This is a genomic window from Mesorhizobium sp. BR115XR7A, assembly GCF_020165315.1.
Taxonomy (GTDB): Bacteria; Pseudomonadota; Alphaproteobacteria; order Rhizobiales; family Rhizobiaceae; genus Mesorhizobium; species Mesorhizobium australicum.
In genome coordinates, this window is record NZ_JAIUHW010000006.1 from 1 (window position 1) to 111,651 (window position 111,651).

General features: G+C 63.7%; 118 protein-coding genes and 1 tRNA gene (1 of these 119 only partly in view). 67 read left to right on the top strand and 52 right to left on the bottom strand.

Going from position 1 to position 111,651, the window contains the following annotated elements:
- Window positions 1-40: 40 nt before the first annotated feature.
- Genes LB557_RS14065 through LB557_RS14090 form a run of 6 tightly spaced genes read right to left on the bottom strand, consistent with a single transcriptional unit; the run spans window position 41 to window position 6,749 of the window.
- Complete coding sequence (locus tag LB557_RS14065) at window positions 41-823, bottom strand: carnitinyl-CoA dehydratase (RefSeq protein ID WP_224642935.1); 783 nt, start codon at window positions 821-823, stop codon at window positions 41-43.
- A complete protein-coding gene (locus tag LB557_RS14070; RefSeq protein WP_224642936.1) occupies window positions 816-2,894 on the bottom strand; it encodes an acetate--CoA ligase family protein in 2,079 nt (692 codons plus the stop codon). Before LB557_RS14070 ends, LB557_RS14065 begins: the two co-directional genes overlap by 8 nt.
- A 3-nt stretch (window positions 2,895-2,897) precedes the next feature.
- The gene (locus LB557_RS14075; RefSeq protein WP_023772121.1) at window positions 2,898-4,061 is read right to left on the bottom strand and encodes an acyl-CoA dehydrogenase family protein; all 1,164 of its coding nucleotides are present in this window, start codon (window positions 4,059-4,061) and stop codon (window positions 2,898-2,900) included.
- A gap of 4 nt (window positions 4,062-4,065) precedes the next feature.
- Window positions 4,066-5,160, bottom strand: a complete 1,095-nt coding sequence (locus LB557_RS14080; protein ID WP_224642937.1) for a carnitine 3-dehydrogenase — start codon at window positions 5,158-5,160, stop codon at window positions 4,066-4,068.
- Window positions 5,157-5,786 (bottom strand): HD domain-containing protein, encoded by a 630-nt coding sequence (locus LB557_RS14085; protein ID WP_015314603.1) that lies wholly within the window; start codon window positions 5,784-5,786, stop codon window positions 5,157-5,159. The genes LB557_RS14080 and LB557_RS14085 overlap by 4 nt, the downstream gene beginning before the upstream one ends.
- A 45-nt stretch (window positions 5,787-5,831) precedes the next feature.
- Window positions 5,832-6,749 (bottom strand): 3-keto-5-aminohexanoate cleavage protein, encoded by a 918-nt coding sequence (locus tag LB557_RS14090; protein ID WP_224642938.1) that lies wholly within the window; start codon window positions 6,747-6,749, stop codon window positions 5,832-5,834.
- 79 nt (window positions 6,750-6,828) lie between these two features.
- On the opposite strand from LB557_RS14090, the gene LB557_RS14095 reads away from it, so the two are divergent.
- Window positions 6,829-7,806 (top strand): GlxA family transcriptional regulator, encoded by a 978-nt coding sequence (locus LB557_RS14095; RefSeq protein WP_224642939.1) that lies wholly within the window; start codon window positions 6,829-6,831, stop codon window positions 7,804-7,806.
- An 11-nt stretch (window positions 7,807-7,817) separates the two neighbouring features.
- Here the strand turns inward: LB557_RS14095 and LB557_RS14100 are convergent, their stop codons facing one another.
- The gene (locus LB557_RS14100) at window positions 7,818-8,027 is read right to left on the bottom strand and encodes a hypothetical protein (RefSeq protein WP_015314600.1); all 210 of its coding nucleotides are present in this window, start codon (window positions 8,025-8,027) and stop codon (window positions 7,818-7,820) included.
- A gap of 208 nt (window positions 8,028-8,235) precedes the next feature.
- Window positions 8,236-9,561, bottom strand: coding sequence for a xylose isomerase (xylA, locus tag LB557_RS14105; RefSeq protein WP_015314599.1), 1,326 nt, complete (start codon window positions 9,559-9,561; stop codon window positions 8,236-8,238).
- A gap of 113 nt (window positions 9,562-9,674) precedes the next feature.
- Between xylA and LB557_RS14110 the strand changes: the two genes are divergently transcribed.
- Complete coding sequence (locus LB557_RS14110; RefSeq protein ID WP_224642940.1) at window positions 9,675-10,037, top strand: nuclear transport factor 2 family protein; 363 nt, start codon at window positions 9,675-9,677, stop codon at window positions 10,035-10,037.
- Window positions 10,038-10,234: 197 nt separating this feature from the next.
- Here LB557_RS14110 and xylB read toward each other — a convergent pair whose 3' ends face one another.
- Both xylB and LB557_RS14120 read right to left on the bottom strand, forming a co-directional pair.
- Window positions 10,235-11,689, bottom strand: a complete 1,455-nt coding sequence (xylB, locus tag LB557_RS14115; RefSeq protein ID WP_224642941.1) for a xylulokinase — start codon at window positions 11,687-11,689, stop codon at window positions 10,235-10,237.
- 80 nt (window positions 11,690-11,769) lie between these two features.
- Entirely contained in the window at window positions 11,770-13,095 is a 1,326-nt protein-coding gene (locus LB557_RS14120) for a tetratricopeptide repeat protein (RefSeq protein ID WP_224642942.1), read from the bottom strand.
- A gap of 226 nt (window positions 13,096-13,321) precedes the next feature.
- Here LB557_RS14120 and LB557_RS14125 point away from each other — a divergent pair, with 226 nt between their 5' ends.
- Window positions 13,322-16,108 carry an autotransporter outer membrane beta-barrel domain-containing protein gene (locus LB557_RS14125; protein ID WP_224713067.1) on the top strand — a complete coding sequence of 929 codons (2,787 nt, stop codon included), beginning with the start codon at window positions 13,322-13,324 and terminating at the stop codon, window positions 16,106-16,108.
- Between the two features lie 30 nt (window positions 16,109-16,138).
- Here LB557_RS14125 and LB557_RS14130 read toward each other — a convergent pair whose 3' ends face one another.
- Window positions 16,139-16,762: a LysE family translocator gene (locus LB557_RS14130; RefSeq protein WP_224642944.1), complete on the bottom strand. Its 624-nt coding sequence runs from the start codon at window positions 16,760-16,762 to the stop codon at window positions 16,139-16,141.
- On the opposite strand from LB557_RS14130, the gene LB557_RS14135 reads away from it, so the two are divergent.
- From LB557_RS14135 to LB557_RS14155, 5 genes are all read left to right on the top strand, one after another.
- Window positions 16,761-17,030: a hypothetical protein gene (locus tag LB557_RS14135; protein ID WP_224642945.1), complete on the top strand. Its 270-nt coding sequence runs from the start codon at window positions 16,761-16,763 to the stop codon at window positions 17,028-17,030. The two genes, LB557_RS14130 and LB557_RS14135, sit on opposite strands and share 2 nt — an antisense overlap.
- Window positions 17,031-17,094: 64 nt before the next feature.
- Entirely contained in the window at window positions 17,095-17,862 is a 768-nt protein-coding gene (locus tag LB557_RS14140) for a L,D-transpeptidase (RefSeq protein ID WP_140620583.1), read from the top strand.
- A gap of 153 nt (window positions 17,863-18,015) precedes the next feature.
- Window positions 18,016-19,182 (top strand): diphosphate--fructose-6-phosphate 1-phosphotransferase, encoded by a 1,167-nt coding sequence (locus tag LB557_RS14145; RefSeq protein ID WP_015314592.1) that lies wholly within the window; start codon window positions 18,016-18,018, stop codon window positions 19,180-19,182.
- A 70-nt stretch (window positions 19,183-19,252) separates the two neighbouring features.
- A complete protein-coding gene (locus LB557_RS14150) occupies window positions 19,253-19,972 on the top strand; it encodes an MBL fold metallo-hydrolase (RefSeq protein WP_140711860.1) in 720 nt (239 codons plus the stop codon).
- Window positions 19,973-20,158: 186 nt separating this feature from the next.
- Window positions 20,159-21,706, top strand: coding sequence for a DegQ family serine endoprotease (locus LB557_RS14155; protein ID WP_224642946.1), 1,548 nt, complete (start codon window positions 20,159-20,161; stop codon window positions 21,704-21,706).
- Window positions 21,707-21,762: 56 nt separating this feature from the next.
- Here LB557_RS14155 and coaA read toward each other — a convergent pair whose 3' ends face one another.
- Genes coaA through hisB form a run of 9 tightly spaced genes read right to left on the bottom strand, consistent with a single transcriptional unit; the run spans window position 21,763 to window position 27,531 of the window.
- The gene (gene coaA, locus LB557_RS14160; protein WP_140660227.1) at window positions 21,763-22,722 is read right to left on the bottom strand and encodes a type I pantothenate kinase; all 960 of its coding nucleotides are present in this window, start codon (window positions 22,720-22,722) and stop codon (window positions 21,763-21,765) included.
- A 24-nt stretch (window positions 22,723-22,746) separates the two neighbouring features.
- Window positions 22,747-23,070, bottom strand: a complete 324-nt coding sequence (locus LB557_RS14165; protein ID WP_015314588.1) for a phosphoribosyl-ATP diphosphatase — start codon at window positions 23,068-23,070, stop codon at window positions 22,747-22,749.
- A gap of 60 nt (window positions 23,071-23,130) precedes the next feature.
- On the bottom strand, window positions 23,131-23,925 hold the full coding sequence (gene hisF, locus LB557_RS14170) for an imidazole glycerol phosphate synthase subunit HisF (RefSeq protein ID WP_181171414.1): 795 nt from the start codon (window positions 23,923-23,925) through the stop codon (window positions 23,131-23,133).
- Window positions 23,922-24,758, bottom strand: coding sequence for an arginase family protein (locus tag LB557_RS14175; protein ID WP_224642947.1), 837 nt, complete (start codon window positions 24,756-24,758; stop codon window positions 23,922-23,924). Before LB557_RS14175 ends, hisF begins: the two co-directional genes overlap by 4 nt.
- Window positions 24,755-25,504, bottom strand: coding sequence for a 1-(5-phosphoribosyl)-5-[(5-phosphoribosylamino)methylideneamino]imidazole-4-carboxamide isomerase (hisA, locus tag LB557_RS14180; protein ID WP_224525025.1), 750 nt, complete (start codon window positions 25,502-25,504; stop codon window positions 24,755-24,757). The genes LB557_RS14175 and hisA overlap by 4 nt, the downstream gene beginning before the upstream one ends.
- Window positions 25,505-25,795: a DUF1330 domain-containing protein gene (locus LB557_RS14185; protein WP_015314584.1), complete on the bottom strand. Its 291-nt coding sequence runs from the start codon at window positions 25,793-25,795 to the stop codon at window positions 25,505-25,507. It lies immediately after the preceding gene.
- Window positions 25,796-25,798: 3 nt separating this feature from the next.
- On the bottom strand, window positions 25,799-26,449 hold the full coding sequence (hisH, locus tag LB557_RS14190; protein ID WP_015314583.1) for an imidazole glycerol phosphate synthase subunit HisH: 651 nt from the start codon (window positions 26,447-26,449) through the stop codon (window positions 25,799-25,801).
- Between the two features lies 1 nt (window position 26,450).
- Window positions 26,451-26,927 carry a DUF2628 domain-containing protein gene (locus tag LB557_RS14195; protein ID WP_224642948.1) on the bottom strand — a complete coding sequence of 159 codons (477 nt, stop codon included), beginning with the start codon at window positions 26,925-26,927 and terminating at the stop codon, window positions 26,451-26,453.
- Window positions 26,928-26,931: 4 nt separating this feature from the next.
- A complete protein-coding gene (gene hisB, locus LB557_RS14200; protein ID WP_140660220.1) occupies window positions 26,932-27,531 on the bottom strand; it encodes an imidazoleglycerol-phosphate dehydratase HisB in 600 nt (199 codons plus the stop codon).
- A 233-nt stretch (window positions 27,532-27,764) separates the two neighbouring features.
- Here hisB and hslV point away from each other — a divergent pair, with 233 nt between their 5' ends.
- The 5 genes from hslV to LB557_RS14225 all read left to right on the top strand — a co-directional run bounded on the left by hslV (window position 27,765) and on the right by LB557_RS14225 (window position 31,932).
- Entirely contained in the window at window positions 27,765-28,316 is a 552-nt protein-coding gene (hslV, locus tag LB557_RS14205) for an ATP-dependent protease subunit HslV (protein WP_015314580.1), read from the top strand.
- A 47-nt stretch (window positions 28,317-28,363) separates the two neighbouring features.
- Entirely contained in the window at window positions 28,364-28,879 is a 516-nt protein-coding gene (locus tag LB557_RS14210; protein ID WP_224642949.1) for a GNAT family N-acetyltransferase, read from the top strand.
- An 8-nt stretch (window positions 28,880-28,887) separates the two neighbouring features.
- Complete coding sequence (locus tag LB557_RS14215) at window positions 28,888-29,487, top strand: DUF2585 domain-containing protein (RefSeq protein WP_224642950.1); 600 nt, start codon at window positions 28,888-28,890, stop codon at window positions 29,485-29,487.
- A gap of 4 nt (window positions 29,488-29,491) precedes the next feature.
- Window positions 29,492-30,802 carry an ATP-dependent protease ATPase subunit HslU gene (gene hslU / locus LB557_RS14220; protein ID WP_015314577.1) on the top strand — a complete coding sequence of 437 codons (1,311 nt, stop codon included), beginning with the start codon at window positions 29,492-29,494 and terminating at the stop codon, window positions 30,800-30,802.
- A 170-nt stretch (window positions 30,803-30,972) separates the two neighbouring features.
- On the top strand, window positions 30,973-31,932 hold the full coding sequence (locus LB557_RS14225) for a DUF1402 family protein (protein ID WP_140660217.1): 960 nt from the start codon (window positions 30,973-30,975) through the stop codon (window positions 31,930-31,932).
- A 232-nt stretch (window positions 31,933-32,164) separates the two neighbouring features.
- On the opposite strand, the gene LB557_RS14230 is transcribed toward LB557_RS14225, so the two are convergent.
- From LB557_RS14230 to LB557_RS14240, 3 genes are read right to left on the bottom strand one after another with little or no spacing between them, the layout of a single operon-like run.
- Window positions 32,165-33,394 (bottom strand): NAD(P)/FAD-dependent oxidoreductase, encoded by a 1,230-nt coding sequence (locus LB557_RS14230; RefSeq protein ID WP_224642951.1) that lies wholly within the window; start codon window positions 33,392-33,394, stop codon window positions 32,165-32,167.
- Between the two features lie 5 nt (window positions 33,395-33,399).
- Window positions 33,400-33,714, bottom strand: a complete 315-nt coding sequence (locus LB557_RS14235; RefSeq protein WP_015314574.1) for a MocE family 2Fe-2S type ferredoxin — start codon at window positions 33,712-33,714, stop codon at window positions 33,400-33,402.
- Window positions 33,715-33,741: 27 nt separating this feature from the next.
- Window positions 33,742-34,833 (bottom strand): fatty acid desaturase family protein, encoded by a 1,092-nt coding sequence (locus LB557_RS14240; protein ID WP_224642952.1) that lies wholly within the window; start codon window positions 34,831-34,833, stop codon window positions 33,742-33,744.
- 135 nt (window positions 34,834-34,968) lie between these two features.
- Here LB557_RS14240 and LB557_RS14245 point away from each other — a divergent pair, with 135 nt between their 5' ends.
- From LB557_RS14245 to LB557_RS14275, 7 genes are all read left to right on the top strand, one after another.
- A complete protein-coding gene (locus tag LB557_RS14245; RefSeq protein ID WP_140711836.1) occupies window positions 34,969-36,000 on the top strand; it encodes a LacI family DNA-binding transcriptional regulator in 1,032 nt (343 codons plus the stop codon).
- Between the two features lie 191 nt (window positions 36,001-36,191).
- Window positions 36,192-36,869, top strand: a complete 678-nt coding sequence (locus LB557_RS14250) for a hypothetical protein (RefSeq protein ID WP_224622821.1) — start codon at window positions 36,192-36,194, stop codon at window positions 36,867-36,869.
- 334 nt (window positions 36,870-37,203) lie between these two features.
- Complete coding sequence (locus LB557_RS14255; protein WP_015314570.1) at window positions 37,204-38,145, top strand: sugar ABC transporter substrate-binding protein; 942 nt, start codon at window positions 37,204-37,206, stop codon at window positions 38,143-38,145.
- 108 nt (window positions 38,146-38,253) lie between these two features.
- A complete protein-coding gene (locus LB557_RS14260; protein ID WP_224642953.1) occupies window positions 38,254-39,330 on the top strand; it encodes an ABC transporter permease in 1,077 nt (358 codons plus the stop codon).
- Between the two features lie 2 nt (window positions 39,331-39,332).
- Entirely contained in the window at window positions 39,333-40,100 is a 768-nt protein-coding gene (locus LB557_RS14265; protein ID WP_023772158.1) for an ATP-binding cassette domain-containing protein, read from the top strand.
- A gap of 115 nt (window positions 40,101-40,215) precedes the next feature.
- Window positions 40,216-41,211, top strand: coding sequence for an inositol 2-dehydrogenase (gene iolG, locus LB557_RS14270; RefSeq protein ID WP_140791873.1), 996 nt, complete (start codon window positions 40,216-40,218; stop codon window positions 41,209-41,211).
- Between the two features lie 30 nt (window positions 41,212-41,241).
- Window positions 41,242-42,036 carry an SDR family oxidoreductase gene (locus LB557_RS14275; protein ID WP_224642954.1) on the top strand — a complete coding sequence of 265 codons (795 nt, stop codon included), beginning with the start codon at window positions 41,242-41,244 and terminating at the stop codon, window positions 42,034-42,036.
- A gap of 35 nt (window positions 42,037-42,071) precedes the next feature.
- Here LB557_RS14275 and LB557_RS14280 read toward each other — a convergent pair whose 3' ends face one another.
- Complete coding sequence (locus tag LB557_RS14280; RefSeq protein WP_224713068.1) at window positions 42,072-42,497, bottom strand: type II toxin-antitoxin system VapC family toxin; 426 nt, start codon at window positions 42,495-42,497, stop codon at window positions 42,072-42,074.
- Complete coding sequence (locus LB557_RS14285) at window positions 42,494-42,739, bottom strand: type II toxin-antitoxin system VapB family antitoxin (RefSeq protein WP_140615375.1); 246 nt, start codon at window positions 42,737-42,739, stop codon at window positions 42,494-42,496. The genes LB557_RS14280 and LB557_RS14285 overlap by 4 nt, the downstream gene beginning before the upstream one ends.
- Before the next feature lie 265 nt (window positions 42,740-43,004).
- On the opposite strand from LB557_RS14285, the gene LB557_RS14290 reads away from it, so the two are divergent.
- From LB557_RS14290 to LB557_RS14300, 3 genes are all read left to right on the top strand, one after another.
- Window positions 43,005-44,096, top strand: a complete 1,092-nt coding sequence (locus LB557_RS14290; RefSeq protein ID WP_140615373.1) for a 3-deoxy-7-phosphoheptulonate synthase — start codon at window positions 43,005-43,007, stop codon at window positions 44,094-44,096.
- A gap of 116 nt (window positions 44,097-44,212) precedes the next feature.
- Window positions 44,213-44,578, top strand: coding sequence for an ArsR/SmtB family transcription factor (locus LB557_RS14295; RefSeq protein ID WP_224642956.1), 366 nt, complete (start codon window positions 44,213-44,215; stop codon window positions 44,576-44,578).
- A complete protein-coding gene (locus tag LB557_RS14300; protein ID WP_015314561.1) occupies window positions 44,556-45,071 on the top strand; it encodes an SRPBCC family protein in 516 nt (171 codons plus the stop codon). Before LB557_RS14295 ends, LB557_RS14300 begins: the two co-directional genes overlap by 23 nt.
- A gap of 42 nt (window positions 45,072-45,113) precedes the next feature.
- Here LB557_RS14300 and LB557_RS14305 read toward each other — a convergent pair whose 3' ends face one another.
- Window positions 45,114-45,749, bottom strand: a complete 636-nt coding sequence (locus LB557_RS14305; protein ID WP_140615369.1) for a LysE family translocator — start codon at window positions 45,747-45,749, stop codon at window positions 45,114-45,116.
- A 129-nt stretch (window positions 45,750-45,878) separates the two neighbouring features.
- Here LB557_RS14305 and LB557_RS14310 point away from each other — a divergent pair, with 129 nt between their 5' ends.
- The gene (locus tag LB557_RS14310) at window positions 45,879-46,580 is read left to right on the top strand and encodes a helix-turn-helix transcriptional regulator (protein WP_224642957.1); all 702 of its coding nucleotides are present in this window, start codon (window positions 45,879-45,881) and stop codon (window positions 46,578-46,580) included.
- 145 nt (window positions 46,581-46,725) lie between these two features.
- On the opposite strand, the gene LB557_RS14315 is transcribed toward LB557_RS14310, so the two are convergent.
- Together LB557_RS14315 and LB557_RS14320 are read right to left on the bottom strand one after the other, a co-directional pair.
- Entirely contained in the window at window positions 46,726-48,195 is a 1,470-nt protein-coding gene (locus LB557_RS14315; protein ID WP_224642958.1) for a P-loop NTPase fold protein, read from the bottom strand.
- A 212-nt stretch (window positions 48,196-48,407) separates the two neighbouring features.
- Window positions 48,408-49,517 carry a Gfo/Idh/MocA family protein gene (locus LB557_RS14320; RefSeq protein WP_224642959.1) on the bottom strand — a complete coding sequence of 370 codons (1,110 nt, stop codon included), beginning with the start codon at window positions 49,515-49,517 and terminating at the stop codon, window positions 48,408-48,410.
- A 152-nt stretch (window positions 49,518-49,669) separates the two neighbouring features.
- On the opposite strand from LB557_RS14320, the gene LB557_RS14325 reads away from it, so the two are divergent.
- The 11 genes from LB557_RS14325 (at window position 49,670) to LB557_RS14375 (ending at window position 60,521) form a co-directional block, all read left to right on the top strand.
- Complete coding sequence (locus LB557_RS14325; RefSeq protein ID WP_015314557.1) at window positions 49,670-50,515, top strand: MurR/RpiR family transcriptional regulator; 846 nt, start codon at window positions 49,670-49,672, stop codon at window positions 50,513-50,515.
- A gap of 158 nt (window positions 50,516-50,673) precedes the next feature.
- Complete coding sequence (locus LB557_RS14330) at window positions 50,674-52,608, top strand: bifunctional 5-dehydro-2-deoxygluconokinase/5-dehydro-2-deoxyphosphogluconate aldolase (protein WP_224642960.1); 1,935 nt, start codon at window positions 50,674-50,676, stop codon at window positions 52,606-52,608.
- 38 nt (window positions 52,609-52,646) lie between these two features.
- On the top strand, window positions 52,647-54,497 hold the full coding sequence (iolD, locus tag LB557_RS14335) for a 3D-(3,5/4)-trihydroxycyclohexane-1,2-dione acylhydrolase (decyclizing) (RefSeq protein WP_224642961.1): 1,851 nt from the start codon (window positions 52,647-52,649) through the stop codon (window positions 54,495-54,497).
- Between the two features lie 105 nt (window positions 54,498-54,602).
- Window positions 54,603-55,520 (top strand): myo-inosose-2 dehydratase, encoded by a 918-nt coding sequence (gene iolE, locus LB557_RS14340; RefSeq protein ID WP_224642962.1) that lies wholly within the window; start codon window positions 54,603-54,605, stop codon window positions 55,518-55,520.
- 40 nt (window positions 55,521-55,560) lie between these two features.
- The gene (locus LB557_RS14345; protein WP_015314553.1) at window positions 55,561-55,773 is read left to right on the top strand and encodes a DUF3329 domain-containing protein; all 213 of its coding nucleotides are present in this window, start codon (window positions 55,561-55,563) and stop codon (window positions 55,771-55,773) included.
- Window positions 55,774-55,946: 173 nt separating this feature from the next.
- On the top strand, window positions 55,947-56,759 hold the full coding sequence (gene iolB / locus LB557_RS14350) for a 5-deoxy-glucuronate isomerase (RefSeq protein ID WP_140711811.1): 813 nt from the start codon (window positions 55,947-55,949) through the stop codon (window positions 56,757-56,759).
- Between the two features lie 152 nt (window positions 56,760-56,911).
- Complete coding sequence (locus tag LB557_RS14355; RefSeq protein WP_015314551.1) at window positions 56,912-57,619, top strand: DUF1045 domain-containing protein; 708 nt, start codon at window positions 56,912-56,914, stop codon at window positions 57,617-57,619.
- A 36-nt stretch (window positions 57,620-57,655) separates the two neighbouring features.
- The gene (locus LB557_RS14360; RefSeq protein WP_140615353.1) at window positions 57,656-58,795 is read left to right on the top strand and encodes an alpha-D-ribose 1-methylphosphonate 5-triphosphate diphosphatase; all 1,140 of its coding nucleotides are present in this window, start codon (window positions 57,656-57,658) and stop codon (window positions 58,793-58,795) included.
- The gene (phnN, locus tag LB557_RS14365) at window positions 58,792-59,421 is read left to right on the top strand and encodes a phosphonate metabolism protein/1,5-bisphosphokinase (PRPP-forming) PhnN (protein WP_224643484.1); all 630 of its coding nucleotides are present in this window, start codon (window positions 58,792-58,794) and stop codon (window positions 59,419-59,421) included. Before LB557_RS14360 ends, phnN begins: the two co-directional genes overlap by 4 nt.
- Window positions 59,422-59,553: 132 nt before the next feature.
- Window positions 59,554-60,309 carry a COG4280 domain-containing protein gene (locus LB557_RS14370; RefSeq protein WP_224643483.1) on the top strand — a complete coding sequence of 252 codons (756 nt, stop codon included), beginning with the start codon at window positions 59,554-59,556 and terminating at the stop codon, window positions 60,307-60,309.
- The gene (locus LB557_RS14375) at window positions 60,306-60,521 is read left to right on the top strand and encodes a hypothetical protein (RefSeq protein WP_140824239.1); all 216 of its coding nucleotides are present in this window, start codon (window positions 60,306-60,308) and stop codon (window positions 60,519-60,521) included. Before LB557_RS14370 ends, LB557_RS14375 begins: the two co-directional genes overlap by 4 nt.
- Before the next feature lie 100 nt (window positions 60,522-60,621).
- Here the strand turns inward: LB557_RS14375 and LB557_RS14380 are convergent, their stop codons facing one another.
- From LB557_RS14380 to LB557_RS14390, 3 genes are all read right to left on the bottom strand, one after another.
- Window positions 60,622-61,617: an ABC transporter permease gene (locus tag LB557_RS14380; protein ID WP_015314546.1), complete on the bottom strand. Its 996-nt coding sequence runs from the start codon at window positions 61,615-61,617 to the stop codon at window positions 60,622-60,624.
- 12 nt (window positions 61,618-61,629) lie between these two features.
- Complete coding sequence (locus tag LB557_RS14385; protein ID WP_015314545.1) at window positions 61,630-63,174, bottom strand: sugar ABC transporter ATP-binding protein; 1,545 nt, start codon at window positions 63,172-63,174, stop codon at window positions 61,630-61,632.
- A gap of 120 nt (window positions 63,175-63,294) precedes the next feature.
- Entirely contained in the window at window positions 63,295-64,257 is a 963-nt protein-coding gene (locus LB557_RS14390; protein WP_015314544.1) for a sugar-binding protein, read from the bottom strand.
- A gap of 615 nt (window positions 64,258-64,872) precedes the next feature.
- On the opposite strand from LB557_RS14390, the gene LB557_RS14395 reads away from it, so the two are divergent.
- Both LB557_RS14395 and LB557_RS14400 read left to right on the top strand, forming a co-directional pair.
- On the top strand, window positions 64,873-65,997 hold the full coding sequence (locus LB557_RS14395) for a LacI family DNA-binding transcriptional regulator (protein WP_015314543.1): 1,125 nt from the start codon (window positions 64,873-64,875) through the stop codon (window positions 65,995-65,997).
- A gap of 109 nt (window positions 65,998-66,106) precedes the next feature.
- Window positions 66,107-66,907 carry a class I SAM-dependent methyltransferase gene (locus tag LB557_RS14400; RefSeq protein WP_140615347.1) on the top strand — a complete coding sequence of 267 codons (801 nt, stop codon included), beginning with the start codon at window positions 66,107-66,109 and terminating at the stop codon, window positions 66,905-66,907.
- Window positions 66,908-66,940: 33 nt separating this feature from the next.
- Here the strand turns inward: LB557_RS14400 and LB557_RS14405 are convergent, their stop codons facing one another.
- From LB557_RS14405 to LB557_RS14430, 6 genes are all read right to left on the bottom strand, one after another.
- On the bottom strand, window positions 66,941-67,426 hold the full coding sequence (locus LB557_RS14405; RefSeq protein ID WP_015314541.1) for an SRPBCC family protein: 486 nt from the start codon (window positions 67,424-67,426) through the stop codon (window positions 66,941-66,943).
- A 2-nt stretch (window positions 67,427-67,428) separates the two neighbouring features.
- On the bottom strand, window positions 67,429-67,740 hold the full coding sequence (locus LB557_RS14410) for an ArsR/SmtB family transcription factor (protein ID WP_015314540.1): 312 nt from the start codon (window positions 67,738-67,740) through the stop codon (window positions 67,429-67,431).
- A gap of 160 nt (window positions 67,741-67,900) precedes the next feature.
- On the bottom strand, window positions 67,901-68,659 hold the full coding sequence (locus tag LB557_RS14415) for an SDR family oxidoreductase (protein WP_224643482.1): 759 nt from the start codon (window positions 68,657-68,659) through the stop codon (window positions 67,901-67,903).
- Between the two features lie 91 nt (window positions 68,660-68,750).
- Window positions 68,751-68,827, bottom strand: a tRNA-Arg gene (locus tag LB557_RS14420).
- Between the two features lie 228 nt (window positions 68,828-69,055).
- On the bottom strand, window positions 69,056-69,979 hold the full coding sequence (locus LB557_RS14425) for a DUF1003 domain-containing protein (RefSeq protein WP_224643481.1): 924 nt from the start codon (window positions 69,977-69,979) through the stop codon (window positions 69,056-69,058).
- Between the two features lie 253 nt (window positions 69,980-70,232).
- Window positions 70,233-71,126 carry a D-alanyl-D-alanine carboxypeptidase family protein gene (locus LB557_RS14430; protein ID WP_041163258.1) on the bottom strand — a complete coding sequence of 298 codons (894 nt, stop codon included), beginning with the start codon at window positions 71,124-71,126 and terminating at the stop codon, window positions 70,233-70,235.
- 260 nt (window positions 71,127-71,386) lie between these two features.
- On the opposite strand from LB557_RS14430, the gene LB557_RS14435 reads away from it, so the two are divergent.
- The 4 genes from LB557_RS14435 to LB557_RS14450 all read left to right on the top strand — a co-directional run bounded on the left by LB557_RS14435 (window position 71,387) and on the right by LB557_RS14450 (window position 75,609).
- Window positions 71,387-73,198 carry a methyl-accepting chemotaxis protein gene (locus LB557_RS14435; RefSeq protein ID WP_224643480.1) on the top strand — a complete coding sequence of 604 codons (1,812 nt, stop codon included), beginning with the start codon at window positions 71,387-71,389 and terminating at the stop codon, window positions 73,196-73,198.
- A 116-nt stretch (window positions 73,199-73,314) separates the two neighbouring features.
- Complete coding sequence (locus tag LB557_RS14440; RefSeq protein ID WP_224643479.1) at window positions 73,315-74,412, top strand: hypothetical protein; 1,098 nt, start codon at window positions 73,315-73,317, stop codon at window positions 74,410-74,412.
- Window positions 74,413-74,550: 138 nt separating this feature from the next.
- A complete protein-coding gene (locus LB557_RS14445) occupies window positions 74,551-75,171 on the top strand; it encodes a nucleoside triphosphate hydrolase (protein ID WP_140615341.1) in 621 nt (206 codons plus the stop codon).
- A gap of 84 nt (window positions 75,172-75,255) precedes the next feature.
- The gene (locus LB557_RS14450; RefSeq protein ID WP_015314515.1) at window positions 75,256-75,609 is read left to right on the top strand and encodes a hypothetical protein; all 354 of its coding nucleotides are present in this window, start codon (window positions 75,256-75,258) and stop codon (window positions 75,607-75,609) included.
- A 26-nt stretch (window positions 75,610-75,635) separates the two neighbouring features.
- Here LB557_RS14450 and LB557_RS14455 read toward each other — a convergent pair whose 3' ends face one another.
- The 3 genes from LB557_RS14455 to LB557_RS14465 form a co-directional block, all read right to left on the bottom strand.
- Entirely contained in the window at window positions 75,636-76,340 is a 705-nt protein-coding gene (locus LB557_RS14455) for a glutathione S-transferase family protein (protein WP_140615337.1), read from the bottom strand.
- A gap of 182 nt (window positions 76,341-76,522) precedes the next feature.
- Window positions 76,523-77,731, bottom strand: a complete 1,209-nt coding sequence (locus LB557_RS14460; RefSeq protein WP_015314513.1) for a beta-ketoacyl-[acyl-carrier-protein] synthase family protein — start codon at window positions 77,729-77,731, stop codon at window positions 76,523-76,525.
- A 4-nt stretch (window positions 77,732-77,735) separates the two neighbouring features.
- Complete coding sequence (locus LB557_RS14465; protein WP_015314512.1) at window positions 77,736-77,990, bottom strand: acyl carrier protein; 255 nt, start codon at window positions 77,988-77,990, stop codon at window positions 77,736-77,738.
- Window positions 77,991-78,192: 202 nt separating this feature from the next.
- Between LB557_RS14465 and LB557_RS14470 the strand changes: the two genes are divergently transcribed.
- From LB557_RS14470 to LB557_RS14490, 5 genes are read left to right on the top strand one after another with little or no spacing between them, the layout of a single operon-like run.
- A complete protein-coding gene (locus tag LB557_RS14470) occupies window positions 78,193-79,035 on the top strand; it encodes an urease accessory protein UreD (protein ID WP_224643478.1) in 843 nt (280 codons plus the stop codon).
- Window positions 79,036-79,063: 28 nt separating this feature from the next.
- Window positions 79,064-79,366 carry an urease subunit gamma gene (locus LB557_RS14475; RefSeq protein ID WP_015314510.1) on the top strand — a complete coding sequence of 101 codons (303 nt, stop codon included), beginning with the start codon at window positions 79,064-79,066 and terminating at the stop codon, window positions 79,364-79,366.
- Window positions 79,367-79,376: 10 nt separating this feature from the next.
- A complete protein-coding gene (locus LB557_RS14480) occupies window positions 79,377-79,631 on the top strand; it encodes a DUF1272 domain-containing protein (protein ID WP_140660197.1) in 255 nt (84 codons plus the stop codon).
- A gap of 25 nt (window positions 79,632-79,656) precedes the next feature.
- Window positions 79,657-80,244 carry a HupE/UreJ family protein gene (locus LB557_RS14485; RefSeq protein ID WP_224643477.1) on the top strand — a complete coding sequence of 196 codons (588 nt, stop codon included), beginning with the start codon at window positions 79,657-79,659 and terminating at the stop codon, window positions 80,242-80,244.
- A 6-nt stretch (window positions 80,245-80,250) separates the two neighbouring features.
- Window positions 80,251-80,556: an urease subunit beta gene (locus tag LB557_RS14490; RefSeq protein ID WP_015314507.1), complete on the top strand. Its 306-nt coding sequence runs from the start codon at window positions 80,251-80,253 to the stop codon at window positions 80,554-80,556.
- A 53-nt stretch (window positions 80,557-80,609) separates the two neighbouring features.
- Here LB557_RS14490 and LB557_RS14495 read toward each other — a convergent pair whose 3' ends face one another.
- Entirely contained in the window at window positions 80,610-81,116 is a 507-nt protein-coding gene (locus LB557_RS14495) for a hypothetical protein (protein WP_224643476.1), read from the bottom strand.
- Window positions 81,117-81,230: 114 nt separating this feature from the next.
- Entirely contained in the window at window positions 81,231-81,608 is a 378-nt protein-coding gene (locus LB557_RS14500) for a hypothetical protein (RefSeq protein ID WP_224584167.1), read from the bottom strand.
- 167 nt (window positions 81,609-81,775) lie between these two features.
- Between LB557_RS14500 and ureC the strand changes: the two genes are divergently transcribed.
- The 9 genes from ureC (at window position 81,776) to LB557_RS14545 (ending at window position 88,684) form a co-directional block, all read left to right on the top strand.
- Entirely contained in the window at window positions 81,776-83,488 is a 1,713-nt protein-coding gene (gene ureC, locus LB557_RS14505; protein WP_041163593.1) for an urease subunit alpha, read from the top strand.
- 159 nt (window positions 83,489-83,647) lie between these two features.
- Complete coding sequence (locus LB557_RS14510) at window positions 83,648-84,136, top strand: DUF29 domain-containing protein (RefSeq protein WP_224643475.1); 489 nt, start codon at window positions 83,648-83,650, stop codon at window positions 84,134-84,136.
- A 55-nt stretch (window positions 84,137-84,191) separates the two neighbouring features.
- Window positions 84,192-84,785 carry a hypothetical protein gene (locus LB557_RS14515; RefSeq protein WP_224643474.1) on the top strand — a complete coding sequence of 198 codons (594 nt, stop codon included), beginning with the start codon at window positions 84,192-84,194 and terminating at the stop codon, window positions 84,783-84,785.
- Between the two features lie 45 nt (window positions 84,786-84,830).
- Window positions 84,831-85,466: a glutathione S-transferase family protein gene (locus LB557_RS14520; protein WP_224643473.1), complete on the top strand. Its 636-nt coding sequence runs from the start codon at window positions 84,831-84,833 to the stop codon at window positions 85,464-85,466.
- Window positions 85,467-85,536: 70 nt separating this feature from the next.
- On the top strand, window positions 85,537-86,097 hold the full coding sequence (gene ureE / locus LB557_RS14525; RefSeq protein ID WP_140660191.1) for an urease accessory protein UreE: 561 nt from the start codon (window positions 85,537-85,539) through the stop codon (window positions 86,095-86,097).
- Window positions 86,048-86,761 carry an urease accessory protein UreF gene (locus LB557_RS14530; RefSeq protein WP_411970547.1) on the top strand — a complete coding sequence of 238 codons (714 nt, stop codon included), beginning with the start codon at window positions 86,048-86,050 and terminating at the stop codon, window positions 86,759-86,761. Before ureE ends, LB557_RS14530 begins: the two co-directional genes overlap by 50 nt.
- A complete protein-coding gene (locus LB557_RS14535) occupies window positions 86,758-87,198 on the top strand; it encodes a DUF3995 domain-containing protein (RefSeq protein ID WP_224643472.1) in 441 nt (146 codons plus the stop codon). The genes LB557_RS14530 and LB557_RS14535 overlap by 4 nt, the downstream gene beginning before the upstream one ends.
- A complete protein-coding gene (ureG, locus tag LB557_RS14540; protein ID WP_023772208.1) occupies window positions 87,195-87,836 on the top strand; it encodes an urease accessory protein UreG in 642 nt (213 codons plus the stop codon). Before LB557_RS14535 ends, ureG begins: the two co-directional genes overlap by 4 nt.
- Window positions 87,837-87,916: 80 nt before the next feature.
- Window positions 87,917-88,684, top strand: coding sequence for a class II aldolase and adducin N-terminal domain-containing protein (locus LB557_RS14545; RefSeq protein WP_015314496.1), 768 nt, complete (start codon window positions 87,917-87,919; stop codon window positions 88,682-88,684).
- 3 nt (window positions 88,685-88,687) lie between these two features.
- Here the strand turns inward: LB557_RS14545 and LB557_RS14550 are convergent, their stop codons facing one another.
- Window positions 88,688-89,320 carry an HAD family hydrolase gene (locus LB557_RS14550; protein ID WP_015314495.1) on the bottom strand — a complete coding sequence of 211 codons (633 nt, stop codon included), beginning with the start codon at window positions 89,318-89,320 and terminating at the stop codon, window positions 88,688-88,690.
- A 242-nt stretch (window positions 89,321-89,562) separates the two neighbouring features.
- Here LB557_RS14550 and LB557_RS14555 point away from each other — a divergent pair, with 242 nt between their 5' ends.
- The gene (locus tag LB557_RS14555) at window positions 89,563-90,522 is read left to right on the top strand and encodes a sugar-binding transcriptional regulator (protein ID WP_140615310.1); all 960 of its coding nucleotides are present in this window, start codon (window positions 89,563-89,565) and stop codon (window positions 90,520-90,522) included.
- A gap of 25 nt (window positions 90,523-90,547) precedes the next feature.
- Here LB557_RS14555 and LB557_RS14560 read toward each other — a convergent pair whose 3' ends face one another.
- A complete protein-coding gene (locus tag LB557_RS14560; RefSeq protein WP_015314493.1) occupies window positions 90,548-90,733 on the bottom strand; it encodes a hypothetical protein in 186 nt (61 codons plus the stop codon).
- 110 nt (window positions 90,734-90,843) lie between these two features.
- On the opposite strand from LB557_RS14560, the gene gcvA reads away from it, so the two are divergent.
- From gcvA to LB557_RS14605, 9 genes are all read left to right on the top strand, one after another.
- Window positions 90,844-91,749, top strand: a complete 906-nt coding sequence (gene gcvA, locus LB557_RS14565) for a transcriptional regulator GcvA (protein ID WP_224643471.1) — start codon at window positions 90,844-90,846, stop codon at window positions 91,747-91,749.
- Window positions 91,750-91,986: 237 nt separating this feature from the next.
- Window positions 91,987-93,297 carry an ABC transporter substrate-binding protein gene (locus LB557_RS14570; RefSeq protein WP_015314491.1) on the top strand — a complete coding sequence of 437 codons (1,311 nt, stop codon included), beginning with the start codon at window positions 91,987-91,989 and terminating at the stop codon, window positions 93,295-93,297.
- 124 nt (window positions 93,298-93,421) lie between these two features.
- Complete coding sequence (locus tag LB557_RS14575) at window positions 93,422-94,294, top strand: carbohydrate ABC transporter permease (protein WP_015314490.1); 873 nt, start codon at window positions 93,422-93,424, stop codon at window positions 94,292-94,294.
- A gap of 11 nt (window positions 94,295-94,305) precedes the next feature.
- Window positions 94,306-95,130 (top strand): carbohydrate ABC transporter permease, encoded by an 825-nt coding sequence (locus LB557_RS14580; protein WP_015314489.1) that lies wholly within the window; start codon window positions 94,306-94,308, stop codon window positions 95,128-95,130.
- Window positions 95,131-95,180: 50 nt separating this feature from the next.
- A complete protein-coding gene (locus LB557_RS14585) occupies window positions 95,181-96,185 on the top strand; it encodes an ABC transporter ATP-binding protein (protein WP_015314488.1) in 1,005 nt (334 codons plus the stop codon).
- A gap of 38 nt (window positions 96,186-96,223) precedes the next feature.
- A complete protein-coding gene (locus tag LB557_RS14590; RefSeq protein WP_140615306.1) occupies window positions 96,224-96,994 on the top strand; it encodes an L-iditol 2-dehydrogenase in 771 nt (256 codons plus the stop codon).
- 164 nt (window positions 96,995-97,158) lie between these two features.
- On the top strand, window positions 97,159-98,637 hold the full coding sequence (locus tag LB557_RS14595; protein WP_224641952.1) for a mannitol dehydrogenase family protein: 1,479 nt from the start codon (window positions 97,159-97,161) through the stop codon (window positions 98,635-98,637).
- A gap of 15 nt (window positions 98,638-98,652) precedes the next feature.
- On the top strand, window positions 98,653-99,336 hold the full coding sequence (locus tag LB557_RS14600; RefSeq protein ID WP_015314485.1) for an HAD family hydrolase: 684 nt from the start codon (window positions 98,653-98,655) through the stop codon (window positions 99,334-99,336).
- Complete coding sequence (locus LB557_RS14605) at window positions 99,333-100,919, top strand: FGGY-family carbohydrate kinase (protein ID WP_224641950.1); 1,587 nt, start codon at window positions 99,333-99,335, stop codon at window positions 100,917-100,919. The genes LB557_RS14600 and LB557_RS14605 overlap by 4 nt, the downstream gene beginning before the upstream one ends.
- A gap of 74 nt (window positions 100,920-100,993) precedes the next feature.
- Here LB557_RS14605 and LB557_RS14610 read toward each other — a convergent pair whose 3' ends face one another.
- The 8 genes from LB557_RS14610 to LB557_RS14645 all read right to left on the bottom strand — a co-directional run bounded on the left by LB557_RS14610 (window position 100,994) and on the right by LB557_RS14645 (window position 109,818).
- Window positions 100,994-102,532, bottom strand: coding sequence for a GNAT family N-acetyltransferase (locus LB557_RS14610; RefSeq protein ID WP_224641949.1), 1,539 nt, complete (start codon window positions 102,530-102,532; stop codon window positions 100,994-100,996).
- Window positions 102,507-103,289 carry a helix-turn-helix domain-containing protein gene (locus tag LB557_RS14615; RefSeq protein ID WP_224641947.1) on the bottom strand — a complete coding sequence of 261 codons (783 nt, stop codon included), beginning with the start codon at window positions 103,287-103,289 and terminating at the stop codon, window positions 102,507-102,509. Before LB557_RS14615 ends, LB557_RS14610 begins: the two co-directional genes overlap by 26 nt.
- A gap of 153 nt (window positions 103,290-103,442) precedes the next feature.
- Entirely contained in the window at window positions 103,443-104,528 is a 1,086-nt protein-coding gene (locus LB557_RS14620) for an ABC transporter ATP-binding protein (RefSeq protein WP_224641945.1), read from the bottom strand.
- Between the two features lie 2 nt (window positions 104,529-104,530).
- Complete coding sequence (locus LB557_RS14625; RefSeq protein ID WP_224641942.1) at window positions 104,531-105,577, bottom strand: NAD(P)-dependent alcohol dehydrogenase; 1,047 nt, start codon at window positions 105,575-105,577, stop codon at window positions 104,531-104,533.
- Window positions 105,578-105,592: 15 nt separating this feature from the next.
- Complete coding sequence (locus tag LB557_RS14630; RefSeq protein ID WP_224641940.1) at window positions 105,593-106,405, bottom strand: carbohydrate ABC transporter permease; 813 nt, start codon at window positions 106,403-106,405, stop codon at window positions 105,593-105,595.
- Complete coding sequence (locus LB557_RS14635) at window positions 106,402-107,268, bottom strand: carbohydrate ABC transporter permease (protein WP_141905991.1); 867 nt, start codon at window positions 107,266-107,268, stop codon at window positions 106,402-106,404. Before LB557_RS14635 ends, LB557_RS14630 begins: the two co-directional genes overlap by 4 nt.
- 118 nt (window positions 107,269-107,386) lie before the next feature.
- Complete coding sequence (locus LB557_RS14640; RefSeq protein ID WP_140790002.1) at window positions 107,387-108,658, bottom strand: ABC transporter substrate-binding protein; 1,272 nt, start codon at window positions 108,656-108,658, stop codon at window positions 107,387-107,389.
- A gap of 242 nt (window positions 108,659-108,900) precedes the next feature.
- A complete protein-coding gene (locus LB557_RS14645) occupies window positions 108,901-109,818 on the bottom strand; it encodes an AraC family transcriptional regulator (RefSeq protein ID WP_224641939.1) in 918 nt (305 codons plus the stop codon).
- Between the two features lie 241 nt (window positions 109,819-110,059).
- Here LB557_RS14645 and LB557_RS14650 point away from each other — a divergent pair, with 241 nt between their 5' ends.
- Together LB557_RS14650 and LB557_RS14655 are read left to right on the top strand one after the other, a co-directional pair.
- Entirely contained in the window at window positions 110,060-111,463 is a 1,404-nt protein-coding gene (locus tag LB557_RS14650; RefSeq protein ID WP_224641938.1) for an MATE family efflux transporter, read from the top strand.
- Window positions 111,464-111,637: 174 nt separating this feature from the next.
- Window positions 111,638-111,651: the beginning of an NADP-dependent oxidoreductase gene (locus LB557_RS14655; protein WP_140711763.1), read on the top strand. The gene runs 904 nt beyond the window's last position; only the first 14 of its 918 coding nucleotides appear in the window; its start codon is at window positions 111,638-111,640; its stop codon lies beyond the right edge, outside the window.

Here is a 111,651-nt window from a genome sequence, read left to right on the forward strand (position 1 = left end):
AGGCCAGAGGGGGGTGTGACGGAACATCATCGTCGGCGAGCTATCTCCCCTTCCATACCGGTTCGCGCTTTTCGGCGAAGGCGCGGAAACCTTCCATGCCGTCCTCCGACCCATAGAGCGCATCGACCGTCGGCAGTTGCCGGCGCGTCACCTTGTTCATCGCCTCCTGGAAGGTCAGCGATTCCGCCACCCGCGCGGTCTCCTTGATCGCTGCGAACACCAGCGGCGGGCCGCTGGCGAGCAGCCGGGCGATCTCCCAGACGCGGTCCTCGAGCTTTTCCTTGGGCAGCACCTCGTTGACCAGGCCCCAGCGATGCGCCTCGGCGACATCCATCCAGCGGCCGGTGAGCAAAAGGTCCATGGCGACATGATAGGGGATGCGCTTCGGCAGCTTGATCGTCGCCGCGTCGGCCAGCGTGCCGGCGCGGATTTCGGGCAGCGCGAAGGAGGAATGATCGGAGGCGTAGATGAGATCGCAGGACAGCGCCAGCTCGAAGCCGCCGCCCACCGCCATGCCGTTGACGCAGGCGATGACCGGCTTGTTCAGGTCGCGCAGTTCCTGCAGACCGGCGAAACCGCCGACGCCATAGTCGCCGTCGACCGCGTCGCCGCTCGCGGCGGCCTTCAGGTCCCAGCCGGCGCTGAAGAACTTGTCGCCGGCGGTCTTGACGATGGCGACGCGCAGGTCGGGATCGTCGCGAAACGCCTTGAAGGTTTCACCCATCAGCCGCGAGGTTTTCAGGTCGATGGCATTGGCCTTGGGGCGGTCGAGCGTGACCTCGAGGATCAAGCCTTCGCGGCGGGTCGAAATGACGTCAGGCATTCTTGTTTTCTCCCAGCACCAGCAATGCATCGGCGATCCAGGCACCCTTGCCCTCGGAGCAGACGATCAGTGGATTGATGTCGAGTTCCTCGATCTCGCCGGCATTCTCCTGCACGAAGCCGGCAATGCCCGCGATGGCGTCGATGGCGGCCGCGAGATCGGCCTTCGGCCGACCGCGATAGCCTTCGAGCAGCGGGAACAGTTTCAGGCCGCGCAGTGCGGCCTCGATGTCGTCGCGCGTTGCCGGCAGCATCAGCGTGACGCTGTCGCGCAGCAATTCGACCAGCACGCCGCCGGTGCCCAGCGTCATCACGGCGCCGAACATCGGGTCGCGGGTGAAGCCGACGATCAGTTCGGCGACGCCGTCGCGCACCATGCGCTCGACATAGAGCCCGGTGCCGAGCGGCAACAGGTCATGCGCCGCGGTGCTGACCGATTCGGCGTCCTTGAGGTTCAGCCTGACGGCGCCGACCTCGGACTTGTGGGTGACGCCAAGCGCCTTCAGGGCGACGGGGAAGCCGAGCGCCATGGACGAGATCACCGCTTCGACCGCATTGCCGGCGCGTTCGCCTTTTGGCACTGGAAGCCCGGCCTTGATCAGCCGCGCCTTGGCTTGCGCCTCGTCGGGCGTAACATGATCGCCACCGGCCGCGCCCGACGCCGATGTATCCACCGGCTGCGCCTGCGGCTCGCGCCAGGCCCAGCCGATGAAGGCCGCCGCCTGGGCGGCGTCCATCGCTTCGGAAATGCCGAAAAGCGGCACCATGCCGCGCGCCATCAGCTCGGCGGTGTATTCCTCCGGCAGGTTCTCCGGCAGCGAGGAGACGATGGCGCCACGCGCCTTGTTGGTCTTCAGCGCCGATTCGAAAGCGCGCAGCGTCGCCCACCAGTCGGTCACCGAGCAGCGATCGGGACGCGGGAAGTCGAGCACCAGCATGTTGAGGTCGAAGCCGCCCGACACCATGGCGGTGAAGGTGGCGGTCATCGCCGGCTCGTTGTTCCAGATGAAGGTGTGATAGTCCAGGGGATTGGCCACCGCGACCAGCGGCCCTAGCGTCGATTTGACATGGGCGCGATGGGTGTCGTTCAGGACCGGGAAGTTGACCCATCGGCCTTCGGCGCTGTCGGCCATGACCGATGCCTCGCCGCCCGAACAGCTCATCGACGACAAGGTATAGCCAGGCAGCGGGCCGGTGATGTGCAGCAGCTTCAGCGCCTCGATGAAGGAGGGGATGGAATCGACGCGAGCGATGCCAAGCCGCTTCAGGAAGGCGCCGGAAGCAGCGTCCGAGCCGGCGAGTGACGCCGTGTGCGAGACGGTTGCCTGCCGCGCCTGTTCGGAGCGGCCGACCTTCATGGCGATGATCGGCTTCTTGAGCTCACGTGCCCTTGCCGCCAGGCGCTCGAAGCCGGCTACCGAATCGAACGCCTCGATGTGCAGGCCAAGCGCGGTGACGCGCTCGTCCTCGATCAGGCCGAGCGCCATTTCGGACAGGCCGGTCTGCGCCTGGTTGCCGGCGGTCATCAGGAAGGCGATCGGTAGGCCGCGCTTCTGCATCGTCATGTTGATGGCGATGTTGGACGACTGAGTGATGATGGCGACACCCTTGCCGCCGCCTTCCAGCCTGATGCCGCCATGCTGGTCTGGCCACAAAAGCGCGCCGTCCGCATAATTGATCAGGCCGTAGCAGTTCGGTCCGATGATCGGCATCTGGCCGGCGGCGGCCACCAGTTCGGCCTGCAGCCTTTCGCCGTCCTCGTCATAGGCCTCGGTCTCGAGGAAGCCGGCGGCAAAGCAGACGGCGCCGCCGGCGCCGCGTTCGGCCAGCGCCTTGACCACCTCGATGGTGAGGTGCCGGTTGACGCCGACAAAGGCGGCGTCCGGCGCGCCGGGCAAATCGGCGACGGATCGGTAGGCCTTGCGTCCGGCCACTTCGTCCTTGGTTGGGTGCACCGGCCAGATCTCGCCGGCAAAGCCCATCTTGATCGATTGCGCGACGACGGCGGCGGCCTGCACGCCGCCGAACACGGCGATCGATTTGGGGCGCAGGAGGCGTTCAAGTTTATGCATCGATCAAGCCCCGAACGGACGCAGCAGCGCCCGCGAAATAATATGTCGCTGAATCTCCGACGTGCCTTCCCAGATGCGCTCGACGCGGGCGTCGCGCCAGATGCGCTCCAGCGGCAGGTCATCCATCAGCCCCATGCCGCCATGGATCTGGATGGCCTCGTCGGCAACGAAGGCGAGCATTTCGGTGGCCTTCAGCTTGGCCATGGCCATGTCCTGGTCGGTGACGGTGCCCTGATCGTACTTCCAGCCGGCTTCGAACACCATCAGGTCGGCGGCCTTGAGTTCCGTCGCCATGTCGGCGAGCTTGAACGACACGCCCTGGAACTTGCCGATCTGCTGGCCGAACTGCTGCCGCTGCGCGGCATATTCGACCGCATGGCCGAGCGCTCGCTCGGCACGGCCGAGGCAGGTGGCGCCGACCTGCAGCCGCGTGGCGCCGAGCCAGGAATTGGCGACGTCGAAGCCCTTGTGCACCTCGCCCAGAACCTGGGATGCCGGCAGCCGGCAGTCGTCGAATTCGAGAATGGCGTTGGTGTAGCCGCGATGCGAGACGTTGCGATAGCCGTCGCGCACCGTGAATCCCTTGGTGCCCTTGTCGACGAAGAAGGCGGTGATCTTCTTGCGCTTTCCGCGCGGTGAATCCTCTTCGCCCGAGGCCATGAAGACGATGGCGAAGTCGGCGAGATCGGCGTGGGAGATAAAATGCTTGGTGCCGTTCAGCACCCAGTCGTCGCCATCCTGCACGGCGGTCGCCTTCATGCCGCGCAGGTCGGAGCCGGCGCCCGGCTCGGTCATCGCCAGGCAGTCCCATTTCTCGCCGCGGATGCAGGGGAAAAGATACTTTTCGCGCTGCTCCGGCGTGCCGGCGAGCAGGATGTTGGAAGGGCGCGCCACGCAGGTCCAGTGCAGCGCGTAATTGGCGCGGCCGAGTTCCTTCTCGTAGAGCAGCCAGGTCACCGTATCGAGCCCCGCGCCGCCGACATCGGCAGGCATGTTGGCGGCATAGAGGCCCGCCTCGATCGCCTTCGCCTTGATCTCCTCGATCAGCTCGCGGCGCAGCACGCCAGTGCGCTCGACCTCGCGCTCGTGCGGATAAAGCTCGTTCTCGACGAAGGCGCGCGTCGTCTCGACAATGAGTTTCTGCTCTTCCGAAAGACCGAAATCCATGGTCTCAGCCCTTCTTCTTTTTCTTCGGCTTTTCGGCTTTCTTCACCGGCTTGGCGGCCCTGGCCCTTTCCGCTGCCTTTGAGGCCACGGGCTTCTTCGCCGCCAGCTTGGCGAGTTGCTTGGTATAGTCCTTGTGCAGCGCGCCGGCGCCCCAGCCCTTGCCCTTGTTCTGCTTCGACAGCGCATCCATGATCGCGACCAGATTGTCGTCGCGGATCTTTTCCAGTTCGCGGATCGACAGGCCGTGCGCCTGGTCGTCAGACTGGGTGGCGATCAGGTCGACCAGCTCATCGTTGAACTCCGGCACGTCCATCAGCTTGGTCCACGGCCATTTCAGGCAGGGCCCGAACTGCGCCATGAAGTGGCGCATGCCGGCCTCGCCGCCGGCGACACGATAGACCTGGAACATGCCCATCTGCGCCCAGCGCAGGCCGAAGCCGTAGCGCATGATGTCGTCGAGTTCCTCGACCGTGCAGATGCCGTCCTTGATCAGCCACAGTGCCTCGCGCCAGGCGGCTTCGAGCAGACGGTCGCCGACGAAAGCCTCGATCTCCTTGCGGATGACGACCGGCTTCATGCCGATCGAGGCATAGATTTCCTTGGCGACTTCGATGGCTTCCGGGAAAGTCTGGTCGCCGCCGACGATCTCGACCAGCGGCAGCAGATAGACCGGATTGAACGGATGGCCGACGACCAGCCGTTCCGGGTGCTTCTTCATCGCCACCTGCATGTCGGTCGGCTTGATGCCCGAGGTCGACGAACCGACGATGGCGTTGGCCGGCGCGTGGGTGTCGATCTCGGCCAGCACCTTGTGCTTGAGGTCGAGCCGTTCCGGCACGCTTTCCTGGACGAAGTCGGCATCCGCGACCGCCTCCGCGATCGTCTTGGCGAAGGTCAGCTTGCCCTCCTTGGGCAGGCCGCCCGGCACCATCTGCCTATAGGCGCGGCGCGCGCCCTTCATCACTTCCGAGACCTTGCGCGAAGCTTCGGGATCGGGATCGAAGATCGACACGTCGATGCCGTTGAGCAGGAGCCGCGCCACCCAGCCGGCGCCGATGACCCCGCCGCCGATGGCGGCCGCCTTGTTGATGATGCTCATTGAGAGGCTCCGGTTCTTGTCCTGGCGGTTTCGGGATCGGTGAGAGGCACGCGCTCGCCGGCGCGGATGACAGATGGGTCGTAGGCTTTGCGGGCGAAGACTTCGAGCACGAACGGCCGGAAGAAGTCGATCGGGAGCGTCTCATAATCAGGGTCGAAGCTCGACTGGTCCCAGCGTTCGCAAAACTGGTCGCAATCGTCGAAATAGGCATGGCCGGCGAAGCGGTCGCGCGCATGGCGATTGCCGCCGAGATGGTGGGCGTAGTAGAGGCGCTGGAAGTCGCCATGCTTCTCCACCACCCAGGTGCATTGCTCGCGCACGAAAGGTTTCAGGATCGAAGCGGCGTATTCGTCGTGATTGTAGGGCGCGTAGATGTCGCCGATGTCGTGCAGCACGGCGCAGGCGATCCAGTCGGTGTCGGCGCCGTCGCGCCAGGCGCGCGTCGCCGCCTGCAGCGAATGGCCGAGCCGGGTGATCTTGTAGCCGGACAGGCCTTCGTCGAGCTGCACCAGCGCGTCCAGCAGCCGCTCGCCGGTCCTGGCCGCGTAGTCGATCTCGTGGGCGGTCAGGAACTCGTAGTCTTGCCTGTCGCCATCCTTCATGGCGGTGAATTTTACAGTAGCCATATCGACCCTCCCTGCGAATAATTATCGACCCTCCCTGCGAATAATTTATGCCGCGATCGGCGCTCGCTTGGTCAGGTTGAGCTTCTTGCGCACTTCTTCCGGCCCCAGGATCCGGGCGCCGAGACTGGTGATGATCGAGGCGGCACGCTCGACCAATTGCGCATTGGTCGCCAGCACGCCCTTGTCGAGCCACAGATTGTCCTCGAGGCCGACGCGGACATTGCCGCCGGCGAGCACGGCGGCAGCGGCGTAGGCCATCTGGTTGCGGCCGATGGCGAAAGCCGACCAGTTCCATGTCGACGGCACGTTGTTGACCATCGCCATGAAGGTGTTGAGGTCGTCGGGCGCCCCCCACGGCACGCCCATGCAGAGCTGCACCAGCGCGTCCGAATCGAGCACCCTTTCCTCGACCAGTTGCTTGGCGAACCAGAGATGCCCGGTGTCGAAGGCCTCGATCTCGGGCTTGACGCCGAGCGCCGTCATCATGCCGCCCATGGCGCGCAGCATGCCGGGCGTGTTGGTCATGACATAGTCGGCCTCGGCGAAATTCATGGTGCCGCAGTCGAGCGTGCAGATTTCCGGCAGGCACTGGCGCACATGTTCCATGCGGTTGGTGGCGCCGCCCATGTCGGTGCCTTTTTCGTTGAGCGGCAGCGGCGCTTCGGGCGAGCCGAACACCATGTCTCCGCCCATGCCGGCGGTGAGGTTCAGGATGACGTCGACATCCGCCGCGCGGATGCGCTCGGTCACCTCGCGGTAGAGATGCACGTCGCGCCTGGGCTTGCCGGTTTCGGGGTCGCGCACATGGCAATGGACGATGGCAGCGCCGGCCTTGGCCGCGTCGATCGCCGAATCGGCGATCTGCTTGGGCGAGCGCGGTACGTGGGGTGAGCGATCCTGCGAGCCGCCGGACCCGGTCACGGCACAGGTAATGAAAACCTCACGGTTCATCGCGAGCGGCATCGAAACTCTCCTCCCATTCGAAACAGCCCCTACCATCGCTCGACTTGATCAAAGCTGCTTTGCGTTTTACGAAGGGGACATGATCAAAAGCGAAAAGTTCGTCTTTCGCGCCGAACGTGAGACCCTCAAGGTAACGTTCCTGGTGTTTTCCGGCTCCTCTATCATGTGCGTCGCCTCCGCCGTCGACCCGCTGCGCGCCGCCAATCGCATTTCCGGCGAAACCCTGTTCGATTTCAAACTGGTCTCGGTGACAGGCGAGGCGCCGGTTACCACCTGCGGCCTGCCTGTGGCGGTCAGCGGCCGTTTCGACGCCAAGGAGACAACCGACGTTCTCGTCGTCGTCGCCGGTTTCGGCACCCAGAACTACGCGACGTCGGCCCTGCTTTCAGGCTTGCGGAGGGCGGCGCGGGCGGCCCGCGCGTGCGGCGGCGTCGAGGCCGGCACCTGGCTGGTGGCGCGCGCCGGCCTGCTGGAGGGCCGCAGCGCCACCACCCATTGGGAAGACATGGAGGATTTTTCGTCGGCTTTTCCCGGCGTCGATGTCCGGCCGGACCGCTATGTCATCGACGGGCCGGTGTTCACCTCGGGCGGCGCCTCGCCGACCTTCGACCTGATGCTGCACTTGATTCGCACGCGGCTCGGCATGGCGGTGGCGCTCGATGTCGCCAGCGTCTTCATCTACGACCAGGCGCGTGCCGCGACTGATGCCCAGCCGCTGGTCTCGCTCGGCCGGCTCGACGGCTACGATCCGCGGCTGGCGCAAGCGATCCGCTTGATGGAAGCGCATGTCGACCAGCCGCTGACCATCGACGCGGTGGCCAAGCGCGCCGGGGTGACGGCGCGCACCCTGGAAAGCATCTTTCGCAAGTCGATCGGCGAGACGCCGGGCGCCTACTATCTCAGGCTGCGCCTGGGCGCCGCGCGCCGGCTCGTTGTCGACACGCGGATCGCCATGGCGGATATCGCCGGGCGGACGGGGTTCTCGTCTGCCGCGGCCTTTTCGAGAGCATTTTCAAGGGCTTTTGGCGAAGCCCCTGTCAGGCTTCGCCGAGGTTGAATCCAGGCGGCTCAGGCGGCGTTTTGCCGGTCGCTGCCGCCATCGATCTGCGAGCGCATCTGTCTGGCCAGATGGGTCTCGAAACGGCTGGCAACAGCACGATCCCATTCGTTGGACCGGCGCGCGCCATCCCTGGGATGCGGCATTGCCATCAGCCGGTCGATGATCGATCCGGCCTCGCCAGGTGAGAGCAGGGCGTCGATTTCACGTTCGTTCTGCATATCGGTTCGCCTCCTTCTTCCTCTCCCGCCACGAGCCATACCTATACGAGATTCGTGACGGCAGTTTGAAGGCAAGAGCGAGGTCATTGAGAGGCGGCAAGGGGCAAAACCTTGTCGTCGATTTCAGCATGGCGCGCAGAAAGTTTCCGCGCGCCAAGCTTTCGAATCGCATAGTGCGCCGGCTTGGATTGCCGACGGTCAGGCAGCGTCAGACGTAGCGGTTGACGATGTTTTCGAGCAGTTCCTGGCGGCCGGAGCGCGGTTGCGGCTCGATCTTCTTCTTCACCACGCGCTCGGCGATCTCTTCCAGCGTCCGCTTGCCCGACAGCATCGCCTTGGCCTCGGCGCTGTTCCAGCCGGCATAGCGCTCGGCGAGCGGACCCGACAGCGCCTTGTCCTCTACCATCTTCGCTGCCGCCTTGAGGCCGCGCGCGCAGGAATCCATGCCGCCGATATGGCCGATCAGCAGGTCCTGCGGGTCGAGCGACTGGCGGCGCAGCTTGGCGTCGAAATTGGTGCCGCCGGTCTTGAAACCGCCGGCCTGGAGCACCTGGTAATATGCCAGCGCCATTTCCGGCACGTTGTTGGGGAACTGGTCGGTGTCCCAGCCCGACTGGTAGTCGTTGCGGTTCATGTCGATCGAGCCGAAGACGCCGAGCGCATTGGCCAGCGCCAGTTCGTGCTCGAAGGAGTGGCCGGCCAGGATGGCGTGGCCCTGCTCGATGTTGAGCTTGACCTCCTTCTCCAGGCCGAAGCGCTTGAGGAAGCCGTAGACGGTCGCGACGTCGTAGTCATACTGGTGTTTTGTCGGCTCCTGCGGCTTCGGCTCGATCAGGATCGTGCCCTTGAAGCCGATCTTGTGCTTGTAGTCGACGACGAGGTTCAGGAAACGGCCGGCCTGTTCCTGCTCGCGGGCAAGATCGGTGTTGAGCAGCGTCTCATAACCCTCGCGCCCGCCCCACAGCACGTAGTTCTCGCCCTTCAGCCGCTTGGTGACGTCGATGCAGCTCTTCACCGTCGCGGCCGCGTAGGCGAACACATCCGGATCGGGATTGGTCGCCGCGCCCGACATGAAGCGGCGGTTGGAGAACAGGTTCGCCGTGCCCCACAAAAGCTTGACGCCGGTCTGCTTCATCTTGCCGGCGAAATAATCGGCGATCTCATCGAGGCGTGCCGCACTTTCGGAAAAATCCTTGCCCTCGGGCCGCACATCGGCGTCGTGGAAGCAGAAATAGGGAGCGCCGAGCAGCGAGAACATCTCGAAGGCGACATCGGCTTTGAGTTTCGCCAGTTCCATCGTGTCGATCCCGCCGGCCTTGGGGAACCAGGGACGGTCGAAGGTCTGGCCGCCGAACGGGTCGCCGCCCGGCCAGGCGAAGGAATGCCAGTAGGCGACGGCAAAGCGCAGATGGTCTTCCAGCCGCTTGCCGGCCACCACTTCGTCGGGATTGTAGAAACGGTAGGCCAGCGGATTGGTCGAATCCGGTCCTTCATATTTGATTGTCTGGATATCGCCGAAAAAGCCGCTGCTCATGGTTCTCTTCCTCTCCAAGATAGGTTTGCCCGATTACCTCAGGCGTAATTGGTTTCACGCCGAGGCTGGTCGAAAACGGTCCTGTCAAAACCGTCAAACGAAGGAGACAGACCATGACCGACCTCGACACGATCGCCGTGAACTACATCACCGCCTGGAACGAAAGCGATGCCGACCGCCGGGCGGCCTTGCTCAAGGCTGTCTTCACCGAGGACGTCAGCTATCGCGATCCGCTCATGCAGGGTGACGGCCATGAAGGCATCGCGGCGCTGATCGGCGGCGTCCAGCAGCGCTTTGCCGGCTTCCGCTTCTCGCTGAAGGGCACGCCGGACGGCTTTGCCGACAAGATCCGCTTCTCCTGGAATCTCGGGCCCGAGGGCACTGCTTCCGTCATCGAAGGCACCGACATCGGCATCATCGAGAACGGCCGCCTGAAGAGCGTCACCGGCTTCCTCGACAAGGTGCCGGCGCAGTGAGGCTGATTGGGTTGGGGAGGTGCGAGGCGCCCCCCTCTGGCCTGCCGGCCATCTCCCCCTCAGGGGGGGAGATTGGCTGATTTTTCCGCCTTCGCCATTCGCCTGCATTCCAGGGTTGGCATAGCCATCAACACTGTCGATCTCCCCCCCTGAGGGGGAGATGGCCGGCAGGCCAGAGGGGGGGGCCTGGCGCCAATTCATGCGGTTACGGCCTTGATCGCCGGATAGAGCGCGCGGTAGCGGTGATAGGCATCGGCGAAGGCGCCGCCAAGAGCTGCATCCGGCTCGATCGTCGCATCTGTCCTCGGCGCGGAGCACACCGCCAGCGGATCGGCGCCGGTCGCGGCGATCAGGCCAAGTCTGGCCGCTCCAAACGCAGCGCCGAAATCGCCATCAGCCGGAATATCCACCGGCAATTGCAGCGCGGTGGCGATCGCCTTCAGCCAGTAGCGCGAGCGCGAGCCGCCGCCGATCGCGGTCACGCGCGTCAAGGTCGTGCCGGCGGTTTTCAATGCCTCCAGGCTGTCGCGGAAGGCAAAGGCGACGCCTTCGAGCACGGCCTGTGTCAGCACTGCGCGGCCCGATTCATGCGCCAGGCCGGTGAACGAGCCGCGAATGGCGGAATCATTGTGTGGTGTCCGCTCGCCCGAGAGATAGGGCAGGAAGGATACGCCGGTCGGCGCCTTCAGCATCTCGCCAAGTTCCGATGTCAGTTCGCCCGCGCCCTTGCCCGTGATCTCCGACAGCCAGTTGAGCGAATCGGTTGCCGACAGGATGACGCCCATCTGGTGCCAGGTGTTGGGCAGCGCATGACAGAAGGTGTGCACCGCGCTGGCCGGGTTGGGCAGATAGGCGGCGTTGGCGGCAAACAGCACGCCCGATGTGCCGAGCGAGACAAAAGCGTGGCCGGCGCCGACCGTGCCCATGCCGCAGGCGGAAGCCGCATTGTCGCCGGCGCCGCCAGCCACCGGAGTGCCGGCCGCGATGCCCCACCGCGACGCGAGTCCGGCGCGCAGGGCGCCGGCTTTTTCCGTGCCCTCAACCAGCGACGGCATCTGCTTTTCCTCAAGCGAGGTCGCCGCAAGCAACTCGGAAGACCAGCGCCGCTTGCCGACATCGAGCCAGGACGTGCCTGCCGAATCCGACATTTCCGAAATATGCTCGCCGGTCAGCCAGAGCCGCAGGAAATCCTTGGGCAAAAGCACCTTTGCCACCTTGGCGAAGACAGCGGGTTCGTTGTTCTTCACCCAGGCGAGCTTGGGCGCGGTGAAGCCGGGAAAGACGATGTTGCCGGTGAGCGCGCGGAAGCGCGGATCGGCGTCCAGTGCCGCCGCCTCGACATGGCTGCGCGTATCGTTCCACAGGATGCAGGGCCGCAACACCTGATCGGCCGCATCGAGCAAGGTCGCGCCATGCATCTGGCCCGACAGGCCGATGCCCTTGATTGCGGCGAACTGCCCGGGATGTGCCGCCTTCAGTTCGGCGATCGCGTCTTCGCAGGCGCGTATCCAGTGCAGGGGATCCTGCTCGGACCAGCCCGGATGAGGGCGAGAAACATCAAGCGTGCCATGGCCGGAGCCGATGACGCCCTGTCCGGCATCGATCAGCAGCGCCTTGACGCCCGATGTGCCCAGGTCGAGGCCGAGATACATGGTTTCCTCCCACGTTCTTATTTTTTTCGGAACCCGAAAAATATGTTTGAGCCAGTTTTTAAGGCAAGATCCGCTCCGGGTCAATTCTCTGACAAATCGGCGGCACGTCTCGAAAACAGCGCCGACAGCGGACTGTCCGGGCGTACGGTCGAGCGCTCCGTCGTCAGCGCCCTGGCCAGTGCACCGTCGCCGGCACGCAAGGCGGCCTCTATCAGCGTCAGATCGATGACGTCGCGCTGCGCGTGGCTGCCGCCAAATCGATGGGCGATGGTCCGGATCGGCCGGATCAGTCGGATGGTTTCGGCGTAGTTGCCCTCTCCGAACGCCTTGATCGCAAGCGTCAGGGGATGGCCGACATCCCGCGTGAAAGCGGCATTGTCGTCACCGCCCCGCATCGCTTCGCGCTGTGCCCCGAGCAAGGTCCGGGCCGGAGCATCGAGCCCGGCGCCGACAAAGGCCATCATCGCGTGGGCGTCGTTGAAGGCATAGTTGGAGGCAGCGGCCTTGGGCACCCAATTGGCGGCTAGCGCCGTCCAGCGGTCGCCGACGTCGACGCCGCCGAGGTGAAGCCGCCACAGGATCGCCGATGCATCGACCATGTTGAGCGCCAGCGTCGATCTGCTGCCATAGATCGGCCCGTCATAGAGCGCCAGCACCTCGCCGGTCTCGCCGAGATCGTAGTGGAACAGCGCCAGGTGCCACCAATTGTGGACCTGAAGGAAGCTGTCCTTGGTCCAGGCTTCGGGATCGGCACGCATCCAGGCGATGCCGTCCCTTTGCCGGCTTTGCATCTCCATCACATGCGCGACCGCATGTTGCGCCCAGCCATCGCGCGGTTCGATCTCGACCGCCGTACGGCCGAGCCTTTCGGCCTGCGCATACTCAGCCATCTCTTCGAGTCCGAAGGCCTGCATGCCGAGAATGGCGTGATACCCCGGCATGTCCGCCTGCCATGACGGCAGGGCGCGGGCGATGCGGTCGCGCAGCATGCGGGCGTTGCCGGTGAAGAAATCGACCTGGTGTCCGACCTGGAGCGCCACGGCGTCGAGCGGAAAATCGATCGCTATGTCCTGCAGAATGCCGGAGGCCTGATGCCAGCGCCCGTTGGCGAGGTGGCCGAGGGCCGAGACATGCGCCCGCTCACGCGTTGTCGCGGCAAGCGGCAGCGCCGCCTCGTGGCAGGTCCTGGCCACGGCCGTCGCCTCCGGTTCGGTGGCAAGGCCGAAAAGGTAGCCCTTGAAGACATGCGCCATGACAAAACCGGGGTCCTGCGCGATGGCGCGATCGACGGATTTCACGGGATCGCCAATGAAACACTGCAATTCGCGCACGGCCTGGCCGTAGGGCGCGAATCCAGCTTCCGTCGCGCCCGAAAATGCCAGGCCAAATGCGTCCCTGATGGCCATGCGAGAGTCCCCGGTCGAGGCCCAATGGGCATGATGCCCACGGTCCAGCGTGATCTTAAAGCATAGGCCACGGCTACGCCATTTCACGAGTCGCGCCGCGGCATGTCAGACATTTTTGCAGTTCATCAACCATGGGAGACAGAATAGGCTTTGTAAAACTGGACGAATTGTGGCTTGATTGCGGCGCGGGTAAGGGGCTTGAAATCGCGATCTGAGAGGGGACGCGATGCGGCATTTTGAAATACAGGTTCCGAACAGCGGTTCGGAGCACATTGGCAGGGCTGTTTCTTTGCTGCAGCGAAAGCCCAGGCGGATCAATGCTGGGTTTATTAGGTTACTTGCAACTACGACCCTTATGTTGCTGCCGAACTCCGCGGCCCTGGCGGCATGCCTGCTGGTTCCGTCTCCGGGCAATGACGTCTTCACTTGCGATAGTGGCGATTCGGGCGGCAGCCTCAACGACACCATCGGCAACAACACGCTGAACTTTCCCGCCGGCGGCACCGGCCAGGTGAGCGGTAACGTCACCTTCGGCCCGGGCACGGACCGCATCAACATGCAGTCAGGCACCATCACCGGCACGGTCGATCAGGGCGACGGCACGGATTTCTTCGCCATCGGCGGCGGCACCGTCGCCGGCAATGTCCAGCAGGGCGCCGGCATCGACGACTTCAACATGAGCGGCGGCCAGGTCGGTTCGCTGAACCAGGGCGACGGGCTGGACACCTTCACCATGACCGGCGGGCGCATCGTCGATTTCTTCGACGACGGCGACCGTGCCGTGATCACCGACGGCCGCATCGGCCGCGTCAACATGAAGCTCGACAAGAACTATTTCAACATGTCGGGCGGCATCATCGACCGCAACCTGGTCACCGGCTTCGACCAGGACACCATCATTCTCTCCGGCGGCACGATCGGCGGCAACATCAGCGTCAGCGGCGGCAACGACAGCGTGACGATCACGGGCGGCACCGTCGGCGGCGATGTGCTGATGAGCTTCGGAGCCGACAATTTCGCCTGGAATGGTGGCGGCATCATTTACGGCGCCGTCGATCTCGGCGGCGACAACGATACGGCAAAGCTGAGCAACCTGACCAAAGCCAATCTGGGCGGCGCCGACGCGCTGAATGGCGGTCTCGGCACCGATACGCTGACCTTCGATAACGTCAAGCTCGACGGCATCAGCCGGATCCAGAACTGGGAGACCGTCGACGCCACCAACGACACCCAGCTCACGCTGGACGGCAATCTCGTGCTTGGAGACAGCGGCACCGGCACGGGATCGCTCAATGTCGATGCCGCGAGCACGCTCTATGGCGGCGGCTTCAACGCATCGATCCAGGCCTTTACGTCGGGCCAGCTTGCGGACGTCGTCAATGCAGGCCGCATCGACCTGACCAATGGCAGTACCGGCGCGACGGACCGGCTGATGATTTCGGGCAATTACACCGGGCTCGGCGGCCTGCTGCTCATCCAGACCGAGCTCGGCGATGATTCGTCGGCGTCGGACAGGCTGGTGCTTTCGGGCGGCACGGCTTCCGGCTCGACCGGCATCGCGGTGGTCAATGTCGGCGGCGCGGGGGCCGAAACGATGCAGGACGGCATCATGGTCGTCCAGGCGGTCAACGGCGCCACCTCCACCTCAAGCGCCTTCGCGCTCGACGTGCCGGTCGCGGCAGGCGCCTTCGAATATTATCTGTTCAAGGGTGGCGTCACCGCAGGCAGCGCGGAGAACTGGTATCTGCGCTCGTCGCTGATAACGCCGACATCGCCGGCCGCGGCGCCGCCGGCGGCAGAACCAACACCCGCGCCGGAACCGGTGCCGCCCGAGACCGAACCTCCGCCGCCGCCATCCGCGCTGCCGCCGGTGCCGGCGCCGACCGAGGGCGACATCAACACTCCGCCGGTCGATCCGACGCCGCCGGTGCAGGCTGGCGATCCGGTGCCCGTGCCGCCGCCGCCGCCGCCGCCGGCGCCGGCGGCTGATCCACCGCCACCGCCCCCGCCGGTCCCGACCGCCGTGCCCGATCTTCCGATGCCCGCGGCAGGGGAGGAAATCCTGCTCTATCGCGTCGAGGTGCCGGTCTATTCCGCGGTGCCGCCTGTGGCCGAGCATCTGGCGATGACGACACTTGGCACGTTCCATGAACGGCGTGGCGAACAGAGCCTGTTGTCGAACACCGAACTCTCTCCGGTCTGGGGCCGCATCTACGGCCAGGACGCCAAGGTGGGCTGGTCGGGAACGGTGTCGCCGTTCTTCGACGGCACCTTGTTCGGCCTGCAGGCGGGCTTCGACGTCTTCGGACGCGAAACCGCGTCGGGCGGGATCGATCGCGCCGGCCTGTTCGTCGCCTATGCCAGCATGAAGGGCGATGTGCGCGGCCAGGCGCTGGGGCGGAATGATCTGTCCGTCGGCGGCATCGATGTCAGCGGCACCAGCGTCGGCGGTTACTGGACCCGCATCGGCCAAGGCGGCTGGTATCTCGACGGCGTCCTCATGGCCACCTTCTTCGGCGGCGACGCGACGTCGTCGCGCGATGTCGGCATCGACATTGGCGGAACAGGTGTCACCGCCTCGCTGGAGGGCGGCTATCCCATTGCGCTGGCGCAGGGCTGGACGCTCGAACCGCAGGCGCAACTGATCTGGCAGCATCTGTCGCTCGACGATGCCAAGGATCGTTTCTCGTCGGTTTCCTTCGATAGCGAGGGCCGCGTCACCGGCCGGATCGGGGCTCGGCTGCAGGGCGAGTCCGTTGTCAATGGAATAGCGCTGCAGCCCTACCTCAAGGCCAATATCTGGCATGATTTTGGCGGCACCGATCGTGTCAGTTTCGACACCACCGACATCTCGACGGAGGGCAGGTCGACCTCGTTCGAGTTCGGCGGCGGTATCGTCGCCAAGGTGACCGACAAGGTCAGCATCTTCGCCACCGGCGACTACACCACCAATCTCGGCGGCGACAAACGCCGCATCCTCGAGGGCAATCTGGGCTTCAGCGTTAAATGGTGAGGCCCTCCGGGCCTCACCCGCGTCGGGACATCAATTGCCGGAACGCATCGCCACCGTGGCGATGCCGGCGCCGACCAGGAGCGTGCCGCCGGTACGGTTGAAGATGCGGATCGCCTTGGGATTGCGGACCACGTTGCGGGCGCGTGCCGCGATCAGCGCGTAACCGAAGGCGTTGGCGAAGGCGAGCGCCAGGAAGGTCGTCTCGAAGATCAGCATCTGCGTCCAGAAGTCGGCGTGCCGGTCGAGGAACTGCGGCAGGAAGGCGACGAAGAAGGTGATGCTTTTCGGGTTGAGCGCCGTGACCAGCCAGGCATGCGCCATCATCTTGGCCGACGACACCGCGTCGGTGCGGGGGTCGGCCTTCAGCGCGCCGCCGGCGCGGAACAGTTTCACCCCGAGATAAATCAGATAGCCGGCGCCGATCAGTTTCAGGATGGTGAAGACACCAGCCGAAGCGGCAAGCAGCGCGCCGATGCCCAGCATCGACAAGGTCATGGCGGTGAAGTCGCCGAGCGCCACGCCGACCGCCATCGGCAAAGCGGTGCGCCAGCCCTGGCCCAGCGCATAGGAGACGACCAGAAGGATTGTCGGGCCCGGGATGATGAGGAGGATGGTCGACGCGGCAGCGAAGGCGGCCCAGTTTTCGAAGGACATGCTCGTCTCCTTTGAGCTCAAGGAAGAGGATAAATCCTTGGCTCCCGAAGAATGTAAAGGGGCCGAATCCTTGTTTTTGCGTATTCCGGCCGGGCAACCGGCACGACTCTTACGGGACCGCGACGTCAATTGCGCCAGCCGCAAAAAGCTTGATGACGGTTTCAACGTCTTGCAGATGTTTAATGGCGACCGCGCGGGAGGGCGGAGCGGCGCCTCGGCAAGGCGCAAACGCAAGCAGCGCAAGGCATTCACGCTTTATCAACCATGAATGATGAAAATGCCCACTATCCGGCCGGACCGTGCTTCCCGCCGACAGCGTAGGGTTTGGGTATATGCGTGAGTTGCCGCAAGGTCCGACGCCGCCACGAAACGGCGACGCAGTCGAAACCGATCTTCTTCTTTCCCGCCGCGCCGTCCTGTCCGGGGCGGGCGCTTTGGCATTGCTCGGCGTCGCCGGCTGCTCGACCTCGGGTGGTGGCGATCTGCCGGCGCTGCAGCTCGACGATACGGTCACCGGTTCGGTGCCGATCCGGCCGTCGATCAGCGTCGACAAGAACATCACCAGCCCCGACGTCATGTATGCCTCCTTGACGGATAACGGCTTCAACGTGCCCGAGGTGCCCTATCTCAAGGTCAAGCCGGAGTTCCGTCGCCAGATCGTCGTCGATACGACCGGCGAGGCGCCCGGCACCATCGTCGTGCATCTCAAGGAACGCATGCTCTATCTCGTCCAGCCGGGTGGCGACGCCATCCGCTACGGCGTCGGTATCGGCAAGGACGGTTTCCGCTGGTCCGGCCGCGCCAACATCCAGTACGGCAGGGAGTGGCCGACCTGGACGCCGCCGCCCGAAATGATCCAGCGCAAGCCGGAACTGGTGAAGTGGCAGGGCGGCCAGCCCGGCGGCCTGACCAATCCGCTCGGGGCGCGTGCGCTCTACATCTACCAGGACGGCAAGGACACCGGCTACCGCATCCATGGCTCGCCGGAATGGTGGAGCATCGGCCAGGCGATGTCGTCGGGCTGCGTGCGCTTGATCAACCAGGACATCATCGACCTCTACAGCCGGGTTTCGAAGAAAAACCCCGTCGTCGTCATGTGATCGTCCAGCCCTCCGTTTCTCCCGTTGCGCGATGCGGCAAGACAGGCCAAGGTGACCTGAAAACCATCGCCTAGAGCCGGATGATTTCAGGTCCGTTCGACCTGAAATTCGAATCCGTCTCTTTCGGCGTCATGCTCCAGGGAGACATCAAGCATGGCCGGAACTTTCGTTATCGCGCAGGGCGGCGGCCCGACCGCCGTCATCAACCAGACGGTCGTGGGCGCCGCGCTGGAGATCCGCAGGCGCCATCCCGGTGCCAAGGTGCTGGGCTCCTTGCACGGTGTGCGTGGCATCCGTGACGGCAACTATGTCGACCTCTCCGCCATCCCCGAGGACCGGCTGCGGCTGATCGCCGGGACGCCGAGCGCTGCCCTCGGGTCGACGCGCGACAAGCCGGATGCCGCCTATTGCGAGGTCATCCTGAAAGGCCTGCAGAAGGCGGGCGCCGACGCCTTCATCTATATCGGCGGCAACGACACCTCGGGCACGCAGCAGATCCTGACCGATGCCGCCGGCGGCAAGATCGCTTTCGTCCATGCGCCGAAGACCATCGACAACGATCTCGAGGAAAACGACCATACGCCGGGCTTCATGTCCGCGGCCGAATTCGTCGCTGGCGCCTTCCTGTCCGTCGATCTCGATTTTCGCGCGCTTCCTGGCATCTATGTCGGCATCGTCATGGGCCGCCATGCCGGCTTCCTGACCGCGGCGTCGGCGGCCTGGCAGCTCGATTCCGACAGCGGCCCGCATCTGGTCTACGTCCCGGAGCGGCCGTTCTCCGCCGCCGGCTTCATCGACGACGTGCGCGCCACGCTCGACCGCCACAAGCGCTGCATCGTCGCCGTGTCGGAAGGCGTCAGCACCGCCGACGGCAAGGCGCTGGTCGAAAGCCTGGTGCCGGCGGACAAGCTCGAGCGCGACCAGCACGGCAACGTCAAACTCTCGGGCAGCGACCTGCCGGCGGCGCTCGAACGGGCATTGGCCGAGGGGCTGCCGGGCAAGCGTGCCCGCGTCGACGCACTCGGCTACATGCCGCGCGGCTATGTCGGCTCCATCAGCCCGGTCGATGCGCAGGAGGCCTTCGATGCCGGCGCTTTTGCCGTCGGCGTCGCCGAACAGGGCGGCGGCTCGGTGGCGCTGCAATATGATGGCAGCAAGATAGTGCTGAAGAAGGTGCCGCTGAAGAACGTCGCCGGCAAGACCCGCCACATGCCCGACGATTTCATGAAGCCCGACGCCAACCAGCTGTCCGAGGCCGGAATGGCCTATCTCAAGCGGCTGGTGCCGGAAAAATACAAGGTCGGAAAGCCGTTCGTCTGATGCCGGGTCCGCTTGATGCCCGGCTCACACCCGATGCCCGGCTCACACTTGATGCCCAGGCTCACACCTGATGAATAGCTGGTTCTCCAGGCGCATCGTCGACGGCAGGACGACGATGCTGACCGAGCCGTTCGTGCACGACTATGTGCGCGCCAATATCTGGCATTTCACCGGCCGCGACGCCGACCTTCTGGTCGACACCGGGATGGGCATCTGTCCGCTGGCGCCGGAGATAAGGACGCCCGAAGGCAAGCCGCTTCTGGTCGTCGCCACCCATATCCACCTCGACCATGTCGGCTCGCTGCACGAATTTCCGCTGCGGGCCGGGCCAAGGATGAGCGCAGCGCAATTCGAGAGCATGGATGAGGCCGCGACTTACGCCTACATGTTCCACGATCTCGAGGGCGCCGTTTCGAAATTGCCGGCGCCTGGCTGGAAGTCGGCCGACTATGCGATAGCGCCGGCACCGTTGACGCGTATGCTCGACGAAGGCGACGTGGTCGATCTAGGAGACCGCCGGTTTCGGGTGCTGCATCTCCCCGGACATTCGCCGGATTCGATCGCGCTTTTCGATGAGGCCGACGGCCTGTTTTTCAGCGGCGACGCCATCTATGACGACACGCTGATCGACGATTTGCCGGATTCCGACCGGGAGGCCTATCGCAACACGATGCGCCGGCTGCTCGACCTGCCGATCAGGATCGGCCATGGCGGCCACGGCCCGAGCTTCGACGGCGGGCGCATGCGCGAAATCGCGTCGGCCTATCTGCGATCCGTAAGCGCACTCTGAATTAAATCTTCGTAAGGTCGGGCTAAAACCCTAAATCGCGCAGATCGGCGCCCTAGATAGTTGTTGTCGATCCGGCCGGCTGCCATGCGTGGCGAGGCAGGCAACCCGGGCCGTCGGCACGCTGACGGGCACTTCTCCCAGGAAGACCCGCGGCGCGGATCAACCCCTCGCCCGGACAGAACGACCATGTCAAACCTGAGCATTCTTCGTAGGCATCGCATCGCCGCCCTGCTGGGCGCCGCGCTGCTGGTTTCTCCCTTTGTCGTCTCATTCGCCGACAGCGCGAACGGCGTCGGCACGGGCAACACGGTTGCAACGACGCAGACCCCCGTTGCCGGGACCACGGCCCCGAGCGGTTCGTTGGCGCCGATCGTGGCCACGACCAAGCCGGCCGTCGTGACCGTGACCACGGTCATGAAAGGACAGCCGGAAGCAATGAACGAAGCGTCGCCCTTCGATGGCGCCTCGCCCTTCGACGACTATTTCCGCCAGTTCTTCGGCGATCAGGGCATGCCCGCTCCCAAGACGCCTCCGCAACAGCGGTTGCCGCGGGCCGAAGCGCTCGGTTCGGGCTTCATCGTCGGTGCCGACGGCACCATCGTCACCAACAACCATGTCGTCGACGGCGCTTCCTCGATAAAGGTCACGCTCGACGACGGCACGGAGCTCCCGGCCAAGCTGGTCGGTCACGATGCCAAGAACGACCTCGCCGTGCTGAAGATCAACGCCGGCAAGTCGTTGCCAACCGTGAAATGGGGCGACTCCGACAAGCTCATGACAGGCGACCAGGTGCTGGCGATCGGCAATCCGTTCGGCATCGGCACCACGGTAACGGCCGGTATCGTCTCGGCGCGTGGCCGCGACCTGCATAGCGGGCCCTTCGACGATTTCATCCAGATCGACGCGCCGATCAATCACGGCAATTCCGGCGGCCCGCTGGTGGACGTCAACGGGAATGTCGTCGGCATCAACACGGCGATCTATTCGCCCAATGGCGGCAGCGTCGGTGTCGGTTTCGCCATTCCGTCGGACCAGGCCGAGAAGGTGGTCGCCAAGCTGATGAAGGGCGGCAACATCGAATACGGCTATCTCGGCGTCGAGATCCAGCCCGTCACCCCGGATGTGGCAAGCGCCATCGGGCTGGACCGTCCCAGCGGTGCCTTGGTCTCGCAGGTCAATGACGGCTCGCCCGCGGCCAAGGCCGGCGTCGAGACCGGTGACGTCATCACCGGCTTCGCCGGCCAGGACGTTAAGGATCCCAAGGACCTGTCACGAGCCGTCGCCGACGTCGCGCCGGGTGCCAAGGAGAGACTGGATGTCTGGCGCAAGGGCAAGGCCATGCAGATCTCGGTGGAGGTCGGGCGCAACAGCGACGATGTGAAAACGGCATCGACGGATGACTCCAGCGCGCCGGGCGCCGAACAGGGCTCCCGCGTGCCGGCCGTCGGCCTCGGCTTGATGGATATCACGCCGGACATCCGCCAGCAGATGAACCTCCCCGAGAACGAGCACGGCGCGGTGGTTGCGAGCGTCAATCCCGACAAGCCGGCAGCGACTGCCGGCATCCAGCCGGGCGATGTCATCGTCGCCGTCAACCAGGCTCCGGTGAAGAGCGCCAGGCAGGTGACCCAGGCGATTGCCCAAGCCGGCAAATCCGGACGCAAATCGGTGCTGCTTCTGGTCGAGCGTGGTGACACCCAGATCTATGTCGCCGTGCCGTTCGCCAATGGCTGACACATAAACAGCGGCGTGGCGGGCTTGTGGAGCGCCCGCTACGCCCAGTCTATCGGCTACAACTTGCGCAGCGCCACTTCCTCGATCAGGTGGTCGGCGCCCTTGCGCAGGATCAAGTCGGCGCGGGCACGCGTCGGCAGGATGTTTTCGCGCAGGTTCTTCAGGTTGATGTTGGTCCACAGGCCCTCGGCGATCGCCTTGGCCGCATCCTCCGACAGCTGCGAATAGCGGTGGAAGAAGGAGTCCGGATCGCGGAAGGCGGTTTCGCGCAGCCGCATGAAGCGGGAAATATACCAATTGTGGATCAGCTTCTCGTCGGCATCGATGTAGATGGCGAAGTCGAAGAAGTCCGACAGGAAGGGCACGATCTTGCCGTCCTGCGGCAGCTTGCCCGGCTGCAGCACGTTGATGCCTTCGAAGATCAGGATGTCGGGCCGGTCGATGGTGACGAACTCGCCGGGGATGACGTCATAGGTAAGGTGCGAATAGACCGGCGCGCGGACATCGGGCAACGCCGACTTGATACCCGAGAGGAAACGCAGCAGCGCGCCGACATCGTAGCTGTCGGGGAAACCCTTGCGCTCCATCAGGTTTTCGCGGCGCAGCACCTCGTTGGGCAGCAGGAAGCCGTCCGTGGTGATGAGGTCGACCTTGGGGCTCGACGGCCATCGCGCCAGCAATTCCTTCAGCACGCGCGCCGTGGTCGATTTGCCGACCGCGACAGAACCGGCAATGCCGATGATGAAAGGCGTTTTGGCCACGTCGGCGGCGTTGAAGAAAGCCTGGCGCTGCCGGAACAGAAGCTGGCTCGCCTCGACATGCGCCGACAAAAGCCGCGACAAGGACAGATAGATGCGCTTGACCTCTTCGAGGTCGACCGGGTCATTGAGCGAACGCAGGCGGCGGAACTCGTCCTCGCTCAGCGTCAGCGGCGTATCGGCGCGGAACCGCGACCATTGCTCGGCCGAGAAGAAGCGAAACGGAGAGTATTTCTCGGTTGGCGCGAGCTGATCCATCGAGATACCTGCCCTTCCTCCCGATCAGCCCTTGGGCCGCGACGCCTTCTCGGCGATGCCCGAACGCCCGGTACGGGCTTCGAGCTCCTTGAGCACGTCGTTCAACGGGACACCCGAGATGCCGAGAACGACAAGCCAATGATATATAAGATCGGCGCTTTCGGAAACGAGGCCCTGTTTGTCGCCCTTGACGGCGGCGATCACGGTCTCGACCGCCTCCTCGCCGAGTTTCTGCGCCGCCTTGTCGATGCCCCGGGCGTAAAGCTTGGCCGTCCACGAATCCGGATCGCCGGAATGGGCGCGGTCGCTGACGATTTTTTCCAGGTCGGAGAGCGAAAACTCGGCCATGTCGATCTATCTTCTTGTTTAAGCCGGGTTTTTCCCGAAAGCCGGCTTCGGGAGCATGCTCTAGGACCTGTTGCCCAGCGAGTCCAGCCGCATCGGCAGGCCGGCCTTGGCCATATGCGCCTTGGCTTCGGCGATGGTGTAGGTGCCGAAATGGAAAATGGACGCCGCCAGCACAGCACCCGCACGGCCGTCGCGAATGCCTTCGACCATGTGGTCGAGCGTGCCGACGCCACCCGAAGCGATGACCGGCGCGCGCACCGCGTCCGACACCGCGCGGGTCAGCGCGATGTCGTAGCCGGCCTTGGTGCCGTCGCGGTCCATCGAGGTCAACAGGATCTCGCCGGCGCCGCGATCGACCATTTTCCGCGCGAATTCCACGGCGTCGATGCCGGTCTTCTCGCGCCCGCCATGGGTGAAGATCTCCCAGCGGTCGGCCTCGCCGGGGCCGGAGACTTTCTTGGCGTCGATGGCGACGACGATGCATTGGTTGCCGAACTTGTCGGCCGCTTCGGCGACGAAATCCGGGTTCTTCACCGCCGCCGTGTTGATCGAGACCTTGTCGGCCCCGGCCAGCAGCAATTTTCGGATGTCGGCCACCTGGCGCACGCCGCCGCCGACGGTCAGCGGCATGAAGCATTGTTCCGCGGTGCGGGCGATGACGTCGAAGATGGTCTCGCGATTGTCCGACGAGGCGGTGATGTCGAGAAAGCAGAGTTCGTCGGCGCCGGCGGCATCATAGGCCTTGGCGGCCTCCACCGGATCGCCGGCGTCGATGAGGTCGACGAAATTGACGCCCTTGACGACACGGCCGTCCTTGACGTCGAGGCAAGGGATGACGCGGGCTTTCAGCATCAGCGGCCCTCTATCGTGGCAAGCAGATCGTTGAGCAGCTGACCGACCAACGGCGGCACATCGGCTTGGGCATCGAAGGCCGGATCGTAAGCGGAAACGGTGATGCCGACGACCGGTACCGCAAGCGCCATGGCGCAGGCCGCGTCGCGCAGCTGCTCCGGGTTCGGTCCGCCTGATGTGACGTAACGGTTGGCCTGCAGCGCCTTGGGATCGTGCACGTCGAGATCGAGATGCATGTGCACGCTGTTGGCGCCGGCGGCCTTCAGTTTTTCCGTCGCTTGCGCCACGCCTGGACATTCCGTCCGGATGACAGGCAATGTTTCGAGTAGTTCTTCCTCCGCCGGATCGAGATCGCGGGCGTTGACGAGCACGCAGCGCGCGGGATCGATCGGCCTGAAGCCGGGAATGGCGGCCGCCATCGGACGCCAGCACAGGCCGAGCACCGTCGACAGCGCCATGCCGTCGAGAAAGCCGTAGACGGACGTCTCCGGCGTGTTGAGGTCGCCGTGCTGGTCTGCCCAGATGATGGCGTCGGCGCCTTCGCCGGCGACCGCGCCGGCTGACGTCAGGCAGTTTCCGGCCAGCACAATGGGGAACCGCCCCCTGTCGCGGGCCATGCGGACCTCGCCCGAGACGGCGTTGCAGACGGCAAAACCCGTGGCGATCTCGCGCTCCTGGCCGTCGCCGACCCTGCCGATATCCTCGACCGTGACGTCGTGGCCGGCAAGGGTCAGGGCATCGACGAGCCCGCCCGATATCAGCGCGTCGGGCCCCTGGCCCATGCCGCCATGATAGTGGCCGCTGTCATAGGAGGCCAGGATGAGCGAAACTTTCACGACCGCGCCTCCATCGCCGGCCGGCCCCGCAGGATCGCCAGCGCCTCTGTGGGATCGATGCGGCCGTCATAGAGGGCACGGCCCGAGATCGCGCCTTCGAGTTTTTTCGCATCGGGCATGGTCATGCGCACGATGTCGGCGATCGAGGCCAGTCCGCCCGAGGCGATGACCGGGATCGACACCGCGTCGGCAAGGTCGATGGTGGCGTCCCAGTTGATGCCGGTCAGCACGCCGTCGCGGTCGATGTCGGTATAGATGATGGCGGCGACGCCCGCGCCTTCGAATTTCCTCGCCAGTTCGATGACGCCGAGGCTCGAGGCTTCCGCCCAGCCTTCGACCGCCACCTTGCCGCCCTTGGCGTCGATGCCGACGGCGACCTTGCCCGGAAATGCCTTGCAGGCCTGCCTTACCAGATCGGGATCGCGCACCGCCACCGTGCCGAGAATGACGCGGGCCAGCCCACGGTCGAGCCAATCCTCGATCTGCTCCAGCGTGCGAATGCCGCCGCCGAGCTGCACCGGGTTCCTGGTCGCCTTCAGGATGGCTCCGACCGCGGCGCTGTTTACGCTCTGGCCCTGGAAGGCGCCGTTCAAGTCGACGACATGCAGCCACTCGAAGCCCTGCTCTTCAAAGGCTTTTGCCTGCGCGGCGGGGTCATCATTGTAGATCGTCGCGGTCGCCATATCGCCGTGCTTCAGCCGCACGCATTGGCCGTCCTTGAGGTCGATGGCTGGAAACAGGATCACTCAGGCACCCTCGACGATCGCGAAATGTCCGGTCGAAGCCGCCAGCCTGTTCTGCAACGCTGTCTGGTAGGCTGGCGATCGATAGCAGCTGAGCGCGGTTTCATAAGAGTCGAACTCGACCACCACCTGCCTGTCAAATTCCGATCCTTCGGGATTGGTCACTTGTCCGCCGCGCACAAGATAGCGGCCTCCGAAAGACGAAACCGCGTCGCCGATGGCGTCGCGGTAACGCTGATACCCTTCCGGATCTGTCACCGTCAGCATTACCATCCAGTAGCCCTTCTTGCTCATGGTTCAGGGCCTCCAGCGCAGGAAATTGGTGATCAGCGCCAGGCCCAGCGCCTGGCTCTTCTCAGGATGGAACTGCGTGCCAGCGAGATTGTCACGGGCGACCGTGGCCGTCACCGGGCCCCCATAGTCGGCGACCGCGAGGATCTCGTCCGGTTTTTTTGCGTCGAGATGGTAGGAGTGGACGAAATAGGCATGCAGTCCCGCCGCGCCGGTCGGAATGCCGGAGAACAATGGGTGCTTATGCCTCAATTCGATCGTGTTCCAGCCGATCTGCGGGATCTTCAGCGCCGGATCGGAAGGCGTGATCTCCTTGACGTCGCCCGATATCCAGCCGAACCCGTTGGTGACGGTCTTTTCGAGGCCGCGCTCGGACATCAGCTGCATGCCGACGCAAATTCCCAGGAAAGGCCGGCCCTTGGCGATGGCGACGTCCTCGACCGCCTCCCACATGCCGTCCACGGCACGCAGGCCGGCCGCGCAATCGGCGTAAGCGCCGACGCCGGGCAGGACGATGCGGTCCGCGGTGCGCACCCGGTCGGCATCGGCCGTCAGGTCGATCTCGGCCGCGATGCCGGCCTCGCGCGCGGCGCGCTCGAAGGCCTTGGTGGCCGAGCGCAGATTGCCCGAACCGTAATCGATGATCGCAACCCGCATCTCAGCGCCGTCCCGGAATGTGGGTCAGCCCCAGCGCCATGCCTGGCTGTGCCGGGCGCGCCAAAGCGGCATCTGGGACGATGCGCGGCGCGGGTGCCGCTTCATCCGAAAGCCCTTCGACCTCAAGGGCATAGCGCATGTCGGCGTCGGCGAGCCAGCCGGCCTCGACGACGCCCCACTCATGCCAACCGCGGCGGCGCAGTGCCGCGATGCGCAAGCCCTGTCCTTCCAGTCCGACATAGAGCGAGACGAGCAGCGACAAAAGCGAGCCGGCCACACCGAGCCCAAGTCTCTCGCCAAGCATCGACAGCACGCCCATGACGACAAAGGCGAGCGCCGCTTCGACCCACAGCCGGTGCCAGGCAAGCCACAGCGGCGGCACAAGCAGGCCGAGCCAGGTGAAGCCGTCGCGGACTAAGGTCGTCGTGTCGACGTTCTCGCTGCGGCCAGGTGGCTCCATCACGACATAGGCGGTCATGAGGCTATCCCTTCAAAGAACCCTTGGTGGAGGGAACCGCGTCAGGCTGGCGCGGATCGCGCTCGAGCGCGGCGCGCAGCGCGCGCGCCACCGCCTTGAAGCAGGTCTCGGCGATATGATGGTTGTTGGCGCCATAATGGTTGGTGACATGCAGCGTGATGCCGGCGTTCTGCGCCAGCGCCTGGAAGAATTCGCGCACCAGTTCGGTGTCGAAGGTGCCGATCTTGGGCGACGAGAACGACACGTTCCAGACCAGGAAGGGGCGGCCCGACACGTCGATCGCCGCGCGCGTCAGCGTCTCGTCCATGGCAAGGTCGATCGAGGCGTAGCGCATGATGCCGCGCCGCTCGCCCAACGCCTTGGTCAAGGCCTGCCCGAGCGCGATGCCGGTGTCCTCGACCGTGTGGTGGTCGTCTATATGCAGGTCGCCCGTTGCTCTGACGGTCATGTCGATCAGGGAATGGCGGGAAAGCTGGTCCAGCATATGGTCGAAGAAGCCGACGCCGGTGGCGATGTCCGATTTGCCAAAGCCGTCGACATGGATCGACACCGAGATGTCGGTTTCCCCAGTCTTGCGGCTTGCATCGGCGGAACGAGGCGCCATCACTCTATCCTTGTGCCAGTGGTTCAGATCGTGACCGGTTCACGGGCCTCAAGCGCTCGCTGGCTTGAAAACGAGAGCCTTCTAGCAGCATGATCCGGCGATTGCCAGTTGCGATCCCGGCCGCTATCGAGCGGTTTGCAATCATTGGCCCCGTGCATACATATGGCCGATCAAAGTCACTCGTACCGCGCCAAATCGCCTTTTGAAGGGATGGTGCGAATCGGAGCCAAGAAATGTCCAATGAATTGACCATGCACGCCACGACCATCGTGACGGTGCGCAAGGGCAACAAGGTGGTGATCGCCGGCGACGGCCAGGTCAGCCTGGGCCAGACCATCATGAAGGGCAATGCCCGCAAGGTGCGCCGCATCGGCAAGGGCGGCAATGTGATTGCCGGTTTCGCGGGCGCCACCGCCGACGCCTTCACGCTGCTGGAACGCCTCGAAGCCAAGCTCGAACAATATCCCGACCAACTGACGCGCGCCTGCGTCGAGCTCGCCAAGGACTGGCGCACCGACCGCTATCTGCGCCGGCTGGAGGCGATGATGCTGGTCGCCGACAAGTCGGTCTCGCTGGCGCTGACCGGCAATGGCGATGTGCTGGAACCAGAACATGGCGTCATGGCCATCGGTTCGGGCGGCAATTATGCGCTGGCCGCGGCGCGCGCGCTGATGGATACGGACAAGGATGCCGAGGAGATCGCCCGCAGGGCGATGCAGATCGCGTCCGATATCTGCGTCTACACCAACAACAATTTCGTCGTCGAAACGCTCGATGCCGCCTGAACCAGACCATGACCCCGCAAGGTGGGAACCGGTTTTCGGAAAAGATCATGGTCAAACAAGAAAGTAGCTACGATTTTCGGCCGGTGACCAAAAAGGACCTGCCGATGATCGCCGGCTGGCTCGCCGAGCCGCATGTTGCAGAATGGTGGGATGATCCTGAGACGGAAATCGCGGAGATTGCCGATCACATAGACTCGATTTCCGTCGAGCCGCTGATCGTTGAGCTCGACGGAAAGCCGATCGCCTATCTGCAGAGCTATGACCCGCATATGGAAGACGGCCATCCCTATGCCGATCAGCCGTTCGGCACGCTGGGCATCGATGTCTCGATCGGCCGGCCGGAACTGATCAGCATCGGCCATGGCTCGGCCATCGTGCGTCAGTTCGTCGAAGACCTGTTCGAGGAAGGCGTGCCCCGTGTCATCATCGATCCCGACCCCGCCAATCTCAGGGCCATCCGCGCCTATGAAAAGGCGGGTTTCCGGGCCATTGATCGCAGGCAGTCGATCTATGGCGACGTCGTGCTGATGGCGATCGATGCCGAAGACGCGCAAGAGGGGTAATCCAGGGCATGGTCATATCCAGCGAGGACAAGGGCCTTTCGGCCTACGAGGACAGCTGGCGGATGGGGTTGCTGATCGTCGCCGGCCTGCTCGCCGCCCAGGCTCTCACGCTCTATCTGATGGGCCATCCGCCGATCTGCACCTGCGGCTATGTCAAGCTGTGGCATGGCGTGGTGAACAGTTCGGAGAATTCCCAGCACATTTCGGACTGGTACACCTTCTCGCACATCATCCACGGCTTCCTGTTCTATGCGCTGGCCCGGTTCCTGTTCCCGCGCTCGCCGATCGGCTTGCGGCTGGCATTCGCCGTCCTCGTCGAGGGCGGCTGGGAAATCCTCGAAAACAGCCCGTTCATCATCGAGCGCTACCGCGCCGGCACCATTTCGCTCGATTATTACGGCGACTCGATCATCAATTCGGTGTCCGACACACTGGCCATGGTGCTGGGATTTGTGATGGCGCGAAGGCTACCTATATGGGTGATCGTTAGCCTCGCCATCCTCTTCGAACTGGGTACCGGCTACCTTATCCGGGACAATCTTACACTCAACGTGATCATGCTGCTGCATCCGTTCGAGGCCATCAAGCAGTGGCAAAGTGGAATTTAGTGATATGAGCACATTTTCTCCCCGCGAAATCGTTTCGGAACTCGACCGCTTCATCATCGGCCAGAAGGACGCCAAGCGCGCCGTGGCCATTGCCTTGCGCAACCGCTGGCGCCGCCAGCAGCTCGAAGGCCAGATGCGCGAAGAGGTGATGCCGAAGAACATCCTGATGATCGGCCCGACCGGCGTCGGCAAGACCGAGATCTCGCGCCGCCTGGCCCGGCTGGCCGGCGCGCCGTTCGTCAAGGTCGAGGCGACCAAGTTCACCGAAGTCGGCTATGTCGGCCGCGACGTCGAGCAGATCATCCGTGACCTGGTCGAAATCGCCATCGGGCTGGTGCGCGAAAAGATGCGCGAGGACGTGAAGGCACGCGCCCATGTCAACGCCGAGGAACGGGTGCTGGAAGCGCTGGTCGGCAAGACGGCGAGCCCGGCGACGCGCGATAGTTTCCGCAAGAAGCTGCGCGACGGCGAACTCGACGACAAGGAAATCGAAATCGAGGTGGCCGACACCGGCAATGGCGGCATGCCCGGCTTCGAAATTCCCGGCATGCCGGGCGCCAATATCGGCGTGCTCAACATCAACGACATGCTGTCGAAGGCAATGGGCGGCAAGAAGACCAAGCTGCGCAAGACGACGGTGAAGGAATCCTACGACCTGCTGGTCAGCGACGAGTCCGACAAGTTGCTCGACCAGGACGAGGTGGTGCGCCGGGCTCTGGACGCAGCGGAAAATGACGGCATCGTCTTCCTCGACGAGATCGACAAGATTGCCGCCAGGTCGGACATTTCGGGCGGCCCGTCGCGCGAAGGCGTGCAGCGCGACCTGCTGCCGCTGGTCGAGGGCACCACGGTGGCGACCAAATACGGGCCGTTGAAGACGGACCATATCCTGTTCATCGCCTCGGGCGCGTTTCACGTCTCGAAGCCGTCGGACCTGTTGCCGGAATTGCAGGGCCGCCTGCCGATCCGCGTCGAACTGCGTGCACTGGAGAAGGACGATTTCGTCCGCATCCTGACCGAGACGGAGGCCAGCCTGATCAAGCAGTACATCGCGCTGATGAAAACCGAAGGCGTCGAGCTGACCTTCACCGACGACGCCATCGATTCGCTGGCCGGCGTCGCCGTCGACCTCAACGCCAGCATCGAGAATATCGGCGCGCGGCGGCTGCAGACGGTGATGGAGCGGGTGCTGGACGAGATCTCCTATGATGCGCCCGACCGCAACGGCACGGCCGTCACCATCGATGCTGCTTATGTGCAGAAGCATGTCGGAGACCTCTCCAGAAACACCGATCTGTCGCGGTTCATCCTCTGAACGAAGACGCCGGAGCGGTCCGGCGCGGCATCGAGTAAAAACTCCGGCAGGAGCCATGTGTGGCCAGATGGTACCATCTGGCCACCTTTCGTCTCGCCGGATGAAGAGGCGCTCTCGACTCGACCAGGTGCTTTACCTAGTTTGCGCGGCAATTCTCTAGGCGGCGGCGCATGAAAAAACTCATCCTGGTCATTCTCGGCTTGACGCTGGCGGCGACGCTGTTCGCCGCCGACGCGGCGACACTGGTGCCGCCGGGAAACCGCAATGCCGAGCAGCCCGACATTCCCGGCGCCTCCAGCCGCCGCACCCAGGCGACCAACACCAGCTTCCAGGCGAAGTATCGCAAAGTCTACGCGCTGTTGCAGAACGACCCCGACCTGCGCGGCAAGATCAAGAAGGCGGCAAGCGCCTATGGCATCGACCCGATGCACATCGTCGGCGCCATCGTCGGCGAGCACACCTACAATGTCGACGCCTATGACCGGCTGCAGACCTATTATGTCAAGGCGATCTCCTACCTCTCGAGCAAGCTCTCCTTCGCCTATGATGGCGAGGACATCACCGATTTCGTGCAGCGGCCGGAATTCAGGAAGTGCGCCGCGATTTCGGACAGCTACGATCTGTGGGAATGCCGTGAACAGGTTTGGAACCGCTCGTTTCGCGGCAAGACCGTCGGCGGCGAGGATTTCCCCGACAACCGGTTCGGCGCCACCTTCTTCCAGCCCTATTATGCCGGCCAGACCTTCGGCCTCGGCCAGCTCAACCCGCTGACCGCCCTGCAGATGAGCGATCTCGTGCACAAGGTGTCGGGCTTGCCGAAGCTCGACGTCTCCGATCCCAATTCGGTCTACAAGACCATCATGGATCCGGACCTGACGCTTCCTTACGTCGCCGCGACGATCAGGAAGTCGATCGACGCCTATAAGAGCATCGCCGGCTTCGACATTTCGGGCAATCCGGGCCTGACCGCCACGCTCTACAATGTCGGCAATCCGGAACAGCGCGCCTATGCGCTGAAGGCGGAAAACGAAAAACGCCGCGCCACCGGCGAGCCGGAGAAGCTGCCGGAAGAGAATTATTACGGCTGGCTGGTCAACGACAAATTGCCGGAGCTGAAGGCGCTGTTTTAGGGCGGACCCGGCGCGCTGACGTTGATTTGCCAAAGCCGCGCCGCCCCTCATTGTCCTGCCGGACATTTCTCCCCGTGTAGTGACGGGGAGAAAGACGCTGTCATCAATGATTTCGCCAATCGGTGCATGAATTGCGGCGAGGTTGCCATAGCCCCCTTCTCCCCGTTCTACGGGGAGAAGATGCCGGCAGGCAGATGAGGGGCGGCGCCGACATCCACAAGGTGCACGACCCCTATGCCGCCAGCAACGCCTTCAGCTTGACTTCAGGCGATCCCAGCGCGTCCGCCGACGGTTTTGCCCGCTTCGCGATCAGCATTTCGGCCAGCCTGATGTCGCGCGCCACCGCATTGCCCGGGCCGATGCCGCTGGCCGCCACCAGCCTGCCGTCCTCGGCGAGATGAAAGAGGATGAAGGCGCCGTCACCGAGATCGCGGCGCACGGTGCTACGGCCTTCGTCGGACAATCCCGCGATCTGCAGGGACAGGCCATACTGATCCGACCAGAACCACGGCACAGCGGCATGCGGCTCGCCGGCGCCCAGCATGTTCCTGGCCGCCAGTGCGCCCTGTTCCTGCGCGTTGCGCCAGGCTTCCAGCCGCACGCGACGGCCGCCATAGATGGCAAGCGGGAACGAGCAGCAGTCGCCGGCGGCGAAGATGTCGGGATCGCTGCTGCGCAGTTCTGCGTCGACCGCGATGCCGTTTTCGATGGCCAGGCCGGCCCCCGCCGCCAGTCCGGTCACCGGCACGGCGCCGATGCCGATCACGGCGAGGTCGGCAATGATCTCCCGGCCGCCGGCGAGCGTCACCCGCACCTCCTTGCCGTCGTCGGCGACGGCGGAGATGCCTTCCCCGCAGATCACGTCGACACCCTCGGCGACATGCGCGTCATGGGTGATTTCGGCGATCTCGGCCGGAACGCCGCGCATCAGGATGCGCGACTGCGCCTCGATGACGGTGACATCTGTGCCGAGCTTGCGCGCCGCCGCGGCAAGCTCGAGGCCGATGAAGCCGCCGCCGATGACGGCGATGCGATTGCCGGCGCTGAGATGAGCGCGGATGGCCAGCGCATCGGCGAAGGTCCTGAGATAGACGCAGCGCCCGCCAAGGCCAGGCATCGGCAGCTTGCGTGGGGTCGAGCCAGTGGCCAGCAGCAGCTTGTCGTAGGGCAGCACCGAGCCGTCGGACAGGCGCACCGTGTGCGCCGCGCGATCGATCGCGATCGCCTGAACGGAATGGATATGCCGGATCGCTTTTCCCGCCAGGATTTCGTCGCTGGCGATCGCCTTGATTGCAGGCGCGTCGCTGGCCATCGCCTCCTTGGACAGAGGTGGCCTCTCATAGGGCAGATGCGGCTCGTCGCCGACCAGCGTCACCGGCCCGTCATAGCCGAGATCGCGCAGCGTCAGTGCTGCCCGTCCGCCGCATTCGCCGGCCCCGATGATCACCATTCCCGGCGTCATGCCCTTTACCCGATCTGAACCAGCACTTTGCCGGCGTCGACCTTGACCGGATAGGTCCTTAGGTTGACGCAGACCGGCGCGCCCCTGGCCGCGCCCGTCTTGTAGTTGAAGCGGCCATTGTGCTTGGGGCATTCGATGATGTCGTCCATCACCAGCCCGTCGGCGAGATGCACCTTCTCATGCGTGCAAAGTCCGTCGGTGGCGAAATAATCGTCGTCAGGGCTGCGATAGATGGCGAAGGTACGCCCGCCATGATCGAAGCGCATCACATCTTCTTCGTCGATGTCACCGGCGGCACAGGCCTCGACCCAATCGCTCATTCAGTCCTCCCCTGGAGTTGTCGGATGTCATTCCGCCGCCGCGGCGACGATGTCGTTGTGGAATTCCTCGCGGTACGGCCTGGCGGTCGGCGGCAGCTCGCGCTTGAGGAAATAATCCTCGTTGCGCAGCTGGCGGCGGAAGGCCGGGATCATCTCGCGGTAACCGGCCAGGATCGAGGGCGTCGGCGCCGGCAAATCGTGCTTGATCAGCGCGTGCAGCCTGGGCAGCGCATGGTAGGGCACCATCGGGAACATGTGATGCTCGACATGGTAATTCATGTTCCAGTAGATGAAGCGGCTGATCGGGTTCATGTAGACGGTACGGCTGTTCAGCCGATGATCGGTGACGTTGTCGGCAAGGCCGCCATGCTGCAGCAGGCCGACCATCACATGATGCCAGGCGCCGTAGAGCCGGGGCAGGCCGACCAGCATCAAGGGCAGGAACGAGCCGGTATAGAGTGCCAGCGCGATAGTCGCTGCATAGATCGCCGTCCAGATGCGGGCAATATGGATCGCCTTGGGCTGCTCCTGTTCGGGAATGAAGGTTTTTTCCGCAGCGCTGATGTTGCCTGCGGCGTTGCGCAGCATGTCCGACATCGCGTGCCAGGCGTCGAGCACGCCGACAAAACCGAGGACGAGGCGCGCCAGGTCCGGCGGCCGCATCACCGAGATCTCGGGATCGCGGCCGACGATGATGGTGTCGGTGTGATGGCGCGTGTGGCTCCAGCGCCAGGTCACCGGGTTGCGCGTGATCATGAAACAGGCGATCTGATAGACCGCGTCATTCATCCACTGTGTGCGGAACGCGGTTCCGTGGCCGCATTCGTGCCAGCGTGAATCGGTCGACGAGCCGTAGAGCACGCCATAGACGAAGAAGAACGGCACGCACCACCAGCTGCCCCAGAACCAGGCACCGCCGGCGCCGCTGACGATGAGGGCGGTCAGCCAGATCGCGGTGTCGCGGATCGCCGGGCCATCGGAGCGCTGCATCAGTTCCTTCATCTGCTTGCGGGGAATGTCGGTGTGATACCACTCGGCGGCCGACAGGCCGTTCTCGACGGCAAGCCGGGCGTCGCGGCCGATCAGGCTGTAGTCACGCCGGGACGGCGCTGCGGTCATGATTGCCTCCCAAGGCAACGGGCTCGATACCCAGAAATAACGCCGCGCCATGATAGACTCAACATCACAAAGATAGTTTCTATCATTTCCTATCAAAGTAAGGTATCGATATCAGGCAATCGAGCGGGGACGATCATGGCGAAACGGCCGACCATCACTGATCTGGCGCGCGTCTCCGGCGTCAGTGTCGCCACGGTGGACCGCGTGCTCAACAATCGCTTGCCGGTGCGCGAGGAAACGGCGCGCCGCGTCTACGAGACCGCGACCGAGATCGGCTATCATGCCGCCGGCCTGATCAAGCAGAGGATGCGCCACGAGCTGCCGGAATACCGGCTGGGCTTCCTGCTTTTGAGAGGCAACGACGTCTTCTACACGGAGTTCGCGCGGCAGCTCGAACTCGCGCTGTCGCAATCGCAGCGCTTCCGCGGCGTCGCCATCATCGACTTCGCCAGTTCGCTGACGCCGGATGAAATCGTCGAGCGCACGCGCAAGCTGGCGGCTAAATGCAGGGCGGTCGCCCTGGTCGGGCCCGATCACCCGGCGCTGACGGTCACCGTCGAGGAGATGAAGGCCAAGGGATTGCCGGTCTTTTCCCTGCTGTCCGACTTCGCGGCCGGCATTCGCGAGGGCTATGTCGGCCTTGACAACCGCAAGGTCGGCCGCACCGCGGCCTGGATGATCTCCAAGGCGGCGAAGCGGCCGGGCAAGGTCGCGCTCTTCGTCGGCAGCCACCGCTTCCACGGCCATGAACTGCGCGAGATCGGCTTCCGCTCCTTCTTCCGCGAGCAGGCGCCGGACTTCACCTTGCTGGAAACGCTGGTCAATCTCGAGGCCAACCAAATCACGCAGGACACGCTGCTCGACCTGCTCGGCCGCCACCCGGACCTCGTCGGCTGCTACGTCGCGGGCGGCGGCATGGAAGGCGCGGTCGCGGCGCTGCGGCAGGCCAGGCCCGCCGAGATGCCGGCGGTCGTCTGCAACGAGATATCGGCGGTCTCGCGGTCCGCCCTGGCGGACGGGGTGCTGACCATGGTGATCTCCACGCCGCTGGCTGCTTTGTGCCGCGAACTGCTCGGCCTCATGGCGCATGCCATCGAGACGGGCGCGGCCAACGCACCCGGCCAGACCTTCCTGCCGTTCGACATCTACCTGCCCGAGAACATCTAGCGAGCTTTGGCCTAAAGCATAGCGCCCGACCTGCATCCAAATTGACGCATTACCGATCGCTAATATATACATACCCAATGGACGGGGATGGGTTTGGGTATATCGCTTTTGGGAGCGACGAGCTCTATGCGCGTGGCGCGCTCTTCAGCGCGCTTCGCTTGCTTCACTATTGCCCGGGTGCCAGGATCACGGTGCTGACCGACCGACCCTCCATTTTCGACGGCTATCCCATCGAAGCGATCGAGCTCACGGCCCAGAGACAGACCGAGATGTCCTTCGGCAATCGATACAGATTTGGCATCAAGGCCGCCGGCATCATCGATCTGCTTCAACGTTGCGAGCGCCTGTTCTTCATGGATGCGGACATGTATCCGACCGGCGACATATCGCGCTGTTTCAACCGAATTTCAGCCTTGTCCTCGATAATGTGGCGGTGCGAAGGGCGCCCAAAGGCTCCCTATCGCTCGCTCGAAGGCGAGGGGCTCTCCATTGGAGGCCGCATCCTGATCGGAGATGAAACGATGTGGGCGAGCGGCGTCCTTGGCGTTCATCATCACAACATTCCGGCGCTGGAGCGAGCATACGCGGCCAGCGAGAAAGTCAGTGAAATCGTGCATTTGCACACCCCGGAACAATTCTGTACCGGCGTCGCGCTATCCCAGGATGGGCGAACGATCAGCCGCCACTGGCTGCCGATCCGCAACTACAGTACCAGGGGAAAGAAGCTCCATGCCCGAAGGCGAATTGGAGCTTTCTTCGATCTCAACGGCAAGCTCAGTGTCGAACGGCAGGTGAAGCAGGCGGCGTCGTGCAGGGTCTGGAGAGCGCCGCTCGACCTCTTGTTGCAGAGAGACATCTGGCATTTCTGAACGCCATGCCATCGCCCGCCGACGGCATCCAAGGAATGGACCCGGCGCGCAGACGCCGTCGGCTCCGCACCGCATTCCCGTGTCCGCCAAAATCGCACATCCGGTTCTGGAATCTCCCTTGACGCCTCCCGAGCAAATGGAATAAATATTTCACCAGTCACGTATTTTGGTTCTTTCGTTCCGGAACATCTGTTTCATCAAGAGGCCTTGGCGTTCCAGCAAACGGCAGGCGCAACCCGGGGAGAGAGACGGTAATCGGGAGAGATTCCCCAGGCAGAACGGGGATTCCGGAGAGATCGGTGCAACCGGACACCAAAAGTGGAGGAGAAATACAATGAAGAAACTGCTTTTGGGCGTCGCCTTCGCGGCGCTGATGAGTTCATCGGCCATGGCCGCCAAGATCGGCGTGTCGATGGCCAAGTTCGACGACAATTTCCTCACCGTGCTGCGCAACGGCATGATCGAGCAGGCCAAGGGCATGAGCGGCGTCGAGTTGCAGGTCGAGGACGCGCAGAACGACGTCGCCAAGCAACTCGACCAGATCAAGAACTTCGCCGCTTCGGGCGTCGACGCCATCATCGTCAACCCGGTCGACACCTCGGCCACGCAGGCGATGTCGGATGCGGCGGCCGCGGCCAAGATCCCGCTGGTCTATGTCAACCGCCAGCCGGTCAATGTCGACACGCTGCCAGACAACCAGGCCTTCGTCGCCTCGAACGAGGCCGATTCCGGCACGCTCGAAACCAAGGAAGTCTGCCGCCTGTTCAAGGAAGCCGGCAAGAAGGAAGCCAATGTCTATGTGATCATGGGCGAGCTTTCCAACCAGGCCGCCGTGCAGCGCACCAAGGACATCGACGATGTCATCGCCACACCGGACTGCAGCTTCATCAAGATCATCGACAAGCAGACCTCGAACTGGGATCGCGACCAGGCGCAGAACCTGATGACCAACTGGCTGTCGACCGGCAAGAAGTTCGACGGCGTCATCGCCAACAATGACGAAAGCGCCATCGGCGCCATCCAGGCGATGAAGGCCGCCAACATCGACATGAAGTCGGTTGTCGTCGGCGGCGTCGACGCCACCCAGGACGCGCTTGCCGCCATGCAGGCGGGCGACCTTGATGCCACCGTCTTCCAGGACGCCGCCGGCCAGGGCGCGGGGGCGCTGGATGCCGCGCTGAAGCTCGCCAAGGGCGAGAAGGTCGAGCACAAGGTCTATGTCCCGTTTCAGCTGGTCACGCCGGCCAACATCGACAAGTTCCTGAAGAAGAACTGAGCCGCGGACATACGGAGCGGCGCTCTCGCGCAGCGACAGCGCCGCTCCGCTTCCCTCGGCGCCCGAAGGTGCTCGGGGAACGACCGCGGCTGACGGAGGATAGAAGAATTGGCACAGACATCTCACGGCGTCGGCGGGGTCAGCTATGACGCCAGGAAGCGCACATGGCCGGCCGAATTCAACGTCTTCCTGGCGCTCGTCATCCTCGTCGTCATCTTCGAACTGATCGGCCGGGTCTTTCTCGGCGACAGCTTCCTGTTCAACACCCGCAGCGACGTCTCCGGCCTCTTCAACGAGGCGCGCCTGCAGATCATCATTCTGCAGGTGTCGATCGTCGGCATCATCGCCATTGGCGTCACGCAGGTGATCATTACGGGTGGCATCGACCTGTCCTCCGGCTCGATCGTCGGCGCGACGGCCATGATCGCCATGAGCTTTGCCCAGGTCGCGACCGTCAACGGCAATCCCAACCCCAAGGCGATGTTTCTGGCCCAAGGCTGGACCGACCTGCCCGTGATCGTCCCGGTGCTGGTGGCGATCGGCTGCGGCCTGCTCGCCGGCCTCGTCAACGGCTCGCTGATCGCCTACACGCGCATCCCGCCCTTCATCGCCACGCTCGGCATGATGGTGACCGCGCGGGGCATCGCCAAATGGTGGTCCAAGGGCCAGCCGATCTCGTTCCCGACGGACAGTTTCGCTGGTATCGGCAAGGGCTTGATGCCCGTCATCATCTTCCTGTCGCTGGCCGTGCTGTTCCAGCTGATCATGACCTACACCAGATACGGCAAGCACTGCTACGCGATCGGCTCCAATGAGGACGCAGCGCGCATGTCTGGCATCAAGATCGCCAACCACAAGATCCTCGTCTATGTCATCGCCGGCATTCTTGCAGCACTCGCCGCCGTCGTGCTCTCCTCCAAGAACCTCACCGCCCAGGCCGGCATGGGCGTCATGTACGAACTCGATGCCATCGCCATGGCGGTCATCGGCGGGGTCTCGCTGTCGGGCGGCCGCGGCTCCATCATCGGCACGGTGATCGGCGCGCTGATCTTCGGCGTCATCATCTCCGGCTTCACCTTCCTGCGCCTCGACGCCTACTATCAGGAGATGGTGAAGGGCGTGATCATCGTCGGCGCGGTCGTTCTCGACCAGTGGCGTCAACGCATGCGGGCATTGAGGGCTTGATCGTGTCAGACATCGTCCTGAAGACCGAAAACCTGACCAAGCGCTATGGCGGCGTGCATGCGCTCGAAGGCGCCAATTTCGAGCTGCGCAAGGGCGAGCATGTCGCCATCATGGGTGACAACGGCGCCGGCAAGTCGACCTTCGTGCGCCAGATCACCGCCGTCGAGCAGCGGACCAGCGGCCAGGTCTGGTTCGATGGCAAGGAAGTGAATTTCGCCGGACCGATCGAGGCCCGCGAGGCAGGCATCGAGACGGTGTTCCAGAACCTGGCGCTGGCCGACGACCTCGACGTGCCGTCGAACCTGTTCCTCGGCCGCGAAAAAGTGTTGTTCAATCTCGGACCGTTCTCGATCCTCGACCGCAAATACATGCGCAAGGCAACCGAGGCGGCGCTGGTCCGCACCGCGGTCAAGATCCCCAATCTCTCCAACACCATCCGCCATATGTCGGGCGGCCAGCGGCAGTGCGTGGCGATCGCCAGGACGGCGACCTTTGCCTCCAAGCTGATCATCATGGACGAGCCCACGGCGGCCCTCGGCGTGCAGGAGACGGCGCAGGTCGAAAACATCATCCGCACGCTGAAGGACAATGGCGAGCCGCTGATCCTGATCAGCCACAACATGCGCCAGGTGTTCGACCTTTGCGACCGCATCGTGGTGTTCCGGCGCGGCCGCATCGTCGCCAATCTGCGCAAGGAAAATACCGACGGGCAGGACATCGTATCCTATATCACCGGCGCCAAGACCGGCGAGGCGGAACTCGCGGCCTAAGGGCCGGGCTCGGAGGCGATGGTCATCGCCTTCCCGTCGATTTGTCTTGACCGGAAAATCATTCAGCGCCCATGACCGGCGCCCCGCTTCGAACCATCCCCAGAGGAAAATACCCATGACTGTTCGCTTCGCCCTCCTTGGTGCCGGCCGCATCGGCAAGGTCCACGCCCGCGCCGTGGGTTCCAACCCCCAGGCAAAACTGGTCGCCGTGGCCGATGCCTTCGAGAAGGCGGCGAGCGAATTGGCTGTTGCCTATGGCGCCGAGGTGCGCAGCATCGACGAAATCGAGAAGTCCAAGGACATCGACGCGGTCGTCATCTGCACGCCGACCGACACCCATGCCGATCTGATCGAGCGCTTCGCCAAGGCCGGCAAGGCGATCTTCTGCGAGAAGCCGATCGACCTCGACGTCAAGCGGGTCGAGCAGTGCCTGGCCGTTGTCGACAAGGCCAAGGCGACCCTGATGGTCGGCTTCAACAGGCGTTTCGACCCGCATTTCGCCGCCGTGCGCAAGGCGATCGACGACGGAGCCATCGGCACCGTCGAGATGGTCACCATCACCTCGCGCGACCCCGGCGCTCCGCCGCTCGATTATATCAAGCGCTCGGGCGGCATTTTCCGCGACATGACCATCCATGATTTCGACATGGCGCGCTTCCTGCTCGGCGAGGAGCCTGTCGCGGTCAGCGCGCACGCCTCGGTGCTGGTCGACAAGAAAATCGGCGAAGCCGGCGATTTCGACTCGGTCAGCGTCATCCTCGAAACGGCTTCGGGCAAGCAGGCAGTCATCTCCAATTCGCGCCGCGCCACCTATGGCTACGACCAGCGCATCGAGGTGCACGGCTCGAAGGGCATGGTGGCGGCCGAGAACCAGCGGCCGGTGTCGATCGAGCTCGCCAACGAGAAGGGCTACACGCGCCCGCCGCTGCACGACTTCTTCATGACCCGCTACCTCGACGCCTATGCCCTCGAGATCGCCGCCTTCATCGCTGCGGCAACATCCGGCAAGAAGGCGGCGCCGAGCGGCGCTGATGGCCTCGTGGCGCTGAAGCTGGCCGATGCGGCGCTGAAGTCGGCGACCACGGGCAAGACCATTCGTCTCGACAAGTAAGAACCGGACCCAACGCACAGGAGCAGAGCGATGAGCGCATCCGCCGATCGCAATTCGAACACACGCGCCATCGTCACCGGCGGTGCGCAAGGCATAGGATTCGCGGTCGCCGAAGCGCTGGCCGACGAAGGCTGCCGGGCGCTGGCGCTCATCGGCCGCTCGCAGGAGAAGGGCGACAAGGCTGTCGCTCATTTCAGGAAATCAGGCGTCGACGCCATCTTCATCAGCGCCGATGTCTCCAAGGTTGCCGACTGCAAGCGCGCGGTCGCCACCGCGCTCTCGCATTTCGGTACGATCAACGCCCTGGTCAACGCCGCCGCCACCTCGGCGCGCGGCTCGCTGGTCGAGACCTCAGAAGAGCTGTTCGACCAGATCTTCGACACCAATGTGCGCGGCCCGTTTTTTCTGATGCAGGGCGTGGTGGCGCATCTCTTGGAGAAAAAGGCGCCCGGATCGATCGTCAACGTGCTGTCGATGTCGGCGCATACCGGGCAGTCTTTCCTGACGCCCTATTCGACCAGCAAGGGCGCGCTGATGACGCTGACCAAGAACGTCGCCAACGCTTATCGCTTCAACCGCATCCGCTGCAACGCCGTGCTGCCCGGCTGGATGGACACCGAGGGCGAGGACGTCGTGCAGAAGAAATGGCACGATGCGCCCGACGACTGGCTGGCGAAGGCCGAAGCCGCGCAGCCGATGGGCCAGTTGGTCAAGCCGGACCAGCTCGCGCGGCTGATCAGCTACATGGTCAGCCCGCAATCGGGCGTCATGACCGGATCGCTGGTCGACTACGACCAGAGCATCGCCGGGTCGTCGCCGGAGTAGGTTCATGCGAGCGATCTGCGTGGCGCACCTTGAACCTATCCTATGTCTGTCTTTGTGAAATCCTGACCGGTGTAGAGCAAAGCCAAATTATATGCCTTGCAACAGGCGTAGGAAAAGCAATCGCCCATATTGAGCTGCGCCGGCGAATCGACACCCTTGCCGTAACTGCGTGCGGCTTCGATGGCGAGCCGCCCGACTTCGGCTGAAATGAGGACCTCGCCGATTCCCAAATCCTGCACGAAACGGTCCACGGCCGCATTCGCCTTTGAGACTGCCGCCGGTTGGATGGGTGAAGGCAGGGGGGTCTTTGAACGCGCCAAGGCCATTGCGGTCTCGAAACGAACGATCGCCGAAATGAAGAAAGGCCCGCCATGGGCGTCCATCCGGGCGGCGAGTTCTCCTGCCGTGAGCTCCGGACGCAACAGAGCGACGACCGCCGAAGCGTCAATGAACAAGCTCATAGCCCCCCTGAAAGCTCGTCCGAATAGGCTCTCATATCGAAGTCAGGATTATCCGCTCCGATTTCGCCAGCCATTCTGACTGCCTCCGCCAAGCGTTCCGATACAGTTTGGACACTGCGGGCGCGCTCAATTTCATGCGTCAGGGCCCGGCGAACCGCCTCGGCTTTGCTCGGCGCCTTTGTGAGGCGCTGCACCTCAAGTACCAGCCGGTCGACTTCCCGGTCCTTCACATAAAGCGGCATTGGAGCATATCCTTATTGGAATATCCAACATATACCCTCTTACATATTCAAACAAGACCGCCATCAGGTGCGTGACATTCAATGCGAGTTCAGCTATAGCCCACGCATGATCAACCTGACCGCCACGTATTGGTACTTTAGGAGCTCGCTGGCGGCGGGAGGATTGCGCTCGATCTGAAGATTGCAGCAACAAGATCCGAACAGCCGCCAGACCTGGCGGCTTTTTTGTTTCAGCCGGCAGGTTCCCAAACAGGAGCAGAAAGCCGTGTTGACCACCACAGACGACCTCCGGGTCAAGGAACTGAGACTGCTGAGCACGCCGGACGAGGTGATGCGCGAGATACCGCGCTCACTCACGGCGACACGCACCGTTGCCGCCTCGCGCAACGCCATTCACTCCATCCTCACCGGGGCCGACGATCGGCTTGTTGTCATCGTGGGCCCTTGTTCCATCCACGATCCGGTCGCGGCCGTTGATTATGCCAGCCGTCTGGCGGCGCTGCGCGAGGCTCTGTCCGACCGGCTCGAGATCGTCATGCGCGTCTATTTCGAGAAGCCGCGCACCACGGTCGGCTGGAAAGGCCTGATCAACGATCCCGACCTCGACGGCAGCTTCAACATCGACAAGGGGTTGCGGATGGCACGCAACGTGCTTTCCGCCGTCAACAATCTCGGCCTGCCGGCGGCGACCGAATTCCTCGACATGACGACGCCGCAATACATCGCCGACCTCGTCGCCTGGGGCGCCATTGGCGCGCGCACGACCGAGAGCCAGATCCATCGCGAGCTGGCCTCGGGTCTCTCCTGCCCGGTCGGCTTCAAGAACGGCACCGACGGCAATCTCAGGATCGCCGGCGAGGCGGTGAAGTCGGCCGCCCAGCCGCATCATTTCATGGCGGTGACCAAGGGCGGACGCAGCGCCATCGCGGCGACCACCGGCAATGAGGATTGCCATGTCATCCTGCGTGGTGGCGTTCAGCCCAACTACGATGCGGCAAGCGTCGAAGCCGCATCGGTCGAACTCGTCCGCATCGGTATCGCCCCCCGTCTGATGATCGACGTCAGCCATGCCAACTCAGCCAAGAAGCCGGAGAACCAGCCCAAGGTCGCGGCCGATGTCGCGAGCCAAGTGGCGGCTGGCGACGAGCGCATCATCGGCGTCATGATCGAGAGCAATCTCGTCGCCGGCCGGCAGGATGTCGTGCCCGGCAAGCCACTGGTCTACGGCCAGAGCATCACCGATGGCTGCATCGACTGGGCGACCACGGAGACGGTGCTGCACGGTCTCGCGGGTGCTGTCGAATGGCGCCGCTCGGCGCGCCGCGCCATACTGGACAGCCGGCAGGGCGCCGCCTGATCTGGGGGAGCATAAGGGCGGCGCTTCCACTTTCAGTCCAGGGCCACGCCGCTCTTAGGCCCCGCAGCGCTCACCTCCTTGCATGTCACCGATCCGCGTGTTACATACTGAACCAAATGGTTCAGTATTCTCCTGCCCCCCTGGATGCCTCGTTCGCCGCGCTTTCGGACGCCACCCGACGCGGCGTTCTGGAGCAGCTCGGCCGTGCGGATGCCTCGATCACGGACTTGGCCCAGAAATTCCATATGACCCTCACGGGTATGAAGAAGCATGTCGGCGTTCTGGAGCAGGCAGGCCTCGTCACGACGCGGAAGGTCGGGCGCGTGCGGACCTGCAAGCTCGGCCTGCGCCGCCTGGAGGAGGAGACGGCATGGATCGAGAGATACCGCCAACTCTGGGCCGCACGCTTCGACGAGCTGGACAAGGTTGTCGAGGAAATGAAACGGAAGGAGGAAGCCGATGGACGAAACAAGAGCGAATGAGCCCACCCCCATGCAGAACCGCACGACGGTGGAACGGAAGTCCGACCGCGAGCTGGTCGTCACGCGAACCTTCGACGCGCCGGCCCGCATCGTGTTCGAGGCCTGGACAAAGCCCGAGCTGTTCAAGCAGTGGTGGACGCCGAAATCGATGGGCATGTTCCTGCGTTCCTGTGAGATGGATGTTCGTGTGGGAGGCGGGTACCGCTTGGTGTTCGGGCATGATGACTCGCACCCCGCCGAGTTCTTCGGCAGGTATCTCGAAGTGACACCGCCCTCGCGCCTCGTCTGGACCAATGACGAAGGTGGTGACGGTGGACCCGTGACCACAGTGACCTTCGAGGAAAAAGGCGGCAAGACGCTGCTGGTCATGCACGAGGTCTATCCCTCGAAGGAGGCCCTCGACGCCGCCGGTACCGGGGCGGCGGATGCGATGGCCGAGACGTTCGGGCAGTTGGACGAGCTTCTCGCCACGCTGCGGCACGGCGCCGCCTGATCCGGCAGGCGCCAGAAGGCGGCGGTTCGGTTCAGCCCGAGACTACGCCGCCCTCAGCCCTTCCCATGCGGTGAACACGGAGACCGCGAAGAGCAGCAGCCCGGCCGCCCGGCCGGCAAGGATGGTCACCCGTGGATTGGCGATCAGAAGCTTGCGGCTGCGGCCGGCCGATATTGCGAGCCCGCCATAGACCGCGGCCTGCGTCAGCACGGTCAGCAGGCCCATGATCGTCGCCTGCATCCAGATCGGGCCGTAGTCCGGTTTCAGGAACTGCGGATAGACGGCGAGTACGAAGAGGTAGGCCTTCGGGTTGATCAGGCAGGTCACCAAGCCCTGGCGAAACGCCTTCCATGCCGAGCGGCTGCCGGCGGGGCCCTCGTTGCCGACGGTGATGGAGCTGCGCATCAGCGTGATGCCGATGAAGGCCATGTAGGCGGCGCCCGCAAGCAGCAGCGGCTTGAACAGGATCGGCAAGAAATGCACCAGCAGGCCGACGCCGATGGCGCCGTTCAGCGTGTGCACCATGCCGCCGACCATGATGCCGCCGGTCGCGGCAAGACCCCTGTCGCGGCCGCCGGTCAACGCATTGGCAAGCACGAACAGCATGTCCATGCCTGGAACGGCGATGATGCCGAACAGGAGGATAAAGAACAGCCAGAGATTTTCAGCATAGCCCATGTCAGTTGCCTGTTGTCCCGCTCGGCCCAGCCTCGGCGGAACCTGTTGATTTTCAAAACGATAGGCAGTCCTATAGGCAGGCCCAACTGACGATGGTGTGTCAGTTGTGATCGGTACCAGGTCAGAAAAATGCGCAAGGCCTCGCGCCTGTTCGAGATCATCCAGATCCTGCGGCTGGCGCGGCAGCCGGTGACGGCGGCAATGATCGCCGGGCAACTGGAAGTGACGATCCGCTCGATCTATCGCGACATCGCGGCGCTGCAGGCGATGCGCGTGCCGATCGAGGGCGGGCGTGGCATCGGCTACATCCTGCGCCCCGGCTTCGACTTGCCGCCGCTGATGTTTTCGATCGAGGAAATGGAGGCGATCGTCCTGTCGCTGGCGCTGCTGGAGCGCACGGGCGACGACGAGCTCAAGCAGGCGGCCAAGCGCGTCGGCGCCAAGATCGCCGGCGCGGTGCCGCCGCCCTTGCGCCAGACGCTCGACGCCAATGCGTTGCACGCCTGGGGCTTCGCCGCGCCCTCCGCAGGCGCGATCGATCTGGCGCTGGTGCGCCGCGCCATACGCGACGAGGAGAAGCTAGAGCTCTCCTACCGCGACGAGCTCGGCCGCGCTTCCGAGCGCCTCATCCGCCCGATCGCTCTGATCTATTACGCCGAGACCGCCAACATCGTCGCCTGGTGCGAGCTGCGCCAGGCGATCCGCAATTTCCGCAGCGACCGCATCGAGAATTGCCGGCCGACCGGACTGCGCTTCAAGGGCGAAGGCGATCGTTTGCGGCAGATCTGGGTCAATAGATGGGACACGCCGGCCGCGATTACCCGCGCCTAAAGAAGCTCGCAAAAGTAACTGGCGCAGAAATTCTTATCACGAGCCGTGCTTGCAAGGGGGGATTGCACCCGTTCCGGATTGGCCGAAACGTCGATCCCGTCGCAGGGAGCGAAGCGGCGCAGATCACAGGATATATGCCGTCACGCTAAGTCCTCCCTCTAGTAATTCGACCGGCGTTCCTGATGAGCCCCTGAAGTTCCGCCTGCACGCTCGCTGGAGCTGACCCGCCGGCCTTGCTACGCCTCTTATATTCCTCTGCAAAAACTGAGTCGACATACGAATCTGCTGCAGATTGAGGCGTATCCAGTAGCGCTGTCCGAATATTTTGTGCCCGGCTCATAACGGTAAGGGCTATCTGTACCACGTTTATGGACTCCCTAGTTTGAGCCCATACCGCATCGGCATTCCACGACGCCATTGTGGTTACGAAGGCAGAGTAATCGAAATTCTGTTTTCGATGATAGCATGATGCCAGGATCAGCAGGGATGGAAGGTCTATTTTTTCCGGATACCTCCATGCGGCTGTGGTGGACCCCATTATATCCATAATCTGCTCAATTGCCCGAAGGGGGATTGGGTTTTGGGCTGCAAAGCCATTCGTGATAACATTTTTTAATATGTCTTTTGGCTCAAGAAGACCGCTTTGCGCTGGGCTGGAAAGTTTCGTAAGGTCGATTAGGTCTAGCTTGCTTGCGACAAACTCCCCCAGTCGCGGTTCGGCGAAGCTGTAGCGACGATCGAAGAACCGGCTTAAGTAGCCGCGCCCATCAAAATCACCGCCATAAGCGCCCCGGATTGCGTGCTGTAGCTGGCCTGTGTCAGTCGAGAAAACGAAGACGACCTCATTTGCTTCAAATAGATGCTTCACACGCTCGAGCATGGCGACAGCGTAAGATGGCCGACACCTATCTAACTCATCAATGATCACGAAAAGTGGACATCTTAGCCCAATCTCAGGTAGTTTTGAGGTTAGCTCGCCCATATTCGAGCGGAATGACTGAATCGATTGGCTAGCTTTTGCAAATTCGGCGATCAATGCGTCAGCGGTCTTGTCAGTAAGCGCTTCAATCTCCTTGCCGGCGGCAACTATTGCGTCATCAAGAACTCCAACGTCCGACTTCGAATTTTCGGCCGGTACCACATGGCCTGCATCCTCGCCGTGCAAAAGGTCATCAATCGTCGAATTTGTGTAGCGGCGGATTGCCGACTTACCCAAGGCGACCAACGTACGGCCAGCTATCTGTGCCCCATTTGATTTTACATCATTCCAGACCTTCTTAACGATGGCCTTCTTGGCCGTGTGCGGCTTCATGACCTTGTCGATCTCGGCCATGATGGCAACCAATGGATCTTCTGAATGGTCATCTCTCCAGGAGTTCACTTCAGCAACCAGATAGCCTTCTATCCGCAACTGACGAGCAAGTCTTGAAACGAAGAAACTCTTTCCGCTTCCCCATTCACTATCAATGTTCAAAACGTAAGAGGCGGTTTTGCCAAGCCTTTTTCGCAGACCGACACTCTGGACCAAAAAATCGATGATAAAGCGCGCGTCATTTTTTCTACCGATCTTGTCGTCTTTCCAGACCTCATCGGCTTCTTGCTTTACTGCGTTCATAAACTATTCCCCATGCCGACCCGGGAGCATAGGCTGAGTCAACAGCCTCGTCAGCCCCTCCTATGCAGGGAGCTTTGCATGACTGAAGGCATCGCCACCGCAAATGCCCGGAGTTGGCTAGGACGGGGAACGTATGTCCCACTCATTGGAATGGAACAGGGAAGGAATACGGTTTCCCTTGCTCGCGCTGCTCCTAACATGAGAAGCGATCGTTACCTCACATCCACCCAGCGCTTCTCCTCGAAGGAGCGCGCCATGGCGTGCACGGTGCGCTCGATCTCCAGTCCTTCGGCGAACTCGATGAGCCGGGCCGGCTTGCCGGCAAGCCGTGTCAGCAATTCATGGCATTCTATGATCTTGAGGTCGTTGAAGCCGAGGCTGTGGCCGGGCGCCGGCACGAAGAGGTCATAGGGCCTGTGCTGCGGCGCCACCAGAATGGTGCGGTAGCCCTGTTCGGTGGGTCGGTCGGACGTCAGGTAGAGCTGGAATTCGTTCATCCGTTCCTGGTCGAACAGGATCGATCCCTTGGACCCGAAGATCTGGATGGCGATGCGGCCCTTGCGGCCCCAGGCCGAGCGGTTGACCTGCAGCGTGCCGGCAATGCCGTTTTCCAGATGCATAAGCACGCTGGCGATGTCGTAGGTCTCCACCGCGCGCCGGCCGCCTGAAGCCAGCTTGCGGTCGGCATAGGGTTTGGCCATGTCGCAAATGACGCTGCCGACGCGGCCGAACAGCGCCGAGACCAGCGACAGCGGATGCACGGCGAAATCGTCGAGCGCGCCATAGCCGGAAGTCGCCTCGTGCTTCCAGAAGAACAGCGCCTCGGGATCGGCCATGAAATCCTCGTCCATTTCGATGCGCAGATGGTTGACCTCGCCGATGATCTTCTCGTCGAGCAGCGCGCCGATGTGGCGGATGGCCGGGCTCTGGATGTAGTTGTAGCCAAGCGCGGCGACCCTGCCTGATTTCTTCGCCGCGGCCGCCATCGCCTCGGCTTCGGCAAAGCTCGGTGCCATCGGTTTTTCGCACCACAGATGCTTGCCGGCTTCGAGGACAGCGATGGCCATTTCCGGATGGAACTGATTGGGGGTTGTCAGCGACACGATATCGACCTCCGGGTCGTCGACGACGGCGCGCCAGTCGCTGGTGGCCTTGGCGAAGCCGAACTCGCCTGCCTTGCGCCTGGCGAGCTCCTCATTGACCTCGCCGAGATGGACGAGCCGTGGCTTGGCCGCATCGGGGAAGACGGCCCCGACGGCGCTCCACGCGATGGCGTGGCATTTGCCCATGAAACCCGTGCCGATAAGACCGACGCCGACCATTTTTCGTTCCTCCGCTGCCATAGAAGCTGAGTGGATGAATTAGTCCATTTTTTTCAGGAATGGAATGTCTGCCTCATTTTTTATGGCGTTCTTGCGCAGGCTCGCTATGATGGGGCAGAGAGGGTGTCCAGACAGGCTTGGGCAGAGGGACGATGGACGAACAGGTACCTCGCGACTTCGAGACGCTGCGTGCCACGATTCTGGACCGGCGCGAGAGCCTGCCCAAGCGCATCGCCCAGATCGCCGCCTACGCGCTCGACAATCCCGACGACATCGCCTTTGGTACCGCCGCCAGCATCGCCGCTTCGGCCGGCGTGCAGCCCTCGACCCTGATCCGCTTTGCCCAGCAACTCGGCTTCGACGGTTTTACCAGCCTGCAGCAGGTGTTCCGGGAACGTCTGCGCGAGCGCAACTCTTCCTATGACGAGCGGCTGCAGGCGCTGCGCGCCAAGGCCGAGGGCGGTGCCGGCCACCGGGCGATCTTCGACGGCTTCATCGCCGCCGCCAGCACCTCGCTCAACGACATTTCCCGCACGCTGGACGATGCGCATCTGGAAGACGCGATTTCACTGCTGGCGAAGGCGCAGACCATCTATGTCTTGGCAAAGCGACGCTCCTATCCAGTGGCTTCCTACATCGCCTATGCGCTCGGCAAGCTGAAGATCCGCAACCAGTTGATCGAATCGGCCGCCGGCCTGAATGCCGAGATGGTCGGCTTCGCCACACCGGCGGACGCCGTCATCGCCATCAGCTTCTCGCCCTACGCGCCGGCCACGATCGAGGAGGCGCGCGCCATTTCCGAGCAGGGCGTGCCGATCGTCGCCATCACCGACAGCTCGTTCTCGCCGCTCGCCCAGTTCGCCAGGGTCTGGTTCGAGGTTGCCGAGGCGGATTTCGCCGGCTTCCGCTCGCTGTCGGCGACAATGGCGCTGGCCATGGCGCTGACCGTCGGCGTCGGCGAGAAGCGGCGCGACGCGAGCCGTAAGCGCAAGGCTTGATCAGGCGTCCCTTCCAGGCAATTTTAGCCTAGGGAATGCTCATTCCATATTGACTATGGATTGGAATTATTATTTCATATTGCCGGCGCCACGCAGCCGCTCGCGCGTGTTACCCAAAACAATGTTGTCCATGACGACAAGACCGACGGGAGGTTCCAATGAGCGAAGCCGTGGACGCAAGACAGGCGCCGCTCGATGTCATCACCATCGGCCGCGCGTCCGTCGACCTCTATGGCCAGCAGATCGGCTCGCGGCTGGAGGACATCACCTCCTTCGCCAAGTCGGTCGGCGGCTGCCCGGCCAATATTTCCGTCGGCACGGCGCGGCTCGGGCTGCGCTCGGCTCTGCTGACGCGCGTCGGCGACGAACAGATGGGCCGCTTCATCCGCGAGCAGCTGAAACGCGAAGGCGTCAACACCGACGGTCTGAAGACCGACAAGGAGCGGTTGACCGCGCTGGTTCTGCTTTCGGTCGAGAGCGAAGGCGTTTCGCCGATGATTTTCTACCGATCCGACTGTGCCGACATGGCGCTGGCCGAGGAGGATATCGACGAAGCGTTTATTGCCTCGGCCCGTTCGATCGTCGTCACCGGCACGCATTTTTCCCGCCCCAACAGCGATGCCGCCCAGCGCAAGGCGATCCGCATCATGAAGGCCAGGGGTGGCAAGGTCGTGTTCGATATCGACTATCGCCCGAATTTGTGGGGCCTTGCCGGCCACGCCGAAGGCTTTGAGCGCTATGTCAAATCCGACCGCGTCTCGGCCCAGTTGAAGACGGTGCTGCCCGATTGCGACCTCATCGTCGGCACCGAGGAAGAGATCATGATCGCGTCCGGCGCCGACGACTGCCTGAGCGCGCTGAAGACGATCCGCTCCCTGTCCTCGGCCACCATCGTCCTGAAGCGCGGCGCCATGGGCTGCATCGTCTATGACGGACCGATCAGCGACGATCTCGAGGACGGCGTCGTCGGCAAGGGTTTCCCGATCGAGATCTACAATGTGCTAGGCGCCGGTGACGCCTTCATGTCCGGTCTGCTGCGCGGCTGGCTCGGCGGTGAAAGCCTTGCCACGGCGGCGACCTGGGCCAATGCCTGCGGCGCCTTCGCCGTGTCGCGGCTGCTCTGCGCGCCGGAATACCCGACCTTCGAGGAGCTGCGGTTCTTCCTCGAGAATGGCAGCAAGCATCGCGCGCTGCGCAAGGACGAGGCGATCAACCACATCCATTGGGCAACCACACGCCGGCGCGACATCCCCTCGCTGATGGCGCTCGCCTGCGATCACCGTGTGCAGCTCGAGGATGTGGCGGCCAAGACCGGCGCCGATCCGGCGCGCATCCGCGATTTCAAGGTGCTGGCGGTCAAGGCCGCGGCCAAGGTCGCCGCCGGCCGCGACGGCTATGGCATGCTGATTGACGAGAAACATGGCCGCGAGGCGATGTTCGAATTCGCTCGCCACCCCTTCGCCTGGCTTGGACGCCCGGTGGAACTGCCGGGCTCGCGGCCGCTGCGCTTCGAATTCTCGCAGGACATCGGCTCGCAGCTTACCGAATGGCCCGTCGATCACTGCATCAAGTGCCTGTGCTTCTATCATCCCGACGATCCAGCGGAACTGAAGGAAGAACAGCAGCAGAAGCTGCGCGCGCTGTTCGAGGCCGCACGCAAAGTTGGCCGCGAACTTCTCATCGAGATCATCGCCGGCAAGCACGGCAAGCTCGACGACACGACGATCCCGCGCGCGCTGGAGGAACTCTATGCGCTCGGCATCAAGCCGGACTGGTGGAAGCTCGAACCGCAGGCGTCGAGCGGCGCGTGGGCCAGGATCGAGGCGGTGATCCTGAAGCACGATCCCTGGTGCCGGGGCATCGTGCTGCTTGGCCTGGAGGCGCCGCAGGACGAGTTGGAGGCCGCTTTTGCCGCCACGGCCAACGCGCCCATCGTCAAGGGCTTTGCCGTCGGGCGCACCATCTTCGTCCACGCAGCCGAACAATGGCTGGCCGGCAGGATGTCGGATGACGAGGCTGTCGCCGACATGGCGTCGCGCTTCGAACAGTTGACCGAAGCGTGGCTTGCCGCGCGCGGCCGCAAGGCGGCATAACAATACGCAACGGCGTAGGGACTGCGGAGGAAAACACCATGAGCCAGACAATCCGCCTGACGATGGCGCAGGCGCTGACCCGCTTCCTGTCCCGCCAGATGACCGAGATCGACGGGAAAAAAACGCCGATCTTCGGCGGCGTCTGGGCGATCTTCGGCCACGGCAATGTCGCCGGCATCGGCGAGGCGCTCTACCAGTTGCGCGACGAGTTGCCGACCTTCCGCGCCCACAATGAGCAGGCGATGGCGCATGCGGCGATCGCCTATGGCAAGGCCAATTTCCGCCGCCGCTTCATGGCCGCGACCTCTTCGATCGGCCCTGGCGCGCTGAACATGGTGACGGCGGCGGCCCTTGCCCACGTAAACAGGTTGCCCGTCCTGTTTTTGCCAGGCGACGTCTTTGCCAACCGCATTCCCGATCCCGTGCTGCAGCAGGCCGAGGATTTTTCCGACGGCACGGCGACGGTCAACGACTGCTTCCGCCCGGTGTCGCGCTATTTCGACCGCATCACCCGGCCGGAGCAGATCATCCCGGCGCTGAGCCGCGCCATGCAGGTGCTGACCGATCCGGCCGAATGCGGCCCGGTGACTTTGTCGCTTTGCCAGGACGTGCAGGCCGAGGCCTATGACTATCCCGAGAGTTTCTTTGCCGAGCGGATCTGGCGCCAGCGCCGGCCGCGTCCGGACCGTGACGAACTGGCGGCGGCCGTGGCGGCGCTCAAGGGAGCCAGGAAGCCGCTGATCATCGCCGGCGGCGGCGTGCTCTACTCCCAGGCTTCCGACGAACTGGCCAAGTTCGCCCAAGCCGCCGGCATTCCGGTCTGCGAAACGCAAGGCGGCAAGTCCTCGCTGCCGGACGATCACCAACTCAACATGGCAGCGGTCGGTGTTACCGGCACTTCGGCCGCCAACCGGCTGGCGGAAGAGGCCGACGTCGTGCTCGCCATCGGCACGCGGCTGCAGGATTTCACCACCGGCTCGTGGGCGCTGTTCAAGAATTCCGGCAAGACCATCATCGGGCTCAACGTGCAGCCCTTCGATGCCGGCAAGCACCGGGCGCTGCCGCTGGTCGCGGATGCCTGGGAAGGGCTGGCCGAGTTGGCAACGGCTCTGCAAGGCTGGAAGGCGCCCGCCGCCTGGACCGACAATGCGGCCGCCGGCAAGAAGGCCTGGCAGGCCGATGCGGCCAAGGTGACGGCCTCGACCAACGCTGCTTTCCCCTCGGATGCGCAGGTGATCGGCGCCGTGCAGCGCGCCATGGGCTCAGGCGTGACGCTGCTGCATGCGGCAGGCGGACTTCCCGGCGAACTGCACAAGCTCTGGCAGGCCGGTGCGCCGGGCTCCTACCACGCCGAATATGGCTTCTCGACCATGGGTTACGAGATCGCCGGCGGGCTCGGCACCAAGATGGCCAAGCCCGACGAGGAGGTCGTCGTCATGATCGGCGACGGCTCCTACTTGATGCTCAACTCCGAGATCGCCACCTCGGTGATGCTCGGCCTGAAGCTGACCGTGGTGCTGCTCGACAATAGGGGTTTTGGCTGCATCAACCGGCTGCAGATGGCGACCGGCGGCGCCAACTTCAACAATCTCTTGCAGGACTCGCGCTATGAAATCCTGCCTGACATCGACTTTGCCGCGCATGCGGCGAGCATGGGTGCGATATCAGAGAAAGTGCCGTCGGTTGCCGAGCTGGAAAACGCGCTGCAAAAAGCCAAGAAGAACGACCGCACCACCGTGCTGGTCATCGACACCGATCCGCTGGTTTCGACCGATGCCGGTGGCCATTGGTGGGACGTGGCGGTGCCCGAGGTTTCGGCGCGGCCTCAGGTGAACGCCGCGCGCAAGGCCTATGACGAGAAGCGGCGGATGCAGAGCGTCGGCGATTGACGCCAGCTCCCTTCTCCCCGTCACGATACGGGGAGAAGGTGCCGGCAGGCGGATGAGGGGCGGCGCTAGCGCCAAAAATTGAACTGTCTAATCCGGAGTGACGACTTGAAAGCCAAATTGGGCATGTCCCCCATCGCATGGTGGAACGACGATCTTGCCGAACTGAGCGATGACGTGTCGCTGGAGGAATGTCTGCGCCAGTCGCGCTCTGCCGGCTTCACCGGCATGGAGATGGGCCGGCGCTTTCCCAACGACCCCGCCATCATGCTGCCGATCCTGAAGGCCGCCGACGTGACGCTGTGCGGCGGCTGGTTCTCGGGCACGCTGGTCGATGAGGAGATGGCTGCCAACAAGGACCGCATCCAGCCGATGATCGACCTGTTCAAGGCAGTCGACGCGCCCTGCATCGTCTATGGCGAGGTCGGCCGCTCGATCCAGGGCGACCGTTCCAAGCCGCTCGCCACCAAGCCGAAGCTCACTGGCGACGAGATGAAGGCCTACGCGCGGCGCCTGACCGAATTCGGCGAATGGTGCGCCGAGCAAGGCATGCCGCTGTCCTATCACCATCACATGGCGGCCGTGGTCGAGACCGAGCCGGAGCTCGACGCCTTCATGCGCCATTCCGGCGAAGGCATCCCACTGCTGCTCGATGCCGGACACCTCGCCTTTGCCGGCGGCGACGTGCTGCGCGCCATCGACCATCACCACAAGCGCATCAGCCACGTCCATGTGAAGGACGTGCGCATGGGTGTGATCGAGAAGCTCGACCGTACGAAGCAGTCCTTCCTCGATGCCGTGGCGCGCGGCGCCTTCACCGTGCCGGGCGACGGTTCGCTCGATTTCGGCGCCATCGTGCAGCGGTTCGCCGACCACGGCTATGAAGGCTGGTTCGTGGTCGAAGCCGAGCAGGACCCGAAGAAGAACCCGCCGCTGAAGATGGCGCAGGTTGGCCACAAGGAGCTGATGCGGGTGATGACATCAGCCGGCTACACGGTGGAGACGCAAGGGTTTCCGAATGCCTGATCGGGTTCTCGCCAGGCCGGGCTTGCTGTAGGCTGGCCAGATGAAAGATTCCGAGCACCCCTTCTTCCGGCCATTGTGGCGGCGTGTCGCCGTCGTCGCGGTCTGCCTCATCTGGTCGGTCATCGAGTTCGCCACCGGCACGCCGTTCTGGGGCGTCATCGCGCTCGGCTTTGCCGGCTACGGCGCCTGGCAATTTTTTTATCTTTATAAGCCGGCCGACGAGACGAAGCCTCCGGCCGATCCGAAGGAATAAGCGGTCCATGGCGCGAGCAGTTTTGTGGATTGGATACTGCGAGCGTAACGGATCGCACACGTCGGCGATTGGCCGAAACGCCCCTCGCTTCGTCATCCTAGGGCGGAGCAGGAGCTTCGCTCCTGCTCCGCCCTAGGATGACGAAGTTGGAAGGCTAGGATAGGAGAGACAAAATGTCGAAACTGCTCGTCAAGGCCGACAAGGGCCATGGCCGCGTCGCCCATGTGACGCCGAAAAGCGCCGGCTGGACCTATGTCGGTTTCGACCTGCATCGGCTGAAGCCGGGCGAAAGCGCCTCGGGAAAGACGGACGACCGCGAAGTCTGCCTGGTGTTCGTGACCGGCAAGGGTACCGCGAAAGCCGGCGGCAAGGATCTCGGCCTGCTCGGCGAGCGCATGTCGCCCTTCGATGGCAAGCCGTGGTCGGTCTACGTGCCGCAGGGATCGGACTGGTCTGTAACGGCCGATACCGAGCTGGAACTTGGCGTCTGCTCGGCGCCTGGTCTTGGCGGTGGCCTGCCGGTCCGGGTGATCGGACCGGACGATCTCGGCCAGGAGGTGCGCGGCAAGGGCACCAATACGCGTTACGTCACCAACATCCTGCCGGAAGGCCAGCCGGCCGACTCGTTGCTGGTCGTCGAGGTCATCACGCCCGGCGGTCACACGTCGAGCTACCCGCCGCACAAGCACGACCAGGACAATCTGCCTGCCGAATCCTATCTCGAGGAAACCTACTACCATCGCCTCAACCCGCCGCAGGGCTTTGCCTTCCAGCGCGTCTACACCGATGCCGACAAAAGCGGACATCGCGCGCTGGACGAAGCCATGGCGATCGAGGACGGCGATGTGGTGCTGGTGCCCAAGGGCTATCACCCCTGTGCCGCCTGCCACGGCTATGACCTCTATTATCTCAATGTGATGGCCGGACCGAAGCGGACCTGGAAATTCCACAATGCGCCCGAGCACGAATGGTTGATGAAGGCCTGACCGTCTCGCGTTTCCGGCCGAACTTATTGGTCCAGCTGGGAAAAATCGTCGGCTAAGGACCCCAGGGGCCGATTTGCCTTCTAAAACCCGTCAAAGCTTCGTCAATCCGTCATGGAAATCACCTATGGCAACGGTTCTGACGAGGACTTCCCATGCGTTATGCGATTTATTTCACCCCCCGGCAGGACGAGCCGCTGGCGCGCATCGCCGCCGACTGGCTAGGCCGCGATCCCTTCGGTGCCGCGACCAGGCCGGTTGAGGCCGTTGCCGATCTGTCGGCAGCGGAAGTGGCCTTCCACACGGCCTCGGCACGCCGCTATGGCTTTCACGCGACGCTGAAGGCGCCCTTCCATCTGGCTGCCACGGAGACCGAGACCTCGCTGCGCGCGGCGCTGGATCATTTTGCCGAGGTTACGCCTGTCGTCACGATCCCGCGCCTTATCGTCAGCCAGATCGACAGCTTCTTCGCGCTGGTGCCGGAAGGGCCGCTGCCGCCGCTCAACCGCTTCGCCGACAATGTGGTACGCGATTTCGACCGGTTTCGCGCACCGCTGTCAGAGGCCGAGATCGAGCGGCGCAGCCCGGATTCGCTGAAGCCGGCCGAGTTTCGCAATCTCTGCCAATGGGGCTATCCCTATGTCTTCGAGACCTTCCGCTTCCACATGACCCTGTCCGGCCGGGCCGGCCCACAGGAAAGCCCTCGCCTGCGCGCCGCCATCGACAGCCTTTTCGCCGATGTGTTGCGCCAGCCCGTGCTGGTGGATGCGCTGACATTGTTCGTCGAACCCGAACCCGGCGCGCCATTCATGGTGCTTTCCCAGCACGCGCTCGGACGCCGCCCGGCCCGGAAAACCGCCTGAACGAAACCCGACTGCAAGAACCAAGGACTACCCGCAATGACCGCCGAAACTGTTCTTTCCAACGCCCGCATCGTTCTTGCCGACGAGATCGTCGAAGGGTCACTGGTGCTGCGCGATGGCTTGATCGCCGGCATCGATGGCGATGCTGCCCGAACCGGCGAGGACATGGGCGGCGACTTTATCATTCCAGGGCTGGTCGAACTCCACACCGACCATCTCGAGGGCCATTATGCGCCGCGGCCGAAAGTGCGCTGGAACCCGATCGCCGCGGTGCTCGCCCATGACGCGCAGGTGGCGACCGCCGGCATCACGACCGTGCTCGATGCCTTGCGCGTCGGCATGGACGAGGACGCCGACCTGACATTGGACGACATTCGCAAGCTGGCCGATGCGATCGAGGACAGCGTCGCGCGGGATCGTCTGCGGGCCGATCACTTCCTGCATCTTCGCTGCGAGGTTTCAGCACCGGATTGCCTCGACGCATTCGCCAATTTCGACGGTGACGAACGGGTCAAGCTGGCGTCGCTGATGGACCATGCGCCAGGCCAGCGCCAGTTCGTCAACCTTGAAACCTATGCCTACTACTACCAGCGCAAGCTGAAACTCTCGGATCGCGATTTCCAGAAATTCTGCGAGAAGCGGATGGCCGAATCGGCACGCAACTCTGGGCCGAACCGCGTCTTCATCGCCGCCGCCTGCCAGGAGCGCGGCATCGTGCTCGCGAGCCATGACGATGCGACGTCCGCTCATGTCGACGAGGCCATCGAGCAGGGCGTGCGGGTCGCCGAGTTCCCGACCACCGAGGAAGCGGCGCGGGCCTCGAAGGCCGCCGGGCTCGGCGTGCTTATGGGCGCGCCCAATGTCATGCGCGGCGCCTCGCATTCGGGCAATGTCTCGGCACGCACCTTGGCCAGCGACGGCCTGCTCGACATCCTTTCGTCCGACTACATTCCCTTCAGCCTGATCCAGTCGGCCTTCTTCCTCGGCGACATGGTCGAAGGCATTTCGCTGCCGCAGGCCGTCGCCATGGTTTCGAAGAACCCGGCGCAGGCCGTCGGCCTCGACGACCGCGGCGTCATCGAGCAGGGCCGTCGCGCCGATCTGGTGCGCGTGCGCGTCGACGATCATGTTCCGGTCGTGCGCACCGTCTGGCGGCAGGGACGCCGGGTGGCATGATGGTGTCGGCCTCGATCGAGCGCGAACTGTCCGCCGAAACCTTTCCGATCCGTCACGGCGTCTTTGTCGCTGTCGTGGGCCCCAGCGGTGCCGGCAAGGACACGGTGATCGGCTATGCCAAGGCGCTCTTTGCCGACGAGACGCAGCTGGAGTTCGTGCGCCGCGTCATCACCAGGCCGAGCGATGCGGCGAGCGAAGACCACGATACGCTGGCCGACGCCGCCTTCGCCGAGGCCGATGCCGACGGCGCTTTCGCCATCTCCTGGGAAGCGCATGGCCTGCGCTATGGCCTGCCTGCCGATGTCGACTGGTCTGTTTCCAATGGACATGTCGCCATCGCCAACGTGTCGCGCGCGATCATCCCCACCTTGCGCGAGCGCTATGCCAATCTGGCGATCGTCGAGATCACCGCTTCGCCCGAGGTGCTGGCCGAGCGGCTGGCGATGCGCGGCCGCGAGTCGCGCGGCGAGGTGCTGGCGCGGCTGGCGCGCAGCGCCAATATGAGCTTGTCCGGCCCTGGCGTCACATCGATCGACAACAGCGGTCCGCGCGAAGTGGCCGGCGAGCGTTTCGCCGAAGTGCTGCGCAAGGCCATGGCCTTTTCCGACATGTCGGGCCTGATCTGATCCGGGCTTGTTTCACCCGCCTGCTTGCGCTGCCGCTGGAAACGCCCCGGGCTGCTGGCCGCATGGGGTGATTCTGGATTACGCTCCGGGGATTCGCCCCAGGAATCAGGGTCGAGCCAGACAGGAAGCTTCATGCAGACACTGACACCCGTCCTCTCGACAATCGCGGCGGCATTTCTCGCCTCGCTGGTCGAGGTCGTCGAAGCTTTCACCATCGTGCTTGCGGTGGGGGTGACGCGCAGCTGGCGCCCGGCATTGACCGGCGCCGCGCTGGCGCTGGCGGTGCTGGCGGCCCTGGTGCTGGCCTTCGGCCCGCTGCTGGCGCTGGTCCCGATCACCACGCTGCAGTTCGTCGTCGGGGTGCTGCTCATCCTGTTTGGTATGCGCTGGCTTCGAAAAGCCATCCTGCGCAGCGTCGGCGTCATTGCCCTGCATGACGAGGAAGCGGCCTTCGCCAAGGAAACCGCGGCCCTCCACCGGCAGGCCGCCGACCGGCGCGCCGACTACCTCGCCGGGCTGGCCTCGTTCAAGGCGGTGCTGCTCGAGGGTGTCGAGGTGGTGTTCATCGTCATTGCCGTCGGCGCCGCGCATGGGCAGACATTTTACGCCAGCATGGGTGCGCTGGCGGCTTTCATCCTGGTGATGCTTGTCGGCCTGGCCGTCCACCGGCCGCTGGCGCGCGTGCCCGAGAATGCGCTCAAATTCGTGGTCGGGCTGATGCTGACCAGCTTTGGCATCTTCTGGACCGGCGAAGGCATCGGCGCCCATTGGCCGGGCGCCGATCTTGCCTTGCTCGCCATCTTCGCCATCGTCGCGCTGGCGTCCTTCGCCATGGTGCGCTGGCTGCGCGGCATCCTTCCAACGGCAGCCGGAGGGCTCGCCCGATGAACGTCCTTCGTCTCGTTGCCAGGGAAGTCTTCGGCATGTTCGTCGACGACGGCAATCTGGCGCTGCTGGCGCTGGTCCTGGTGGCCGCCGTCACCGCGGCGGTGAAGTTGCTCGCGCTGCCGCCGCTGCTTGGCGGCGGGCTGCTGCTGGTCGGCTGCCTTGCCATCCTGTTGCAAAGCGTTCGCCGCGCCGCGCGCCAGGGCGGCAGGTAATTTCAGTCAAGCCGCATGGCTGATAACCAGAGGGTGGCCGCGAAAGGCACGCCACCCCGTCAGCTCCCAGCACCGGTAAGCTATTTCTGCCGGGAGGAACCTATTCGGCGGCGGCGCCGACCGCGCCCTTGCGGGCGGCATCGACCATCCGCCGGCGCGCCCGGAACACACCCCATTGCTGGTCGACCAGCACGCCGATGAGGATGACGCCACCCATCACCGCGAAGTTGAGGGAGGAGGGAATGCCGAGCAGGTTGACGAGGTTCTGCAGTTCCTGCAGCAGCACCGTGCCGAGGATGACGCCGATCAGCGAGCCCTCGCCGCCGCGCAGAGAGAAGCCGCCGAGCACCGCGGCCGCAATGGCGTAGAGCTCGTAGAACTGGCCGTGGCTGGCCGGCGAGATCGAGCGCGTGTACATGGCGAAATAGATCGCCGACAGGGCGGTAAGCACGCCGCAGATGACGTAAGCCGCCATGACGACGCGGCCGGTGCGAATGCCGGAATATTTCGCCGCCTCCTCGTTCTTGCCGATGGCGTAGAGATAGCGGCCGAACACCGAGCGGTGCAGCACCACCCACATGACGATGGCGATGACGATCAGCGCGAAGAAGGAGTTCGGCACGCCCCAGGAGCGGCCGGCGGTCAGGAATTCGAGATCGGGAAAATTCTGCCCGAAGGCGAAACCGGCGGTGCCGTCAGCGGTGTAGAAGCGCGCGACGCCGCGATAGATCAAAAGCCCGCACAAGGTCACGACGAAGGGCTGCAGCTTGAGCCGCGTGATCAGCCAGCCATGCGCCAGGCCGATGATGGCGCCGAGCACCAGGATGAGCACGAAGGCAACAGGCCATCCCATGCCGCGCACGGCGATGAAGTCGATGAACAGCGTGCCCAGCAACGCGACAACGGAGCCGACGGACAGTTCGATGCCGCCGGTGATGATGACGAACGCCTGGCCGATGGAGAGGATGCCGAACAGGCCGATCAGGTTCGAGGTGTTGGCGAGGTTGATCGGCAAGAGGAAGCGCGGATTGATGATGGCGACGATCGCCCCGACCACCAGGATCAGGATCAGCAGGCCGAGATCTTTCTTTGTCATCGTCGTCTCCGCTTACGGCCTGTTCGCCGGTTTGCCCACCGCGAGCAAAAGCACGTTTTCCTGGCTGAACTGATCCTTGTCGAGAATGCCCGAGATCTGGCCCTCATGCATGACGGCGATGCGATCGGAGACGCCGATCACCTCTTCCATGTCGGAAGAGATCATCAGCACGGCGACGCCGGCGTCGGCCAATGCCCGCATCAGCCCGTAGATCTCGGCCTTGGCGCCGATATCGATGCCGCGCGTCGGCTCGTCGAGGATCATCACCTTCGGGTTCATGGCCAGCCATTTGCCGAGCACTACCTTCTGCTGGTTGCCGCCCGACAGCGTGCCGGTGCGCGTCTGCACGGAGGGCGCCTTGATGCCGAGGTTTTTCTTCTGCTTCTCGGCGGTGGCGGTCTCGGCGCTTGCGGAGACCAGCGAGCGCCTGGCATGCGCCGGCAGATTGGGGAGTGAAATATTCTGGGCGATCGACAGGTCGAGCAGGATGCCGGTCAGCTTGCGGTCTTCCGGCACAAGGAAGATGCCTTGCGCGACTGCGTCCGCCGCGCTGGCGAGCGTTAACGGCTTGCCGTTGAGCTCCAGCGTGCCGCCAAGGCTGGCTTCGATGCCGAAGAACACCCGCGCCAGTTCGGTTCGGCCGGAGCCGACAAGGCCGGCAAGGCCGAGGATTTCGCCGCGCCTGACGTCGAGATCGACCGGCCGGCTGGGGTAGGTGGGGGTGCGGACGGCCTTGGCCGCAAGCGCCACGGCGCCGGGCGCACGCGCCGCCTCGGAGGCCTTCTCGCGCTCCTTCAGCATGCGGCCGATCATCAGCTTGACCATCTGGTCGTGATTGATGTCGCGCTTGCCGAGCGTCCCGGCCAGCATGCCGTCGCGCAGCACCACGACGCGGTCGGCGACGCGCTCGATCTCGTGCAGGCGGTGCGAGATGAAGATGACGCTGATGCCGTCGGCCTTCAGTGCCTTGATGACGTCGAGCAGCTTGTCGGTCTCGGCCAGCGGCAAGCTCGATGTAGGCTCGTCGAGGATCACCAGCCTCGCCTTGATCGACAGCGCCTTGGCGATCTCGACCATCTGCTGCTGCGCCAGCGACAGATCCGCGACCTGCGTGTCGGCGGAGAAGTTGGCGCCGACGCGCTTCAGCAGCGGCGCCACCATGTCGCGCAGTTTCGCGCGGTCGACCAGTCTCAGCGGTCCGGCGCGCAGCGGCTCGCGGCCGAAGAAGATGTTGGCGGCGACGTCGAGGTTTTCGAAGAGGTTGAGTTCCTGGTGGACGAAGGCGATGCCCGAACCCAGACTCCCCTCCACGCTCAGGCCTTTGTGGGCGGCGCCGTCGACCGTGATGGCACCGCTATCGGGCGTGGTGACGCCGCCGAGGATCTTCATCAGCGTCGATTTGCCGGCGCCATTCTCGCCGACCAGGCCGATGACCTCGCCCGGCCTGACCTCCATGGAAAACCCGTCGAGCGCCACGACGCCCGGATAGGTCTTGCGCACGTTCTCGAGGCTGAGAAACGGGGTGGTCGCCGCGATGGATGTGTCGGAATAATTCATCATGCCTGACAGCAGCCGGTGGGCCGAAATGCCCATTCTGCAGACTGACGACCCCGGCAGGGTTCGTCAATGCGAACAGCCGGCTCAAGCGAAGTTGAGCCGGCTGAACTGCTTCTGGTCTTAGTTTCCAGCCATCGCCTTGAGATTGGCGGCGTAAGCGTCGACGTCATCCTTGCCGATGATCTTGGTCGGGATGATGATCAAATTGCCGGCCGGGATGCCCGACTTGTCACCCTTGAGATAGGCGGCCATCAGCTTCATGCCCTGATAGGCCCATTCGAAGGGCTGCTGCACGACGGTGGCGGCAATGGTGCCTTCCTTGACGCCGCCCAGCGTGATCGGATCGTCGTCGAAGCCGACGACGGTGATCGAGCCAAGCTTGCCGGCATCGCGCAGCGCTTCATAGATGCGTGGCGTGTTGTAGGAGTAGAAGCCGACCATGCAGGTGACGTCGGGGCTGGCGACCAGCGCGTCCTCGACATTCTTCTTGGCACGCGCCTGGTCAATGTCGTCGCCGCGTACGTCGACGAGTTCGATCTTGGTGCCGGCGAGGCCGTCCTTCATGCCCTGGATGCGCTCCTTGGCATTGTCGGCGCCGAGCAGGCCGACGAAGCCCAGGCACTTGCCGCCGTCCGGCATCGCCTTCTTGGCGATTTCGGCCGCCTGCTTGCCGGCGTCGACATTGGACGAGCCGATATAGGCGACACGCTTGGTCTGCGGGGCGTCGCTATCGGTGGTGAACAGCGCCGTTTGCGAAGCGATCTTGTTCAGGCCATCCGTCGAGGTCTTGGGATCGACGGCCGAGACCATGATGCCCTTGACGCCGGCGGTCACCAGGTCGTCCATCAGCCGCTGCTGGATGGCGACCGAGGATTGTTCGGGATATTTGAGTTCGAGCGTGTAGTCGGGCAGTTCGCCCTGCGCCTTCTTGACGCCGGCTTCGGCCGCTTTCCAGAAGTCGGAAGCGCCGTTGACGACGAAGGCCAGCGTCGGCTTGTCGTCGGCGCGCGCGATTGCCGTCGCCGTCAGGCCGACAGCCAGGGCCGCGGCGGCCACGGATGCATTGCGTATCAAGGATTTCATGTTCAACCTCCCGTTTTGGTCAGTCGTAGGGCTGACCGGACTTGCTCACTGGATTGTCTTGCACACTAAATTTGTCTTGCTCACCTGAATTGCCGTCTGCGGCGTGGACGCCCTCCTCCTCAAGGGGTTCCCGGCAGTGAAAGAATGGCGTCGTTACCAGCCACGGCCACGGACTTTAGAGACTCATTCCTCGTTCGTAAATAGTCCGATTTGTCTGACATATCACATATCTGAGACATGGTTTGCGGAAGTCATATCCGCTCCCCATCGGGCCATTCACAGACACTTCCATCGCAGCCGGACCAATGGGGGCCGGAGGCGATGGATTGACGGTATAGCGCATCCTTGTATTAGTAAACACTATTAGCAAACGACCGTTCCGGTGGCGCTCTGGTGTCACGGCCGAATCGGTTTGCCGACGCGGTGATGGCTGATCCCACGCAGCGGGGGCTTTGCGACCTCTGGTTTTGCGAGGGCTCGAGCCTGTATGGCGGGAGTGGGCCTAAGGATGGTAATAGTTATTAGTTCGGTCGATGCGCATGTGAATCGGAAGCGTCGCCTCATCTTGTCGGCCCGGCGGGCTACAGCTAGACAGGCTGGGAATTTGGGGGCGGCATGAGCGAGACGACGGACCAGGCCATCAGGAAGCGCCGCAAGGCGGCGGCAAAGCCCAAGGGCCGCGTCACCATGACCGACATCGCACGCGCCGCCGGCTGCTCGCAGGCGACGGTTTCCTTCGTGCTCAACAATTCACCTGGCATTCGCCTGTCCCGGCAGACTCGGGAGCGGGTGATCGAGGCGGCGCGCGCGCTTGGCTACAGCGCCCCCGCCTTCTCCGCGCTGAAGCCCGTTGCGGCTTTCGAGGGGGCTTTTGATGGCCCCGCCTTCGACGGACTCGACGGCGTGATCGGCTTCGCCGTCGACCAGCTCGCCACCAGCCCGGAAGCCGTGGTCGCCATCGAGGGCGCGCGCCAGGCCTCGTGGAATGCTGGCAACGTGCTTCTGGTGGCGCAGACCATGGGAGACGCCGTGATGGAGTCGCGCGCCATTTCGGCGCTGACCAGGCGCGGCATTTCGGCATTGATCTACATGACCATCTTCACCCGCGAAATCACGGCGCCCGACTTCCTCTACGGCCTCGACATTCCGGTCATTCTGCTCAACTGCTACACGGCGGACTATGCATTCCCCGCCGTGGTGCCCTCCGAAATCGCCGGCGGCCAGAGCTCGACGCGACACCTGATCAGCCACGGCCACCGCCGCATCGCCACCATCACGGGCGAACCCTGGATGCAGGCAGCACAGGACCGGCTGAAAGGCTACCGCCGCGCGCTCGCCACCGCCGACATCCCCTTCGACCCCGAACTGGTGGTCGAGGGCGACTGGTCGGCCAGCGCCGGCTACGCCGCGACAGTGAAGCTCTTGGCCCTGAAGGACCGCCCGACCGCCATCTTCTGCCAGAACGACCGCACCGCGATCGGCTGCTACGAAGCCCTGAAGGAAGCCGGCCTGCACATTCCCGCCGACATCTCGGTCGTTGGCTATGACGACGAGGAAATCGCCCGGCATTTGTTCCCGCCGCTGACGACGTCGATCCTTCCGCACATGGCCATGGGCCAATGGGCGATCGAGCAGCTGGAAGCGCCTGCGATAGTGGGGCGGGGGCGATATCCAATCACCAAGCTGGAATGCCCGCTGGTGGAGCGCGAGAGCGTGGCGGCATTCAAGGGTGTCGCATAAGAGCCGGACTTTTCCTCCCGCACTCGGAGGCAGGCGTCCGCCGTGCTCCCCTGCCTTGGCTTCATCCTGATAGAGGTCTAGCCTGCGCCCGCAGCCAAGGGAGGGGTATATGACATCGAGTTTCACCGTTCATGACGCGTCCGGCTATGAGCAACTGATGGGCCGCTGGAGCCGAAAGCTCGCGCCCAGCTTCATCGGCTTCGCCGGGCTCGCCCCCGGCGAAAAGATCCTCGACGTCGGCTGCGGCACCGGCAGCCTGACGTTCGAACTGGCGAAATCCGCCGAACTCGCGGCGATCGCGGCCATCGACTTTTCGCCTGTCTTCGTCGAGGCGGCAAAGCGGCGCAACACCGATCCGCGCATCGAAATCCAGCAGGCGGACGCTACCGCCTTGCCGTTCGCCGACAATGCGTTCGACCGCGCGCTGGCGCTGCTGGTGCTTCACTTCGTGCCGGAAGCCGGCAAGGCGGTTGCCGAAATGCGCCGGGTGACGCGACCGGGCGGCGTGGTCGCGGCTGTGGTGTGGGACCATCTCGGCGGCATGGCGGGCATGCGCATGATGATCGACACGGTGGCCGCGCTCAGCGAGAGCGGGCGCCAGCTGCGCGGCCGCTATTGCTTCCAGCCGATGATGCAGCCCGGCGAAATGAAGCGGACCTTCATCGAGCAGGGGCTGGCCGACGTGACCGAAACCGAGCTGATGATCCGCATGGATTACCAGGACTTCGCCGACTACTGGACGCCGATTTCTGCCGGCGAGGGCCCGCTCGGCAAATACATGACAACGCTGCAGGCAGCCGAGCGCGAGCGCACCGAGGCTGCCGTCCGCGATGCCTATCAGGCCGGGCGACCGGACGGCCCGAGGTCGTTCGCCAATGTCGCCTGGGCGTGCAGGGGCGTGGCGCCCTGACCGCCCAGGCGGCGAAGCGCCTTTGAACCGCGATCAGGCCTGCCGAGCAACCAGATCGGCATAGCGCTGCAGGTAAAGCGGCCAGCCCTGATCGCCGGCGACGCTGTCGCGCACACCTTCCCAGCCCTGGCCATGGCGCTCCAGGTTGCGGTGCTCGATCTCGACGCGGGTACGCCCAGCCGTTTCGGCGGTGAACCGCACTTCCCACTCGCTGGTCTTGGCCGGATCGGTCTCGATGCGCCATTGCGGGCTGATGTCCCAGCTCAGGAGCACGCGGTTGGGGGGCTCATAGGCCAGCACGCGCGCCCAGCGGCACTCGCTGCCGTCGACGCCGCGGTCATAGACGTGGCCGCCGACGCGAGGCTCGAACACCGTCTCGGCGATCTGGGCTGCAAGCAGGTTATGCTCGGGCGGTTTGAAACTGCCGAAATCCTCGGTGAAGACCTTGAAGGCGCGCTCGATCGGCGCCTCGACGACGACGGATTGTTTCACGGAGGCGATGGGGATCTGGGTGTTCATGGTCACTCCTCTGGTGGGGTTTCGACGGCCAGCTTGTAGGCCGCGAGCGTCTTGCTCCAGAACCGGTCGAGCCAGGCGCGCATCTGGCCCAGCCCGTGCGGATCGATGTGGTAGACGTTGCTGGCGCCCTTCGGCTCCGCGCGCACCAGCCGCGAGTCGCGAAGCACCTTGAGATGCTGCGACACCGCGGACTGCGACACGCTGACCTGCCGCGTGACCTCCGCCACCGAGCGCGGACGCTCCGCGATCAGCTCGAAAATCTGCCTTCGGGTCGGATCGCCCAGGGCGGCAAGCTGTGCGCTATCAACAGTCATGACTTATGATTAGTGCAGGCTGATGGTTGAGTCAAGTGACGGTGCCAGCGGCCAGGTGGCGGCGGGGAAATTTCCTAGGAGATAGAGGTTACACTTCATTACGGTGGAAGGAGTTGCGCCAAGGTGGAAATCCGCCAAGGCATGAGACTGGCCGCGCCGTCTATCCCTTGCGTTCTTCAAGGCTGTTGCCGCCATCGACGACCAGCAAGGCGCCGTTGATATAGCTGGCGCTCTCGGAAGCCAGGAACACGACCGCCGCCGCGACCTCGTCGGGCCGGCCGGCGCGGCCCGGCGGCGCATACAGGGCCGCCATCCGCTCCGCCTCGCTCGACGCGCCGGTTTCGATCCAGCCGGGCGCGACGGCATTGGCGGTGACCCCATGGCGCGCCGCTTCCAGCGCCAATGTCCGGGTCAGGCCGACCATGCCGGCCTTCGCCGCGGAATAGGCGGCGGTGCCCTGGTAGGATACCAGCGGCCCGGTCACCGACGCGACGTTGACGATGCGCCCATACCCCGTTTCGACCATCGCCGGCAGAAACGCCCTGGTGACGAGAAACGCGGTCTTCAGGCTGGTCTCGATGCCCCGGTCCCACTCGGCCTCGCTCATCGCCAGGAACGTCTTGTCCACGGACGGCGACGCCAGCGATCCCATGCCGGCATTGTTGACCAGGATATCGACAGCGCCGACCTCGGCCCGCAGCCGCTCCACCTCCGTCGCGATGGTAAGATCGGCGACCGCGGCCGTGGCATCGACGCCATCGCCGCGAAGCTCGCCAGCGCGCTCCAGCACCCGCGCGCTGGCGCCGGTCAGGAAAACCGCATGCCCGGCCCGGCCAAACTGCCGCGCAATGGCAAAGCCGATGCCGTCAGCCGCGCCGGCGCCGGTGATCAGGACACGTCTGGTGGTGGTTGTGGCCAAGTCTGGCTCCAAAACCCGTTCGGGTCAGAAGTGTTACCCATGTCTCCGGTATAAACCGTAACCTATGTGTCCGGAACGGACCTTGGAAGCATGGCGCACCCGACAGGATTCGAACCTGTGACCTCTGCCTTCGGAGGGCAGCGCTCTATCCAGCTGAGCTACGGGTGCTTTCAAGGCGAAGAGCCCGGAAAACGAACCAGCCGGCGAACCGGCAAGTCACGGCTTCTTAGCGGAAGCGGGCGCGGGCTTCAACGGGCAATTGGCGGCGTTGCGAATTGGCTTGATGCGTCTGGGCCTCGCATACGGCATCCTACCCTTCGCAGGCTCAGGGCGTTCGAAGCTCGAAAAGCCAAGCAGTTGGCTTTTCGTCCGCTACACGGACCACTCCTCACCCCCTCACTGCTCCGCCGGGCTCTTCACCGGCCGCCGCCCCCGCACCGCCCGCTTTGCCTTCTTGGCGCTCGCCAGCTCATGCATGGCATCGAGCTGCATCTGCTGCATCTCGGCCAGGCGCGTCCATTGGCGCGAGATGAGGTAGTCGAGCTTTTCGTGCAGATGGCGGACTTCCAACTCGGCCTTGAGGTTGACGCGGTAGTCGTTGAAGGAGCGCAGCCGGTCCTTGGCCTCCGTCCGTCTCTGGCTCATCATGATGATCGGCGCCTGGACGGCGGCGATGCAGGACAGCAGCAGGTTGAGCAGGATGAAGGGGTAGGGATCGAAGGCCCCCGCCATGCCCGCGATCAGGTTGATGCCGATCCACACCAGGAGCACACTGGCGAACGAGATCAGGAACCACCAGCTGCCGCCGAAGGCGGCCATGTTGTCGGAAACGCGGTCGGCGAAGGAGCGGTGCTCCTCGAATTCTTCTTCGCTGTTTTCCGAAATCGTGTCCTGCCGGGCGATTGATTCCACCACCTGGCGGTCGAGCTCGGAGAATTCGCCGTGCTCCTGCTGTAAGAGCTCCTCCATGTAGCGCATGCGGTAGCGGCCGAGCTCCTCGCGGCTGATGCGCGCGCCCTTGGGCAGGTCGGGGTGGTCCGAATGAATGCGGTCGGCGAGGCTCGGGCGCAGCGTGTCGATGCGCACAAGGTCGCGCTTGCGGAATTTGCGGCCCGAGATCGCCGACGGCTTTTTCTTGGGCTTCAGCCGCGATGCGCCGGGACCTGATGGCTCGGAGTCCGGCACTTCGGGCGTGTCGAAATGCTCGTCGGAAACCTCGTGCGAATCCTCTTGCGTGGTCGGCGCCTCGAAATACTCGCCGCCGCTGTCGTTCTCATTGTCGGCCGACTTCTGCTCGGATGCCTTGGGAACGGTGCTCATGATGGGCTCCTGCGCTGTAAGTTAGGATACGCTGAGGCGACGGCGCCTATCCACTGTCGGATTCGCAGCCTATGCCACGTCTTCCGCACGATTGCGTGACAGTCGCAAGACGATAGCCGGCTGCAAGGTTTTTACAGTGACCAAGGCACGACTTGGGTCGGCGTCCGCCCAAGGGCGGACCGTGTCTTCACCGTTCATCGTTCACAAAGCCAGGCAATTGGCTTTTTGTCCGCTGCGCGGATCACGCCTCACTTCACTGCTGTTCGGCGAACATCAGCCTGGTCTTGGTGTCGGCCATGGTGGGCGACAGGCTGCGCTGGATCAGCGCTTCGACATGGTCGTTGCGCTGGCGGGCACTGTCGGCGCCCATCACCACCACGATCAGCTGGCGGCCGTCGGCATCGTAGGAGGTGACGATGTTGAAGCCGGAAGCCCTGATATAGCCTGTCTTGATGCCGTTCACGCCGCGCACGCGGCCGAGCATGTCATTATGGCCGCGCACCAGCCGGCCGCGAAACATGAAGTCGCTTTCGGAGAAATAATGGAAGTGCTGCGGGAAGCGCCGCTGTAGCGACATGCCGAGCACCGCCATGTCGTGGGCGGTCGTCATCTGGCCGTCGTCGGGCAGGCCCGATGCGTTGCGGAAGGTGGTGCTGCTCATGCCGAGCTGGCGCGCCTTGGATGTCATCATGGCGGCGAACTGGTCTTCAGAGCCGCCGAGATATTCGCCCACCGCCACCGCCACGTCATTGGCCGATTTGACGACGATGGCGCGGATGGCGGAATCGACATCGATCGTCTCCCCGCGCCGGAAACGCATCTTGGTCGGCGGCTGCGAGGCGGCGTGGTCGGAAACCGGGATCTGCGTTTCCTTGGTGACGCGGCCGGTCTCCATCGCCTCGAACAGCAGATAGAGCGTCATCATCTTGGTCAGCGAGGCCGGATAACGCTGCGCCGTCGAATTGACCTCGAACAGCTGCTTGCCGCTCTTTCCGTCGACGACGATGGCCGCGTATTTCTGCGGCGGCGCCGGCACGGCCAGAACGCTGTCGGGCGGGGCCGTGGTCGAGCAGCCGGCCGTCAGGGCCGCCAGGGCCAGGACAGCCAGGATTTTCTGGAAGAGCGGAAAGAGACGCGGCAAGGACAAGGGCTGGACTGTTCTGGCGATGCTGTTGCTGAGATAAGGCGAAGCTAACGTAACGCGGCGGGTGCGTCCATTTGGTTAATGCCGGTTAGCCCCGGGAATGTCGAGTGCCGGCGCGACCTGTTTCCCCACCCGCCAGAGGCCAGGGAGAGGAACCAGGCTTTGCCACCGCCCCGAAATCGCCCGTTTCCTGTCTTTCCTTGCCAAAGCCGCGTTTCCCGTGGGAAGGAGCGTGGCATCCGGCGGCTAGGGGGGCTTGCAAAATGGCTGACATTGGGGCTGGCGCCGCGCCGTCATTGATCAGGGCGTCGCTCAGCCGCACCGGCAAATGGGCCGGCAGCATCGCCTTCATCGGCGGCGCCGTTTCCGACATCCTCAACCCGCTGGCGCCGTTCGCCGCCTATATCGCGCTGGCTGCCTCGATCGCGGCCGTCGTCATCGCCATTGCCATCGTGCTCAGGCTCGTGCTGGCGGCCAAGGCACTGCCGGCGCTGGTGTTCGCCACCAGTGCGGCGGCGGTTGCCGGCGGCGTCTACGCCGTGCAGAAGGAGACCAATTCGCAGAACGGCATCATCGCCAGCCTGGTGCCGGCGGTCGCGCAACTGCAGCAGTCGATGGGCATCGTCGCCGAAAAGGTGGCCAGGATCGAGCAGACGGTCACGCAAACCCAGAAGACCGTCGAAGAGGTCAAGAAATCGACCGACACGGTTGCCCAGAAAACCGATCAGATCGCCTCCGCCCAGCAGCAGCAAGCGGCCCAAGGCGCCGCGACGCAAAGGACCGTCGAAGCGGTCAAGCAAACCACCGAGACACTCGTGGGCGGCCAGCAGCAGCAAGTGGCCCAGGCCGAAAAGCTTCAGGCGACGACTGAGCAGATCGCCGCCTCGATCGACACGATAGCCAAGGGGTTTGCCACCTTGGCCGCGCAAGGCGGCGCCATCGCCGAGCCGAAGCGGCCGGACGAGTTCTACCACAATGCCCGCGTCTACGAGCTCTCGGGCGACATGCTCAACGCGCGGCGCTCCTACCTCGCCTTTGCCGGCTTCGATGTCGACGCCATCGACCCCTATACGCGCTTTGCCACACTTCTGCGGGTCCAGGATGGCAAGGCCGGCGCCCGCGAGGTGTTCGGCCAGCTCGCGGAGAAAGCCAAGGCGCCATCGATCAAGCTCGTCCACCTGCTGCAGTTCGACGATACCCAGCGGCTCGACAAGCTCAACGCCTTCATCGCGGCCAATCCGGACTATGCGCCGGCCTATTTCCTGTTGGCGCAGGAGTTCTCGGAGGATCGGCTCGGCAGCCAGACGCTGGCCGATAAGCGCAGCGAAGCCCAGGCGCTGACCAAGTTCGTCTCTTACGAGAAGGATGGCGGGCTGCTCGGATATTTCGTCGACCAGACCCAGCTTGCCGACTGGCTGGACCGCGGCCGCAGCCGGCTGGCGGCCCTTGGCGACGTGCTCGACCCCGCCCGCTTCGCGCCGTTGCTGACGCCGATGCGTTCCAACCAGGGCTGGTCGATGACCATTTCGCTGCCCGAGCCGGCGACCGCGATATCCTGGCGTCTAGGCGGCAGCGGTCCCTTCACCGACACCGGCCTGCTGGCGCTCAACGACCAGCGAACCGGCAAGCCGATGCCCAATCCGAGCTTCGAATTGCCCGACAGCACGGCGCAGACCACGATCGCGATCAAATATCTCGACATCAGGGGGCGCGAGACCGGCCCGTTCGACATAAGCTTCGACCCGGATGCCGCCCTGCAACAGGGCAACAAGCAGATCCTCGACCAGTTCTGGACCTCATGGATCGCCTTCGACGCCAGCGGCAATCATGGACTGGTCTATTTCACGCAGATGCTGTCATACCGCTGCGCCATCAAGGAAGTGCATTACAGCCTGAATGGTGCCGCGCTCGACAAGACCCTTCCCATGCCGCCCTGCAATGCCAGGGACCCCTACGCCATCCCCGATGATTTCCAGCCCTATTTCAAGGTCGTCGAAAGCGTGACTTCGATCTCGGTGCAGGTGACCTATACCGACGGGACGAAATCGCCAGTGCGGGACTACAAGCGGCAATAGAGCTCGCATTTCCGACGACGGCGAGCGCAAAACCGATGCAAAATACGCGCCCGCGCGCTTGCGCGGTGCGCCGAACGGGTTCTTCTTGGCATCCGTCGGATTCGGGTGAGAGATCCATGGATACAGTCACGATCAACGCCAAGGGCATTTCGGTTTCGCTCGACCTCACGGTTGGCCACATCGCCGACATGGTCATCGAGAGCGGCGCGCGCCGGTTGAAGCCGCTGCACCGTGCACCCTGGGTCGACGCGGGCGAGACGCTGCCTCCAGACCTGCCGCGAGGCACCGTCAGGCTCTCCGGCGACTTTCTGTGCGCGCCGTTTTCGCGCAGCGATGTCGAGGAGGCGCCGCTGCATGGCTGGCCGGCCAACAGCGCCTGGGATGTGGTCGACAGCGGCGCCACGGATGGTGGCTGGCGCGCGGTCTTCCGGCTGCGCCATAAGGTGATGGGCGCCAGCGTCGACAAGATTTTCACGCTGCGCGACGGCCATCCTTTCCTCTACCAGGAACATGTGTTTTCCGGCGGGTCCGGCGCGATCTCGGTCGCCCATCACCCGATGACGGCAATGAAAGGCGGCGGCAGGCTGGCTTTCTCGCCGAAGCGGTTTGCCGCCACGCCAGCCGACCCGCTGGAGCCGGACCCCGTGCGCGGCCGCTTCATGCTGGCCTACCCCGGTCGGTCGTCGGACCTCGGGCATTTCCCTGCTGCCGGCGGCGGCACGCTCGATCTGGCGGATTACCGCATGGATGCCCGGCGCGAGGATTTCCTCACCCTGGTCGAGGCCGACCATGGCGGGCCGGGCTGGACCGCGCTGGCGCGCCAGGCCGAGGACGATTTGGTGCTGGTGCTGAAGAACCCGGCCGAACTGCCTGTTACCATGCTTTGGTTCAGCAATGGCGGGCGCGACTACGCGCCGTGGAGCGGCCGCCATCTCGGCGTGCTCGGCATCGAGGATGGGCGCACCGCGGTCGGCCACGCCGCCTCGCTGGGCGACAACTGGCTGAAGCGCGAGGGCGTGGCGACCGCGTTCGCGCTCGGCCGGGATCGCGGCGTCTCGTTCCGCCATGTCATCGGTGCGTTGCCCCTGTCGGGTGGCGGGCCTCCGCGCGCGATCACCACGGCGGGTGGCCACCTGCGGTTGGCTGGCGCCGCGGCATCGGAGGTCCCGTTCGATAGCGAATTTCTGCGTATCGGCCAGCCAGCGGCGCGCTGAAGACAAAGCCGCAAGGGACTAATCGCAGTCGCCACTGCTGACTCCACAACCGGTCGCTCTAAATCGTGCAAATCGCGGTTTGAAATTTCAAGCGACCGCCGACAAGATGCGTCCAAAATCTGCGGAAGGAGCCGAAAAATGTCCGAAATCGCCCACCTCGCCGCCACCATCTTCAAGCGTGCCGGCAAGGCAAATCGCTTCATCGTCGCCATTGCCGGGCCGCCGGGCGCCGGCAAGTCGACGCTGTCGGCAAGCCTGCATGACCTTTTGCCGGAAGGCGCGGTGGAGGTCGTGCCCATGGACGGCTTCCACTATGACGACATCGTGCTCGAGCGGCGCGGTCTGCGGGCGCGAAAGGGCGCGCCCGACACGTTCGACTTTGGCGGCTTCGAGACGCTTTTGAAGCGCATCCGTGCCGGCGAGGCCGAGATTGCCATTCCGGTGTTCGACCGCGGCATGGAATTGTCGCGCGCCGCCGCGGCGATTGTCGGCGCCGAGACCAAGTTCATCCTGGTGGAAGGCAATTACCTGCTGCTCGACGAGGAGCCGTGGTCGCGCCTGGCGCCGCTGTTCGATTTCTCGATCTTCGTCGACGTGCCGCGCAACGAGCTCGAACGCCGCCTGATGGAACGCTGGCACGAGCATGGACGTTCCGAGGCGGATGCGCGCGCCTGGATCGCCTCCAACGACATGCCCAACATCGAACGCGTGCTTGCGCGGCGCCGGGCGGCCGACCTGGTCTTTGGTCAACCCGGTTAATTTTCAGTATTTTTCGGCCGGAACCTTAAGACTTACACGCGTTATCCCGATCAGGCAATCATGTCAGAAGAGGGATTCCGTCCGATGGCAACAAACGCAAAAAAGCCCGCCAGGGGCAAGTCGGCACAACCGAGGGCGCAGTCGACGGCCGGGGCTGGCCCGGCGATCGCCCAGCGCTCCAAGGATGCGAAGGCCTTCGGCAAGGCGGCGCCGAAAAAAGTCGTGCCAGGGTCGAAAGCGACCGTGCCGAAAGCGGCCGCCAAGCCCGCCCAGGCGAAGAAGCCGGCCGTGGCCGGCGGCTCGAAAGCAGGCGGCGGCTCGAAGGTTCGCACCGCGGCCAATGTCGCCGCCGGCGCGGTCGTGGCCACAGCGCGGGGCGTGGCATCCCTTGCCGCCTCCGTGGTCGGCAGGGGCGGACCCAAGGCGAAAGCAAAGTAGGCCGCTCTTCCCGTGGGCTGACGGGTTCAGCCTCGCGCCGGAATGGTCAGGCCTTTCTGCACCGCCGGCCGCGCCAGGCCTCGCTCCAGCCAGGCTGCCAGATTGGCGAAATCGTCGAAGCCGACCAGATCGCGGGCTTCGTAGAAGCCGATCAGGTTGCGCACCCAGCCGAGCAGCGAGATGTCGGCGATGGTGTAGTCATTGTCCATGATCCACTTGCGGCCCTTCAGCCTGACGTCGAGAACGCCGAGCAGGCGGCGCGATTCGTCGCGGTAGCGCTCCAGCGGCCGCTTGTCGGCGATCTCGCGGCCGGCGAATTTGTGGAAGAACCCGACCTGGCCGAACATCGGCCCAATCGCCGCCATCTGGAAGAAGACCCACTGGATCGTCTCGTAGCGCCGCGCCGCGTCGACAGGCATGAGCAGGCCGGTCTTTTCCGCCAGGTAGAGCAGGATCGCACCGGATTCGAACAGGCCGATCGGCGCACCGTCCGGTCCGTCGGGATCGATGATCGCCGGGATCTTGCCGTTGGGATTGAGCGACAGGAATTCCGGGGTCCAGCTCTCGTTCTTGCCGATGTTGATCAGGTGCGGCTCATAGGGCAGGCCGATTTCCTCCAGCGCGATCGAGATCTTCACGCCGTTCGGCGTCGTTGCCGAATAGAGCTGGATCTGGTCCGGATGCTTGGCCGGCCAGCGGCTTGCGATCGGAAAGGCGGACAGGTCGGCCATCGGGAACTCCTGATCGGGGGGATGCGCACCAAGCGGCGCGATATTGGCGGTCGGCCAAGAATTAGGGCTGCGGCGAGGCCGGATCAATATGGCGGCGACGCTTTCACCCCGCACGGGCAGTCACCCAACTCGCACCGCGCGAACGGTGGGGACCGGCCCGGGCAGGTGGCAAACGCCCGGGGTCAGATTGCCTTGAAGGCCAGCACCGCGTTGGTGCCGCCAAAGGCAAAGCCATTGCTGATGGCGGCGCGCACCTTGCGCTCGCGCGCGACATTCGGCGTGACGTCGAGATCGCAGTCGGGATCGGCCTCGCGGTAATTCGCCGTTGGCGGCACAACGCCTTCGCGGATCGCCATGACGCAGGCGATCATCTCCAGCCCGCCCGAGGCGCCGAGGCAATGCGCGTGCATCGACTTGGTCGAGGAGACGGATAGCGCGCGCGCATGGTCGCCGAAGACGCGCTTGATCGCGAGAGTTTCGATCTGGTCGTTGGCCTTGGTGCCGGTGCCGTGCGCGTTAAGGTAGTCGATGTCTTCGGGATTGAGCCCGGCATCCGCCAGGCAGAAGCGCATCGCCGCTTCCGGCCCCTCGACGGTCGGCGCGACGATATCGGAGGCATCGGCCGAAAGGCCGGCGCCGGCGATTTCAGCCAAAATGGTGGCGCCGCGCGCCATCGCATGGTCGTAGCTTTCCAGAACCGCCATGCCGGCGCCTTCGCCCAGCACCAGCCCTTGGCGGTCGGCCGAGAACGGCCTGCATGTGTCGGGCGAAAGCACACGCAGCGCCTCCCAGCCCTTCAGCACGCCCCACACCAGCGGCGCATCGGTGCCCCCGGCCACCATCACGTCGGCGCGCCCGAGCCTGATCTGGTCGACCGCCGATGCGATGGCATGATTGGCAGACGAACAGGCCGAAGTGACGCCGAACACCGGTCCGCGCAAACCCAGATGCATGCTGACCTGACCGGCGGCGGCGCCCGGCATCACTCTTGGAACGGTGAAGATACCGGCGCGATTCTTGCCCTCGAGCAGGATGGCGCGATAATTCTCCTCGACGGTCTCGAAGCCGCAGACGCCAACACCGACAATGGTTCCCATCCGATAGGTGTTGTCCGCATGCGGGACCAATCCGGACTGCCGCATGGCTTCTTTCGCCGCGAGCACCGCCAGCAGGCTGAAGCGATCCATCGACACCAGTTGCTTGCGCTCGATGCCGTGATCCGGCAGGGCTTTGATCTCGCAGCCGGTCTTGACCTTCAGGTCGTGCAGGAAGGGGTTGTCGATCGGGCCAATCGCCGACCGGCCGGCCCGCATCTCGGCCCAGATTGCCTGCGCATCGGTGCCCAATCCGCACAGTCCACCGATGCCGGTAATGACGACGCGCTTCAGCATTCGGTCAGGCTTTTTTCGCGATCAGCGCGCGAACGGCCTCGACCATGTCGCCGACGTTCTTCAGGTTGCTCCAGGCATCGACCGTGTTCATCTCGATCTCGATGCCATATTGCTCCTCGAGGTCGAAGATGATCTCGGTCAGCTCCAGCGAATGGATGCCGAGCGCCGTCAATTCGGTTGTGGTGGTGATTTCCTCGCCGCCCGGCTCGGCATGGGCCTTGATCTTCTCGATGATGTCCGCTGCCAGCTGGTCAGCCATTCGGTTTCTTCCCCACTGTGTCGTTTCCCGACGCCAACTGAACGGCGCCTTCTTGTCCTCGATATCAGGCCGCGATCTTCGCCTTATCCCTCCGCCAAGCGTCGCCTGACCGTACCAAGGTGGTTCCCTCTATAGAAACGGAAACGCCATCAAGCAACAAGCTATATGTCGACAAAAGCGCCACAGTGCTTAACCTGACGGCGTGGATACGATCGAAAATACCAAGTTTTCAGGTCAGCTGGCCCAGCGCGCGGCGGGCAAGGCGCGGCTAGGTTGCGCCCGCATTGACGGCCGCACGCGGCTGCGGCGCCTCTATCAGGACGGCTCCGCCAAGATAAGGCTGCCGTATGTTTCGGCCGGCCCGCTGGAGGCCGTCCTGATCAACACCGCCGGCGGGCTGACCGGCGGCGACCGCCTCGGCTGGGATGTCGATGTCGGCCCGCGTGCCAGCGCGGGGATAACGACCCAGGCCTGCGAAAAAGTCTATCGCGCCGCATCGGACCATGCCGAAGTCCGGGTCAGGCTGACCGTCGGAGAGAACGGCAGCATCGCCTGGCTGCCGCAGGAAACCATCGTCTTCGATCGCGCCGCGTTTGTCCGTACGTTGGACGTCGAGCTTGCCGCGGGGGCCGAGGCGCTGGTGCTGGAAGCGGCTGTCTTCGGCCGCCTGGCCATGGGCGAACGTGCCACACAGGGCACTTTTCGCGACCGCTGGCGTATCCGCAGGGAAGGAACCCTCATCCACGCCGAGGATTTCCGCATCGGACCTGATATCGCCGACATCATGGCCCGTCCGGCGATAGCAAATGGCGCGATCGCCGTGGCTACGCTGCTGCTGGTGTCGCCGCGCGCGGAAGCCCTGCTCGACCAGGCCAGGGAGATCATTGGCGACCGGGGTGGCGCCAGCGTCTGGACCGTGAAGACATCTGGCAAGCTTCTTGCGAGGCTTTACGCCGAGGACGGCTACCAGCTGCGCCAGCGGCTGGTCCCGCTCGTCGGATTGCTCAACGGAAAAGCGGGGCTGCCCAAATTATGGTCATTGTGACTGTGTCCGCATCACTTCAGGAAGACGCATGAACCTGACGCCAAGGGAAAAGGACAAGCTGCTGATCGCCATGGCGGCGATCGTGGCGCGCAAGCGGCTGGAGCGCGGCGTCAAGCTCAATCATCCAGAAGCGATCGCGCTGATCACCGATTTCGTCGTCGAGGGCGCCCGCGATGGCCGCCCGGTGGCCGAGCTGATGGAGGCCGGCGCCCATGTCGTCAGCCGCGCGCAGGTGATGGAAGGCATTGCCGAGATGATCCATGACGTACAGGTGGAAGCGACCTTTCCCGACGGCACCAAGCTGGTGACCGTGCACGAACCGATCCGGTGAGGAGAGAGACATGCTTGAACTGCGCCCGAACTGTGAATGCTGTGACAAGGACCTGCCGCCGGAAGCGACGGATGCGCGGATCTGCACCTTCGAGTGCACCTTTTGCGCCGGCTGCGTCGAAAGCGTGCTTGGCGGCGTCTGCCCGAACTGCGGCGGCAATTTTACGGCCCGGCCGATCCGCCCCGCCGCGATGCTGAAGAAACATCCGGCTTCGACCAAACGCGTGCTCAAGGCCGAGGGCTGCGGCCCCCGCAAGGCCGCCTGACACCGCAAAACGAAAGGCAAGTTAAATGATCCTTGTCAACCGTCTGTGCCTCTCGGCGATCCTGCTCGTGGCGGCGGCGATGCCTGCCTACGCCCATGTCGGCATCGGCACGACCTCCTCCGCCATGGCCGGCTTCACGCATCCGCTGTCGGGCCTCGACCATATGACGGTGATGCTCGCCGTCGGTCTGTGGGCGGCCCTCAAGGGCGGTAAGGCGATCTGGGTCTGGCCGGCGGCGTTCGTCGGCGTCATGCTGGGTGGCGCGGCCCTGGGCATGGCCCATGTGCCGCTGCCCTTCGTCGAGCCGGGTATACTGGCCTCCGTCGTGGCGCTCGGCCTGCTGGTGGCGCTGGCGGTCGATCTGCCTGTTTCGGCCGGTGTCTCCATCATCGGCCTGTTCGCGCTGTTGCACGGCCATGCCCATGGCACGGAAGTGCCGGAAAATGCCGGCGGCCTCGAATATATGGCCGGTTTTGCCGTCGCCACCGTGCTACTCCATGCCGTCGGCATCGCCGTCGGGCTTGGCCTCGGCATGAGGTCCCGCGGCGTGGCCCGCGTCATGGGCGCCGCCTGCGCGGCGATCGGCATCGGCCTCGCCTTCGGCGTCGTGTGAGGACCCATGATCCCAGGCGAAATCATCCCCGTTCAAGGCGACATCGAGCTCAACAAGGGTCTGCCGACCGTCATCCTGAAAGTGGCCAACAGTGGGGACCGACCGGTCCAGGTCGGCAGCCACTATCATTTCTACGAAACCAATGAGGCGCTGAAATTCGATCGTGAACGGGCGCGCGGCATGCGCCTCGACATCGCCGCCGGCACCGCAACGCGCTTCGAGCCGGGGCAGGAACGGGACGTCACGCTGGTGCCGCTTGGCGGCAAGCGTGAAATCCATGGCTTCCAGCAGAAGGTGATGGGCAAGCTGTGAGGGCTTCTTATGCATGGCCGGCAAGGCCAGCGCGCGCAAGCGCTGCGTGGGGCTCAGCCCGAGGGCTTGGCGGCCGCATAGATGACGATCTTTCCCGGATCGTCGAACTCCACGGCGAGAACGTCCTGTGCAAGGACGCGCCGCGAATCGAGGGCATTGAAAAGCAGGGCGTTGGCCTCGATCTCGTTGCGCAGCTCGGTGACATCGTCCTGATGCTGCCGAACCTTGTTCTCGATGGCTGGCGGCGGGCCGCCTTCGCTGCGCGCCGCGTCGGTGAGGAACACGATATCGACCTTGTCGAGCTTGGACGTCTTGCGCACCGTGCTGATGTTTTCGCGTGTGCGGTCGATCGCCGAACTGACTTTTCCGATTTCAGCGGTCGTCTTGGCTTCTTCCTGGTTGACTTGCGATCCGACGATGCGGTCGACGGTCTCGGGACTTTCCAGGCCCTGCGCGTTGAGCGCCGCCTGCGGGACACTCGCCGCCAGAAACGCAGCCGCGGCAATGACATGCGACCATTGCGCATGGCATCGGACATCGGGCAGGGTGGTGAGGGTCATCGTTCGCTTTCGCAGTTTGCTTCAAGGCCTTTGAAACGAAACGTCCCCAGCCCTGTCACGGTTCCCTCTCCGGTTCGGTGGGCGGACCGGATACCGGCCCGCCGCGCCGGTTCGTCAGCTGGCTTTCTTGGTGATCAGGGTCAGCGCGCCGTTCGGCTCCATGCTGGCCGCAACCACCTGGGCCGACGTCATGCCCTTGGCCTGGAGGGCGGATTTCACCTTGGGGGTGGCATCGATCGAACTGCGCAATTTCTGCAGGCCGGCATCGCCACGCTGGGCGATGACCTGGTTGACCTGCGTCTGGGTGTCCTTCGGCAACTCGCTAATGTCGATCACGTTGACGCTCTGGATCGCCGGCGCGGCCTGCTGACCGCCGGGCGCGGCTGGAACCGGCGTAGTCGGGGCGGGCTGTTGCGCGGGCTGCTGCTGGGCGCTGGCGGCACCCGCCAGCATCAGGCTGGCGGCGGCTGCAAGAATTGTCGTTTTGCGCATGGATTTTCCTTCCATCGATTTGGCAAACGGTCGTTTTGGGGTGACCCTTCAACCTCAACCGCCAAATGGGTCCGGAAGGTGTCGCCCAGCGGGTCATTGCGTGACCATTGGAGGGCGGCAATGTGCAGCCCGGCTTCACCAACACCGCATTTCGGGAGCAACCGCTGATGGCCAGACTAACGCGTGCCGCCTACGCCCAGATGTATGGCCCGACGGTCGGCGACAAGGTGCGGCTAGCCGACACCGAACTCTTCATCGAGGTCGAGAAGGATTTCACCATCCATGGCGAGGAGGTGAAATTCGGCGGCGGCAAGGTCATTCGCGACGGCATGGGTCAGAGCCAGGTTTCCCGTGCCCAAGGTGCGGTCGACACCGTCATCACCAATGCGCTGGTGATCGATGCCAGCGCCGGCATTTTCAAGGCCGATATAGGTTTAAGGGATGGCCGCATCGCGGCCATCGGCAAGGCCGGCAATCCGGACACGCAGGACGGCGTCACCATCATCATCGGCCCCGGCACGGAAATCATCGCCGGCGAGGGCAAGATCCTGACCCCGGGCGGCTTCGACGCGCATATCCACTTCATCTGCCCGCAGCAGATCGAGGAAGCGCTTATGTCGGGCATCACCACCATGCTCGGCGGCGGGACCGGTCCGGCGCATGGCACGCTGGCAACGACCTGCACACCGGGGCCGTGGCACATGGCACGCATGATCCAGTCCTTCGACGCCTTCCCGATGAATATCGGCCTGTCGGGCAAGGGCAATGCCTCGCTGCCGGCCGCGCTCGAGGAGATGGTGCTGGGCGGCGCCTGCTCGCTCAAGCTGCACGAGGACTGGGGCACGACGCCGGCGGCGATCGACTGCTGCCTGTCGGTGGCCGACGATTACGATGTCCAGGTGATGATCCACACCGACACGCTCAACGAGAGCGGCTTTGTCGAGAACACGGTGGCGGCGATCAAGGGCCGCACTATCCATGCCTTCCACACCGAGGGCGCCGGTGGCGGCCATGCGCCTGATATCATCAAGGTCTGCGGCCTGCCCAACGTCATCCCGTCCTCGACAAACCCGACGCGGCCCTACACAGTCAACACGCTCGCCGAGCATCTCGACATGCTGATGGTCTGCCACCACCTGTCGCCGTCGATCCCCGAGGACATCGCCTTTGCCGAAAGCCGCATCCGCAAGGAGACCATCGCGGCCGAGGACATCCTGCACGACATCGGCGCCTTCTCGATCATCTCGTCGGACAGCCAGGCCATGGGCCGGGTCGGCGAGGTGGCGATCCGCACCTGGCAGACGGCCGACAAGATGAAGCGTCAGCGCGGGTCATTGCCTCAGGAGACGGGCGACAACGACAATTTCCGCGTCCGCCGCTACATCGCCAAATACACCATCAATCCGGCCATCGCGCACGGCCTGTCGAAGGACATCGGCTCGATCGCGGTCGGCAAACGTGCCGATCTGGTGCTGTGGAACCCGGCCTTCTTCGGCGTCAAGCCGGACATGGTGCTGATCGGCGGCATGATCGCGGCCGCCCCGATGGGCGACCCCAACGCCTCGATCCCGACGCCGCAGCCGATGCACTACCGGCCGATGTTCGGCGCCTATGGCAAAGCCCGGACCAATTCGTCGGTGACCTTCGTTTCGAAGGCCGCGCTCGAGTCCGGTTTGCACGGCCGGCTCGGCGTCGACAAGCAGTTCGTCGCCGTCGAAAACACGCGCGGCGGCATCGGCAAGCACTCGATGGTGCTCAACGACGCCACGCCGCATATCGAGGTCGATCCGGAAACCTACGAAGTTCGCGCCGATGGCGAACTCTTGACCTGCGAGCCAGCGACCGTGCTGCCGATGGCGCAAAGGTACTTTCTGTTTTGAGACGTTCCGCTGAAATTCATGAATGGGCAATGAACTGCCATGAAAGCGCATGCGCTTCGTCAACTGCGGCAGCGGAATGTTGCGCCGAAGGGTTCGGATAAGGGTCTACCTTTTCCGTCTGGCTTGGAAATTACGTGCTTTGAGAGCAATATCACTTAAATGAACAAGATTTTTCGAAAACAGCAATTGACGCCCTATGAGGCCGATTATGCTCAGTGGTGCGCCGAGCAAGGCGCGCTGTTGCGCGAAGGTCGCCTCTCAGACCTCGATCGCGATAACCTGGCGGAGGAGATCGAGAGCTTGGGGCGGAGCGACAAAAGAGAAATTGCGAGTAGACTTGGCACCTTGCTCCTGCATTTGCTCAAATGGGAATTTCAGGCCGAAAGGCGCAAAACTGGATGGTTGCTGACCATCCGCGAGCAGCGATTTCAGATCGAAGATCTGCTCGATGAAAGCCCTAGCTTGAAAGCCTATCCGGGACGGCGGCTCGGACGAGAATTCAAAATAGCGAGATTGAAGGCTGCGGACGAGACCGGCCTGAGGGAGGGCAATTTCCCCGCGGACTGTCCGTATTCGATCAGGGAAATTCTCGACCATGACTATTTTCCCGGCACGCCGTGGTCATCGGATCAGCTTATTCGCGAATAGCACCACGTGGTCCGCTAGAGCTTTTTCATAGCATCGAGAGCATTATTAGCTACCTATGGACCAGCAAATAGCCTCCGCCCACGACATTTTCCCGCATATTCGCATCGTCATGGGCATGGTGATCGGGCTTGGCGTCGCGCGCCTGCTGTCGGGGGTGGCGCGCATTGTCCAGCATCCCGGCCAATACCGTCTCTACCCCGTGCATCTGGCCTGGGTGGCCTCGGTGCTGTTGATGCTGGTGCACTTCTGGTGGTGGGAGTTCGGCCTCTACACCATCGAAACCTGGACCTTCGGCAAGTACCTGTTCATCATCTTCTACGCGATCACCCTGTTCCTGCTCTGCGCGCTGCTGTTTCCGGATTCGATGCTCGACTACACCAGCTACGAGGATTTCTTCTATTCGCGCCGCGCCTGGTTCTTCGGCCTGCTGGCGGCGACTTACCTGCTCGACGTCATCGACACTTTGCTGAAGGGGCCTGAGCATTTCGCCCGCTTCGGCAGCGAGTATCTGTTCCGCACGCCGGTCTTCGTCGTGCTGTGCGTCGTCGCGATCCTGGTGCGCGACCGCCGGTTCCACATCGCCTTCGTCGCGGCAGCGCTGATCTACCAGATATCGTTCATCCTGCGGCTCTTCGACACGATCGTATGACGGCCGCGGATGCACTAGGCTGCTCGGGAAAGGCAGGGTTCAACGATGTACAAGGCCGTCGGATCGCGCGGATCCCGGGTCAGTCGCGTCCTCTGGATGCTGGAGGAACTCGGCCAGCCCTATGAGTTCGTCGAGGTCAAGCTGCGCTCGCCCGAAGCCTATGCGCTCAATCCGTCGGGCAAGGTGCCGATCCTCATAGACGGTGAATTGACGGTGACGGATTCGGCGGCGATCTGCGTCTATCTCGCCGACAAGCACGCCGATAAAGATATGGGCGCCAATCCCGGTCTCGCTGGCCGCGCCGAAATGGATTCCTGGATGCATTTTGCCCAGAGCGAGTTCGAGGCGCCGCTGTGGAACAAATTGCGCCACCGTTTCCTCCTGCCCAGGGAGGTGCGGGTCGATGTCGGTCCTGCCGCGGCCTTTGACTTCGCCACGGAGGTCAAGGCGCTGGAGCGCCGGCTCGGCGACAAGCCGTTCGCGCTCGGCGACCGGTTTTCCGCCGTCGACGTGCTGCTCGGCGACATGGGCGGCTGGGCGCGTGCCGGCCGTTTCCCGATCGACTCCGAGCGCGTCAATAGCTATTTCGATCGCCTTCTGGCGCGGCCGGCCCGGACCCGGGCGCAAGCCAATGCATCGGCCCGAAAATCGGAATCGATTTTCGGAAAGCACGATGCATAGGTTCAAACGTGTTAGAGCGTCCTTTGCACGTCTAAGGGGACGCGCGGCGCTCTGATGGAGGTTCCATGAAATGAAGCTCAACCTCAACACCGACTTCACCAAATTCCCGCGCGCCGTCTCCGTATTGCCCGCCGGCACGGCCGCAACCACCGCGCCGTCCGGCCGTGCCGTTCTCGCCCATGACGAGCGGCATCTGCGCCGCCGCGCCATCGAACTTGCCGACGGCAGCAAGGTGCTGGTCGACCTGCCCGAGCCTGTCGCTCTGAACGATGGCGACCGGCTGGTGCTGGAGGATGGCGGCCATATCGAGATCATCGCGGCGCCCGAAGAGGTCTATGACATCCGCGCCCGCGACGCCGTGCATCTCGCCGAACTCGCCTGGCATATCGGCAACCGCCATCTCGCCGCCGGCATCGAGGCGCACCGTATCCTCATCCTGCGCGACCACGTCATCAAGGCGATGCTGGAGGGGCTAGGCGCCACGGTGCGCGACGTCTCCCAGCCGTTCAAGCCGGTGCGCGGCGCCTATTCCGGCGGGCATGATCACGGCCATGCGCATGCGCACAGCCATAGCGAAGCGCATGCGCACAGCCACGCGCATTCGCACGATCACCACCATGATCATGACTGACCAGCCGTCCGGCATCGCCCTGCTACGGCTGATGGCGTGGCTGTCGCCGGCCTTTCCGGTCGGCGGCTTTGCCTACAGCCATGGCCTCGAGCGCGCGGTGCAAGATGGGCTGGTGACCAATGCCGCCGGCCTTGCCGGCTGGCTGGAGGCGCTGGTCGAGATGGGCTCGGGCTGGAACGATGCCGTGCTGTTCGCCGAAAGCTGGCGCCGCGCCCGTGAAGGTGGCGATCTGGCCGAGGTTGCCGCACTGGCAGAGGCACTGGCCGGCTCGCGCGAACGCCACGCCGAGACCATGCTGCAAGGCGCGGCCTTCCTCAAAGCAGCCGCCGCCTGGCCCACTGCCGTGCTGGAGCGCTTGCCGGCCGATTGCGCCTATTGCGTGGCCGTCGGAGCCGTGGCCGGCGGCAATGGCATCGCGCTTGAGGACGCGCTGTGCGCCTTCGCGCAAGCCTTCTTCTCCAACCTCGTCCAGGCCGCGATCCGGCTCGGCATGATCGGCCAGAACGAGGCGACGACGCTGCTCGCGGGTTTCGAGCCGCTGGCGCTCTCGACCGCTGCCCGCGCGTCCCGCTCGACATTGGACGACCTCGGCGGCTGCGCCTTCGTCTCCGACGTCATGGCGATGAAGCACGAAACCCAGTATTCGCGATTGTTCCGCTCATGATCCTCCTCGCCTTCGTCCTCTCCTTCGTCCTGCTGCTGATCACGGCACTGCATGTCTATTGGGGCATAGGCGGCGTCTGGCCGGGCAGGGACGCGGCGTCCTGCGCCCACGCTGTCGTCGGCTTTCGCGGCGTCAACGAAATGCCGACGCCGTTCGCCAGTTTCGCCGTTGCCGCCTGCCTCGGCCTGGCAACGCTGTGGCCGCTGGCGCTCATCGGTTTCTTTGCCTCGTCGTTTCCCAAGCAGGGCCTCGCGGCCACCGCGATGCTGATCGGACTGGTGTTCCTGGGGCGCGGCATTGCCGGTTTCACGCCCTGGTGGCGCCGGCTGGCGCCGCAACAGCCTTTCGCTCGGCTCGATTCCAGTTTCTATTCGCCGCTCTGCCTGTTGATCGGGCTCGGCTTCGCAGTCCTTGCCATCACGGAGTTTCCGACATGACACAACCCAACGGCCCCCTTCGTATCGGCATTGGCGGCCCCGTCGGTTCCGGCAAGACGACGCTCACCGAAAAACTCTGCAAGGCGCTGCGCGACGAGTTCTCCATCGCCGTCGTCACCAACGACATCTACACCAGGGAGGACGCCATGATGCTGGCCCGGCTGCAGGCGCTGCCGGAGGATCGCATCGTTGGCGTCGAGACCGGCGGCTGCCCGCACACCGCCATCCGCGAGGATGCCTCGATCAATCTGCAGGCGATCGCCGAGCTCAACCGCAAGTTTCCCGACCTCGACATCATCTTCATCGAATCCGGTGGCGACAACCTTGCCGCCACTTTCTCGCCGGACCTTGCGGATCTCACGCTCTACGTCATCTCGGTGTGCCAGGGCGAAGAAATCCCGCGCAAAGGCGGCCCGGCGATCACGCGGTCCGATTTCCTGGTCATCAACAAAAGCGATCTGGCGCCCTATGTGAACGTCAATCTCGATGTCATGGAGAGCGACGCCGGCCGCATGCGCGGCAAGCGACCGTTCGGCTTCACCGATCTTTCGCGCGGCAAGGGCCTGCGGGAAGTGATCGATTTCATCGTCGAGCACGGCGGACTGCGAACCGTTGGCGCCGCAAGCACGGCGGCATAACTGGCCTTCTGCACCAAGCGAAAGCGGTTGCGGGCACCAGCGGCGCGCGGCATTCTGGGCCAAACCGGAGGATCTTTTCGATGAGCATCGCCCGCCTGCAGAAGGAAACGCTCACCAACCTGCCCTTCTACGAAGAGCGCGTCGATCTCGCCTGCGCCTTCCGCTGGACGGCGCGGCTCAACATGCATGAGGCGGTGGCCAACCATTTCTCGCTGGCGGTCAATGACGACGGCACCAGGTTCCTGATGAACCCGAACCAGGTGCATTTCTCGCGCATCAAGGCGAGCGACCTGATCGAGATCGACGCCAACGACCCCGAGACGCTTTCCGGGCCGAATGCACCCGACCCCACGGCATGGGGCCTGCACGGCGCCGTCCATCGCAACGTGCCGCACGCGCGCTGCGTCATGCACGTCCATTCGATCCACGCCACCGTGCTGGCCTCGCTTGCCGACTCGACGCTGCCGCCGATCGACCAGAATTCGGCGATGTTCTTCAACCGTCACGTCGTCGACGCCCATTATGGCGGACTGGCCTTCGAGGAAGAGGGCGAGCGCTGCTCGCAGCTTCTCGCCGACCCCAAGGTCAAGGTGATGGTGATGGGCAACCATGGCGTGCTGGTCATCGGCGACACCGTCGCCGACGCCTTCAACCGCATGTTCTATTTCGAGCGTGCCGCCGAGACCTACATCAAGGCCCTGTGGACGGGCCGGCCGCTGCGCACCCTGTCCGACGCGATCGCCGAGAAGGCGGCGAGCGAGATGGACAACTATCCCGGCCAGGCCGAACGTCATCTCGCCGAGTTGAAGGCGATCCTCGACGAGCAGGAGCCGGTGTACCGGAACTGAACGCTACAGTCCGAGCTGAGCCCGCAATTCCCCGGCGCTGTTGATGACAATGGCGCCGGGCGGTCCTTCCATCGGCTTTTCAGGCCAGAAGATCGTCTTCATTCCCGCCGCCAAGCCCGCCATGGCGCCCGGCCAGCTGTCGTCGACCGCGACGGCGTGCGCAGGATCGACGTCTGCCAGATAGGCGGCGCGAAGGAAAGGCTCCGCGTGCGGCTTGCCTTCCCGCACATCGTTGCGGCTGATCGTCTTCATGCCGGGGTAGGTCAGCCCGACCATATGCAGATTGGCGTCGACGATCATCCGATCCGAGTTTGAGACCACCGCCTGCTGCACGCCGAGCGCGCGCAACTCCTTGAAGATCTCGATGGCGCCTGGGCGCGGCTTCAGCCCCTCGACCAGCGGCAGGTAATGCTCATATTTGTGAACGATCCATTCGTCGAAGGGCAGTTGCAGCCCGAACTCGTCGCGCATCATTTCGTAGACCGGCCAGGCGGCGACGCCGAGCACGCGTTCGTGCAGATCGGCCGGAGGCGTGAGGCCGGCATTGCGCATCGCTGCGATGAGGGCTGCCTCATGCAGCGGTTCGCTGTCGACCAGCGTCCCGTCCATGTCCCAGAAAACCGCCTTCGGTGTCATGCAGCGCTCCTTTTTTCGATCCCTTAAAGGGTTTGCGCCGCGAGATAAACCTTTGGCGGCCATTGAACATGCCTTCAGATGGGGAAACGGACCCGCGACGCTTTCTCCGATAGGATGTTTGCGGAGAAATCACCGCTGCTTCGGCGCAGGCATTTGCTCTTGCGATTGACAATTGCGCAGGCCGTCATTCCCTGCGAAACTGATACGACCGCCTGATGATCGGCGGTTTCGGGAGGCAGGACGTGAATACCCGGCAGGATGGCGGCAGCAACAGGCTGGACGACGCGGCGCGCGCCGGCTGGCTCTATTATGTTGCCGGCAACACACAGGACCAGATCGCCGCTACGCTCGGCATATCGAGGCAGACGGCGCAGCGTCTGGTGTCGCTGGCGGTGTCGGAAGGCCTGATCAAGGTCCGCGTCGATCATCCGATCGCCAACTGCCTTGATCTCGCGGCACGGCTGAAATCGCGCTTCGCGCTCGACCTGGTCGAGGTGGTGCCGAGCGACCCCAATTCATCCTCCACCACCATCGGCATCGCCGAAGCGGCGGCCGCCGAGATCGAGCGGCGGCTGCGGTCGCCGACGCCGATCGTCATGGGCATCGGCACCGGACGGACGCTGAAGGCGGCGATCGAACAATTACCACCGATGGAATGCCCGCAGCACAAGGTGGTGTCCTTGACCGGCAACATCTCGCCAGATGGCTCGGCCGCTTTCTACAACGTCATCTTCACCATGGCCGACAGGGTCAAGGCGCGGTCCTTCCCGATGCCGCTGCCGGTCATCGCCTCTTCGCCGCAGGAGCGCGAGATGCTGCTCAACCAGCCGATGATCCAGCCGACACTGGTGCTTGCGGCGGAGGCCGACGTCACCTTCATCGGTATCGGCGACCTCGGCCCGAAGGCGCCGCTCTACGAGGATGGCTTCATTTCCGAAAGCGAACTGAAAGCCTTGCAGAAGGCCGGCGGCGTCGCTGAAATCGTTGGCTGGGTGTTCGATCGCGAGGGCCGCATGATCGACGGCATCACCAATGACCGGGTGTCGTCGGCGGCGCTCCCGTCGCGCGAGAAGTCGCTGGTGATCGCGCTCGCCATGGGCGAGCGCAAGCTGCCCGGCATCCTGGCGGCGGTCAACCGACGGCTGGTCAACGGGCTCATCACCGACGAGCGGACGGCGGCCGCCCTGCTGGCCAGTATCTGACGGCTTCGCGATAAAGCCAGCAAGGCTATTGGTGCCGGCCGAAAGGGTCGTTGCCATCGAGGAAACCGAGGTCGCGCTGCAGATGCGGTGACAGGTCCCTGACGTCGAGATGCGCCCTTTTTCGGGTCGCGAACCAGCCGAATCCGTCCGCAAGCCACGAAATCCAGCGATGATCGGGGGCGGGAGTGCATTTTTGCTGCGCCATGGTCATGATCGTCAACCTTCGTTATCCTGAACCCGAATGACGGGTTGAGGATGAATGTCGGCCTTGCCGGCCGCTTTTGCCAATCGAACGTCGATAACGACCCATAAGGAGGCTTTATGCCTGACCTCAGCGCGCCACAGGTTTCGCAGCTGCCGCCGTTGCAGGCGATCCGGGTGTTCGAGGTGGTGGCGCGGCATCTTTCCTTCACCAAGGCCGCTGGCGAACTCGCCATGACGCAGGCGGCGGTCAGCTATCAAATCAAGGTGCTGGAGGAGCGCGTCGGCGCTCCGCTGTTCCTGCGCCGGCCGCGGCAGATCGAACTGACCGAAGCCGGCCAGCGCCTGGCGCCGGCGGTCAGCGAGGCCTTTGCCATTCTTAGCCAGGCCTATGCCGCCGCGCGCGGCGGGGCGGACGGGTTGTTGTGCGTCACCACGGTGCTGACTTTTGCCTCGAACTGGCTGGCGCACCATCTGGGCGCATTCCAGATCGCGCATCCCTCGCTTGCCGTGCGGCTCGACACGTCGAGCCGGCTGACGGATTTCGCCCGCGAGGATGTCGACCTCGCCATTCGTTCTGGCGGCGGCAAATGGCCGGGGCTGGAAGCCCACAAGCTGCTCGATGCCGATTTCACGCCCATGCTGAGCCCGAAGCTCGCTGCGAGCATCGGCGGCATCAACGAACCGGCCGACCTGCTCAAGCTGCCGATCCTCGATCCCAGCGATATCTGGTGGACGCAATGGTTCGAGGCCGCCGGCGTGCACAGCCACGACCTTGCCAGGCGGCCCGGCAGCAGCATGGGCGCGCAGGCCTATGAAGCCAACGCGGCCATATCGGGCCATGGCGTGGCGATCCTGACCCGGGCGCTGTTCAAGGCCGAACTCGCCGACGGCCGGCTGATCCAGCCATTCGACCTGGTCGGCGACGACGGGCACGCCTACTGGCTGGTCTACCCCGAGACGCGCCGCAACGTGCCCAAGATCCGCGCCTTCCGCGACTGGCTGCTGGCCGAGATCGCCTGCTGACCGGCACATAAGCTGACGTCGGACCGGGGCAACAAACGACATCCCGTTCGAGAGGGCTTTGGCCCCGCCGCCTGGACTCCAGACGGCGGCAATCCGAGCCCTGTCGCCGAACCTCCGCCCCATTTGCCGGCCGTGTGCTGCGCTGCAGCATCGAATCCGGCTTGACATAATTAAGACTAAGTGAGTAATTGCTCACAACCAAGGCAAATGCTCAACTTGGTTTATGGGAGGAATTTGATGAAACTTCGCACGCTCACCCTGGGCTTGTTGTCGGCCAGCACGCTTGCGTTCGCCGCACACGCCGAATCCATCACCATCGCCACCGTCAACAATGGCGATATGGTCCGCATGCAGAAGCTGACCGACGACTTCACCAAGGCTAACCCCGACATCCAGCTCAACTGGGTCACGCTCGAAGAGAACGTGCTGCGCGAGCGCGTCACCACCGACATCGCCACCAAGGGTGGCCAATATGACGTGATGACCATCGGCACCTACGAGGTTCCGATCTGGGCCAAGCAGAGCTGGCTCCTGCCGCTCGACAAGCTCGGCGACGACTATGACGCCAAGGACATCATCCCGGCCATCGCCGGCGGCCTTTCGGTCGATGGCAAGCTCTATGCCGCGCCCTTCTACGGCGAGAGCTCCTTCGTCATGTACCGCAAGGACCTGATGGAAAAGGCTGGGCTGAAAATGCCCGACGCCCCGACCTGGGATTTCATCAAGCAGGCGGCCGACAAGATGACCGACCGCGCCAATGGCGTGAACGGCGTCTGCCTGCGCGGCAAGGCCGGCTGGGGCGAGAACATGGCTTTCCTGACCGCCATGTCGAACTCCTTCGGTGCCCGCTGGTTCGACGAGAACTGGAAGCCGCAGTTCGACCAGCCGGAATGGAAGAAGACGCTGCAGTTCTATGTCGACCTGATGAAGGCCGACGGTCCCGAGGGCGCCTCGTCCAACGGCTTCAACGAGAACCTGGCGCTCTTCCAGCAGGGCAAGTGCGGCATGTGGATCGACGCCACTGTCGCCGCCTCCTTCGTCTCCGACCCGAAGAACTCCACCGTCGCCGACAAGGTCGGCTATGCCCTGGCGCCCGACAATGGCCTAGGCAAGCGCGGCAACTGGCTGTGGGCGTGGTCGCTGGCGATCCCGGCCGGCACGCAGAAGGCCGACGCCGCCGAGAAGTTCGTGTCCTGGGCGACCAGCAAGCACTATGCCGAGCTCGTCGCGTCGAAGGAAGGCTGGGCAAACGTGCCTCCGGGCACGCGTTCCTCGCTCTACGCCAATCCCGAGTACCAGAAGGCGGCTCCGTTCGCCAAGATGACGCTGGACTCCATCAATGCCGCCGACCCGACGCATCCGACCGTCAAGCCGGTGCCTTATGTCGGCGTGCAGTTTGTCGCCATCCCTGAATTCCAGGGCCTTGGCACCACCGTCGGCCAGCTCTTCTCGGCGGCTCTTGCCGGCCAGTCGAGCGTCGACGATGCGCTGAAGCAGGCCCAGGACGCCTCCACCGCGGCGATGACCGAGGGCGGCTACATCAAGTAAGGCTCCTCCCGGTGCCGAACGCCGGTCACCTCCTCGACCGGCACCGGCCGCCCGAAACCCAGTTCGGGCGGCCGCCTTTCCAGAGCCTGTGAAAATTCAGCCTGATCCTTGAAGGGTGACCGTCATGGCTACTCAGCAGACCCGTTCGCTTGCCCGATTCATGATGGCGCCTTCCGTGGTGCTGCTGTTCGTCTGGATGATCGTGCCGCTGGTCATCACGATCTGGTTCTCCTTCCAGCAGTATAATCCGCTCAATCCGATGCGCGACGGGTTCGTCGGCTTATCCAATTACGCGCTGTTCTATTCCAATCCGGCCTTCCTGCAGTCGATCCTCAACACGCTTGTCCTGGTGGTCAGTGTGCTGCTGATCACGGTGATCGGCGGCATCCTGCTGGCGCTGCTCATCGATCAGCCGATGTGGGGACAAGGGATCGTGCGCATCCTCGTCATCTCGCCGTTCTTCGTCATGCCGCCGGTGGCCGCATTGGTTTGGAAGAACATGATCATGCACCCGCAATATGGCGTTTTCGCCGACATAGCGCGCTTCTTCGGGGCACAGCCGATCGACTGGTTCGGCCAGCATCCAATGACGGCGATCATCATCATCGTCGCCTGGCAGTGGCTGCCTTTCGCGACATTGATCCTCTTGACCGCGCTGCAGTCGCTCGACGGCGAGCAAAAGGAAGCCGCCGAGATGGACGGGGCCGGCTTCATCAGCCGCTTCATCTATCTGACGCTGCCGCACATGTCGCGGGCGATTACCGTCGTCATCCTGATCCAGACGATCTTCCTGCTCTCGGTCTATGCCGAGATCCTGGTCACCACCAATGGCGGCCCTGGTTACGCCTCCACCAACCTGCCCTTCCTCGTCTACCAGAAGGCGTTGCTGGAATTCAAAATCGGCCAGGCATCCGCGGGCGGTGTGATCGCCGTCATTCTCGCCAACATCGTCGCCTTCTTCGCCATGCGCGCGGTCGGCAAGAACCTGGACAAGTAAGGGAGGATACGATGGCACGCTCAGTCACCACCCAGCACAAGACAATCGCGACAATTGCCGCCTGGACCGTCGCGCTGCTGATCTTCTTTCCGATCCTCTATACGATCATCACCTCGTTCAAGTCGGAACAGGAGGCAATCCAGGGCTTCAACCTGATCCCGTCCGGGACTTTCGAGAGCTATGCCGAGGTCCAGGCGCAGAGCGGTTACTTCAAGTTCTTCCTGAACTCGGTGCTGCTTTCTGTCGGCTCGACCATCCTGGCGCTGTTGGTCGCCATTCCGGCGGCATGGTCGATGGCGTTTTCGCCGACCAAGCGGACCAAGGACATATTGATGTGGATGCTGTCCACCAAGATGATGCCGGCGGTCGCCGTGCTGTTCCCGATCTACCTGATCTTCCGCAATCTCGGCCTGCTCGACTCGCGCATCGGCCTGATGATCATGCTGATGCTGATCAACCTGCCGATCGTGGTGTGGATGCTCTACACCTACTTCCGCGAAATCCCGGGCGAAATCCTGGAAGCCTCGCGTATGGACGGCGCATCCTTGTGGGGTGAAATCTGGTACGTGCTGACGCCGATGGCGGTGCCGGGCATCGCCTCGACCATGCTGCTCAACATCATCCTGGCCTGGAACGAGGCGTTCTGGACGATCCGGCTGACCACCACGGAAGCCGCACCGCTCACCGCCTTCATCAGCTCCTTCTCCAGCCCGCAAGGCCTGTTCTGGGCCAAGCTTTCGGCCGCCTCGACCCTGGCCATCGCGCCGATCCTGATCATGGGCTGGTTCAGCCAGAAGCAGCTGGTGCGCGGCCTGACATTTGGCGCGGTGAAGTGACGGAAATTGCCTGAAGCAATCGGCGAAAAACAGCCCTCGGGGAGGAAACCATGGGAAACATCACGCTCAAGAACGTCTCCAAGTCCTTTGGTTCGACGTCCATCATCCCCGGCCTCGACCTGGTGATCGAAAACGGCGAGTTCGTCGTCTTCGTCGGCCCGTCGGGTTGCGGCAAGTCCACGCTGCTCAGGCTGATCGCCGGTCTTGAGGACACCAGCGGCGGCACCATCAACATCGATGGCCGCGACGTCACCGGCGAGGCGCCGGCCAAGCGCAAGCTTGCCATGGTGTTCCAGTCCTATGCGCTCTACCCGCATATGACGGTGGCCAAGAACATCGCCTTCCCGCTGAAGATGGCGGGCGAGGACCAGGCGACCATCGACAGGAAGGTGAAGGACGCGGCGCGCGTGCTCAACCTCACCAATTACCTCGAACGCCGCCCCGGCCAGCTCTCCGGCGGCCAGCGCCAGCGCGTCGCCATCGGCCGCGCCATTGTGCGCCAGCCCTCGGCCTTCCTGTTCGACGAACCGCTGTCCAACCTCGACGCGGCACTGCGCGGCACCATGCGGCTGGAGATCAGCGAACTGCACCACCAGCTGAAAACCACGATGATCTACGTCACCCACGATCAGGTCGAGGCGATGACCATGGCTGACAAGATCGTCGTGCTCAACGCCGGCAATATCGAGCAGGTTGGCTCGCCGATGGAACTCTACAAGACGCCGAAGAACCTGTTCGTCGCCGGCTTCATTGGCTCGCCCAAGATGAACCTGATCGAAGGCGCGCCGGCTGGCAAATACACCGCCAAGACCATCGGCATCCGGCCCGAACATATGCAGATATCGACCACGGCGGGCGACTGGAAGGCGACGGTCGGCGTGGCCGAGCATCTGGGCTCCGACACGTTCCTGCACGTTCAAGCCGACGGCGTCGGGCCGCTGACGGTGCGCGCCGACGGCGAACTGGCGGTCCGCCATGGCGACACCATCTATCTCACCCCTGACAAAGCCAAGCTGCATCGCTTCGGCGCTGACGGCAAGGCGATGGCCCAGTGAGGGTGGGCCAGTGAGGATGGGCCGGTGAGGATGGGACAGTGAGGCTGCAAGGCAAATCGGCGCTGGTCACGGGATCGGCGCGAGGCATCGGCAGGGCTTTCGCCGAAGCCTATGTGCGCGAGGGCGCCACTGTCGCGATCGCCGATATCAACCTTGAAGCAGCGCAGAAGACGGCCGCCGCGATCGGCGACAACGCCTATGCCGTGAAACTCGACGTCACCGACCAGGCATCCATCGATGCGGCGGTGAAGGCGGTGGAGGACAAGGCGGGCGGTCTCGACATCCTGATCAACAACGCAGCTTTGTTCGACCTGGCCCCGATCGTGGAGATATCTCGGGCGAGCTATGAAAAGCTTTTCTCCGTCAATGTCGCGGGCACGCTGTTCATGCTGCAGGCAGCCGCCCGGTCGATGATCGCGCGGGGCAAGGGCGGCAGGATCATCAACATGGCAAGCCAGGCCGGGCGTCGCGGCGAGCCGCTGGTCGCGGTCTATTGCGCCACCAAGGCCGCGGTTATCTCGCTGACCCAGTCGGCCGGGCTCGATCTGATCAGGCACCGCATCAACGTCAACGGCATCGCGCCCGGCGTCGTCGACAGCGACATGTGGGACGAGGTCGATGCCCTGTTCGCCAAATACGAGAACCGGCCGAAGGGCGAAAAAAAGCGGCTGGTCGGCGAAGGCGTGCCTTACGGCCGCATGGGCAAGCCGGAAGACCTCGCCGGCATGGCCGTGTTCCTCGCCAGTGACGAGGCCGAATACATCGTCGCCCAGACCTACAATGTCGATGGCGGCCAATGGATGAGTTGAAAAGAACGATTTGAGGGGGACGGCGCCTCTTTCTTTCCTCCGGAGAAGGCGCCGCGGGGGCGGGTGAGGGGCCGCATGCTGGAACACCAGGTGCGGCCCCTCATCCTCGCCCTCCCGAAGGAGGCGAAACAGTCGGGCTGCAAATCGGCCAAAGGGTAAAGCAGATGACCGTGAAACTTTCTTCCTCGAGCCTCGTCAGGCTTCCGCCCAAGGTCGCAGGTCCGAACTATGACCGCTCGGCGCTGAAAGCCGGCATCGTGCATTTCGGTGTCGGCAATTTTCACCGCTCGCACCAGGCCGTCTATCTCGACGACCTGTTCGGTCAGGGCGTCGGTCATGATTGGGCGCTGGTCGGCGCCGGCGTGTTCGACGGCGAGAAGATCGGCCGCGGCAAGCTTGAAGAGCAGGATTGGCTGACCACAGTGGTCGAGCAGGACGAGGGCCATATGAGCGCCCGCGTCACCGGCGCGATGATCGATTTCCTGATGCCGGGAGATGCCGCCGCCATCATCGATCGGCTGGCCGATCCGGCGATCAGGATCGTTTCGCTGACCATCACCGAAGGCGGCTATTTCATCGACCCGGCCTCCGGCGTCTTCAACCCGACCCATCCCGACATCGTCGCCGACGCGCAGCCGGGCGCCACACCGAAAACCGTGTTCGGCATTATCCTGGCCGGGCTGGTGCGACGCCGCCAGGATGGTATCGTGCCGTTCACCGTGATGTCCTGCGACAACATTCCCCACAACGGCCATGTCACGTCGGATGGTGTTATCGGCCTTGCCCGCCTGATCGACGAGGATCTGGCGAGCTGGGTCAGCGAGACGGTCGCCTTCCCGAACGCCATGGTCGACCGCATCACGCCGGCCACCAGCGACCGCGAGCGCAAGATCCTCGCCGACGATTTTGGCATCGAGGACAACTGGCCGGTGTTCTGCGAGCCGTTCCGGCAATGGGTGCTGGAAGACCATTTCACCGATGGCCGCCCGCCGCTGGAAAAGGTCGGCGTGCAGTTCGTTAAGGACGTCGCCCCTTATGAGCTGATGAAGATCCGCATCCTCAATGGTGGCCATGCCACGATAGCCTATCCGGCTGGGCTGATGGACATCCACTTCGTCCATGAGGCGATGCAGGAGCCGCTGGTGCGCGGGTTCCTCGACAAGCTCGAGCACGACGAGATCATCCCGACGGTGCCGCCGGTGCCGGACACGGTGCTGGAAGACTATTACCAGCTCATCGAGAAGCGCTTCTCCAATCCCAAGATCGGCGACACGGTGCGCCGGCTCTGCCTCGACGGGTCCAATCGCCAGCCGAAATTCATCATCCCGACCATCGCCGACCGGCTGAAGGCCGGCAAAGGCGTTGCCGGACTGGCGCTGGAATCGGCCCTTTGGTGCCGCTACTGCTTCGGCACGACGGACAGCGGCGCCGTCATCGAGCCCAACGACCCGAGCTGGGCCCGGCTGAAGGCAACGGCAAAGGCGGCAAAGGACGCGCCCGCCGCGTGGCTTGCGATGGACGATATCTATGGCGACGTCGGCCGCGCCGCCGCCTTCGTCGAGGCCTTCGCCCACGCGCTCAACGTGCTCTGGGCCAATGGCACGCGCGCCACGCTGACGCGCTACCTCGCCGGCAAGCTCTGAGAGCCAGCCGGCATCATGACGCCTGAACTGGTCATCTTCGACTGCGACGGCGTGCTGGTCGATAGCGAGGCGCTCTCCGTCTCGGCGCTGCTCGGCATGATCGAACTCGCCGGCGGCAGTCTCGGCGAGGACGCTGCCTACGAGCATTTCCTCGGCAAGAGCATGAAAAGCGTGCGCGAGATCCTCAGCCGCGACTTCGGCCTGGAGATCACCGACCAGCATCTCACCGCCATGCGCGTCGACCTCATGCGAAAGTTTCGCGAGGAGCTGATGCCGATCCCCGGCGTCAAGGAGATGCTGCCGAAGCTCGGCCTGCCGTACTGCGTTGCCTCTTCCGGCACGCTGGAACGCATCCGGTACGCGCTCGACGTCACCGGTCTGCTGACGCTGATGGAGCCGCATCTGTTCAGCGCGGCCATGGTTGCCAAGGGAAAGCCGGCGCCCGACCTTTTCCTCCACGCCGCCGCCACCATGCGAGCCCATCCGCGCAGGTGTCTCGTCATCGAGGACAGCCCGGCCGGTGTCGCCGCCGCACGCGCGGCAGGCATGCGCGTCCTTGCCTTTACCGGTGGCGCGCACGCTGGCAATCCGGCATTGAAAGCGCGGCTTGCGTCGACCGAACCGGACTTTATATTCGCTGACATGCTGCAATTGCCCGATCTGATTGCAGGCCTGGGAGCGAGAGTTAGAGCATCTTGACGAAACAGTTTGTCTGCGCGGTAGATGTCGGCACCGGGAGCGCTCGCGCGGGCATTCTCGACGCCAGTGGCACCTTGCTCGGCCGTGCCGAGCGGCCGATCGCCATGAACCAGCCGAAGCCGGATCATGCCGAGCACGATTCGCGCGATATCTGGTCCGCCGTCTGCACCGCCGTGCGTGCCGCGCGGGAAAAGGCCGGCGTCGCCGCCGGGGATATCGCCGGCATCTCCTTCGATGCCACCTGTTCTCTGGTCGTGCGGGACAGGCAAGGCGGCCAGCTCAGTGTGTCGACCACCGGCGACAAGCGCTGGGACACCATTGTCTGGCTCGATCACCGCGCCATCGCCGAAGCCGACGAATGCACGGCGAGCGGCCACGAGGTGCTGAATTATATCGGCGGCGTCATGTCGCCCGAGATGGCGACGCCGAAGCTGATGTGGCTGAAGCGTAATCTACCGAAGACATGGAATGAAGCCGGCTACCTGTTCGACCTGGCCGATTTCCTGACCTGGCAGGCAACGGGCTCGCTGGCCCGCTCGCAATGCACGCTGACAGCGAAATGGACTTATCTGGCGCACCAGGACAGCGCATGGCAGCGCGATTTCTTCGAACTCGTCGGCCTCGACGATCTTTTTGACCATGGCAATCTGCCCGAAAAGGCAAGCCCGGTTGGCGCCGATATCGGTCCGTTGACGGCGCAGGCAGCGGCGGAACTAGGCTTGACCGAAAACTGCCGCGTCGGCGCAGGCGCCATCGATGCCTATGCCGGGGCGCTTGGCGTGCTCGGCGGTTTTGCCGGCGACGACCAGAATATCGGCCGCCATCTGGCGCTGATCGCCGGCACGTCCTCCTGCGTCATGGCGATGTCGCCCGACCCGCAGCCTTTCGCCGGCGTCTGGGGCCCTTACTACGGCGCCGCGCTGCCGAAGCTGTGGCTATCGGAAGGCGGCCAGTCGGCGACCGGGGCGCTGCTCGACCACATCATCCGCTGGCACGGCGCCGGCGGCGAGCCGAACGCGGCCATGCATGCCAGGATTGCCGGGCGCGTCGCCGAACTGCGCGCCGCCGAGGGCGAGAACCTTGCCGCGCGGCTGCATGTGCTGCCGGATTTCCACGGCAACCGCTCGCCGCTGGCCGACCCGCACGCCGTCGGCGTCGTCAGCGGTTTGACGCTGGATTCGTCGTTCGATAGCCTGTGCAAGCTCTACTGGCGCACCGCCGTCGGCATCGCGCTCGGCGTGCGCCATGTGCTGGAGGCGCTGAACGAGAATGGCTACCTGATCGACACGCTGCATGTCACCGGCGGCCACACCAAGAACCCGCTCTTGATGGAGCTCTATGCCGACGCCACCGGCTGTACGGTGGTCGAGCCGCTGGCCGACGAGGCGGTGCTGCTCGGCACCGGCATGGTGGCGGCGACCGCCGCCGGGCTGTTCCCCGACCTCAACGCCGCCTGCCTTGCCATGCAGCAGGGCGGCAAGACACGCGCCGCCAACCCGGCGGCTGGCGCCCGCTTCGATCGCGACTACCGCATTTTCCTGGAAATGCACCGGCAGCGGCAGGTGCTCGACGCGATTGGGTAAATCAGACAGCGTCCGGCTCTCACCAGTTCATTCCATTCGCGAAAAGAATGCACTGTTCTATCGCCGCCAACCTTCTACGTCTGAAAACCGAGATTCGCTCGGCTGAGCAACCGCTGCAGCAGATCGCTCGTCAGCGAATAGATCGATTGCTGCGGGTTCCGCTTAATCACCCCGATTGAGCGTAACTCGCGGACATTAATCGGCGGATCGATATACGCGACGAGCAGGTAATTGATCACCTTCACCGGGTTCTCTGGTGTTGCGTCCCAAGCGGCCAGTTCTTGTTCGCTGTAAACTGATCGACCGCCCGTTAGCTGCATCAGATCGCGTGTTGATTTAGCCGATTCTACGCTCTCCAGCACCCCGATGGCTGTCATGGCTTGGGATGGCGGATCCTTTGACGCACTCTTGTAGAAAAATAGCACCGACCCGGCCTCACCGAGATTTGAGGGGGCGCGGCACAGATAGACTTTTCGAATAGTATTTCCCGGCCTTGTTGGTCTCTCCGCGCGAGAAGCCCCCGAGAAGAGATCAGGTTGGCTGGGATTCCAAAGGTCTGGATATAGGATGTCGTGATAGTTTTCCTTGATAGGTATGCCGAACCCTTTGACTTGATCGGTAACGAGGAAGCGCGGATATGCCTTTCGGGAAACGTCAAAGACGGAAGCAGTGCCATCAGGAAGCAGCTTGGCTGACGAAAAGCCACGCTCGTAGATCAATTCCCCATTGCCTTTAGTGCCCGCGTTGCGAAAACCGTAAAACTCAAGCAAGCTTCTGAGTGCTGCCTGGTCGTCATAGGTTGTGAGATACGCAAGCTCATAGCTGTTGATCTGGGCGTGCCAGAGGACCTGCTTAAGCAGGAGTTCTCCGAGTTTCACACCTCGCTTTTCTGGCGACACCTTGAAGGTGCAGATCTTAAGAATTTTTCCGGCTTTGGTAACTGCGTCGGTATCTAGCCCGTCCTCGTCCTTGCGGACAATCAATCCGGCCAGTTCATCATCATCATAAACGACCCAGCAGCGGCGGCGCTGCCTGACACATTTATCCTGCCACCAATCATCAAACTCAAGATAACCATCACGGAGACTATCAAAGAACGTATCCGCGTGATCGATAGTATGAGCATCGACCTCTGCCACATGGCGAATTGGAACCTTCTTTGGCTCATAGGTCTGGGTCAGAAGGTCTGCGGCGTCTCCGACAAATAGAACTCGTCGCGCTAGATCAGGGGAATGTCTTTGTGCCCTCTCGTGCAGCCCCCTGTCCTGAGAGACGAGAAAATCGATGACCCCGACATACAACGCGTGCAGCAAGGTTGCATCGACAACGTCGTTTGGCTTTTTAAGCGGTCCAAACGCAGCTTCAAGTTCCGTCTCGGTAAGTCCGCGCCTTTTATCTAAAACCCGGTACTTGGCGATCTTGCTAAGCGAGATTCTGCGCCGGTTGGCGTCTTTGTCCCTTGCGATGTCATCGCGAGCCGCCTCGTGAACATAGACATCAACCTTGTGGGCAGCAGCAAGGCTGGAGAATTTGGCGTAGGCCGCTTCGACAGTGCGGTAGTCTTCAAGCCCTATCAGTATGTTCGTATCAATTAGATACGATTGCTGGCTCATCTTTTAGGGCCTTTCGCAAGTCGCGGCTTGCATACAAAAATGACTGCGGCGGCTCAAAGCCAAATCTCTGACGAAGTTCGGCCAAAGGTACGGGGCGCGAAAACGCGCGTATGTCGTCAAAAAGAAGGACGCAACCGAAGTCAAGGCCTTCAAAATATTTGCGGAACTCTTCACGTCCAATCGAAGCAGCCTCCTCAAAATCAGTCCAAATTTGATTGACGGGCAGTTTTAGAACACTCTTGATTTCAGTCATGCCAACCATGGCGCGTATGGGGGAAGTTGCATAGATATAAGCTATCGTGCCTCCCGGAGCAGATAGAGGGAAACGGCGACGCAATTCGACAGTTTTGCGGCCTTCTATTATTTTCTCTGAATACTGCGGTCTAATCGACAAAACAACATCGCGCTGCGGCCGAAACGGTTCATCATCAAGAAGTGGCAAAACTAATTGATCATCATGGCCGCATTCAGCGTCAAAAGCGTCCAGCAGGTGGAGTGCAACAGGCGTATCTGACGGAAAGACCGCATCTACACGGAGTGAAGCGCCTAGAGCCTCAACATACCGCTTAACTGTGGACAGATAGACCTCGCCGCCCTTTTCCATTTTCGAGACGGCGGCTTGTTGAACGTTCAGCCGGCCAGCCATCTCCTCCTGGGTTAGGCCGGAAAGGAGTCTAAGGCGGCGCAGATCGACGCTATCGCCGCGTGACTTGGCACCATCTGACGCCCTGATAACTCTTCCCGCCAGTTTGCCCATTTTGCTACCTGTGATTCGTGGTGAAATCCGCCCAGTATTCCATACAAGGAATACCTGAGATTGCTACCGTGATTCCTGGAACGTTTAGGTCTGCTGACAGAGGCGGCCGGTGAAATTTGGGCCAAAAACTTCCTCGGAAGCAGCGATAAGCCCCTATCGTTTCAGCAACGATTTGCCGGTCTCTGCGTCGAACAGGTGGATCGCTTCCTCCTCGAACGTATAGCGGACGGGCGCATGCAGCACCGGGCATTCGCGTGCCGGAACCAGTGCGCTGATCTCCTTGCCGCCGGAGCCGAAGGTCACCAGCGCGTCATTGCCATGGAATTCGATGAGATCGGCGGTGCCTTGCAATATGCCGGCGGCGCCGGCGCCGGCCGTCTTCAGGTCCGGCGGGCGGATGCCCAGCACGGCGCGATCGCCCGGCTGGACATGAAAACCCGCCCCGTCCATCGAAAGCACCGTTCCGGCGCCGGTCAGCGTCCAGCCGTTGCCGGCTCGGGCGACCGTCACATCGACAAAATTCATGTTCGGCGTGCCGATGAAGCCGGCCACGAAAATATTGCCCGGCCGCCGGTAGATTTCCGCCGGCGAGCCGATCTGCTCGATGACGCCGTCCTTGAGCAGCACGATTCGGTCGGCGAGCGTCATCGCCTCCAGCTGGTCATGGGTGACATAGACGGTGGTGGTCTTCAACGACTGGTGCAGCCGCGCGATCTCGACGCGCATATGGTTGCGCAATTTGGCGTCGAGATTGGACAACGGCTCGTCGAACAGGAACACCTTGGGCGTCTTGATCATGGCCCGGGCGATCGCCACGCGCTGCTGCTGGCCGCCGGAAAGTTCGGCCGGTTTGCGGCCGAGATAGGGGTCGAGCCCCAGCGTCCCCGACACCGCTTCGACCCGCTTGCGGATCTCGGCCGCCGGCACCTTCTGGCGCCGCAGCCCGAAGGCGATGTTGTCGAAGATCGTCATGTGCGGATAGAGCGCGTAGTTCTGGAACACCATGGCGATGCCGCGATCCCCCGGATCGAGGTCGTTGACCACCTTGCCGCCGATCGAGACCTCGCCGCCGCTGATGTCCTCCAGACCCGCCAGCATCCTGAGCAAGGTCGACTTGCCGCAGCCGGACGGGCCTAGGAACACGACGAATTCGTGCTCTTCGACGCTGAGGTTGAGATCGCGGATGACCGTGGTGGCGCCATAGGCCTTGTCGACATGGGAGCAAACGATCGCGGACATGGTCAGCCCTTTTCGCCTGTAAGCAGGATCTGCAGCTTCACGTCCTGCGGGTTGCCTTCGGCGGCCCGTTCGAACGCCTTGATGCTGTCGGCGAAATCATAGGTGCCGGTGATCAGCGGCTTGAGGTCGACCTTGCCGGAGGCGATGAGCTGCAGGGCGCGGTCGAAAATGTTGGCATAGCGGAACACCGTCTCGATGCGCACTTCCTTCGAGATCGCCGCCGGTACGTTGAGGGCCACCGGCTCCACCGGCAGCCCGACCAGCACCACCGCGCCACCTGGCCGCACGACATCGAACAGGTCGGCGAAGGCCTTGGGGCTCCCGCTCGCCTCGAAGACGATGTCGGCGCCCCAATTGTCGGTCGCGGCCGCGACGGCGTCGACCAGCGACTGTTCGCCGATATTGACCGGCACGATGCCGGCATATTGCGCTGCGATCTTCAGCTTGGGCGCGGAAAAGTCGGAAATCAGCACTTTCGAACAGCCGCCGGCAAGGGCGGCAAGCGCGATCATGATGCCGATGGGGCCGCAGCCGACGACGACGGCGACATCGCCTGGAACGATGCGGGCACGGCTCGCCGCCTGCATGCCGATGGCGAAGGGCTCGACCATGGCGCCCTCGGCGAAGGAGACATTGTCGGGCAGCCTGTAGGTGAAAGCCGCCGGGTGCACGGCATAGGGAGCAAGGATGCCATGCACCGGCGGGGTCGCCCAGAAAGTGACGTCCGGGTCGACATTGTAGATGCCGAGTTTTGTCGCGCGCGACAACAGGTTCGGCACGCCGGGCTCCATGCAGACGCGGTCGCCGACTTTCAAACTCCTGACATTAGCGCCGACCTCGACGATTGTGCCGGCGGCCTCGTGGCCGAGCACCATCGGCGCCCGCACGACATAGCTGCCGATGGCGCCATGGGTGTAATAGTGCACGTCGCTGCCGCAGACGCCGACCGTGTGGATGGCGATCCTGACGTCGTCGGGTCCGACATCGAGCGGCAACGCGATCTCGCGCAGCGACAGTTCGCCTTTTTTTTCAAGTACCAAAGCCCGCATCGGGTCGTCCTCACTTCAAGTCTTTTTTTGCCGGAAAACGGAATTCAGGAAACCGCTGAGCACGCCGAGGAAAAGCAGCGGCGGCAGCGACAGGAGCACGACCGAGGCGTTCAAAATCCCCCACGGCACATTCATGCCTTGCTGGGAGAGTTCGGAGGCGACGATCGGCAAGGTCTTGGCATTGGAACTCGACAGCATCAGCGCGATCAGGAACTCGTTCCAGACCAGCACGAAGCTGAAGGCAATCGCGCCGATCAGCGAACGGGCAGCCACGGGCAGCGCGATCCGCCAGAACACCGCGTAAGCGCCGTACCCGTCAACAAAGGCGGCTTCCTCGACTTCCTTCGGCACGGCCTGGAAGGCTGGAATGGCCAGCCACATGATCACAGAGATGGTCAGCAGGGAGTAGGTGACGATCAAAGCCGGCAAGGTGTCGTAGAGGCCGAGCTGCAGCCAGATCACCATCAGCGGGATCGCCACCGCCACCGGCGGCAGGAAGCGCAGCGACAGCACGAAGAACTGGATGTCGCCGGCCCAGCGGTTGGGATAGCGCGCCACCGCGTAGGCCGCGGGCAGGCCAAGCACGATGCCGATCAGCACGGCCGAGCCGCAGGCGATGACCGAATTGTAGAGGCCGGTGATGACGCTGTCGCGGCCAAGGATGTAGCTGATGTTGGCAAGCGTCGGCGTGAACACGAGGCGCGGAACGCGGGTGATGATGTCGACGCTGTTCTTCAGCGAATTGAGCGCCGTCCACAGCAGCGGGAACACGGCCAGAAATCCGGCGAAGGCCAGGACGGCCTTGGCGATGATGCGGCCGGGCCTCATGCCTGCACCCGCTTCCACAGCATGGTGAAGGTGATGACGGTGGCGATCATCATCAGCACGGCCATCGCCGAGGCGTAGGAGACCTTGCCGGACTCGATGAAGCCTTGCGAGAAGGCGTACATGTCGAGCGTTTCGGTTGCCACGCCGGGGCCGCCGCGGGTCATCACATAGATCAGGTCGAAGGAGCGCAGCGACTCGATCATCTTGACGAACATCAGGCTGATCAGCGGCGCCTTCAGCATCGGCAAGGTGACGTAGGCGTGGATCTGCCAGCGCCGGGCGTGGTCGAGTCGGGCCGCCTCGATCGGCTGCGGCGGCAACGTCTCCAGCAGCTTGAGCACGATGACGGCGAAGAACAGGCCCCACTGCCAGACATCGACCGAGGCGACGGCGAACAGCGCCGTCGAAGGCTTGGACAGCGGATCAAAGATCAGCCCGCCGGTGAGCAGCCGGTAGGGGTAGGTGGCGATGCCGTAGAGTGGATGATAGGCGAACTTCCAGACGAAGGCCGCCGAGACGCGCGGCAGCAGCACCGGGATGATGAACAGCAGGCAGTAGAGATTGCGCAGGCGCGGCGAGGCGGCCTCGAACATCAGCACGCCGAGCCCGATCGCCACCACCATCGTTGCCACGACGGTGACCACCTCCCACTTCACCGACACCCAGACGGCGTTGAGGAAGCGGCGGTCGGAGAATAGATCAAAGAAGTTCGAGAACCAGACCCAGGAATAGGCCGTCGAGCTCAGCTCGCGGTTCTGCAGGGCGATGATGATCGCGTAGAGCGTCGGCACCATCGACAGGATCAGCAGAATGACCAGCGTCGGCACGACAAAGGTGACCGGCAGGGATGAACGTCGAGGCATTGGTCTCAGGCCTTGCTGTGTCTCTGATATCTGGACATGACGGGCAGGCCCTCCTGCGACGCACAGGTTCCGGCGGTCCCGAGACTGCCGCGAACCGCGCGCCGCAAGAGGGAGGGACCTACTTCTTCACCAGCTCATTGGCATAGGCCTCGAGCTCGTTGAGGCTGCCCTTGACGTCGGTGCGCGTGCCGGCGATCAATTCCTCGAGGATGATGCCCCAGCGGTCGCCGAGATCCGGCCAGCGTGGATCCTGCCAGAAGTTTACCGCCGTCACCTTGCCTGTTTCGGCAAGCGCCTGGCCGAGATCGGCGCCGTAGATATCGGCGAACTCCTTGCTGGACAGGATGCTGGTGCGGTTCAGCTCACCGAACTGGTGGGCGTCGAGCCGGCGCTTCTCGTTTTCCTTCGACGTTGCCCAGGCGATGAACAGGCCGGCGCATGTCTTCGAAGCGTCGTCGGCATTGGCCTTCGCCGCGATGGCGAGGCCATGGCCGTAACCGCCACCGGGAAGTGGCGAGGGCGGCGGCAGGAAGCCGATCTTGCCGACCACTTGCGAGGTTTTCGGATCGACCGCCATGCCCGAAAGCGGCGTCGATTCGACCAGGATCGCGACCTGGCCCGACAGGAAGGCGCCGGTCGACTCGTCCCAGCTGCCGGTCTGCGTGCCGGGTGCCGAATCCTTGAACAGCTTCAGATAGGTCTCGGTCGCCTTGACCGCGGCCTCGGAATTGAAGGCTGGCTTGTCGCCGTCGAACCACTTGCCGCCATAGGCCTTGAAGAACGGCATCCAGCGCCAGACATTGGCGCCCGAGCCGCGTGCGCCGCGCAACGCGATGCCATACATGCCCTTGTCGGCATTGGTCAGCTTCGGCACGTCGGCGATCAGCTCGTCCAGCGTCTTGGGCGGCTGGATGCCGGCGGCCTCCAGCACGTCCTTGCGGTAGACCATCAGGTCGCCGCCGCCGGTTAGCGGCGCGAACCAGACCTTGCCGTCATAGGTGGCGACCTTCTGGCGGCCTGGGTCGAAGTCGGCATAGTCGTAGTCAGCCGGATAAAAATCGGTCAGCGGCACGATCCACTTCGACGAGGCGAAAAGCGCCACATTTGCTTCATCGACATAGTAGACGTTGTAGTTGCCGACTGTGGACGCGTCCGCGCGCGACTTGGCGCGGCGATCGTTCTCGTTGAGATAATCGATCTTGAAGCTCGCGCCGGAGAGCTTCTCGAACTCGGCCTTTGAGTCCTCCAGAAGCGTCAGGCCGTCGCGTGGCTGCGCCAGCACCTTGACCGGTGCCGAGCAGACCGGCGCCTGCGCCAGGGCTAGGGTTGAAACGGTAGCGGAAAGCACGAAAGCTGCGCCAAGGCTGGCAGCGAGCCGAACTGGTTTCATGATCTTTTTCTCCTCCAGGAATACGTAGCAGGAAACGCAGGTCATCGGGTTGCGCGATCCTCACCATCGCCCGGACGACATGCCACCCGTCGCCAAAATGCGCAGTTGCGATGGGCCAAGCTAGAAGCCCCGTTGCAGCCGACCTGTACTTTTATGCATTGTGCAGCGCAAAAAACGGCACCCACATAGGGGACGCGTCACACGAGTATCGATCTGGTCCAAAAGGGCGATTCAGGATGCGCTTATGCGCGCATCGCCAGACGCTGCCGCGACAGCTTGCGATAGGATGACGGCGTCATCTTGTGCTTGCGCAGGAAGGCGCGGTTGAAGTTGGAGATATTCATGTAGCCGACCTGGAAACAGATGTCGGTGATCGGGACATCGGTGTCAGCCAGCAGCTTGCACGCCTGCCACAGCCTGAGCTTGGCAAGATGGTCGCTGAAGGAATTGCCGGTGTTCTTCTGGAAGAACCGCGAGAAGGTGCTTTCGCTCATGCCGGCCAGCTCGGCCACGTCAGGCAGCTTCAGATCCTCGGCGAAATGCTGGAACAGATAGGTCAGCGTGCGCTGGATGATGTCGAGCGAGGCGGCGTCGAGAACCGGCTGGAAGTTCGGTGATGACAACAGCTCATACTCATCGGTCCGGGCCAGCAGGCCGACCAGTTCGAGGAACAGGCAGAACCGGGCCAGCCCATGCACCGTACCCATCCGCTCCATCAGCGCGGCGCCTTCAAGCGCGGTCCCGCCGTGGAAGACCATGCCGCGCAGCGACCGTTCCAGGAACGGCTCCAGTTCGCGCAATTCCGGCAGCATGTCAGCCGATCCTCGCAGCCGCTCGGCATCGAATTGCAGCACGATGTCGCGACCCTCGATCAACTCGCCTGGCTGCACCGCGGTGACCCAGTCATGCGGCAGGCCACCACCGACGATGGTGAGGTAGCCCGGCCCGAACTCGCCAATATGGTCGCCGACCAGGACCACGCCGGAGGATTTCCGCAGCAGGTGGATCTCGTATTCCGGATGGAAGTTCCAGACGTTGCGCTCCCAGGGATAGTCGTCCAGCCGCCACAGGAAACTGTCGCTCGCCTCGGTGACGATATGCTCGAAGGAAGGCGCCGTGCGCGGGATCGCCGCCGTGTTCTTTCTGCGTCTGAACGCCATCCTGCCTCCCATATTCGCCCGCCGCCGACGTTTTAATCCGGAGCAGCCCGGGCCGGCAAGGGAACGAGGCGACGCCTCCCGGCAATGGCGCTGGTTCAATCTGTTCTCGCGCCCCTCCCTTGCCTTCATGTCGCATTTCGTTCAAGAGACGGCGCAAACGCCGCGAAACCGAAGGTTTTGCCGTTTGCAATGCGGCTTCCGGCTCTTTGCCGACGCGCCGCAACCTTGAAAGAGCAGGACAATGTCCGCGATCGAAGCCGGCGCTCGCGCGCCGGAAAATCTTTGGCGTCAGGAAATCAGGGCGACGCTGGCGCTGGCCTGGCCGATGGTGCTGACCAATCTCGGCCAGACGGCGATGACCGCCACCGACGTCATGATGATGGGCCGCCTCGGCGCGGACACGCTGGCCAGCGGCGCGCTCGGCGCCAACCTGTATTTCATGCCGCTGATCTTCGGCCTCGGCCTGATGCTGGCGACCTCGCCGATGATCGCGACCGAGCTTGGCCGCCGCCGCTATTCCGTACGTGACCTGCGCCGCACCGTGCGCCAGGGCCTGTGGCTGGCGATCCTGATCTCGGTCCCGATCTGGCTCGTGCTGTGGCACGGCGAGGCCATCCTGCTGGCCATGGGCCAGGAGCCGGCGCTGGCGCGCCAGGCCGGCATTTACCTGCGCTGGCTGGAGTGGGCGGTGCTGCCCTTCTACGGCTACATCGTGCTGCGTTCGTTCATCTCGGCGATGGAGCGGCCGGGCTGGGCGTTGGTCATCGTCTTCGTCGCCGTGGCCTTCAACGTGTTCGCCAACTGGGTGTTCATGTTCGGCAATCTCGGTGTTCCGGCCATGGGCATCGCCGGCTCGGGCCTTGCGACCTCGCTGTCCTCAACGCTGATGTTCGTCGGCATGGCTGTCGTGGTGATGTGGGAGAAAAAATTCCGGCGCTATCACCTGTTCGGCCGCTTCTGGCGATCCGACTGGCCGCGCTTCAAGGGCCTGCTGCGGCTCGGCCTGCCGATCGCCGGCATCCTCGCCTTCGAGGTGACGATCTTCAATGCCGCCGCCCTGCTGATGGGTCTGATCGACGCGGATTCGCTGGCCGCGCACGCCATCGCCATCCAGATCGCCTCGATTTCCTTCATGGTGCCGCTCGGCCTCAACCAGGCGGTGACGGTGCGGGTCGGGCTTGCCCATGGCGCCGGCAATCCCGAAGGTGTGTCGCGTGCCGGCTGGACCGCCTTCGTCATCGGCGTTTCTTTCATGGCGCTGATGGGGCTGGTGATGGTGCTTTGGCCGCATCTCCTGATCAGCGCCTTCATCGACCTTGGCAATCCCGCCAATGCCAGGGTGATCGCGCTAGCCGGTTCGTTCCTGGTTTTCGCCGCCCTGTTCCAGGTCTTCGACGGCGCGCAGGCGGTTGCCGCCGGCATGCTGCGCGGCCTGCACGACACCAAGGTCCCGATGATCTATGCCGCGATCGGCTATTGGGGTGTCGGCCTGCCGCTCGGCGTGCTGCTCGCCTTCCATTTCGGCTTCCACGGCGTCGGCATCTGGATCGGCCTGTCTTCGGGGCTGGCCGTGGTGGCAGCGCTGCTTCTTGCCCGCTGGCTGCGCCGCGACCGCATCGTGCCGTCAGGCGCGTTCGGACATTGAACCCGGTGGCCGGTTGCCAGCCTTCCGTCATGTCCTAACATTGCCGCCCATTAAAACGACGCCTTCAGATCGGACCACGGACGCCCGCTAAGAGAAGGCCCTGGCATGAGATATTGAACGGTTCCCAAGCGGCAAACGTTTCCACCAAGAGACAAATGACCGAGGAGAATTATCATGAAGGCAATTGT

Coding starts and splice junctions, on each gene's coding strand:
- LB557_RS14065 (WP_224642935.1), bottom strand. CDS start 823: ATGCCTGACGTCATTTCGACCCGCCGCGAAGGCTTGATCCTCGAGGTC.
- LB557_RS14070 (WP_224642936.1), bottom strand. CDS start 2,894: ATGCATAAACTTGAACGCCTCCTGCGCCCCAAATCGATCGCCGTGTTC.
- LB557_RS14075 (WP_023772121.1), bottom strand. CDS start 4,061: ATGGATTTCGGTCTTTCGGAAGAGCAGAAACTCATTGTCGAGACGACG.
- LB557_RS14080 (WP_224642937.1), bottom strand. CDS start 5,160: ATGAGCATCATCAACAAGGCGGCCGCCATCGGCGGCGGGGTCATCGGC.
- LB557_RS14085 (WP_015314603.1), bottom strand. CDS start 5,786: ATGGCTACTGTAAAATTCACCGCCATGAAGGATGGCGACAGGCAAGAC.
- LB557_RS14090 (WP_224642938.1), bottom strand. CDS start 6,749: ATGCCGCTCGCGATGAACCGTGAGGTTTTCATTACCTGTGCCGTGACC.
- LB557_RS14095 (WP_224642939.1), top strand. CDS start 6,829: ATGATCAAAAGCGAAAAGTTCGTCTTTCGCGCCGAACGTGAGACCCTC.
- LB557_RS14100 (WP_015314600.1), bottom strand. CDS start 8,027: ATGCAGAACGAACGTGAAATCGACGCCCTGCTCTCACCTGGCGAGGCC.
- xylA (WP_015314599.1), bottom strand. CDS start 9,561: ATGAGCAGCGGCTTTTTCGGCGATATCCAGACAATCAAATATGAAGGA.
- LB557_RS14110 (WP_224642940.1), top strand. CDS start 9,675: ATGACCGACCTCGACACGATCGCCGTGAACTACATCACCGCCTGGAAC.
- xylB (WP_224642941.1), bottom strand. CDS start 11,689: ATGTATCTCGGCCTCGACCTGGGCACATCGGGCGTCAAGGCGCTGCTG.
- LB557_RS14120 (WP_224642942.1), bottom strand. CDS start 13,095: ATGGCCATCAGGGACGCATTTGGCCTGGCATTTTCGGGCGCGACGGAA.
- LB557_RS14125 (WP_224713067.1), top strand. CDS start 13,322: ATGCGGCATTTTGAAATACAGGTTCCGAACAGCGGTTCGGAGCACATT.
- LB557_RS14135 (WP_224642945.1), top strand. CDS start 16,761: ATGCTCGTCTCCTTTGAGCTCAAGGAAGAGGATAAATCCTTGGCTCCC.
- LB557_RS14130 (WP_224642944.1), bottom strand. CDS start 16,762: ATGTCCTTCGAAAACTGGGCCGCCTTCGCTGCCGCGTCGACCATCCTC.
- LB557_RS14140 (WP_140620583.1), top strand. CDS start 17,095: ATGCGTGAGTTGCCGCAAGGTCCGACGCCGCCACGAAACGGCGACGCA.
- LB557_RS14145 (WP_015314592.1), top strand. CDS start 18,016: ATGGCCGGAACTTTCGTTATCGCGCAGGGCGGCGGCCCGACCGCCGTC.
- LB557_RS14150 (WP_140711860.1), top strand. CDS start 19,253: ATGAATAGCTGGTTCTCCAGGCGCATCGTCGACGGCAGGACGACGATG.
- LB557_RS14155 (WP_224642946.1), top strand. CDS start 20,159: ATGTCAAACCTGAGCATTCTTCGTAGGCATCGCATCGCCGCCCTGCTG.
- coaA (WP_140660227.1), bottom strand. CDS start 22,722: ATGGATCAGCTCGCGCCAACCGAGAAATACTCTCCGTTTCGCTTCTTC.
- LB557_RS14165 (WP_015314588.1), bottom strand. CDS start 23,070: ATGGCCGAGTTTTCGCTCTCCGACCTGGAAAAAATCGTCAGCGACCGC.
- LB557_RS14185 (WP_015314584.1), bottom strand. CDS start 25,795: ATGAGCAAGAAGGGCTACTGGATGGTAATGCTGACGGTGACAGATCCG.
- hisH (WP_015314583.1), bottom strand. CDS start 26,449: ATGCGGGTTGCGATCATCGATTACGGTTCGGGCAATCTGCGCTCGGCC.
- LB557_RS14195 (WP_224642948.1), bottom strand. CDS start 26,927: ATGACCGCCTATGTCGTGATGGAGCCACCTGGCCGCAGCGAGAACGTC.
- hisB (WP_140660220.1), bottom strand. CDS start 27,531: ATGGCGCCTCGTTCCGCCGATGCAAGCCGCAAGACTGGGGAAACCGAC.
- hslV (WP_015314580.1), top strand. CDS start 27,765: ATGTCCAATGAATTGACCATGCACGCCACGACCATCGTGACGGTGCGC.
- LB557_RS14210 (WP_224642949.1), top strand. CDS start 28,364: ATGGTCAAACAAGAAAGTAGCTACGATTTTCGGCCGGTGACCAAAAAG.
- LB557_RS14215 (WP_224642950.1), top strand. CDS start 28,888: ATGGTCATATCCAGCGAGGACAAGGGCCTTTCGGCCTACGAGGACAGC.
- hslU (WP_015314577.1), top strand. CDS start 29,492: ATGAGCACATTTTCTCCCCGCGAAATCGTTTCGGAACTCGACCGCTTC.
- LB557_RS14225 (WP_140660217.1), top strand. CDS start 30,973: ATGAAAAAACTCATCCTGGTCATTCTCGGCTTGACGCTGGCGGCGACG.
- LB557_RS14230 (WP_224642951.1), bottom strand. CDS start 33,394: ATGACGCCGGGAATGGTGATCATCGGGGCCGGCGAATGCGGCGGACGG.
- LB557_RS14235 (WP_015314574.1), bottom strand. CDS start 33,714: ATGAGCGATTGGGTCGAGGCCTGTGCCGCCGGTGACATCGACGAAGAA.
- LB557_RS14240 (WP_224642952.1), bottom strand. CDS start 34,833: ATGACCGCAGCGCCGTCCCGGCGTGACTACAGCCTGATCGGCCGCGAC.
- LB557_RS14245 (WP_140711836.1), top strand. CDS start 34,969: ATGGCGAAACGGCCGACCATCACTGATCTGGCGCGCGTCTCCGGCGTC.
- LB557_RS14255 (WP_015314570.1), top strand. CDS start 37,204: ATGAAGAAACTGCTTTTGGGCGTCGCCTTCGCGGCGCTGATGAGTTCA.
- iolG (WP_140791873.1), top strand. CDS start 40,216: ATGACTGTTCGCTTCGCCCTCCTTGGTGCCGGCCGCATCGGCAAGGTC.
- LB557_RS14275 (WP_224642954.1), top strand. CDS start 41,242: ATGAGCGCATCCGCCGATCGCAATTCGAACACACGCGCCATCGTCACC.
- LB557_RS14280 (WP_224713068.1), bottom strand. CDS start 42,497: ATGAGCTTGTTCATTGACGCTTCGGCGGTCGTCGCTCTGTTGCGTCCG.
- LB557_RS14285 (WP_140615375.1), bottom strand. CDS start 42,739: ATGCCGCTTTATGTGAAGGACCGGGAAGTCGACCGGCTGGTACTTGAG.
- LB557_RS14295 (WP_224642956.1), top strand. CDS start 44,213: ATGGTTCAGTATTCTCCTGCCCCCCTGGATGCCTCGTTCGCCGCGCTT.
- LB557_RS14300 (WP_015314561.1), top strand. CDS start 44,556: ATGGACGAAACAAGAGCGAATGAGCCCACCCCCATGCAGAACCGCACG.
- LB557_RS14305 (WP_140615369.1), bottom strand. CDS start 45,749: ATGGGCTATGCTGAAAATCTCTGGCTGTTCTTTATCCTCCTGTTCGGC.
- LB557_RS14310 (WP_224642957.1), top strand. CDS start 45,879: ATGCGCAAGGCCTCGCGCCTGTTCGAGATCATCCAGATCCTGCGGCTG.
- LB557_RS14315 (WP_224642958.1), bottom strand. CDS start 48,195: ATGAACGCAGTAAAGCAAGAAGCCGATGAGGTCTGGAAAGACGACAAG.
- LB557_RS14320 (WP_224642959.1), bottom strand. CDS start 49,517: ATGGTCGGCGTCGGTCTTATCGGCACGGGTTTCATGGGCAAATGCCAC.
- LB557_RS14325 (WP_015314557.1), top strand. CDS start 49,670: ATGGACGAACAGGTACCTCGCGACTTCGAGACGCTGCGTGCCACGATT.
- LB557_RS14330 (WP_224642960.1), top strand. CDS start 50,674: ATGAGCGAAGCCGTGGACGCAAGACAGGCGCCGCTCGATGTCATCACC.
- iolD (WP_224642961.1), top strand. CDS start 52,647: ATGAGCCAGACAATCCGCCTGACGATGGCGCAGGCGCTGACCCGCTTC.
- LB557_RS14345 (WP_015314553.1), top strand. CDS start 55,561: ATGAAAGATTCCGAGCACCCCTTCTTCCGGCCATTGTGGCGGCGTGTC.
- iolB (WP_140711811.1), top strand. CDS start 55,947: ATGTCGAAACTGCTCGTCAAGGCCGACAAGGGCCATGGCCGCGTCGCC.
- LB557_RS14355 (WP_015314551.1), top strand. CDS start 56,912: ATGCGTTATGCGATTTATTTCACCCCCCGGCAGGACGAGCCGCTGGCG.
- LB557_RS14360 (WP_140615353.1), top strand. CDS start 57,656: ATGACCGCCGAAACTGTTCTTTCCAACGCCCGCATCGTTCTTGCCGAC.
- phnN (WP_224643484.1), top strand. CDS start 58,792: ATGATGGTGTCGGCCTCGATCGAGCGCGAACTGTCCGCCGAAACCTTT.
- LB557_RS14370 (WP_224643483.1), top strand. CDS start 59,554: ATGCAGACACTGACACCCGTCCTCTCGACAATCGCGGCGGCATTTCTC.
- LB557_RS14375 (WP_140824239.1), top strand. CDS start 60,306: ATGAACGTCCTTCGTCTCGTTGCCAGGGAAGTCTTCGGCATGTTCGTC.
- LB557_RS14380 (WP_015314546.1), bottom strand. CDS start 61,617: ATGACAAAGAAAGATCTCGGCCTGCTGATCCTGATCCTGGTGGTCGGG.
- LB557_RS14385 (WP_015314545.1), bottom strand. CDS start 63,174: ATGAATTATTCCGACACATCCATCGCGGCGACCACCCCGTTTCTCAGC.
- LB557_RS14390 (WP_015314544.1), bottom strand. CDS start 64,257: ATGAAATCCTTGATACGCAATGCATCCGTGGCCGCCGCGGCCCTGGCT.
- LB557_RS14395 (WP_015314543.1), top strand. CDS start 64,873: ATGAGCGAGACGACGGACCAGGCCATCAGGAAGCGCCGCAAGGCGGCG.
- LB557_RS14400 (WP_140615347.1), top strand. CDS start 66,107: ATGACATCGAGTTTCACCGTTCATGACGCGTCCGGCTATGAGCAACTG.
- LB557_RS14405 (WP_015314541.1), bottom strand. CDS start 67,426: ATGAACACCCAGATCCCCATCGCCTCCGTGAAACAATCCGTCGTCGTC.
- LB557_RS14410 (WP_015314540.1), bottom strand. CDS start 67,740: ATGACTGTTGATAGCGCACAGCTTGCCGCCCTGGGCGATCCGACCCGA.
- LB557_RS14425 (WP_224643481.1), bottom strand. CDS start 69,979: ATGAGCACCGTTCCCAAGGCATCCGAGCAGAAGTCGGCCGACAATGAG.
- LB557_RS14435 (WP_224643480.1), top strand. CDS start 71,387: ATGGCTGACATTGGGGCTGGCGCCGCGCCGTCATTGATCAGGGCGTCG.
- LB557_RS14440 (WP_224643479.1), top strand. CDS start 73,315: ATGGATACAGTCACGATCAACGCCAAGGGCATTTCGGTTTCGCTCGAC.
- LB557_RS14445 (WP_140615341.1), top strand. CDS start 74,551: ATGTCCGAAATCGCCCACCTCGCCGCCACCATCTTCAAGCGTGCCGGC.
- LB557_RS14450 (WP_015314515.1), top strand. CDS start 75,256: ATGGCAACAAACGCAAAAAAGCCCGCCAGGGGCAAGTCGGCACAACCG.
- LB557_RS14455 (WP_140615337.1), bottom strand. CDS start 76,340: ATGGCCGACCTGTCCGCCTTTCCGATCGCAAGCCGCTGGCCGGCCAAG.
- LB557_RS14460 (WP_015314513.1), bottom strand. CDS start 77,731: ATGCTGAAGCGCGTCGTCATTACCGGCATCGGTGGACTGTGCGGATTG.
- LB557_RS14465 (WP_015314512.1), bottom strand. CDS start 77,990: ATGGCTGACCAGCTGGCAGCGGACATCATCGAGAAGATCAAGGCCCAT.
- LB557_RS14475 (WP_015314510.1), top strand. CDS start 79,064: ATGAACCTGACGCCAAGGGAAAAGGACAAGCTGCTGATCGCCATGGCG.
- LB557_RS14480 (WP_140660197.1), top strand. CDS start 79,377: ATGCTTGAACTGCGCCCGAACTGTGAATGCTGTGACAAGGACCTGCCG.
- LB557_RS14485 (WP_224643477.1), top strand. CDS start 79,657: ATGATCCTTGTCAACCGTCTGTGCCTCTCGGCGATCCTGCTCGTGGCG.
- LB557_RS14490 (WP_015314507.1), top strand. CDS start 80,251: ATGATCCCAGGCGAAATCATCCCCGTTCAAGGCGACATCGAGCTCAAC.
- LB557_RS14495 (WP_224643476.1), bottom strand. CDS start 81,116: ATGACCCTCACCACCCTGCCCGATGTCCGATGCCATGCGCAATGGTCG.
- LB557_RS14500 (WP_224584167.1), bottom strand. CDS start 81,608: ATGCGCAAAACGACAATTCTTGCAGCCGCCGCCAGCCTGATGCTGGCG.
- ureC (WP_041163593.1), top strand. CDS start 81,776: ATGGCCAGACTAACGCGTGCCGCCTACGCCCAGATGTATGGCCCGACG.
- LB557_RS14510 (WP_224643475.1), top strand. CDS start 83,648: ATGAACAAGATTTTTCGAAAACAGCAATTGACGCCCTATGAGGCCGAT.
- LB557_RS14515 (WP_224643474.1), top strand. CDS start 84,192: ATGGACCAGCAAATAGCCTCCGCCCACGACATTTTCCCGCATATTCGC.
- LB557_RS14520 (WP_224643473.1), top strand. CDS start 84,831: ATGTACAAGGCCGTCGGATCGCGCGGATCCCGGGTCAGTCGCGTCCTC.
- ureE (WP_140660191.1), top strand. CDS start 85,537: ATGAAGCTCAACCTCAACACCGACTTCACCAAATTCCCGCGCGCCGTC.
- LB557_RS14530 (WP_411970547.1), top strand. CDS start 86,048: ATGCGCACAGCCACGCGCATTCGCACGATCACCACCATGATCATGACT.
- LB557_RS14535 (WP_224643472.1), top strand. CDS start 86,758: ATGATCCTCCTCGCCTTCGTCCTCTCCTTCGTCCTGCTGCTGATCACG.
- ureG (WP_023772208.1), top strand. CDS start 87,195: ATGACACAACCCAACGGCCCCCTTCGTATCGGCATTGGCGGCCCCGTC.
- LB557_RS14545 (WP_015314496.1), top strand. CDS start 87,917: ATGAGCATCGCCCGCCTGCAGAAGGAAACGCTCACCAACCTGCCCTTC.
- LB557_RS14550 (WP_015314495.1), bottom strand. CDS start 89,320: ATGACACCGAAGGCGGTTTTCTGGGACATGGACGGGACGCTGGTCGAC.
- LB557_RS14560 (WP_015314493.1), bottom strand. CDS start 90,733: ATGACCATGGCGCAGCAAAAATGCACTCCCGCCCCCGATCATCGCTGG.
- gcvA (WP_224643471.1), top strand. CDS start 90,844: ATGCCTGACCTCAGCGCGCCACAGGTTTCGCAGCTGCCGCCGTTGCAG.
- LB557_RS14570 (WP_015314491.1), top strand. CDS start 91,987: ATGAAACTTCGCACGCTCACCCTGGGCTTGTTGTCGGCCAGCACGCTT.
- LB557_RS14575 (WP_015314490.1), top strand. CDS start 93,422: ATGGCTACTCAGCAGACCCGTTCGCTTGCCCGATTCATGATGGCGCCT.
- LB557_RS14580 (WP_015314489.1), top strand. CDS start 94,306: ATGGCACGCTCAGTCACCACCCAGCACAAGACAATCGCGACAATTGCC.
- LB557_RS14585 (WP_015314488.1), top strand. CDS start 95,181: ATGGGAAACATCACGCTCAAGAACGTCTCCAAGTCCTTTGGTTCGACG.
- LB557_RS14595 (WP_224641952.1), top strand. CDS start 97,159: ATGACCGTGAAACTTTCTTCCTCGAGCCTCGTCAGGCTTCCGCCCAAG.
- LB557_RS14600 (WP_015314485.1), top strand. CDS start 98,653: ATGACGCCTGAACTGGTCATCTTCGACTGCGACGGCGTGCTGGTCGAT.
- LB557_RS14610 (WP_224641949.1), bottom strand. CDS start 102,532: ATGAGCCAGCAATCGTATCTAATTGATACGAACATACTGATAGGGCTT.
- LB557_RS14615 (WP_224641947.1), bottom strand. CDS start 103,289: ATGGGCAAACTGGCGGGAAGAGTTATCAGGGCGTCAGATGGTGCCAAG.
- LB557_RS14620 (WP_224641945.1), bottom strand. CDS start 104,528: ATGTCCGCGATCGTTTGCTCCCATGTCGACAAGGCCTATGGCGCCACC.
- LB557_RS14625 (WP_224641942.1), bottom strand. CDS start 105,577: ATGCGGGCTTTGGTACTTGAAAAAAAAGGCGAACTGTCGCTGCGCGAG.
- LB557_RS14630 (WP_224641940.1), bottom strand. CDS start 106,405: ATGAGGCCCGGCCGCATCATCGCCAAGGCCGTCCTGGCCTTCGCCGGA.
- LB557_RS14635 (WP_141905991.1), bottom strand. CDS start 107,268: ATGCCTCGACGTTCATCCCTGCCGGTCACCTTTGTCGTGCCGACGCTG.
- LB557_RS14640 (WP_140790002.1), bottom strand. CDS start 108,658: ATGAAACCAGTTCGGCTCGCTGCCAGCCTTGGCGCAGCTTTCGTGCTT.
- LB557_RS14645 (WP_224641939.1), bottom strand. CDS start 109,818: ATGGCGTTCAGACGCAGAAAGAACACGGCGGCGATCCCGCGCACGGCG.
- LB557_RS14650 (WP_224641938.1), top strand. CDS start 110,060: ATGTCCGCGATCGAAGCCGGCGCTCGCGCGCCGGAAAATCTTTGGCGT.